Origin of the sequence: Spirillospora sp. NPDC047279 (assembly GCF_040643285.1) — a bacterium.
GTDB lineage: Bacteria > Actinomycetota > Actinomycetes > Streptosporangiales > Streptosporangiaceae > Spirillospora.
Window position 1 is genome coordinate 1 of the sequence record NZ_JBEYUA010000023.1, and the last position, 111,737, is coordinate 111,737.

A 111,737-nucleotide genomic window follows, 5' to 3' on the forward strand; every position below is an offset into this window, starting at 1 on the left:
GTGTCGGTCGTCGTCTCGTCCATCGGGGGTGTCTCCTTCCGGAGGAACATCAGTCCCTCGCGTCTCCGGAGTTACACCGTTGATCGTATAGACCCCCACCCGCCCCACCTACCCGGGAAGCGCCTGAATACCGTTGGTTGATCGCCAGATTGGGCAAAGGGTCCTCAATGAGCTTGTTCGGGAGTGCGCCGCATGCGCTGCGGCCACGACGGCAGGGCGGTCGGCAGGCCCGGGATCGTGGAACGCCGCGAGGCGCTCGCGTTGCCCTCCGCCCCCGGCGGGGCTGCCCTCCTGCGCCGCGTGCGGCGATGCGCGGCCCGCAATCGGAACGAGGGTGTCGAGCACGGACGTCTCGGAATGGTCCATAGCGGTCCCATGCCCACGACAACGCGCTATACGTGGCCTTTGTGTCGGCGTTACGTGCCGTTGATGTCGGCGCGGTTCCTGCCTGATGAGGGCACCGTTCCATGACGAGTATTCGACGCCAGGATGGCATCACGCCAGGATCACGGTGGGGTTTGAGTGTGGTCGGTGTTTGCGGTGGATCGCGGCGGGCAGGGGCGGTTTTGGAGGAGGCTCAGGGTGGCGAGACCGGTGCCTGGCGCGGCGAAGTCGGCCAGGATCCCACCTCCTGATCTTCGACAGGTGGCGCTTGATGTGGGCGCTCTGATCGCCTGGTCTCGGCGGTGCCTTCTCGTCGACCGGTTCGTCCGGGGTCTGCTCGAACGTGTGCGGCAAGGATGTTTCGTTCGGTTCGTGAGGGTAGGCGCTGAAGGAATCCGGGGGGTGCGGCATCGCGGGGGCGCGGTGCCGTCCGGAAAGGAAGGGCCGGACCGCGTTTACGGGCGGTCCGGCCCTTCCCATCGGCTCAAGGCCGATCGTTGCAAGCCCTCGCGAGGAACTCCTCAGGCTCTGGTCGGCGGCTGATGACCCTCATCCTCGCCACCCTTGGCGTCGGGCTCGGCGTTGGGCGGATCGGTCGGGCTGGGAGTGTGCTCTTCGGCGAAATCGTCGCTCGATTCGTCCTCAAAGGCGACGAGGTCATCACCAGATTCAGGCTGCTTGCTCATGTTCCCACCTCCTGGGGCGGCCCTACCCGACATGAGCGCGGAAATGTGCGGCGAGTGAGGCCTTTCGGGCGCGGCGGCCAGCCGCCTCTGTCCTGACCGTGGGTTCCTCGGTGAACGCCGCCGGTCGTCCGGCCGGGCCATCCGTGAATTGAGCTGTGCGAGCCCGATCAGGAAGGTCAGCCGGTGCCCGCGTGGAACAAGCCGTCTCATGTGTAGGGCCGCCAGATTGGGCATAGAGGGATGGCCCGACGAGGTCAGAAGGAGGCAATGTCATGACCGTGACCGGAATTCTCACCGCGATCGTCATCGGAGCGATCATCGGGGTGCTGGGCAGGCTCGTGCTCCCGGGGCGCCAGCCCATCGGCATCCTGCTGACCATCGGCGTCGGTGTTCTCGCCGCCCTGGTGGGCACGGCGATCGCCCAGTCGGTGGGGGTCGCCACCACCGACGGCATCGACTGGATCGAGCTGGTCTTCCAGATCGGCCTCGCCACTGCCGGTGTCGCCGCTGTCGCCGCCTTCCAGCGCCGGAACCGAGGCGTCCGCGGTCACTGATCCAGCGCCGAGCCAGACGAGGTCCCCGCGACCGGCCCGGCTCGGGCCGGTCGCGGGGATTTCGCGCCTTCCCAGATCAAAGATCCTCCGGCCCCGGTTGTGGAACGCCTGAAACCTGGAACTTCTAGTTCGAAGCACACCGCGTTGCCGAGATCGAACGCGAATCAACCCAATACGGGGCACATGATCCGCCGTCACCAGCGAGAACGTAGAGGTGCAGGTCGGCGGGGGGCCGGCCGGTGGTGAGCGGGTCGACCAGCGAGCGGACGTCGGCGGCCAAGGGCACTTCGAGTTCGTCCCCGCCCTTGAGCCGGAACCACAGGACGGTGTGCCCAGCGTTGCGGCGGACGCGGCCGACGAGCAGGCCCTCGAGCTCACCGGCCCGCAGCGCGGTATTGACCAGCAGGGCCACCGCCGCGGCGTCGGCCGGGTAGTCGTCGGCGATGGCGTGCGCGCCCTGCAGCAGCTTGGCGGCGATGACGCGGGGGAGGGCCGGGGTGCTGCCGCGCCGGGGCACCTTCGGCGGGTCGACGTACTCCGCCGGGCTGAAGGGCAGAACGCGGCGGCGGACGGCGTAGCCGTACAGCGACTTCAGCGACGACAGGCGGCGGGCGATGCTGGGTGCGCGCAGCGGCTTGCCGCGGCCCAGCTTCGCCATGGCGCCGGTGGCGGTGCCCATCTCGTCGACGTAGGCGACCAGCACGTCCTCGGTGACCTGCCACAGCCCGGCGCCGGGCAAGCTGACCTGCAGCCAGCGCACGAACGCGGCCAGGTCGGCCAGCTCGCGTCGGCCTCGTAGCGGGGGAGTTGGTCGATCAGGTCGACGTCGGCGCCGGGCACCTCACCGCCGTCGCCGCGGCGGCGCCGCGGCGACAGCCCGGCGATGTCGCCGACCGACACCAGCAGCGGCGCGGGCGGCGCCGGTGCCGCGCCCAGGGCGGGGGCTGCGCCGGGTGGCGGGGGAGGGGTGGCCATGTGGCCGGCGTGCGGTGGGGTCTGCGCGGGGGAGCGCAGCAGCGCCGTGGGCTCGAGTACGACCTCACCTCGGCTGGCGTTCGGGTCGGTCATCGTTGCCTCCATCGGCGCAGTATCGGCCTTCGCCGTGGCTGGGTGCGGGCATCCTGGTCGCGGGTCGCGGCCAGTTCGGCGACGACCCGGCGGGTGAGAGGGCTCTGCGGGCCGGTCGCCTGCGCGCAGATCTGCACCGCCGCCTGGTACGTGGCGACAGCGGCGGCGGCGTAGGCCTGAGCTAGAGCCTGCTGCCCGAATGCGGACGTGGGCTCGGGCGCCGAGGGCAATTCGTTGGCCAGCTCAAGCCCGCGCTCGGCGACGGTGACGGCCTCGGCGAATTGATCCGCCGCCAGGTAGGCGCTCGCCAGGCAGCTTCTGTAGTGGGAGCGCAGCCAGTGATCGGGGAGGTGGCTGTCGAGGAGCGTAGCGGGCGACGTGTTTGACGCCGGGGTGGGTGCGCGTCGGAGCGTCTTACGCGGACATGGCCGGTGCTGATGATGGGCCGATGGTTGGCGTCCCTGGCGACGGTGGAGGGGCCCGGCCACCTGCACCGCAACCTCGCATCAGAGTGGCGGTTGACAAATATATAGACCGGTCTATTATATCTGCCATGGCTACTACCAAGGGAGCGGCGACCAGTGCGCGGCTGGTCGAGTCGATGCTCGAACTGATCCAGCGCAACGGCTACGCCGGCACGGGGCTCAATACCGTGACCGAGCACGCGGGCGCCCCGAAGGGGTCGTTGTACTTCCACTTTCCAGAAGGGAAGGAGGCGCTCGGTGAGAAGGCGGTGGAGCTCGCGGCGGCGCGGTTCGGCTCATTGGTCGGCGATTCGGTGCTGGAGGGCGCCGCACCGGGCCAGGTTGTGCGCGGCGTCCTTGACGTGCTGGCCGGGATACTCACCGACAGCGACTTCCAGCTCGGCTGCCCGGTCTCGGTCGTGACGCTGGAGATGGGCGCGCAGAGCGAACGGTTGCGGTTCGCTTGTGCGAACGCGTTCGAGTCCTGGATTGCACCGGTCACCGACCTCCTCGTCGCGCGGGGCCGCCCGGAGTCAACCGCGCGGGCTAGGGCGACGGCGGTCGTCAGCATGGTGGAAGGCGCGGTGATCGTGTCACGCGCCCAGCGTTCGACCGAGCCGTTGCGCTTCGCCGCCGACGCGCTCGCCCTTCTGCTGGACCAGGAGGCGGCATCATGAGCACGATCGAGAGGCACGCGCTGGTTTTCGGGGCGACCGGGCTCATCGGGCGGAATCTGGTCCTGGCGCTCGGCCGGGCAGGCGTCCGGGTGAGCACGGCGAGCCGCAGCCGCGACTCCTACGAGCGCCTCGAGCGGTGGCTGGCCGAGCACGGGCACCCGCGACCGCCGGCCGACCTCCGGGTCGACTTCGCGTCACCGTCCCTGATCGCGGGGGATCTCCAACCCGACGGCATCACGGAGGTCTACAACTGTGCGGGCGCCTACCGTTTCGGGATGACCGAGGATGAGGCGCGCCGGGCCAACGTCGACAGCGTGCGGGCGATCGTCGCGTTCTCCGCTCGGCTGCCGAGTCTGCGCCGGCTCGTGCAGGTCTCCGGATACCGCGTGAGCGGGCAGGAGCGGCCGGAGAGCTACCGGGATCTGGGCGCGTATGAGGGGTCGCGGGTCGAGGCCGACGCCGTGTTCCGGACCGAGGTGGAACGGCTCGGGGTTCCCTGGTCCATCGTCAACCCGGCCAGTGTGATCGGTGACAGCAGGACGGGGGAGTCCGACCAGTACCTCGGGCTCGCGTCGACCTTGAAGGATCTGTGGCAGGGCACCCTCACCGCAGTCCCGGGGAACGCGCGGACCTTCGTCCCCGTCGTCGCGGCCGACTATTTCGCGCGGTTCATGGCATTGTTGCCGGAGGCTGAGGAAGCGGCGGGCGAGGCGTACTGGCTGCTGGACGACGACACCCCCGCGATGCCCGACCTGATCGCGCTCGTCGCCGACCACTATGGGGTCAAGGCGCCGCGCATGCGGATTCCGGTGCCGGTGGTAAAGAGGCTTCCGCGGCGCCTTACCAAGGCTGATCCGGAGACGTTGACGTTCCTGTCCAGCGACCGCTACCCGACCGGGTCGGCCCGGGCGTTCGCCGACCGGCACGACCTGGTCATGCCGGACACCGCCACGACGATCCGCCGCTGGGCCGACCATCTGGCGGCACACCGCTTCGGGGACGCTCCGCCCGGCAACAGGCGATTCACCACGCTGGGCGGAGTGCGGACGTTCGAGCTCGGCGAGCCGGGGGCACCCACGGTGGTGCTGCCGGGCCTGCCGGTGAACGCCGACACCTGGGCGCCCGCCGTCGCGCTCCTGGGCGATGCCCGTGCCATCGACCTACCTGGGCTGGGGATGAGCGCCGGAGACCCTGACGACTGGTCGTCCTGGCTGGCCGCACTGGTGACCGAAAGCGGTGCGCCTCACCTGGTGGGGCACTCGATCGGGGCCGCTGCCGCCGTCGAGGCCGCTGCCGCCCACCCGGACGCGGTCGAGCGGCTCACCCTCGTGTCGCCGTTCTTCTTGCAGAGGCGCCCTGGCCTCCTGGCTCGATCGGCGCCTCTGTCGCGCCTGGGTCTGAAACGGGTGACTCCAGACGCCTTGGCCGACCGACTCGCCGGGAGTGCGGAACACGCGGCCGCGCTCGGCTCCAGCGTCGCCGACCTGCGCCGCGGTGACGTGGCGGGGAACGTCGCGGGCCTGCTCGCCGCGTCCGCCGAGCAAGAATGGCGTGCCGGCCTCCAGGCCAAGCTCCGCGCCTATGGCGGGCAGGTGCACGTGATCGTCGGCTCCGAGGATCCGCTGGAGATCGTTCCGAACGCGACCGTGACCGTCATTCCCGGCGCCGGGCACCACCCGCAACTGACCCACCCGCGCGAGGTCGCCGAAGCCGTCCGCACGCACGCCGAACTCAAGATCCGGTAAAGGCTAAGGTTGGGGGCTGGCGGACAGCAGTGGGGATAACCTCCCGTGGTCAAACCAGGTCGCTCGTCACGACCGGGAGAGATCTTGGCCGCGCTGCCGCCGACGGCCGTGACATTGGCGCCGGGATGACCGAGGGGGCGGAATCGTTCGACTCCGCCCCCTCCGCCGATCCGATCAGAACCTCGCGCATGACCTGCCGGAACGAGCCACCAATCCAATCGGATCCGATCCGGACTTCCGCCTCCCCTTTGCGCCCCTAACTCCCGGTCGGTTGAGGTCCCGGTGACGTACCGGCCGTGGTCGCAGGCCCAGCGCAGGATCGGGCTCTGCTCACGAGCCTCGGCGATCATCCGGTCCAGTTCGTCGTCGTGCTCGGCTGCCGCGCGCTGGACCGCCTCGTCGTGCGGCAGTGGGAGGTGCGAGGTCAAGGCGGAGACCGCGTCGAAGACACCGTCGACGGCGACGAGGGCTGCCAGGCGCGGCTCATAGGCCGCCGCGCGGGGCGCCAGGTAGCCGCCCAGACTGACACCGAGCAGCGCGATGCGGACCGGATCAACGCCCGGGCCTTGGGTGAGGAAGTCCAGGACCGGGCCGACCACGTTCTCCCAGTCCGGCCGGAAGGACAGCACGTTCCGGTGGATGGCCGCAGGCTGCCCGGGTCCGTCGAAGGTCAGGACGTGATAGCCGCGTTCCTGCCCGCCGACGGCGCCGAAGAAGTGCAGCTCCTCGGCGGGCGCCGTCGAATCCGTTGTGCATCACCAGTGTCGGCTTCGGGCCCGCGCCCGCCGCCCGGTAGAAGTAGCCGTGCAGGAAGAACTCGGCCGCCCGGTAGTAGGTGGAAGCGCGCAGGAGCCCGTCGCGTGCGCTGACGGGGTGGCTTGCGCGGGCCTCGGTGTCCAAGCGCTCGGCGGTGGACAGCCAGGCGTCGTGCCAGCCGTCGTAGTCGCCGGAGGTGACGCGGGAGGCGGTAGCGATGACTTCACCGACGTCCGAGCCGCCGTAGACGGCCAAGCCGAGGGTGCGCAGGGTCTCGAACCCGAACTGCTGATCGTCTGGGAACATCAACTGCTTCACCGCATCTCCTCTTCCAGGAGGGCGCGCAAGGGGCGCGGGGACCGACCGGTGAGGCGCTGGACGGTGTCGGTGACGCGGTCCTCGGCCCCCTCGGCGATGGCCTGATCCATGCCGGCCAGCATCGCGGCGAACTCCGGCGCCACCTGGTCGGTGAGGCGTTCGCGCATTTCCTCGTAGGACAGAGGGCGGTGGACTACGGGCCGACCGGAGACCTCGGTGATGCACGCGGCGATGTCGTCGTAGCTCAGCGCCTCCGGTCCGGTGAGGATGAGATCGGTGTTGGGAGACTGTTCGTCGGCCAGGGCGTGGACCGCGACGGCCGCGATGTCTCCGGCGTCGATGAAACCGACCCGGCCGCTTCCGGCGGCGGTCCAGATGGTGCCGTCTTCACGGATGCTGAGGGCGTGGACGTGCGTGCCGGTGAAGTTCTGCATGAACCAGGAGGGCCGCAGCACCGCCCACTGCTCGAACAGGCCGGGCAGGGCCCGATGCACCACTCCCACCGCCGGGCCACCCTCGGGAATGGCCGAGGAACTCAGGAGCACCGCGCGGTGCACGCCGGCGGTGCGAGCCTGTTCGAGAAAGGGCAGCATGATCGCCGCCGGATCGGAGTCGCCCGGGGGCGGTATGAGGTAGACGCGGTCGACCCCGTCGAGGGCGGCGGCGTGGGTGGCGGGGCCGTACCAGTCGAAGGAGACCGGCTCCGCGCCGGGGACCGCGGTGCCCTGACGGCTGGCGGCCTTGACGCGGTGACCGGCGGCTGTCAGCTGCGCGGCGGTGCGGCTGCCGGTGGTGCCGGTGGCGCCGATGACCAAAGTGGTGCCGCCGGCGGTCATCGGCTGCTCCCGGCGAAGTCGGTGCCGGGTTCTTGCACGACGAGCGGGTTCCAGTAGTCGCGGTAGGAGGTGATGAGCCCGTCCCGAACCGTCACGACGGCGATGTAGGTCATGTCGAAGGGCTTGCCGGTCTCCACCAGGCGGCCCACGCCGCGCATCTCGACCACGATGGTCTCCGGATCGGTGGTCTGGTGGATCCGCAGGTCCGGAAAGTCGTGCAGATCGATGTGGTCGGGATAGTGACGCAGGTAAGCGGCGATGGCGCCCTTGCCCTCCAAGCGCCCGGGCCAGCTAACATTCTGCCTAACACGGTGTTAGCCTCTGGCTACAGCGAGAACGTAGAGGTGCAGGTCAGGGTTAGAGGCCCTCGGCGCGGCCGATGATCTCTTTCATGATCTCGTTGGAGCCGGCCCAGATGCGGGTGACGCGGGCGTCCATCCAGGCGCGGGCCACGCGGTACTCGCGCATGTAGCCGTAGCCGCCGTACAGCTGGACGCAGCCGTCGATGATCTCGTTCTGCACGTCGGAGGTCCACCACTTGGCCTTGGAGGCGTCGGCCGTGTCGAGGTCGCCGGTGACGTGCGCGGCCAGGCACTGGTCGACGAAGGCCTGCGCCACGTCGAGCTTGGTGACGAGCTCGGCCACCAGGAACTTGTTGTGCTGGAACGCGCCGATCGGCTGCCCGAAGGCCTTGCGCTCCTTGACGTAGGCGATCGTCTCCTCCAGGACGCCGCGGGCGTGGGCGACGTTGGCGACCGAGCAGGACAGGCGCTCCTGGGGCAGGCGCTCCATCATGTGGACGAAGCCGCGGCCGAGCTCGCCGATGACGTGGGAGTCGGGGACGCGGACGTTCTCGAAGAACAGCTCGGAGGTGTCGGCCTCGGGCTGGCCGACCTTGTCGAGCTTGGTGCCGCGGGTGAAGCCGGGCATGCCGGCCTCGACGCCGAACAGCGTGATGCCCTTGGCGCCCTTCTCCGGGTCGGTCTTGGCGGCCACGATGATCAGGTCGGCGTGCCCGCCGTTGGTGATGAACGTCTTGGAGCCGTTGATCACCCAGGCGTCGCCGTCGCGGGTCGCGGTGGTCTTCAGCGCCGCGAGGTCGGAGCCGCCGCCCGGCTCGGTCATGCCGATGGCGGTGATCAGCTCGCCGCTGCAGAAGCCGGGGAGCCAGCGCCGCCTGGCCTCCTCGGTGGCCAGCTCCAGCAGGTAGGGCGCGCAGATGTCGGTGTGGATGGCCACGATCGAGTTGTAGGCGGCGGCGACCCGGGCCAGCTCCTCGCCGATCACCGCGTTGAAGCGGAAGTCGCCGGCGCCCTGGCCGCCGTACTCCTCGGGCACCTGCATGCCCAGGAAGCCCTGCTTGCCGGCCTCCAGCCAGACCTCCCGCCTGAGCATCCGCTCATCACGGATCTCCTCGTCCAGTGGCAGCAGCGTGCGCTCCACGAACTCCCGCACAGACTCTCTGAACAGTTCGTGGTCGGTCTCGAAGACGGTGCGGCGCATGCGCTTCCTCCTGAAATCATCGGTGCTGCCCGGACAGTCTACTGAGCGATCGCTTAGGCTGAGCGGGTGAGTCAGGACATGTGGGCGACGGTGCGCCCCGAGGCGGCGCGGCGGCTCCTGCTGGCCGCCGTCGACTCGTTCGCCGAGCTGGGCTACCACGGCACCTCGACCCGGCACATCACCACCGGGGCCGGGATGAGCGCCGGAGCCCTGTACGTGCACTACCGGACCAAGGCCGACCTGCTCTTCCAGATCGCCCTGATCGTCCACGACTCGGTCCTGGCCACGTTGCGCGAGGCCCTCGACGGCAAGGAGGAGCCGCCGCAGCGCGTCCGCGCCCTGATGTACGCGTTCTCCTCCTGGCACGCCCGCCACCACGAGGCCGCCCGGGTGATCCAGAACGAGATGCGCGCCCTCGAGCCCGAGCACGCCGCCCGGATCGCCGCCATGCGCCGCCAGGTGCGCGAGCTGATCCTCGCCGAGGTGTCGGCCGGCGCCGCGAGCGGCCACTTCGACGTGGCCGACCTGCCCGGCACCGCCCGCGCGCTCTCCTCGCTCGCCATCGACGTGTGCCGCTGGTACCGCCCCGAGGGCCCGCGCACGCCCGACGAGATCGGCGCGCTGTGCGCGCACACCGCGCTGCGCGTCGTGGGCGCGGAACGGTGAGTCAGCGGTCGGCGTAGACCGTGTGCCGCAGGGTGGCGGTGCCGCCGCCGGGCTTCACCGACACCTCGACCTTGCCGACCCTCCAGACGGTCGCCGTGCTGCCGGGCGCGCCGAGCTCGCCGGAGACGGCCCCGGGCAGCCGCGCCCGGTCGCCGATCTCGGGATAGAAGACGACCATGGCGAACTCGTCGTTGTCGTTGAAGGCGTACTGAGCGTCCATCGTGACACCGCAGAACGTCTCGGGCCCGAGCCCGGTGACCCACCAGTCGCCGTTCTGCTGGGAGGCCTGCGGGAACCTCTTGGTGAACTCGTCGGACGAGGTGCCCCAGGAGACGCCGTTCCAGCCCCAGCCGAGCCTGCCGCCCGACGGGTCGCGGGGGGCGGGCACGGCCGCCCCGGCGCGCGGCCTGCGAGAGGGGAGGAACCGCCCTACCCCGCGTCGTCTCCCGGACAACGGCTCATCCTCCATCGTTCAGTCCCACCAGAAGGACCAGTGGTCCCTGCCACGGATCTCCTCGGCGTAGCCCCGGAGGTCGCCGGGGCCCTGGAAGAGGATGTCAGGACAGAAGGCCCAATGCTCGGCAGCGACGTGCAGGGCGTGGCGCACGCTGATGGGCGGGGAGGCGACGCTGAGCTCGAGGGTGTTGAAGCCCAGCGCGATGACGCGCGCGCCGAACCGGTCCTCCCAGCCGCGGACCACGGCGGCGAGCGGGGCCGTCCACTCGTTGTGGTTGAGCGCGCCCTGCCAGCCGATCGCGGCGAGGGCGTCGGCGCCGCGCTCGACCGCGACCAGGCCGAGGGACATGCCGCGGTGGCCGAGGAGCCGCGCGTGCCGGTCGGCGACGGCGCCCGGGTCGTCCAGCGCGGCGCCGCGCTGCGCCGGGCCGGGGCAGTCGGGGCCGAACGGCGCGAGGTCGTCGTGGTCCTCCTCGGCCGCCTGCTCGGCCCAGTCGGCCCACACCTCGGCCATGAACGCGCCCGGTACGTAGTTGCCGACCTCGGCGACCGGCTCCGGGGCGATCTGCCCGGCCGCCCACGGCTGGTCGGACTCGTCCAGCAGCAGCGGCCACAGGCCCGACCGGGGGTGGGCGGCCCGCAGCGCCGCCCACAGGCCGCCGCCGACGGGCTCGTCGCTCAGCCAGAACGCCGGCCGCTGGAGGAGCTGGCGCTGCGGGTAGCCGGGGTCGGGCCAGACCACCTCTCCCGCGGGCAGCGGCACCTCCAGCGTCCGCTCGACGTCGTCGTCGGCGAACAGCTGTGGCAGGTTGCCCGGCAGGTGCCGCCGGAGCTCGAGGTCGTCCATTTCACGCCGTTCCGGTACAGATCAGTGCCAACAGGGATCTTGGCACTCCGGCATGTTAACGGCGAGCGGCCCGCCGGTGGGACCGGCCGCCGGGTTCGGTCGGCCTCACCGGCGGTGACCCGTCCGTGCGGACAGCACCATCGCGGCGGCGCCCGGCCCGGTCACCAGCAGAAGGATCGCCACGGCGGTGGGGAGGCGCACGTCCGGCAGCGGGAGCCCGGTGATGGCGGCGGCGAACGCCATCAGCGTGACCGCGGTGATGAGGACGCCGGTGGCCACGCCGATGCCGAGCATCGCGGCGGCCTCCAGCCGAACCATGCGCATGATCTGCCGCCGTGTCGCGCCGACCAGGCCCAGCAGCGCGAACTCGTCCCGGCGGGACCTGGTCGCGACCGCGAGCGTGGTGACCAGCCCGATGACCACGAAGCCGGAGATGGCCAGCACGATGACGTGGCTCATGAAGCCCTGGAGCCTGAGCGTCTCCGACACCTGCGCGCCGTACGCGCCGGCGCTCACGGCTTCCGCCCCGGCGTACGGGGCCAGCGCCCCGCGCAGGTCGGCGTCGCCGCGGACGAGCACGTGGTCGTCCAGCGGCGTCGTCGTGTGCGCGGCGACCACGGAACGGGGGAGCAGCACGTCGCCGAACCCGCGCCCGCGCTCGTACACCGCCACGACCCGCGGCCTGATCAGGGTGCCGTCACCGAGCCGGATCGGCACGGCCTGGCCCGGCCGCAGGCCCTCGGCCGCGATCTCGCTGAGCGCCACCGTGCCGGCGTCGCGCAGGTCGCCGAGCCGCCCCCGGCTCACCCCCGGGTCCAGGGTCTGGTCCAGGCCGTCCAGGCTCACGCCCTGGGCGGGGAGCGACAGCAGGGTCGTCTCGCCCAGCTCGCGCACCGACATCACGACCGTGGTGCGCTTCACCGCGGTCGCCGCCCGCACGCCGGGGGCGCCGCGCACCGCGTCCAGCACCCCGGGCGGCAGGCCCTGCCCGGCGGAGACGACGACCTGGCCGGCGCGGGTCCCGTCGGCCGACTGGTCCTCGGTCGCCGCCACGGCGGTGGACTGCGCGAAGAGCTGCACCCCGGCGAACGCCACGGCCAGCGCGACCGGCGTGATGACCGATCCGAGGCGCAGCGCCGCGGCCCCGATGTTGTGGCTCGCCAGCGGCCCGGTGACCGGCGACAGCCCGCGCAGCGCCGGGGCGAGGAGACGTTCGCCGTGCCGGGCGATCAGCGGGGCGAGGAACGCGGTGGCGATGATGAGCGCGAGGACGGTCCCGCCGACCGACGCCTCGGCGGTCGAGCCGCTCGTCAACGTCGAGGCGCCCAGCGAGCTCAGCGCCAGGACGAGGAACACCGAGCCGGTGATGACCCGCCAGAGGGGGAGCGAGGCGGGCTCCACGGCGGCCTCGCCCAGCGCCGCCGCCGGCCTGATGCGGGTCGCCCGCAGCGAGGCGAGGAACGCCGAGAGCGCGGCCGCGACGAGCGTGATCGCGAGCGCCGCCAGCGCGGGCAGCGGGCTGAGGGAGAGGCCGAAGCCCGCCGGGAGCACGTCCTTGGCCGACATGGCCCCGTGCATCGCCGCGCCGGCCCCCAGCGAGAGGATGCCGCCGGCCGTCCCGGCGGCGAGCGCGAGCCGCAGCGTGCCGCCCAGGAGGTCACGGCGGACCTGCCAGGGCGTCGCGCCCACCGCCCGCAGAAGGGCGATCTCGCGGGCGCGTTCGCGGACCGACAGCGCGATCAGGCCGGAGACGACGACCAGCGCCGTCAGCACGGCCACCACGCTGAACGAGGCGGACATGTCGATGATGTCCGGGCGTGCCGTGGCCACGTCGAGGGTCTCGGCGTCGCCGCGGGCCGCGCCCGTCCGCACCGTCAGGCCGGGTACGGCCCGCTCCAGGGCCGCGGAGCCGACCTTCCCGTCCGCCAGCACGGCGAGGGCGTCCGCCTGACCGGGACGCCCGCTCAACGCGGCGGCGGCCTGCGGGCCGAAGAAGGCAGCGCCCGGCCCGCCCGCCTCGACCAGGCCGCTGACGCGGTACGGCCGCGGCGTGCCGGACGACTGGAGCCCGACGACGCCGCCGGTCGTGACGCGGGCCCGGGCCGCGGTGGCCGTGTCCAGCACGACCTCGTCCGCCGCCTGCGGGGCGCGCCCGCCGGTGAGCGCGTACGGCCGCAGGGCCGCCGAGTCCCAGCCGTGGCCGGTCACCGCGACACCGGAGGTGGTGAGCACCGGGAACGACACGTCCGCCACGACCGCGCGGACGCCGGGGACGGCGCGCAGCTTCTCGGCGGCGGCGATCGGGACGCGCGCACGTTCGGGCAGGGGCCGGCGCTGCGTCTCGGGCTCGGAGCCGGTGCGCTTCTGCACGACGGAGACCGACTGCGGGGCCGTGACCACCGCGGCGGCGGCCTCGAACCGCTCCACCGGCGCGTGCGCGCGCAGGGCCGACTCCAGGAGCACGCCGCACGCCCCGAGGAGCGTCGCGGCGAACAGCAGGGCGGTGAACACGCCCCTCTTCGCCGCCTTCGTGGTCTTCACAGCACCTCCCAGCGGTCCATCACGGAGGTGACGGAGGGGTCCACGAGCTCGTCGACGATCCGCCCGTCGCTCAGGAACAGCACCGAGTCGGCCCAGGAGGCCGCCACCGGGTCGTGCGTCACCAGGACGACCGTCTGCCCGGTCTGGTCGGCCGCCTCGCGCAGCAGGCGCAGCACCTCGCGCGCCGTCCGCGGGTCGAGGGCGCCGGTGGGCTCGTCGGCGAAGACGACCTCCGGCCTGGTGACCAGCGCGCGGGCCACGGCGGCCCGCTGCTGCTGCCCGCCCGACAGCTCGGAGGGGCGGTGGCGCAGCCGGTCGGCCAGGCCGACCCGTTCCACCACCTCGGCCAGCCAGTCCCGGTCGGGCCGCTCGCCGCCGAGGTGGAGCGGCAGCGTGATGTTCTGCTCCACGTCCATCGACGGGATCAGGTTGAACGACTGGAAGACGAAGCCGATCTTCCGCCGGCGCAGCCGGGTGCGCTTCGCCTCGCTGAGCCGCCCGATGTCGGTGCCGCCGATCAGGACGGTGCCCTCGGTGGGCCGGTCGAGCCCCGACGCGCACTGCAGGAACGTGCTCTTGCCCGAGCCGGACGGGCCCATGACGGCGGTGAACCCGCCGCGCGGGAACGCCCGGGTGACGCCGCGCAGGGCCGTCACCGCACCGTACGACCTGCTGACCGCCTCCAGGCGGACCGCGTGTCCCGTGGCGGTCGCCGCCGACGTCGCCAGTGTTGTCACCGTCATGATCCCCTCACCCTCGTCCGTGCTCTCACCTGGATGAACGTAGATCGGGAGGAGGCACGGGCACATGGGCTCGGACTCCCGAACCGGTGGTGTAGCGGGCTACACCCCCGGCCGGGGTGCGGGCGTCCTTCCGGGTGCCGTCCGGGGTGCCATAACGTGATTCGCGACGGAGGGGGTGAGGACCATGAAGGCGGCGATCGAGCGCAGTCTGCGCGCCACGGTGTACCTGGTGGCGGGCCTGCGCACCGCGCTGCCCGCGCTGGCCGGGATCAGCGTGTTCCCGCTGGTGGCGTTCTTCACCGTCCTGACCGTCGGGGTGCCCTGGCTGCCGGAGGTGGTCCGCCCGCTGCGCGCGATGGCGAACGCCGAGCGGCGCCGGGCCGGCCGCGCCCTGGGCGAGGAGATCCCCGCGCCCTACGCCGAGCCGCGCGGCACCTCGTTCCGGCAGGGGGCGGTGCTGCTGCGGACGGCGTCGACCTGGCGCGACCTGGCGTGGATGGTGGTGCACGGCTTCGGCGGCCTGCTGGTCGCGGTCGTGGCGGTCATGTTGTGGCCGTCGATCCTGCTGTCACTGTCGCTGCCGTTCTGGTGGTGGGCCGCGCCGGAGGGGTCCCAGTCGGCGTACGTCACGCTGGACAGCTGGCCCAAGGCGCTGACCATGCCGTTCGTCCAGGCGGGCGTGAACGCACTGATCCTGCTGGTGGTCGTGCCCTGGGTCGCGCGCTGGCAGGCAAGGCTCGCGGCGGCGCTGCTCGGCCCGACCAAGGGCACCAGCCTGGCCGAACGCGTCGAGCGGCTGACCGAGACCCGCGCCGAGGCGCTGGAGGCGCACGGCGCCGAGCTGCGGCGCATCGAACGCGACCTGCACGACGGCACGCAGGCCCAGCTGGTGTCGGTGGTGCTGCGGCTCGGCCTGGCCGACCGGCGTTTCGACGCCGACCCGCAGGCGGCCCGCACGTTGTTCCTGGAGGCCAGGGAGGGCGTCGAGGACGCCCTCACCCAGCTGCGAACGGTGATCCGCGGCATCTACCCGCCGATCCTGTCCGACCGCGGGCTGCCCGGCGCCGTCCGCGCGCTCGCCGCCGGGCTGCACATCCCGGTGACCGTGGACGTCGCCGAGGAGCAGGGCCGGGTGCCCGCCGCGGTGGAGGCCGCCGCCTACTTCGTCGTCGCCGAGGCGCTGACGAACGTCGCCAAGCACAGCGGCGCGGCGTCCGCCGAGGTCTCGGTGCGCCGGGACGGCGACGCGCTGCGGATCGTCGTGCGGGACGATGGGAAGGGCGGCGCCGATCCGGCCGGCGGCAGTGGCCTGGCCGGGATCCGCCGCCGGGTCGCCGCGCTCGACGGCGCCACCCGCATCGACAGCCCGGTCGGCGTGGGAACGACACTCGAGGTGGAGCTGCCGTGCGGATCGTGATCGCCGAGGACAACGCCCTGCTGCGCGAGGGGCTGGTCCTGCTGCTGACCACCGACGGGCACGAGGTCGCCGCGGTCGCCGACACCGGGCCGCAGATCGTGCCGCTGCTGCTGGAGCACCGGCCCGACGTCGCCGTGCTCGACGTCCGGCTGCCGCCCGGCTTCCGGGACGAGGGGCTGCGCGCGGCGATCGAGGCCCGCAAGGCGATCCCCGACCTGCCGGTCCTGGTCCTGTCGCAGTACGTGGAGGAGACGTACGCGACCGAGCTGCTGGCGGGCGGCGCGCAGGGCGTCGGCTACCTGCTGAAGGACCGCGTGGGCCGGGTGGAGGAGTTCCTCGACGCGCTCGGCCGGGTCGCGGCGGGCGGCACCGCGCTCGACCCGGAGGTGGTGTCGCAGCTCATGACGCGGCGCTCGCCACTCCAGGCCCTCACCCCGCGCGAGCGCGAGGTGCTCGCCCTGATGGCCCAGGGCCACGACAACGCCACCATCGCCACCACGCTGGTCATCACCGAACGTTCGGTGAGCAAGCACATCGGCGGCATCTTCCTCAAACTCGACCTGCCGCCCAGCGACAGCGGCCACCGCCGCGTCCTCGCCGTCCTGGCGTACCTGAACGCCTGACCGCCGCCTGGACCTCGCCCCGGTCAGCCGGGGTCCTCGGGCCTGCGCGGCGGCCGGTTCGCCGGCGGGTTGACGGACTGGCCGCCCAGGCCCGGCGTCTCGCTGATGGTCTTGCCCGCCTTCTGGACGGACGACAGCGGCCGGGTGACGTCCTCCAGGGACTTGCCCTCGGCGTCCACGCCCAGGACGAGTTCGACGAACGCGCCGACGCACATGATGCCCGCGGCCAAAAGGTAGCCGATCGCCAGCCGGGTGCGGTCGGCTCCGTCGCCGATCAGCGCGCCGTACAGGATCGGGCCGAGCGCCCCGAAGCACTGCGCGATGGCGAAGAACACCGCGATGGCCTGGGCCCGCACCTCGACGGGGAACAGCTCGCTCACCGTCAGGTAGGCCGAACTGGCGCCCGCCGACGCGAAGAAGAAGATCACGCACCACAACACGGTCTGGGTGAGGGCGGTGAGCACGCCCAGGTAGAACAGCCAGGCCGAGACCGCCAGCAACAGGCCCGACAGCAGGTACGTGCCGGAGATCATCTTCCGGCGCCCGACGGTGTCGAACAGGTGGCCCAGCAGCAGCGGGCCGGCGAGGTTGCCGGCGGCGAACGCGATGAGATACCACGGCGCCGCGGACGACGGGATGCCGTAGACCTTCGTCAGCACCAGCGTGTAGGTGAAGAAGATCGCGTTGTACAGGAACGACTGGGTGATCATCAGCGTGGCGCCGAGGATCGACCGTGTCGGGTACTGCGAGAACAGCACCCTGACCAGCGTCAGGTAGCCGCGGTGCGGTGAGGGCCTGATCTCGATCGCCTTCGCCGGGTCGACGTCGGGGAGGTCGTGCCCGGTGCGCCGGACCTCCTCCTCGATGTAGGCGATCGACTTCTCGGCCTCCTCCTCCTTGCCGTGCATGACCTGCCAGCGCGGGCTCTCGGGCAGATGGCGCCGGACGAAGAGGATGACGACGGCCAGCACCGGGCCGAGCAGGAAGCCGAGCCGCCAGCCGACGTCGGTGGGCAGCTCGTTGAGGAACAGCAGCGTGCCGAGCGTGCCGAGGATGGCGCCGCCCCAGTACGTGCCGCTGATGCCGATGTCGACGCGGCCCCGGTACTTCGCCGGGACGAGTTCGTCGATGGCCGAGTGCATCGCCGCGTACTCGCCGCCGATGCCCATGCCCGCGATGAAGCGCGTCGCGTACATGTAGATGATCCACGGCGTGCTGGAGCCCATGGTGAACGCGGTGAGGCCGCTGCCGATCAGGTAGACCGCCAGCGTCACCATGAACAGCTTGCGCCGGCCCATCTTGTCGGCCAAGTTGCCGAAGAACAGCGCCCCGACCACCTCGCCGACGAGATAGACCGTGGCCAGCGCGCCGACCTGGGTGGACGACATGTTCAGCGCCGCCGGCTCGCTCAGCGTCCCGGCCACCGCGCTGGCGACCGTGATCTCCAGGCCCTCCAGCACCCAGGCGGTGCCGAGGGCGATCACCATCCGGGTATGGAACGGTGACCACGGCAGCCGGTCGACCCGTGCCGGGATCAGGCTGCGGACCACTCCGGATCGCTGTGACACACCGGGATTCGCCATGCCCCCACCTCCTTGAGCGAACGCTCCGCCCGTACCCCGCGCGATCCGGCGGTGATCCGGATCACACGGGTTCTAGGAGATGTTTTTGCACTTCGGGGAGGGGGTCCCGGACGTCAGGCGCGCGTCCAGGGGAGGGCCGGGGGACCGGCGGCGACCGGGGTGCGCGCCGGCCCCGCGGCCTGCTCGCGCCCCTCGACGGTGCCGCCGTTGTCGAGCAGGTGCGCCAGCGGCAGCGTCGCGGCGCCGACCGCGACCGCCTCGGGGCCGAGCCTGCACAGCTCGACCGACGTCTGCGCGAACGGCTGGCGCAGCGCGTTGCCTGCCGCCGCGTCGCGGATGAGGTCCAGCATCTGGTTGCCGATGAGCAGCCCCGCCCAGCCGCCGATGATGATCTTTTCGGGGCTGAAGAGGTTGACCAGCCCGGCGATGCCGGTGCCGAGGTAGGCGACGATCTCGGTGCGGATCTCGGCGGCGAGCGGCGCCGGGTCGGCGAGCAGCTGGGCCAGCGCCGGCTCCTCGCCGGTGGACGCGGTGCCGCCGGCGGCCCTGTAACGCTCCAGCAGCGCGGTGGCGCCGACGTAGGCCTCCAGGCAGCCGCGGGCGCCGCAGCGGCAGAGATTGCCGCCGACCTGCGCCTTGGTGTGGCCCCACTCGCCCGCGCTGCCCGCCGAGCCGCGGTACGGCGCGCCGTCGACGACCACGCACGCCCCGATGCCGGAGCCGATGAGCGCGACGACGGCGTTGCGGGCGCCGCGCCCCGCGCCGAACCACATCTCGGCCTGGCCGAGAGCGGTCGCGCCGTTGTCGACGAACAGCGGGAGGGACGTGCCCTCGTGCCGGTCGGTGCCGGCGCGCAACATCTGCTCGAGCGGGACGGCCTCCCACCCGATGGTCTGGCAGTGCACGACGTACTCGGGAGTGTGGGCGACGGTGCCGGGGACGCCCACGCCGACGCCGATCACCGTCGCGCTGTCGACCCCGCTCTCGGTGATGACGGTGCGCAGCCCGGACAGGATGTGCTCGACGACGGCCCGCACGTCGTGGCCGCCGTCGCCGAGCGGCAGGTCGGCCTTGGCCAGCGGGGTCAGCTCCAGGTCGAACAGCTCGACCAGCACCCGCGTCTCGCCCACGTCCACGCCCACCAGATGACCGTGGCCGGGTGCGGTCTTGAGCAGGATGCGCGGCCGCCCGCCGTCGGACTCGACGCTCCCCGCCTCGATGATCACGCCGATGTCCAGCAACTCGGCGACGACGTTGCTCACCGACGCCTGGCTGAGCCCCGTCTGCGCGCTCAGTTCCTGCCGCGTCAGCGGGCCGTCGAAGTACAGGCGACGCAACAGCGTCGAGCGGTTGCCGCGGCGCAGGTCGCGCACGGTCCGCCGGGTCTTCTCCGGCATCGGGCCCCCTTCTGGTCTTGACCGCCCATTATGTCACTGCTTAAATCACGGCGTGAAATAAGTGGTGATCTAACTCACGTGTGATCCATGTCACCGTTCCGCATCACTTCTGGAAGGTCGCGCCGATGCCCCACCCCTCGATCAGATCCCGCACCGGGAGATCCCGCACCGGGAGATCCCGCACCGAGAGATCCCGCACTGCCCGATCACGCGCATTCCGCTCCACCCGCACGGCGACGGCACTCGCGGCCGCCGGCCTCCTCCTCGCCACCGCCGCCGCGTGTGGCGGCGGCACGTCGGAGGGCGGCGGCGACAGCGCGCCGAAGACGCTGACCTACTGGGCCAGCAACCAGGGCACCAGCTTGGAGCACGACAAGCAGGTGCTGCAGCCCGAACTCGCCAAGTTCGAGAAGCAGACCGGCATCAAGGTCCAGCTCGAGGTCGTCCCGTGGACCGACCTGCTCAACCGCATCCTGGCCGCGACCACCTCGGGCCAGGGGCCCGACGTCCTCAACATCGGCAACACCTGGTCGGCCTCCCTCCAGGCCACCGGCGGCCTCATGCCGTTCGACGCCAAGGCCATGGGCGAGGTCGGCGGCGCGCAGCGGTTCATGCCCTCCGCGCTCGCCTCCGCCGGCGCCCAGGGCAAGGACCCGGCCGCCGTCCCGCTCTACTCGCTGGCCTACGGGCTCTACTACAACAAGAAGCACTTCGCCGACGCCGGGCTCCAGCCGCCCAAGACCTGGAAGGAGCTCGTCGACTCCGGCAAGAAGCTCACCAAGGACGGCCGGTACGGCCTGGCCGTCGAGGGCGCGAGCATCCCCGAGAACGTGCACCACGCGTTCATCATGGGCCAGCAGTACGGCGCCGACTTCTTCACCGCCGACGGCAGGCCGAGCTTCGACACCCCCCAGGCCGCCGAGGCCATCAAGGCCTACGTCGACCTGCTCGGCAAGGACAAGATCGCCGCCGCCGGCAACGCCGAGTACAGCGAGAACCAGTCGTTGCGCGACTTCGCCACCGGCAAGGCCTCCATGCTGCTGTGGCAGGCGACCACCAGCGGGCTCACCAACCTCGGCATGAAGCCCGGCGACTGGGGCGTCGTCCCGATCCCGCTGCCCGACCCGGTCCCGGCCGGCGGCCGCCCGATCACCTCGTTCGTCGCGGGCATCAACATCGCGGTCTTCAAGAACACCGACAACCGCGCCGGCGCGCTGAAGTTCGTGAAGTTCATGACCAGCGACGACGAGCAGAAGATTCTCAACAAGACCTACGGCTCGCTGCCCTCGGTGCCCTCCGCGCAGGCCGACCCGGCGTTCCAGACCGACGACCTCAAGGTCTTCCGGAGCATCCTGGAGAAGAGCGCCGCGCCGCTGCCGCAGGTGCCCAAGGAGAGCGAGTTCGAGACGCTCGTCGGCACGGCCATGAAGGAGCTCTTCGCCGACGCCGCGTCCGGGAAGCAGATCACCACCGAGGACGTGCGCGCCAAGCTCAAGACGGCGCAGCAGAAGATGAGCGGCTGACGTGGTCCTGAGGCGTCGCGCCCTGCCCTACCTCCTCCTGCTGCCGGCGGTGCTGGCCGAACTGGTCGTGCACCTGGTGCCGATGGTCACCGGGCTCTGGATGAGCTTCAAGGAGCTCACCCTGCTCTACATCCGCAACTGGTCGGAGGCGCCCGGGGCGGGCCTGGACAACTACAAGGTCGCCGTCGACGTCAACGGCGCGATCGGGCAGGACCTGCTCCGGTCGTTCGGCGTGACCGTCGCGATCACCGTGCTGACGGTCGGGTTGTCGTGGGTGATGGGCGTCGGGGCCGCGATCCTGCTGCAGGAGAAGTTCAGGGGGAGGGGGTTGCTGCGTGCGGTCTTCCTCGTCCCGTACGCGCTGCCCGTGTACGCCTCGGTCATCACCTGGTCGTTCCTGCTCCAGCGTGACACCGGGCTGGTCAACCACGTCCTGGTCGACCAGCTCGGCGTCACCGGGGACCGCCCGTTCTGGCTCATCGGCGACAACAGCTTCTGGGCGCTGCTGACCGTCATCGTGTGGAAGTCGTGGCCGTTCGCGTTCCTGGTGCTCATGGCGGGGCTGCAGGGCGTCGACCGCGAGATGTACGAGGCCGCGGCCATCGACGGCGCCGGGATGTGGCGGCAGATCCGGCACATCACGCTGCCCGCGCTGCGCCCGATCAACCAGGTCGTCGTGCTCGTGCTCTTCCTGTGGACGTTCAACGACTTCAACACGCCGTTCGTGCTGTTCGGCAAGGCCGCGCCGCCCGCCGGCGACCTCGTCTCCGTGCACATCTACCAGTCGTCGTTCGTCACCTGGAACTTCGGCGCGGGCGCCGCGATGTCGGTGCTGCTCCTGCTGTTCCTGCTCGTGGTGACCGTGCTCTACCTGATCTTCACGTCCCGACGGAGGCCCGCCCATGCCTAGCTCGCGCACCATCGCGCGCACCGGGGAGCGCGGGGCCCGCACCGCCCCGGCCGCCTCCGGCCCGCCGCCGGGCAGGGGCGGCGGCGGGCGGCGGCCCCGGTCGCCGATGGCGCCGCCGCGCTCGTTCATCTGGACGCGGCGGATCGTCCTCACGCTGCTCACCGCGTTCGCGCTGCTGCCGGTGTACGCGATGGCGAGCTCGTCGCTGAAGCCGCTGCAGGACGTGCAGGGCGAGTTCCGGTGGTCGCCGTCCCGGCCGACCATCCGCCCGTACATCGACATGTGGGACACCGTCCCGCTGGCCGACTACTTCGTGAACAGCATCCTCATCGCGGGCGGCGCCACCGTCCTGTCGGTCGCGATCGCGATCCTCGCCGCGTACGCCGTCAGCCGCTACCGCTTCCCGGGGCGGCGGGTCTTCACGATCACGGTGCTGTCCACCCAGATGTTCCCGGGGATCCTGTTCCTGCTGCCGCTGTTCCTGATCTTCGTGAACGTCGGCAACGCGACCGGGATCGCGCTCTACGGCAGCCGGGGCGCGCTGATCCTCACCTACCTGACCTTCTCCCTGCCGTTCTCGATCTGGATGCTCGCCGGGTACTTCGAGTCCATCCCGCGCGAGCTGGACGAGGCCGCCAGGGTCGACGGCTGCGGGCCGATCGGGACGTTGTTCCGGGTGGTCCTCCCGGCGGCGGTGCCGGGGGTGGTCGCGGTCACCGTCTACGCGTTCATGACCGCGTGGGGCGAGGTCCTCTTCGCCTCGGTCATGACCAACGAGACCACCCGCACCCTGTCGATCGGCCTGCAGGGCTACTCCACCCAGAACGAGGTGTTCTGGAACCAGATCATGGCCGCCGCGCTCGTGGTCAGCCTGCCCGTCGTGGCGGGCTTCCTGCTGCTCCAGCGGTTCCTGGTGGCCGGGCTCACCGCCGGATCCGTCAAGTGAGCGGCAGGCCCCCGAACCCCTCTCCCGCACCGTGAAGTGAGGATGACGTGCCCCTCGAAGAACCCGACCTGACCGCCTTCCCGCCCGGCTTCACCTGGGGCGCGGCGACGTCCGCCTACCAGATCGAGGGCGCGGTGAAGGAGGACGGCCGCTCCCCGTCCATCTGGGACACCTTCTGCCGCGTGCCGGGCGCCGTCGCGGGCGGCGACACGGGTGACGTCGCCTGCGACCACTACCACCGGTGGCAGGGCGACGTGGCGCTCATGAAGGACCTGCGGCTGAACGCCTACCGCTTCTCCATCGCGTGGCCGCGCGTGCTGCCCGACGGCGGCGGCCCGCCGAACCCCGCCGGGCTGGCGTTCTACGACCGGCTGGTCGACGCGCTGCTCGAGTCGGGGCTCACCCCGCACGCCACCCTGTACCACTGGGACCTGCCGCAGGTGCTCCAGGACCGGGGCGGCTGGCCCGAACGCGAGACCGCGCGGCGGTTCGCCGACTACGCCGCCGTGGTGGCCGACACGCTCGGCGACCGGGTCAGGCACTGGGCGACGCTGAACGAGCCGCTGTGCTCGGCGTGGATCGGGCACCTGGAAGGGGCCATGGCGCCGGGCCTCACCGACCTCACCGCCGCCGTGCGCGCCTCCCACCACCTGCTGCTCGCCCACGGGCTCGGCGCCCAGGCGCTGCGCGCCGCCGTGCCCGGGGCGCAGGTCGGCATCACCAACATCCTGACGGCGTCCGAGCCCGCCACCGACCGGGAGGAGGACGTCGCCGCGGCGCGGCGCGACGACGGCCACAACAACCGCTGGTGGCTCGACCCGCTCCACGGCCGCGGCTACCCGGCCGACATGCTGGAGGTGTACGGGGTCGAGCCGCCCGCCGAGCCCGGCGACATGGAGACGATCGCGGCGCCCCTGGACTGGCTCGGCGTCAACTACTACCGCCGTTCGATCACGGTCGACGACCCGTCCGGCCCGGCCCCGTACGCCCGCCCCGTCACCCACCCCGGCACGCCGCGCACCGGCATGGACTGGGAGGTCCACCCCGACCGCCTGGAGAGCGTGCTGCTCCGCGTGCACCGCGACTACGCGCCGCGCGCGATGTACGTCACCGAGAACGGTGCCGCCTACCCCGACGAGGTCACCCCCGACGGCCACGTCCACGACGCCGACCGCACGGCCTACCTGGAGTCGCATCTGGCGGCCTGCGCCCGGGCGGCCCGCCAGGGCGCCCCGCTCGAGGGCTACTTCGTCTGGTCGCTCATGGACAACTTCGAATGGGCCTACGGATACGCCCAGCGTTTCGGCCTCGTGCACGTCGACTTCGGAACGCAGGCCCGGACGATCAAGGACAGCGGTCGTCGCTACGCAGAGCTCATCGACGCCCACCTCCACCCCCGAGTAAGGAGCGGCTCATGAAATCCCTCGTCCGCGCGGGCGCCCTCGCGGTGCCCGCGGTGCTGGCACTGACCCTGGTCCAAGGGGCGGCCACGGCCCGGTCCATCCCGGCGTACCTCGACCGCGGCGCCCCGACGCCCGCCCGCGTCGCCGACCTGCTGAGGCGCATGACGGTCGAAGAGAAGGTCGGCCAGACCGCACAACCCGCGGTCGTCAACGTGCAGGGCGACTGCAACTGGTCCGGCGGTCAGCTCAACACCGCGTGCATGAAGAAGATCCTCGGCGACCAGAAGGTCGGGCAGATGCTCTCCGGCGGCGGCCAGCCGCCGGCGCAGAACACGCCGCGTGCCTGGGCCGAGATGACCAACACCCTGCAGAAGTTCGCGCTCGACAACCAGCGGCTGCGCATCCCGCTGCTGTACGGGGTGGACGCGGTGCACGGGCACAACAACATCGTCGGCGTGACCAAGTTCCCGCAGCAGCTCGGCGTCGGCGCCACCTGGGACCCGGCGGTGTCCCAGGCGATGGGCAGGTCGACCTCGGCGGCCGTGAAGGCCACCGGGCCCAACTGGAACTTCGCCCCCGTCCTGGACATCGCCCGCGACACCCGCTGGGGCAGGTACTACGAGACCTACTCCGAGGACCCGCACCTGTCCGGGGCCCTGGGCGCCGCGTTCGTCAGGGGCTCGCAGCAGGACGGCAAGGTCGCCGCCACGGTCAAGCACTTCGCCGGCTACTCGCAGCCGTTCAACGGGCACGACCGCGCCCCGTCGCACTTCGACATGCGCTACTTCCAGGACACCATCCTGCCCGCGTACAAGGCGGCCGTGGACGCCGGCGCGCAGACCGTCATGGTCAACTCCGGCTCGCTCAACAGCATCCCCGCGCACGCCAGCCGCTACCTGCTGACCGACCTGCTCCGCGGCCAGTGGGGCTTCAAGGGCGTCGTCGTCAGCGACTGGGACGACGTGCAGGCCCTGGCGAACTCGCACAAGATCGCCGCGACGTACGCCGACGCGGCGGGCATCGCGATGAACGCGGGCGTGGACGTGGCCATGCTGCCGCCCGGCGCGGTCGACGGCTACGTCAACGGGCTCACCGCCCAGGTGAAGAGCGGCAAGGTCTCGCGCAAGCGCCTCGACGACGCGGTCGGCCGCATCCTCACCCTGAAGTTCCAGCTGGGGCTCTTCGAGAACCCCTACGTCGACGCGGCCAAGGCCGACGCCGTCCTCGGCGCCGACAAGGCCCTCGCGGTCAAGGCCGCCACCGAGTCGATGACCCTGCTCAAGAACGACGCGAACGCGCTGCCGCTCGCCACCGGGAAGAAGCTCGTCGTCGCCGGCCCGGCCGCCGACTCGGTCTCGATCCAGAACGGCGGCTGGACCATCGGCTGGCAGGGCATCCCCGACGGCGTCGACGAACCCGGCGTCACCGTCTGGGAGGGCGTCAAGGCCGCCAACCCGTCCTCCGAGCTGGCCACGACCGCCGACGAGGCGGTCGAGAAGACCGAGGACGCCGACGCCGCCATCGTCGTGGTGGGCGAGAAGGCCGGCGCCGAGGGCGTCAACGACAACGAGACCCCCGAGCTGTCGGCCGACCAGCAGGACCTCGTCGACCGGCTCCAGGCCACCGGCAAGCAGGTGACCGTCGTCGTGCTCGCCGGGCGCCCGCTCGTCCTGGGCAAGGCCGCCGACGCCGGGCAGCTGCTGATGGCGTGGCTGCCGGGCAGCGAGGCCGGCACCGCCGTCGCCGACACCCTGTTCGGCAAGGCCAACCCCGGCGGCCGCCTGCCGGTCTCCTGGCCCAAGTCGGTCGGCGACCAGCCGATGTACTACCAGCAGATGCCGGGCACCAACAGCGGCCCCAGCTCGGCCTACGACCCGCTCTTCGCGTTCGGCGCCGGCCTGTCGTACACGACCTTCGCGGTGAACGGCCTCAAGCTCGACACCGCCTCGGTCTCCCGCCGCGGCACGGTCAAGCTCACCGTCCAGGTGAGCAACACCGGCTCCCGTGACGGCGACTTCGTCGTGCCGGTCTTCGCCGGTCAGGCCGTGAGCCGCGTCGTGACCCCGCCGAAGCGCCTCACCACGTTCAGCCGCGTCCCGCTGAAGGCCGGCGAGACCCGCTCGGTCGCCCTCACGTTCCCGATGTCCGTCCTCGCCGTCACCCCCGGCGACATCGACGGCGCCGGGCGGCCCGAGGCCCTCACCGGCACCTACCAGGTCACCGCCGGCGACAGGACCGCCGACCTGACCGTCCGCTGACACCGTCCCCCGCACACGGGCGGCGCGCCATCCTCGGGGGATGGCGCGCCGCCCTCACTTCTGCAGCAGCAGGCTCGTGCGCCTGGCCACCACGAGCATCAGCCGCTGGTCGTTGCCGGTGGGGCCGTGCGGCCGCTCGTAGTGCAGGGACACCACGCCCAGCGGCCGGCCGGCGCGGTCGTGGAAGGGGGCCGACTGGACGGAGTACGCGCCCGCGTCGAGCATCACCTCGCGCCCCTCGGACTCGGCGAACACCGGGCTCGTGGCCACGTCGGCCACCCGCACCGAGACCCCGAGCGCCAGTGCCCGGCCGCAGGCGCTGGAGTCGTCGGCCACCAGTTCGAAGTGCCTGAGGAACGGGTCGGAGAAGCCCCGCTGCGACGCGATCCGCAGCCCGCCCGTCCGGGAGTCCGTCAACTGGATGTTGCCCCGGGCCGCGGAGCTGTGCCGCAGCATGGTCTCCAGCGCGTCCTCGAGGATGGACGGCGCGTCGGCACGGTAGCCGCTGCCGGAGCTGAAGAACTTGGGACGCTGGCGCTCGTTCACCCCCAAAGGCTAAACCAGGCAAACAGGTGGTGAGAGCGCCTACGGGCCTCACGTGCCGCGCAGTGACACCACGGGCGCGCGGAGGGGGTGTTTGTGGTGACCGGGGGTGAGGGGAGGCTGCGGGAATGGACGTGAACGACTGGCCGGGACGGGGCCTGAGCGACGAGGAACTGGACGTCGCCTACAACGTGCGGCGCAAGGCGGGGGAGCGGCACTTCGCGGAGCTGATGACCCGCTACCGGGCCGAGTCGGAGAAGGCGGTGGAGGGGCTGCCCGGGACGCCCGGGGTCGTCCATGACCCCGCGAGCGGGGAACGGCTGGACGTCTGGGGGGCCGAGCCGGGCGGGGAGCCGCGGCCGGTTTTCGTGTTCTTCCACGGCGGCTACTGGAAGGCGCTGTCGCGGCACGACTCCTCGTTCATGGCGCGGATGCTGCACGGGCAGGGCGTCGCGACCGTGGTCCCCGACTACACGCTCGCGCCCGAGGCGACGCTGGAGGAGATCGTCCGGCAGGCGCGCGCGGCGGTCGCCTGGGTGTGGGACCACGGGCGCGCCCATGGGCTCGACCCGGACCGGATCGTCGTCGGCGGCAGCTCGGCGGGCGGGCACCTGGCCGGGATGACGATGGTGGGCGGCTGGCAGGCCGGGCTGGGGCTGCCGGAGGACGCGGTCAAGGCGGCGATGCCGTTCAGCGGGCTGTTCGACGTCCGGCCGCTGACCCGGGTCTACGTGAACGAGTGGCTCGGGCTGGACGTCGCCCGCGCGGCGGCGCTGAGCCCCGTGCTGGTCGCGGGGGAACGGCGCTGCCCGGCGGTGATCGTGGCCGCGGAGCACGACGGGACCGGGTTCGTCGAGCAGTCGCGGCGGTTCCAGGGGATGTGGGGCGGCGAGCTCCTGATCGTCCCGGAGCGGGACCACTTCGACGTCGTGCTCGACCTCGGCGACCCGGGCACGGCCGTGAGCCGGGCCCTGCTGGCGCTCATCCCGCGGTGAGCTCGGCGGCCTGGGCGCGCAGGTGGTCGAGCATCAGCCGGGCCGAGGGCGTGAGCGGCCGCTTGCCGGGCAGGGTGACGCCGACCTGGCGGCGGACGGGCTCGAGCGGGACGGGCAGGGGCGCGAGGTCGGTGTCGGTGCGGGCGACCAGCTCGGGCAGCGCGGCGATCATGTCGGCGTCGCGGACCAGGGTGCGGACGGTGAGGATCGACGTGCACTCGACCAGGTTGGACGGGAGCGAGAGGCCCTCGCTGCGGAAGATCTGTTCGAGCTCGTGCCGGAGCGCGGTCTGCTCCAGCGGGAGCACCCACGGGTAGTCGAGCAGGTCTTCGAGGCCGAGGCAGGGCCGGGCGCGGGCGGGGTGGTCGCGGCGGGCTACGAGGCGGATCGGCTCGGCGTAGAGGGTGATCTGGCGCAGGCCGTGCAGGTCCCCGATCGGATTGAGGCGGCCCAGGATCAGGTCGATCTCGCCTTCGAGGAGCCGGGGGACCTGGGCGTCGAAGGTGGCCTCCTGGACGATCACCGTGATGCCGGGGCGCGCCTTCTTGAGGGTGGCGATGGCGCGCGGGAGCAGCACGTTGGAGCCCGCCAGGAGGGTGCCGATCGTGACCGTGCCGACCTCGCCGTCGGCCAGGCCGGAGATCCGCTCGCCCGCCCGGCGCAGCTCGGCCAGGACGGCGCGGGCGTGCTCGATGAACGCCTCGCCGAAGAGCGTCGGCGTCATGCCGCGCGGGCCGCGGGTGAACAGCTCGACGCCGAGGACGTGCTCCACCTCGCGCAGGCTCCGGGTCACCGCGGGCTGGGCCAGCCGCAGGTGCTCGGCGGCGCGCAGGACGCTGCCCTCGTCGGCCACGGCCACCACCAGGACCAGGTGGCGGAGCTTGAGCCGCCCGTTGAGGAGGTCGATCGTGCGCATGCCGCCTTACTATCACAATCCCGTTATATCCAGCCGGTCAATCGGTATTGGTCCGGCATAGCTGAATGGGGAATCATCGCGGGTGTGAAGGCTGAGCACTACGTCGACGGCGCGTTCGTGTCCGCGGGGACCGTCTTCCCGGTGATCGACCCCGTGACCGGGGCCGGATCGGGGTCCGCCCCGGAGGCCACCCGGGAGGTGGTCGACGCGGCGGTCCGCGCCGGGCGGGCCGCCCTCAAGGGCGCCTGGGGCTCGGCGGCCGACGGCGAGCGGGCCGCGGCGCTGCGGGCGGTCGCCGACGGCATCGACGCGCGGTTCGACGAGTTCGTGGACGCCGAGGTGCGCGACACCGGCAAGCCCCGCGAGCTGGCCGCCACGGTCGACGTGCCGAGGGCGGCCGGCAACTTCCGGGCCTACGCGGACCTGCTCTACGGGCGGGGCGAACGGGCGTTCACCACGGCCGTCCCGGGCTGGAGCGGCGGCTCCGGGCAGGCCCTCAACTACACCGTCCGGCGCCCGCTCGGCGTGGTGGCGGTCATCTCGCCCTGGAACCTCCCGCTGCTCCTGCTGACCTGGAAGGTCGCCCCGGCGCTGGCCGCCGGCAACGCGGTGGTCGCCAAACCCTCGGAGGAGACCCCGTCCACGGCGACGCTGCTGGCCTCGGTGATCAACGACGCCGGGCTCCCGGCGGGCGCGTTCAACCTCGTCCACGGGCACGGCGCGGGCGCGGCGGGGGAGTTCCTCACCGGGCATCCCGGCGTCGACGCCATCGCCTTCACCGGGGAGTCGGCCACCGGTGCGGCGATCATGCGCAACGCCGCCGACCACGTGACGCCGCTGTCGTTCGAGCTGGGCGGCAAGAACCCGGCGCTGGTGTTCGCCGACGCCGACCTGGAGGCGGCCGTCGAGGGCACCGCGCGCTCCTCGTTCACCCACTCCGGCCAGATCTGCCTGTGCACCGAGCGCGTCTACGTCGAACGGCCCGTCTTCGACGAGTTCGTCTCCCGGCTCGGCGACCGGGCGCGCGCTCTCAAGGACTACGGCCCGATGATCTCGGCCGCGCACCGCGACAAGGTGCTCTCGTACTACCGGCTGGCCCGCGAGGAGGGCGCCACCGTGGTGGCCGGCGGCGGCGCGCCGGTGTTCGGCGACGCCCGCGACGGCGGCTTCCACGTCGAGCCGACCGTGCTCACCGGCCTGCCGCCCACGGCGCGGACGGTCCGCGAGGAGATCTTCGGCCCGGTCTGCCACGTCGCCCCGTTCGACACCGAGGACGAGGCGCTCCGGCTGGCCAACGACAGCCCGTACGGGCTCGCCGCCACCGTCTGGACCCGCGACCTGTCCCGGGCCCACCGGGTGGCGCCGCGCGTCGAGACCGGCATCGTGTGGGTCAACTGCTGGAACCTGCGCGACCTCCGGACCCCGTTCGGCGGCGTCAAGGCCTCCGGCATCGGCAGGGAGGGCGGGGAGTACTCCCTGGACTTCTTCTCCGAGCCCGTCAACGTCTGCATCCAGATCTGACAGCTGAAAGCGAGCCCGTGACCGAGACCCAGACATCCGCGATCGACCTGGCGGCCGAGCGCATCCGCGGCGCCCACGCCTCCGGTGTGCCGTGCGAGCCGGTCCGCGACCTGATCGGCACCGCGGACGAGGCGTACGCCGTGCAGGAACGCCTCACCGGCGAGTGGCTGGCCCAGGGCCGGCGCCTGGTCGGCCGGAAGGTCGGCCTGACCTCGCCGGCGGTGCAGGCCCAGCTCGGCGTCGACAGCCCCGACTTCGGCGTGCTCCTCGCCGACATGGCGGTGCCCGACGGCGCGGAGATCCCGGCGGGCGCGGTCATGCAGGCCAGGGCCGAGGCCGAGGTCGCGCTGGTCCTCGACCACGACCTCACGCACGAACGGCACACCGTCGCCGACGTCGTCCGCGCCGTCGCGTTCGCCCTGCCCGCCATCGAGATCGTGGGCAGCCGCATCCGCGACTGGGACATCACGCTCGCCGACACCGTCGCCGACAACGCCTCGTCCGGCCTGTACGTGCTCGGCAACCGGCCCGCCGCGCTCGGCGACGTCGACCTGCGCCTGTGCGGGATGGTCCTCGAACGCCGCGGTGAGCAGTTGTCGACCGGCACCGGCGCCGCCTGCCTGGGCCACCCGCTGAACGCCGCGCTCTGGCTCGCCGACACGGCGGTGCGGCTCGGCCGCCCGCTGCGCGCGGGCGACACCATCCTCACCGGGGCGCTCGGGCCGATGACGACGCCCGCCCCCGGCGACGTGCTCGAAGCCCGCATCGACGGCCTCGGCGACGTCCGCGTGGCCTTCGGCGAGGAGGCCTCATGACCGACGTGTCCGGGTTCGCCGAGACCCTCGAGCAGGCCGTGCGCGATGTGCGCGCGGTGCCCAAGCTCACCGCCACCGCGCCGTTCGACGTCGCGGCCGCGTACGAGATCCAGCGCGCCGGGATCGCCCGCCGCGAACGCCGCGGCGAGCGCCGCATCGGCGTCAAGATGGGCTTCACCAGCCGCGCCAAGATGGTCCAGATGGGCGTCGACGACGTCATCTGGGGGCAGCTGACCGACACGATGCTCGTCGAGTCCACGGTCGACCTGGCCGAGCTGATCCATCCCAGGATCGAGCCGGAGATCGTGTTCCTGCTCGGCCCGGAGGGCTTCAAGGCCGCGGTGGGCTTCGAGGTGCTCGACTCCCGCTACGAGGACTTCAAGTTCACGCTGCCCGACGTCATCGCCGACAACGCCTCGGCGGCCCGGTTCGGGTTCGGCGCCTGGCACGACCCGCGCGACCTGTCGAACGTCGGGCTGGTCATGGAGATCGACGGGCGGGTCGTGCAGACCGGCTCGTCCGCGGCGATCCTCGGCGACCCGGTCCGCTCGCTGCGCGCCGCCGTCCGGCTCGCCCGCGAGGCGGACCTGCCGCTGGGACCCGGCTCGATCGTCCTGGCCGGCGCCGCGACCGCCGCGGTCCCCCTGCCCAAGGACGCCCACGTCCGCGTCACCGGCGCGGGCCTGGGCAGCGTGGAGGTGACGACGAAGTGAGCGCCGGAGGCGACGACCAGGTGGCCGACGCGGCGCGCGGGAACACCGAGGCGATGACCGTGGCGGGGAAGGCCCGGCCGCGCGGGCGCTTCCCGCACGTCAAGCGCGCGGGCGACTTCGTCTACGTGTCCGGGACGAGCTCGCGCCGCCCGGACGGCACGTTCGCCGGGGCGGGCGCCGACGCGATGGGCGTCACCGACCTCGACGTCCGCGAGCAGACGCGCGCCGTCCTGGACAACATCCGCGACCTGCTGAAGGCCGCCGGGGGAGACCTCGGCGACCTGGTCGACGTCACCGCCTACCTGGTCAGCATGAACGACTTCGGCGGCTACAACGAGGTCTACGGCGAGTACTTCGACGAGACCGGGCCGGCGCGCACCACCGTCGCCGTCCACCAGCTGCCGCACCCGCACCTGCTGATCGAGATCTCGTGCGTGGCGTACATCCCCGCGAAGGAGGCGTTGTCATGACCCTGCCGAGGCTCAGCCACGGGCGGCCGTTCAACTTCCCGAAGTGGATCGACGAGCACCGCGATCTGCTCAAGCCGCCCGTCGGCAACAAGCAGGTCTTCGAGGACGCCGGTCTCATCGTGATGGTCGTCGGCGGGCCCAACCAGCGCACCGACTTCCACGACGACCCGACCGAGGAGTTCTTCTACCAGCTCGAGGGCAACATGGTCCTGCGCGTCATGGAGGACGAGGGCAGGCCGCCGGTCGACGTGCAGATCAACGAGGGCGACGTCTTCCTGCTGCCGCCGCACGTCCGGCACTCGCCGCAGCGCCCCGAGGAGGGCTCGGTCGGCCTGGTCGTCGAGGTGTCCCGCCCCGAGGGCCTCCGGGAGGCGTTCGAGTGGTACTGCGTGAGCTGCCACCACCTCGTGCACCGCGCCGAGCTCCAGGTGCGCTCGATCGTGGACGACCTGCCGCCCACGTTCCAGAAGTTCTACGACGGCGACCGCAAGTGCCCGAACTGCGGTGCCGTGCACCCGGGCAAGGACTGGCCCGCCGAGCTGCGTCCGCGGACCGTACCGCGCGAGGGGGGACGACCCCCCACGCCCCCCGCCGCGGCCGCGCCGCGAGGCGGAAAGCGAGACTCGTGACCGTCATCGACGTCCACGCCCACGTCTTCCCGCCGATCTCCCGCGCCGAGAGCCGGGTGCTGGCGGGCGCGGGCGAGCCGTGGCTGCGCGCGAACGGCGACGGCAGCGGCATGATGATGAGCGGCGACGCCGACTACCGCCCGGTCGCCGCCGAGCTGTGGGACCCCGCCGCCCGCCTGGCCGCGATGGACCGCGCCGGCGTCGACGTGCAGGCGGTCTCGTCCACCCCGCTGATGTTCGGGTACGAGGCGGAGCCGGCCCGCGCCGCCGACTGGTGCGAGCTGGTCAACGACCGCATCCTGGCCTACTGCGCGGACGCCCCGGACCGGCTGCTCCCGCTCTGCCAGGTGCCCCTCCAGGACACCGGGCTGGCGTGCGCCGCCGTCACCAAGGCCAGGGCCGCCGGACACCGGGGCGTGCACATCGGCAACCACGTCGGCACGCGCTACCCCGACGACGCCGGCGTCACCGCGTTCCTCGCGCACTGCGCAGGGGAGGGCATGCCGGTGCTGGTCCACCCGTGGGACATGCTCGGCGACGACCGCATGGGCGGCCGCTACATGCTGCCCTGGCTGGTCGGCATGGCCGCCGAGACGCAGCTGTCGATCCTGACGCTGATGCTCTCGGGCGCGTTCGAACGGCTGCCCGGCTCGCTCAGGCTCTGCTTCTGCCACGGCGGCGGCAGCTTCGCCTACCTGCTCGGCCGGGCCGACAACGCCTGGCACAACCGTGACATCGTGCGCCGCGACTCCCCGAAGCCGCCGTCGGCCTACACCGACCGCTTCTACGTCGACTCGGCCGTCTTCGACCCGCGCGCGCTGCGGCTGCTGGTCGAGGTGATGGGCACCGAACGCGTGATGCTCGGCACCGACTTCCCGTTCCCGCTCGGCGAGCTGGAGCCCGGGACGACCATCCGGGCCTGCGAGTCGCTGACCGCCGCCGACCGCGACGCGCTGCTGGGCGGCAACGCCCGGCGCTTCTTCGACCTGGAAGGGAACAAGTGACCACCGAGCAGGAGGCGGAGGCCCGGCGGCTCGACGACACCGACCCGCTGCCCACGCTGCGCGCCGAGTTCCACGTGCCGCCCGCGCCGGGCGGGCTGTACGAGGAGTCCGCCTATTTCGCGGGCAACTCGCTCGGCCTCCAGCCGCGCACGGTCGCCGGGCGGATCCACGAGGAGCTCCAGGACTGGGCGCGGCTCGGCGTGGAGGGCCATACGCAGGCCCGCCGCCCCTGGGTGGACTACCACGAGCCGCTGCGCGACCCGGCCGCCCGCCTGGTCGGCGCCCTGCCGCACGAGGTCGTCGCGATGAACTCGCTGACGGTCAACCTGCACCTGATGATGGCCACCTTCTACCGGCCCGCGGGCGAACGCACCCGGATCGTCATCGAGGACTCGGCCTTCCCGTCCGACTCCTACGCGGTCGCGAGCCAGGCCGTCCACCACGGCCTCGACCCCGCCGAGACCGTCGTGCGCCTGCGTCCCCGCCCCGGCGAGGAGCATCTGCGCACCGAGGACGTCGTCGACCTCCTCGAACGCGACGGCCACCGGATCGCGCTGGTCATGCTGGGCGGCGTCAACTACCTCACCGGCCAGCTCATGGACATGCAGGCCCTGACCAAAACCGGCCACGCCGCGGGCGCTGTCGTCGGCTGGGACCTCGCGCACGCCGCCGGCAACGTGCCGCTGCACCTGCACGACTGGGACGTCGACTTCGCCGCTTGGTGCACCTACAAGTACCTCAACTCCGGCCCCGGCGCCGTGGCGGGCTGCTTCGTCCACGAACGGCACGTCCGCGACACCTCTCTGCCCAGGTTGGCGGGGTGGTGGGGCACCGACCCGGCGACCCGCTTCCGGATGGACCCGGTGATCGCGCCGCCCGCCTCCGCCGACGCCTGGCAGCTGTCCAACCCGCCGATCATGGCGCTGGCGCCCGTCCTGGCCTCCCTGGAACTGTTCGACCGGGTGGGCATGGACGCCCTCCGGGCCCGGAGCGAACGCCTCACCGCCTACCTGGCGGCCCGGCTCGACGGCGTCGCCGACGTGATCACGCCCGCCGACCCGGCCGCCCGCGGCTGCCAGCTGTCGATCCGCGTCCCCGACGCGTCGTCCCTGGTCAGAGCACTGGCGGGCTCCTACGGGATCATCGCCGACGCCCGTGAACCCGACGTCGTCCGGCTCGCTCCGGTGCCTCTTTACAACACCTTCCACGACTGCCACCGCGTCGCTGACGCGCTGACCAGTCTCAACGGGTAGGGTGGTCGACGTTGCAGTCGTAGTTTCCTCGACCTTTGCTCTGCGAAGCGCCCGCGGGAAGTACACAGCGGGCGTAGCTCCTCTTCCGGATGATCCGGCAGGTGGCGGGCCGCCCGTGATCCAAGGAGAGAAGAAGGCATGGCAGAAGGCACCGTGAAGTGGTTCAACGCCGAAAAGGGCTTCGGTTTCATCGCCCCGGACGGTGGCGGCCCTGACGTGTTCGTCCACTACTCGGCGATCACCAGCAGCGGCTACCGCAGCCTGGACGAGAACCAGCGCGTCGGCTTCGAGATCACGCAGGGCCAGAAGGGCCCGCAGGCCGAGGGCGTCTACCCGCTCTAAGGCATGAGGGGCCCGGACCGCGCTGCGGTCCGGGCTTTTCCCTTTTCTCCCCCGGACAGACCGCCCGGGGCGTAGGACGTCGCGCCACTCCCGTCGGCTGCCACACCGCCATGGTCGCGCCCGGCGGTCGCGCAGTGGGACCTGCTGGGTCGAAATCGTTACGCTGACCAGTAGAGAGGATCTTCCTCTGGAAGGTCAGGTCCTGATGCGGCGGGTGGGGCGGAGGACGCGGCGGGCGGGGCGGACCACGCGCAGGAGCTCGCCGCCGATGTAGACGCCGGCGCCGATGGCCAGCGCGGTGGCGAGCGCCTCGACGAGGATCAGGGCGCCCTGGCCGGTGTCGCCCCCGGTGAGCTCCAGCATCCCGCGGTACATCAGCGTGCCGGGCATCAGCGGGGCGATGCACGGGGTGACGCAGATCAGCGCGGGCACGCGCCGCCAGCGGGCGAACGCGGTGCCGATCGCGCCGACCACCGTCGCGGCGATGGCCGTGGCCGGTGCGGCGGGCAGGTCCAGGTGGCGCACCTCGACCAGCGTGCCCCAGCTGATCACGCCGCCCAGCGCCACCGGCAGGAGGTAGGAGCGCGGCACGAGGTGGAAGACCGCGAACGCCATCGCGATCGCGGCGGCGCCGAGCGACTGCGGGGCCGCGGCCGTGGAGGGGGCCTGGGGGAGGTTCTCCAGGGAGACGGGGACGCCCATGCGCGCGGCGAGGTAGATGACGGCGCCGATCCCGCTGAGGATCGCGGCGATCATGAAGAGCACCTCGACCAGGCGGGTCGTGCCGGTGACCAGGTCGCCCGCGATGCCGTCCTGCATCGACACCACCAGCGCGCGGCCGGGGATGAGCGCGATGACGACGCCGATGATGACGCTGCCCGACCCGACCGGCGCGTCCGTCCAGGCCAGCAAGACCGTCACCAGCGAGCCGATCGCGGCGGCGAGCGCCATCTGGAAGAAGTCGGTGATGCCGCGCCGCCCCAGCCACGCGCCGGTGCGGTCGCCCAGGAGGGTCGCGACGAACGCGGCCACCGCGGCGAGGAGCCCGCCGCCGACCAGCACCGCGCCCGCGGCCCCGAGCAGCGACAGCGCCGTGACCGCGAGCCAGTTGGGATAGGGCGGCGGGCGGCCGATGATGTCGCTGAGGGCGAACTTGGACTCCTGGAGGGTCAGCCGCCCGCGGGCGGCGGCCCGCACCAGCTCCTCGACGGCGATCAGGCGCGCGTAGTTGGGCAGCCTCCGGCGTACGCGGCGTTCGGCGGTGACGGGCGGCCGCCCGCCGCGCGGCAGGTAGGAGAGGCCCACCGCGGCCAGCGTCACGTCGACCTCGCAGTGCGGCAGGCCGTACGCCCGGGTGATGCGGCCCAGCGCCAGGTCGACGGACTCGGCCGTCTCGCCGCCCGCCAGCATCAGCTCGCCGATGCGCAGCGCCAGGTCCATCGTGACGTACGCCTCGCCGCCGACGCCCGGCTCGTGGCCGCCGCGCAGGGCGGCCTCCATGGCCGCGTACTCGTTGGCGTCGCGGGTCTGCTCCCGCGCGCCGCCCGCCTCCGGCGTGCCCTCGCCCTCCACCGGCTCCGACGTCACGGTCGGCCAGCGTAATCACGCGTCCGGCGCGGGCCGCCGGGTCGCGGCCCGGGATGGCCGAAGCTTTGCGGTGAGCGGGTCAACCTTCGAACTCCACCGTCAGCGACCTGTTCGGCGACCCGGCGGAGCGGCTGGCCGACGAGCGCGACGCGGTGTGGCTGACGTTCCACGGCCCCCGTGCTGCGCCATATCAAGCTCGCGGTGGAGGAGGACCCGGACAAGAGCATCATCGTTCACTACGGACCGCCCGGGACCCCTGCCGCCGGGCTCTTCAGGGGCGCAGGCGCTCGCCGTGGCGGAGCCGGTCAAGGCCAAGCCAGATGAACTCGACGGCCATGCCCTCGGCCCGCTCGCGCGGGGTGTCGGGATGCTCCAGCCACCAGGAGACCATCGAGAGCATCGAGCCGTACATGAGCGGCACGAGCAGGCGCGCGCGACGTTCGTTGGCCTCCAGCTCGGCGGGGGAGAGGGCCGGGTCGGCGCGGCGGCGGCGCAGCAGGATGTCGGCGAACGCCTCGCCGAGGCGGTCGCGCAGCTCGCGCAGTTCGAGGCCGACCTCGGGCTTGTCCAGGTGCCGCACCACCAGCGTCCACGCGTCCGGGTTCTCGGTGGCGTAGTCGAACAGCACCTGGACCATCGCCCGGATGCCCGAGACCGAGTCCTGCGAACCCTGGACCGAGTCGTTCAGCCGCCGCGTGATGTCGGCGACGATCGACTCGGTCACCTCGGCGAACAGCTCCTCCTTGGAGTCGAAGTGCTGGTAGAGCAGCGCCTTGGAGACCCGCGCCGTCGCGGCGACGTGCTCCATCTGGGTCAGGTGGTAACCGCGGCGCCCGAACTCCTCCAGCGCGACCCGCAGCAGCTGCACCCGGCGCTGGGCGTACGGCATCCGCCGCCGTACGCCCGTCGCCTCCCCCGTGGTGTCGGTCATGTGCCGAGGTACTTACCCAGTTCGGCGCGGGCCACGGAACGGACGTGCACCTCGTCGGGGCCGTCGGCCAGGCGCAGCGTGCGCAGGCCCGCCCACATGCGGGCGAGCGGGGTGTCCTCGCTGACGCCGGCGCCGCCGTGCACCTGGATCGCGCGGTCGACGACCTCCAGCGCGGCCCGCGGCGCGATGACCTTGATGGCGGCGACCTCGGAGCGCGCGGCCTGCACGCCGTGCTTGTCGATCATCCAGGCGGTCTTGAGCGTGAGCAGGCGGGCCTGCTCGATGGCCATCCGCGACTCGGCGATCTGCTCGCGGACCACGCCCTGCTTGGCGAGCGGGCCGCCGAACGCGACGCGGGAGACCGCGCGCTCGCACATCAGCTCCAGGGCGCGCTCGGCCATGCCGATGGCGCGCATGCAGTGGTGGATGCGGCCGGGGCCGAGGCGGGCCTGGGCGATGGCGAAGCCGCCGCCCTCCTCGCCGACGAGGTTCTCCACCGGGACGCGGACGTCGGTGAAGCGGATCTCGCAGTGGCCGTGCTGGTCGGAGTAGCCGAACACGGGCAGCGGGCGCACGACCTCGACGCCGGGGGTGTCCAGCGGGACCAGCACCATGGACTGCTGCCGGTAGACGTGGGCCTCGGGGTCGGTCTTGCCCATGACGATCATGATCTCGCAGCGCGGGTCGGCCGAGCCGCTGATCCACCACTTGCGGCCGTTGATGACGTAGTGGTCGCCGTCGCGCTCGACGCGGGTCGAGATGTTGGTCGCGTCGGAGCTGGCCACGTCCGGCTCGGTCATCGCGAACGCGCTGCGGATCTCGCCGTTGAGGAGCGGCGTGAGCCAGCGCTCCTTCTGCTCGGGGGACCCGAAGAGGTGGAGCACCTCCATGTTGCCGGTGTCGGGCGCCGCGCAGTTGGTGGCCTCGGGCGCCAGGTGCGGGGAGCGGCCCGTGACCTCGGCGAGGGACGCGTAGTCGGTGACCGTCAGGCCGTGCGCGGGCTCGGTGGCGTCGGGGAGGAAGAGGTTCCAGAGGCCGCGCTTGCGGGCCTCGACCTTGAGCTCCTCGACGATCGGCGGGACGGTGTGCTCGTGCCCGGACGCGCGCAGCTCCGCCCGCTGGGCCTCGTAGACCGGCTCGGCGGGGTAGACGTGGGAGTCCATGAAGTCCTGAAGCAGGCCCATGTACTCCTGGGCCCGCGCACTCAAACCGAAGTCCATTCGGTTATAGTAACTGACGCGTCAGTTACTTAGGAAGGGGAGCCCCATGGACGGCAAGGTCGTGCTCATCACGGGCGGCTCGAACGGGATCGGCGCGGCGGTCGCCCGCCGGCTGGCAGGCCAGGGCGCCCGGGTGGTGCTCGCCGACATCGACGAGGAACGCGGCACGGCGCTGGCCAAGGAGCTGGACGGCGCGTTCGTGCGCTGCGACGTCCGCGAGCCCGCGGACAGCGAGGCCGCGGTCGCCGCGGCCACGGACCGGTTCGGCGGCCTCGACATCGCCTTCCTGAACGCGGGGATCGCCAGCGGGTGCGGCGTCGACGCCGACTTCGACCCCGTCGCCTACCGGCGCGCCATGGCCATCAACCTCGACGGCGTCGTCTACGGCGTGCACGCGGCGCTGCCCGCGCTGCGGGCCCGGGGCGGCGGCCAGATCATCGCGACCGCCAGCATGGCGGGGCTCACCGCGACGCCGTTCGACCCGATCTACGGCGCCAACAAGGCCGCGGTGGTCGGGCTGGTGCGGGCGCTCGGGCCGACGCACCTCGAGGAGGGCATCCGGGTCAACGCGCTGTGCCCGTCGTTCGCCTACACCGACATCCTCGGCCAGCTGAAGGAGCACCTGGAGGAGACGGGCTTCCCCATCCTGGAGGTCGAGGCCGTGGTCGACACGTTCATGGCGATCGTCGCCGCCGACACCGCGGGCGACGCCTGGTTCGTGGTGCCCGGCCGCGAGTCCGGGCCTTTCACGTTCCGCGGCGTCCCCGGCCCGCGCTGAGAGAGGATCAGTTTCATGCGCGCCATCCAGATCACCGAGTTCGGCGGCCCCGAGGTCCTGAACGTCACCGAGCTGCCCGACCCGGTCGCGGGCGAGGGGCAGCTCCTCGTCGAGGTCTCCCGGGCCGGCATCAACTACGCCGACACCCACCAGGCCGAGAACAGCTACCTGTCCCCGTCCACGCTGCCGCTGGTCCCGGGCGGCGAGGTGGTGGGCACCACCGCCGACGGCCGCCGCGTGGTCGCCCTGGTCGGCTCCGGCGGGTACGCGGAGCGGGCCGTCGCGCCGCAGACGCTGGCCTGGGACGTCCCGGACGCCGTCGACGACCTGACCGCGCTCGCCATGGTCGTGCAGGGGGCCACCGCCTGGGTGCTGCTGCGCCGCAGCGTGCACATGGAGGCGGGCGAGTCGGTGGTCGTGCACGCCGCCGCGGGCGGGGTCGGCACCCTGGCCGTCCAGCTCGCCAAGGCGTGGGGCGCGGGCCGGGTGATCGCCACCGCCTCCTCCAAGGAGAAGCGCGACCTGGCGCTGGAGCTCGGCGCCGACGTCGCGGTCGACGCGGCCGAGCCGGACATGAAGGCCGCGCTCATCGAGGCCAACGGCGGCAAGCGGGTCGACGTCGTGCTGGAGATGACCGGCGGCAAGGTCACCGACGACAGCCTCAAGGCCCTGGCCCCGTACGGGCGCCTGGCGTTCTACGGGATGGCGTCCAGGCAGCCGCCCAAGCCGGTCAACCCCGCCAACCTCATGTCGCACTCCACGACGATCGCCGGGATGTGGCTGGCGCACGTGTTCCAGCTGCCCGGTGACGTGATGCGCCGGTCGCTGGACGAGCTGTTCGCGCTGGCCGCCGGCGGCGGGCTGCGGGTGATCCCCGGCGGCGAGTACGGGTTGTCGGAGGTCCGCCGGGCGCACGAGGACCTGCGGGCGCGCCGTACCTCCGGCAAGCTCCTGCTCGACCCGTCGCGCTGACGCTCAGCGGGCCGGGGTCACCTCCGCGGTCCGCCCGAGCACGATGCGGGCGAGGTTGGTGAGCGACTCGGTTCCCGGCAGGTAGTAACCGCCGTGCCCGCCGGTGCGGCCGGTGGCGAAGACCCGCGCGCCGAAGCGTGGCGCGGTCGGGTCGGCGCCGTGGCCGTACCCGGCGAGGCGCAGGTGCGGGGCGAACCCGATCGGGTCGTGCGGGTCGCGCGCCGCCCAGACGGGCACCCCCAGCTGGTCCGCCGTGGCGACGTCCATGCCGGGGGAGCCCAGCGCGACCAGCTGCTCGGCGCGCGCCCCGAAGCCGCTGAGCGCCCGGCCGCCGACGACCGAGCCGTAGCTGTGCCCGACGAGCGTGACCGCGGCCCGGCGCGGCAGCCCCCGGGTGAAGCGGGCCAGCGCGCGGCCTCCGGCGATCGCGCGTTCCGAGCGGGCCGACTGCCGGTCGATCGCCTCGGGCGCGTCGTACCCGAGCCAGGAGACGACGGCGGTCGGCGTGCCGGGGGAGAGCCGGGCCAGCTCGGCCTCGAGGTCGGCGGCCGCCGCGACCGGGTTGGCGTTGCGCCTTCCGACGTTCCTCATCACCCGCCGCAGGTCCCAGCCGCTGCCCGGGACGAGCACGGCGACGCGGCGCGCGGCGTCCAGGTCGCCGAAGACCTCGACCGCCCGGCCGTCGCCGCGCGGGTCGAGGCCGAGCAGCCGCGCCTGCCGGTGCCGCGTGCTCGCGCGCCAGCCGGGGAAGTGCCGGTCGGCGGCGCGTTCCGCGGCCGCGTAGTGCGCCCCGGCGGCGGCGCCGCGCAGGTCGGTGGCCGCTTCGAAGTGCCCGTCCGGCACGCCGTGCCCCCCGGCCGCGGCGAGCCAGCCCGTGGCCGCGGAGCCGAGGGACAGGGTCACACCGAGGACGAACGTCTGGAGCGGCTTCACACGGCAGGACGGTACGAAGCGGAGGGCCCTGCGCGCATCGCCCAAGCACGGCAAGTCGGGAGCCGCTCCGCAGACATTAGGGTCCGTTGACCTCCGCTGGAGGCTCGGCGGCGCGCGGGGGAACGGGACCGGCGCCCGCTCTCAGCCGACCAGGCCGTTCTCGTAGGCGTAGACGACGGCCTGGGTGCGGTCGCGCAGGCCGAGCTTGGTCAGCACGTGCCCGACATGCGTCTTGATCGTCTGCTCGGCCAGCACCAGCTCGCCGGCGATCTCCGCGTTGGACAGCCCGCGCGCGATGAGCCGCAGCACGTCCAGCTCGCGCGGGGTGAGGCCGGCGGTCGCGCCGGGGCTGGGCCGCTGGTGGCGGCGCCGGCGGGCGAAGTCGCCGATCAGCCGCCGGGTGATGGACGGGGCGAGCAGCGCGTCTCCCGCCGCGACCACCCGCACGCCGCTGACCAGGTCGGCGGCCGAGGCGTCCTTGAGGAGGAACCCGCTGGCGCCCGCGCCGAGCGCCTCGTAGACGTATTCGTCGAGATCGAACGTGGTGAGGACCAGCACCTTGGGCCGCACGCCCGCCGGATCGACGTCGTCGGCCGGCGGCTCGCCGACCAGCTCGGCGGTGGCGGCCAGGCCGTCCATCTCCGGCATGCGGATGTCCATGACGATCACGTCGGGGTCGAGCTTGCGCGCCAGTTCCACCGCCTCGCGGCCGTTGCCCGCCTGCCCGATCACCTCGATCTCCGGATCGGAGGACAGCAGCGCGGCCAGGCCGTCACGGATCATCACCTGATCGTCGGCGATCAGCACCCGAATGCTCACGAGAGCACCATATGGCCTGTGCACGGCCTTCGCATGGCCGGTGCGGCGGCTCAGGCGCCGTGGCCGGAGGGCAGCTCGGCCGCGACCTGCCAGCCGCCCTCGTGGGGGGTGGCGGTGAGCGTGCCGCCGAGCATCGCCACCCGCTCGTGCATGCCCACCAGCCCGTGGCCGCCGCCCTGCGACTCCTCGGGGGTGGTGCGCGCGCCGTCGTCGGTGACGGTGATCTGCAACGTCTCCCGGGCGTACCTGATCACGACCTGCACGCGGGACCCGGGCGCGTAGCGGGCGGCGTTGCTCAGCGACTCCTGCACGATCCGGTAGGCCGACAGATCGACGCCCGCCGACACCGGCCGCGGCAGGCCGACGACCGAGAGCCCGACCGACAGACCGGAACGCCGCGCCCCGGCGAGCAGGTCCTCGATCTGGTCGAGGCCGGGTTGCGGGGCCCGTTCGGCGCCCTCGTCGTCGGACCGCAGCAGGCCGACGACGCGGCGGGTCTCGGTGAGGGCGTCGCGCGCGGCGTCGCGCACCACGCCGAAGGTCTGCTTGGCCTCGTCCGGAAGGTCGGGGATCTTGAACGGCGCGGCCTCCGCCTGCATCGCGATGACCGACATGTGGTGGGCCACGACGTCGTGGAGCTCGCGCGCGATTCTGGCGCGCTCCTCCAGGACCGCCGCGCGGGCGAGGTCCTGGCGGCGCAGCTCCTCCTGCTCGCGCAGGCTGCGTTCGGCCGCGTACCGCCCGCCGACCGCGTCGCCGAACGTCAGCGCGACGACGACCAGCCCGAGCAGGATCATCCCGTACCAGCCGGGCATCGCGAGGAGCACGCCGGGGACGAGCATGCCGAGCGTGGTCACCGCGCCGACGCCGATGACGGTCTGCCGGTCGCTGCCGACGCCGACGAAGAACAGGATCAGCATGAACGCCAGCCAGGCGGGGACCGGCCAGGGCCAGAAGTAGCGGTCCTGGAACACCACCGCGCCGGCGAGGAAGCCCAGCGTGCTCACCCGCCAGGAGAGCAGCGGCCAGCGCGGCGCGAACAACATCGGCAGCGCCTGCGCCACGCCGATGACCCAGGCGGCGCTGGGCGAGATGGGCTTCTCGAAGATGTTGATCGGGATGGCGACGGCGCCGGCGGTGAACCCGACCGTCATGGCCACCAGCAGTGCCAGTGCGGGCAGGCGCAGCCAGATCGGCGTGGGCAGGAGCATCCGGCGCGGGCCGTCCGGGCTGGACAGCAGGGCGTCGCGGATTCCCCCGACCAGACTGGGCGGCTTGTGGGGCGCGGAGTGACCGTGGACGTTCATTTGAGGCCGAGCCTAAGCCGCCGCGACCTCGATGACGTGCCTCCGGAGGGTGAGATCGCATCCGGACCCTGAGTATCAGCCGTGATCAGCGGGTTCGTCCCGGCTATGCCCTACCTTACAGGTATTACCGATTGACTTGGTATGGAATTCTTGCCACGCTGGCCCGGTGTCCACCTCGTCCCTTGATCTCGCACGCCCCTCACCGAGCACCCGGCCGCGGTCCTCGTCCGTGCGGGTGCCCAGGCAGGCGCTCGCCCGGCTGGCCAGTCCCGTGGTGGTGCTGGCCGTCTGGCAGATCGTGTCCGCCGCGGGCCTGGTCTCCGAACGCACCGTCCCCGCACCCAGCACGATCGCCGACACCGCCCTGGAGCTGTTCCGGGACGGCACCCTCGTCGAGGCGATCCTCACCTCGGTCCAGCGGGCCGGGGCGGGCTTCCTGGCCGGCGCGGTCGCCGGCGTCGGCCTGGCGCTGATCGCCGGGCTCAGCCGCCTCGGCGAGCACGCCGTCGACCCGATCATGCAGATGCTCCGCGCGCTGCCGCTGTTCGGCCTGATCCCGCTGTTCATCCTGTGGTTCGGCATCGGGGAGGCGCCCAAGGTGGCGCTGGTCGCGCTCGGCGTGGCCTTCCCGCTCTACCTCAACACGTTCGCGGGCATCCGCGGCGTGGACGGCAAGCTCGCCGAGGTCGCCCACGTGCTGCGGCTGAGCCGGATCGGGCTGGTCTTCCACATCGTGCTGCCCGGCGCGCTGCCGCAGGCGCTGGTGGGGCTCCGGCAGAGCCTCGGCCTCGCCTGGCTGGCGCTCATCGTGGCCGAGCAGATCAACGCCAGCTCGGGGCTCGGCTTCATGATCAACAACGCCCGGGAGTTCCTGCGCACCGACATCGTCGTGCTCGGGCTCATCGTGTACGCGGCGCTCGGCCTGCTCACCGACGCCATCGTCCGGCTGCTCGAAAGGAGGGCCCTCACATGGCGGAAGGGCTTCCTGTCCTGACCGCTGACACCGGCACCGACGCCGGCTCGGACCCCGGTTCCGGCCGGGTCGCCGCGCGGGTGCGCGGCCTGACCAAGCGCTTCGGTGAACGCACGGTGCTCGACGGCGTCGACCTGACCATCGAGCGCGGCGAGTTCGTCGCGCTGCTCGGCCGCAGCGGGTCGGGCAAGTCCACGCTGCTGCGCGCCCTGGCCGGCCTGGACCGTGACACCGGCGGCGAGCTCGCCGTGGACGGCACGGTGTCGGTGGCCTTCCAGGAGCCACGCCTGGTGCCCTGGAAACGGGTGTGGGCCAACGTCGCCCTCGGCCTGCGCACCGACCGCCCGCGCGCCGACGCCGAGCGGGCGCTCGGCGAGGTGGGGCTGACCGAACGCGGCGGAGCGTGGCCTCTCACGCTGTCGGGCGGCGAGGCGCAGCGCGCCTCCCTCGCCCGCGCCCTGGTGCGCGAGCCCGGGCTGCTGCTGCTCGACGAGCCGTTCAGCGCGCTGGACGCGCTCACCCGCATCACCATGCACCGCCTCGTCCTGGACCTGTGGGAGAAGCACGGGCCCGGCCTCCTGCTCGTCACCCACGACGTGGACGAGGCGCTCCTGCTGGCCGACCGCGTGCTCGTCCTGGACGAGGGCCGGATCGCGCACGAGTCCCGTGTGAACCTGCCGCGGCCGCGCCACCGCGACCATCCCGACCTCATCGGCCTCCGTTCGACCCTGCTCACCACGCTCGGCGTCACTCCCGAAGGAACCGCATGACCATCAGACGACTCCGCACGATCATCGCCGCCGCAGGTCTCACCGCCGTGGTGACCGCCGCCGCGGCCTGTGGCGGCGGAGACGGAGGCGCCGAGGACCCCGCGATCGGCAAGGACGGCTCGATCGACCTGGCCAAGGTCACGCTCCGGATCGGCGACCAGAAGGGCGGCCAGAACGCGCTGCTCAGCGCGGCCGGGGAGCTGAAGAACCTCAAGTACAAGGTCGAGTTCAAGCAGTTCACCTCGGGCCCGCCGCTGCTGGAGGCGGTCAACGCCGGCGCGGTCGACTTCGGCGCGGTCGGCAACGCCCCGCCCGTCTTCGCCGCCGCCGCGGGCTCCAAGATCAAGATCATCGCCGCCGCGGACATCGGGCTGACCGGCCAGGCGGTCCTGGTGCCCAGGGACTCGCCGATCCGCGCCCCCGCCGAGCTCAAGGGCAAGCGGATCGCGGTGGCCAAGGGCAGCTCGGCCCACTACCACCTGGTGACCGTCCTGAAGCGCGCCGGACTCACGTTCAAGGACATCGAGCCGCAGTACCTCGCCCCGCCGGACGCCCTCGCCGCGTTCGCCCAGGGCAAGCTCGACGCCTGGGCGATCTGGGACCCCTACACGGCGCAGGGCGAGGCCCAGGCGGGCGCCCGCGTCCTGGTGGACGGCAACGGCTACACCACCGGCTTCAACCTGCTCGTCGCGGGCGAGAAGGCCCTGGGCAGCAAGGCGAAGGAGGCCGCGCTGCGCGACTACATCGCCCGGCAGCGGCGCGCCCTGGTCTGGGCGGCCGACCACCCCAAGGAGTGGGGCGCGGTCTGGTCCAAGGACACCGGCCTGCCGCTGCCGGTGGCCGAGCAGGCGGCCCGCCGCCGGGCCGCCAAGCTCATCAAGGTCGACGAGGGCGTCGTCGCGCACGAGCAGCAGGTCGCCGACGCGTTCAAGGAGCAGGGCCTCATCCCCGCCAAGGTCGACATGTCCGAGTTCGTAGACCGCCGCTTCAACGACGTCGAGGTGAAGTGATGGCCTTGAAGTTCCACTGGTTCCTGCCGACCACCGGCGACAGCCGGGCCCTGATCGGCGGCGGGCACAGCATCCCGCGCGGCGTGGGACGCCCCGAGCCCGCGCCCGGCACCGCCAACGCGGTCCGCCCGCCCGACATCGACTACCTGGCCCAGATCGCCCGTTCGGCCGAGCAGCTCGGCTACGAGGGGGTGCTCACGCCGACCGGCACGTGGTGCGAGGACGCCTGGCTGGTGACGGCGGCGCTGCTGCGCGAGACGTCCCGGCTGAAGTACCTGGTCGCGTTCCGGCCGGGCTTCATCTCGCCGACGCTCGCCGCGCAGCAGGCCGCCACCTACCAGCGCATCTCCGGCGGCCGGCTGCTGCTCAACATCGTCACCGGCGGCGAGTCGGCCGAGCAGCGCCGGTTCGGCGACCACCTCGACCACTCCGAGCGGTACGCCCGCACCGGCGAGTTCCTGTCGATCCTGCGCGGCGCCTGGGGCGCGGAGCCGTTCGACTTCAAGGGCGAGCACTACCACGTGGACGGCGCCACCACCGCGGTGCCGCCGGACCCGATCCCGCAGATCTACTTCGGCGGGTCCTCGCAGGCCGCGGGACCGGTCGCCGCGCGCCACGTGGACACCTACCTGACCTGGGGCGAACCGCCCGCGCAGGTGGCCGCGAAGCTCGACTGGATGCGCGGGCTCGCCGCGGCGGAAGGCCGGACGCTGCGCTTCGGCATCCGCCTGCACACCGTCAGCCGCGACACCTCCGAGGCCGCCTGGACCGAGGCGGGGCGGCTGCTGGCCGGCCTCGACCCGTCCCACATCGCCAGGGCCCAGGAGGCGCTGGCGGCCAGCGAGTCGGAGGGGCAGCGGCGGATGCGCGCCCAGCACGAACGGTTCCGGGCCAGCGGGGACGTCCGCGACCTGGAGATCCATCCGGGCCTCTGGGCGGGCGTCGGGCTGGTGCGGGGCGGCGCGGGCACCGCGCTGGTCGGCAGCCACGCCGAGGTCGCCGACCTGATCGGGGAGTACGCGGCGCTGGGCATCGAGGAGTTCATCCTCTCCGGCTATCCGCACCTGGAGGAGGCGTACTGGTTCGGTGAGGGCGTCCTGCCCGAACTGCGCCGCCGCGGCGTGCTCTGACGGGGCGCCGGCCGCGCCCCGACGGGAGTGTGATCTTGTGGTCTCCGCCCGTCCGGGGCGCTGCCGATCGCGGTGAGTGATCGAAGGCCTGCTTAGGGTGGTCTTCTCCGGGGAAGATCAGCTTCATGGCTCACGGGGGGAGCGGTGAGGCGCCGAGCGCGTCGCCGCAGGAAGAACACGCGTCCGGCTCGCCCGCGATGGTGGTGCTGCTGGCCGGCGCCGCGGCGCTCGGCGGGTTCCTGTTCGGTTACGACTCGTCGGTGATCAACGGCACAGTCGACGCGCTGAAGGCCCAGTTCCACCTCAACTCGGTGGTGGTGGGCTTCGTCGTGTCCTCGGCGCTGCTCGGCTGCGCGGTCGGCGCCTGGTTCGCCGGCCCGCTGTCGGACCGGATCGGCCGGGTCCGGGTGATGCTCATCGCCGCCATCCTCTTCACGATCAGCTCGCTGGGCTCGGCGCTGGCGTTCAACGCCTGGGACCTGACGTTCTGGCGGGTGATCGGCGGCCTCGCGATTGGCGCGGCGTCGGTCATCGCGCCCGCCTACATCGCCGAGATCGCGCCCGCCAACCTGCGGGGGCGGCTCGGCTCGCTCCAGCAGATGGCGATCGTGCTCGGCATCTTCGCCGCGCTGGTCGTCGACTACGTGATCGCGCGGGTCTCCGACGGCGGCGCCGGTGGCGACTTCCCGTGGGGCGGCACGGCCTGGCGGTGGATGTTCGCCAGTGCCATCATCCCCGCCATCATGTACGGGGTGATCGCCACGACGATCCCGGAGTCGCCGCGCTACCTGGTCAAGAAGAAGCAGCTCGCGCGGGCCCGCCAGGTGCTGGCCAAGGTCATGGGCCGCGGCGACGTCGACGTCAAGCTGGGCGAGATCGTCAAGTCGATCGCCAGCGACCGCCCGGTGCACCTGAAGGACCTGCGCGGATCGCGGTTCGGCCTGATGCCGATCGTCTGGGTCGGCATCCTGCTGTCGGTGTTCCAGCAGTTCGTCGGCATCAACGTCATCTTCTACTACTCGTCCTCGTTGTGGCAGGCGGTCGGGTTCAGCGAGAACGACGCCATGCTGACCTCGGTGATCAACTCGATCGTCAACGTGGTCTCCACGCTGATCGCGATCGCCCTGGTCGACAAGATCGGGCGCAAGCCGCTGCTGCTGGCCGGCGCCGCGGGCATGACGATCACTCTGGGCATCATGACGATATGCTTCGCCACCGCCCCGGTGGTCAACGACGAACCGCAGCTCGGTGATGTCGCCGCGCCCATCGCGCTGATCGCCGCCAACCTCTACGTGGTGGCGTTCGCCGCGACCTGGGGGCCGGTGGTGTGGGTCATGCTCGGCGAGATGTTCAACAACTTCATCCGCGCCTCGGCGCTGGCCGTGGCCGCCGCCGCGCAGTGGATCGCCAACTGGATCATCACCACGACCTTCCCCGGCCTCTCCGGGGTGTCGCTGGGCCTGGCCTACGGCATCTACACCGTCTTCGCCCTGCTGGCGTTCGTCTTCGTCCTGCGGAACGTGCCCGAGACCAAGGGGCGCGAGCTCGAGGACATGGACGACCTGCAGATCGGCCGCGGGCGTCGCGCCCGCGAGGCCTGACGGGCAGGGCCGCGCCGTGGCGACGCCGACCCGCTATGATGGAGGCATGGCGGAGGCATTCGAGACGACGACGCCGGGTCGCTCCCGGCGCGACGGCCGCCTGCCCTGACTTAGCACGCGGTTGAGGCCCCGGGAGTTCGCTCCCGGGGCCTTATTCGTCTGTCCAGGGCCTCGAGTCGATAACATCGGAACCCGTCCGGCGACGTCACACCACGTCACACACTGCGAGGAGAAACCCGTGTCCACCGTGTCTGAGCTGCGCATCACCCTCGACGGAAGCGAGCGAGTGGTGGCCGCTGGCACGACCGCCGGGGAGGCCCTCCAGGCGGACGGCAAGAACGTCATCGCGGCCCGGGTCGGCGGCGACCTGCGCGACCTGGCCTACGAGGTGCGCGAGGGCGACGCGATCGAGCCCGTCGAGATCGGCTCCGACGACGGCCGGGCCATCATGCGCCACTCGGCCGCGCACGTCATGGCCCAGGCCGTGCAGGAGCTGTTCCCCGAGGCCAAGCTGGGCATCGGCCCCCCCGTGGAGAACGGCTTCTACTACGACTTCGACGTGGCCGAGCCGTTCACCCCCGACGACCTCAAGCGCGTCGAGAAGCGCATGCGCGAGATCGTCAAGCAGGGACAGCGGTTCTCCCGCCGCGCGGTGTCCGACGAGGACGCCCGCGAGGAGCTCGCCGGCGAGCCGTACAAGCTGGAGCTCATCGGCATCAAGGGCAGCGCCGGGTCCGACGACGGCGCCGACGTGGAGGTCGGCGCGGGCGAGCTGACCATCTACGACAACCTCGACGCCAAGAGCGGCGACCTGCGCTGGAAGGACCTGTGCCGGGGGCCGCACCTGCCCACCACCCGGGTCATCCCGGCGTTCAAGCTGATGCGCACCGGCGGCGCCTACTGGCGGGGCAGCGAGAAGAACCCGCAGCTCCAGCGCATCTACGGCACCGCCTGGGAGTCGCGCGACAAGCAGGACGAATACCTCAAGCTGCTGGAGGAGGCCGAGAAGCGCGACCACCGCAAGCTGGGCGCCGAGCTCGACCTCTTCTCGTTCCCCAACGAGATCGGCAGCGGCCTGGCCGTCTTCCACCCCAAGGGCGGCGTCGTCCGCCGGGTGATGGAGGACTACTCGCGGCGCCGCCACGAGGAGGAGGGCTACGAGTTCGTCAACACCCCGCACATCACCAAGGGCGACCTCTTCGAGGTGTCCGGCCACCTCGGCTGGTACAAGGACGACATGTTCCCGCCCATGGACGTGGACGGGGCCGACTACTACCTCAAGCCGATGAACTGCCCGATGCACAACCTGGTCTTCCGGGCGCGCGGGCGGTCCTACCGCGAGCTGCCGCTGCGGCTGTTCGAGTTCGGCTCGGTGTACCGCTTCGAGAAGTCCGGCGTGGTGCACGGCCTGACCCGGGTCCGCGGCATGACCCAGGACGACGCGCACATCTACTGCACCAAGGAGCAGATGGGCGACGAGCTGAAGAACCTGCTCGGCTTCGTCCTCGGGCTGCTGCGCGACTACGGGCTCAGCGAGTTCTACCTGGAGCTGTCCACCAAGGACGACTCGGAGAAGTTCATCGGCGACGACGCCGACTGGGAGGAGGCGACCGCCGCGCTCAAGCAGGCGGCGGACGAGTCCGGCCTGGAGCTGGTCGACGACCCGGGCGGCGCGGCGTTCTACGGCCCGAAGATCTCGGTCCAGGCCAAGGACGCGATCGGCCGCACCTGGCAGCTGTCCACCATCCAGGTGGACTTCAACCAGCCCAAGCGGTTCGAGCTGGAATACCAGGCGGCCGACGGCACCCGGCAGCAGCCGGTGATGATCCACCGGGCGCTGTTCGGCTCGATCGAGCGGTTCTTCGGCGTGCTCCTGGAGCACTACGCGGGCGCCATGCCGCCCTGGTTGTCGCCCGTCCAGGCGGTCGGCATCCCGATCGGCGACGCCCACGTCCTGCATCTGGACAAGATCGCCGCCAGGCTCAAGGAGAGGGGCGTGCGGGTCGAGGTCGACTCCTCGTCCGACCGCATGCAGAAGAAGATCCGCAACGCCCAGAAGCAGAAGATCCCGTTCATGCTGCTCGCCGGTGACGACGACGTCGCCAAGGACGCGGTGTCGTTCCGCTACCGCAACGGCGACCAGAAGAACGGGGTGCCGATCGACGAGGCGGTCGACGAGATCGTCAAGGCCGTCGAGGCGCGCGTCCAGATCTGACGCCCGGCGGCGAGGTCCAGGGCCCGGTCCGTGCCGCGGACCGGGCCCTGGCGCGTCCGGCTCATCGGGGGAGCGGCCACGGGGCGCGCCGAGGGTTGGTAGCCTCAACGGTCACTCGTCACGACCGGGGAGATTAGGGATGAAGGCCACGAGGCCGCGCGGGCGCAAGCCGTCGGCCTGGATCCGGGTTCTCGGCTACGGCGGCACCGTCGCCCTGGTCGTCGCCGCGGTCGTGGTCCTGCTGATGCCCGTGCTCGACAAGGAGCCCGCGGGCACGGCCGCGAACGGCGGGCAGACCCCGGGCACCCCGGTGCCGCAGTATCCGGTGCCGGGCGTCACGCAGCCCGTCCAGCCGACCAATCCCGGGCAGCCCCAGCAGAACCAGACCGGTGGCAGCCCCTATCCGGGGACGCAGACCCCGGGCCCGCAGGGCGGCGGGCCCCCGCTGCCCGGCCAGGGCACGGGCACCGGAACGATCACCTGGTGCCCGGTGGGCACCGCGCTCTACCGCCAGGTCGGCACCGGTCTCGAGGTCGACGTGAAGGTCTCCGGCAACGGCTTCGTCCGCGCCGAGGTGACGGCGCGGGGCGGCCGCACCTCGTCCCAGCAGGCCACCGTCCGGGGCGGCCGGCTGCACACCTTCAAGTTCGCCGGCGTCTCGGTCGCGGCGGTCCAGCGGGTCAAGATCACCACGTTCACCGGCCTGGCGATGGAGAGCTGCTACGCCAGCCCAGGCGGGTGACCGGGGGAAACCGCTTGGTATCGGGGTGCCGCGTGTCTAGAGTGCGTGTCCAGTCGTCGGGGTCGTTCCTGTGGGCGGGAGGGGAACGACCCCGATTCCTTGCCCGCCCGGCGGTGCTCCGCGCGGTCAGACGCGCCCGTCGGCCGGCATCCTGACGTCCTCGACCGAGACGTTCACGGCGACGACGCGCATCGCGAGCATCAGCCCGACCACCCGGGCCACGTTGGTCTTGACGACCTTGGCCACATCCATGATCACGCTGCCGTACTCCACGACCACGGCGAGGTCGAGCGTCACCTCGTTGTCGCGCAGGTGGATCCGCACGCCCCGGCCGCCCGGCCCGGACGGGCGCCCGTCCGCGGGCTCACCCCGGCGCGCCAGGGTCGCGACCCCGGTCACCTCGAGGGCGGCGATGGTGGCGATCTTCTCGATCACCTCGTCCTCAATGGTGATCCGGCCCTCGGCCTCGCGCGGCGCGCCCCGGTCGGGCTCGCGGGCCTGGGTGTGCCGCCCGCCCGCCGCCTGGGCCGGCACCAGCGGCGGCGCGGTGAGCGGTATCCCGGCGCCCTGCGACGGCGCCTGCGCCTGACCGGACGGGCCGGGGAAGAACGGCATGGACCTGACCTCGGGCCGCGGGCCGTCCCCGCCGCTCCCCGGATAGCCCTTGTCGAGGTCGGTCATCGATTGCCCCCACGGGTCGAGTGCGTGTCCATCGTGTCGACGAGACGCCGGCGGCGTCGGCCGGCTCGTGATGTCGAGGCCGCCACGCCGGAGGCCGCCGGGGATCCCGGCTTCAGGCCGTCCGGCATCTCTCTCTATGCTGCTGGTCAGGCCGTGAACAAAGGAGAGCGCCGCCTTGAGCGTAGAGCCGGAGGAGCCCGTGATGCAGGAGGCGCGCGAGGACGCGCCCGAGTCGGGTGCGGAGAGCGCCCGCAAGCCTGCCATTGAGGAGGAACGCGGCGGAGCGGGCATAGCCGACAACTTCCAGCGGTTGTGGACCCCCCACCGGATGGCCTACATCAAGGGGGAGAACAAGCCGACCGGAGCGGGCTCCAGCGACGGCTGCCCCTTCTGCGAGATCCCCAAGATGACCGACGAGGAGGGCCTGATCGTGGCCCGCGGCACGTCGGTCTTCGCGGTCCTCAACCTCTACCCGTACAACTCGGGCCACCTCATGGTGGTCCCGTACCGGCACGTCGCCGACTACACCGAGCTGGACGAGGCCGAGTGCGCCGAGCTGGCCACCTTCACCCAGCGCTCGCTGACCGCGCTGCGCAAGGCCAGCGGCGCCCAGGGCTTCAACGTGGGCATGAACCTCGGCCAGGTCGCGGGCGCCGGCATCGCCGCCCACCTGCACCAGCACGTGGTGCCCCGCTGGGGCGGCGACACCAACTTCATGCCGGTCGTGGGCCACACCAAGGTCCTGCCCCAGCTCCTCCGCGACACCCGCCAGATGCTCGCCGACGCCTGGCCCGCCATCTGACGCCGGCGCTCCTACGGGCGGGCGGAGGACGGCGGTCAGGGGTCGTGGCGGGTCGGGGTCCTGGAATCGGTCCAGCCGCGGCGCATGATCTCCATGCCGCACTGGAAGCGGGTTCTGGCGCCGCAGTAATCCATGAGCTCGGCGACCCGGCGGGTGAACGTGCGGGACGACATGTTGAGATTGCGGCTGGCGGTCGCGTCGGTGTGCCCGGCGATCAGTTGCTCCAGGATCGGCCGGAAGCGGGCGGGGATGTGGGCGTCCTCGCCGTGCTGCCAGTCCTCGTCGTGGGCGGGTGTCTCCATGGGAAGGCCGTCTCGGGTGAGGCCGGCTATCCGCGGCCGGGGGCCGGAGCCCGCCGGCACCGCGGTTCCCGCGCTGGGCGCAACATGATCACTCCTCCGATCGATGATCATGATCTGGAGTGTAGGTCGGCGCGGTTTTGAACGGTTATCGCCTGTTCAACGGGCGTCCCAGGGCGCTCTAGGGCTCCTTGGGAGGCTGGGGCCGGCCGCCGGCCTCGACCAGCTCGGAGACCGTGACGAACTCGAAGCCCTTGGCGCGCACGCGGCGGATCATCGGCGCGAGGTTGCGCAGCGCCACCAGCCGGTCCTGCTTGCCGGTGTCATGGGCGAGCACGATCGTGCCGGGCCGGGTGTTGTCGACGATGTAGTCGATCAGCTGCGGCGGGTGCTTCTCGTAGGTCTTCTCGAGCATCTTGATCGACCAGATCGTCACGTCGTAGCCCATCCGCCCCGCCGCGCTCAGCGTGGTGCCGCCGAGCCGGCCGAACGGGGGCCGCAGGCGCACGGCCTCCTTGCCGGTGATCTCCTTGATCGCGGCGTGCGCGCGGTGCATCTGGCGGTAGGCCTGCTCGTGGCCGAGCAGCGAGAGGTCCTTGTGCTGCCAGGTGTGGTTGCCCGCCTCGTGCCGGTCCATCCGGCCGTGCACGAGCCTGGCGTTGCGGAGCAGGCGCTCGCCGACCATGAAGAACGTGGCCTTGACCCGCTCGGCGTCCAGGATGTCGTGGACCATCGGCGTCCAGTCGGGCATCGGCCCGTCGTCGAAGGTCAGCGCCACCAGCTTCTGCGTGGTGTCGACCGACCAGGTGATGTCGACGTGGCCGCGCGCCGGCCGCCACGGTCCCGCGACCGGTACCGCCATCGCCGAGGAGGAGGACGAGGCCGCGGGCATCTCCGCGACCGCCGACCCTCCGCTCGCGGCTCCCGCCGCGAACCCTCCCGCCGCGATGCCCAGCCCCTTGATGACCCTGCGGCGCGCGGGCCCGGCCGCCGCGTCATCGTCCCCCGAATTCGTCATGGCGATCAAAAGAATCGCACAAGACCGGAGCGTTTCCTTCCGCCGCGGGACTGAACCGTGATCAGCCCTGGGGATGAGTCCCCGCCGGTACGGGGAGGACCCCGTACCGGCGGCTCCTCGGCGGCGTCTCAGTCGTCCTTGGAGTCGGCCAGCCGCTCGGCCAGATGCGAGGGCAGCGGCTCGTACCGCAGGAACGTGCGGCTGAAGCTGCCGGTGCCCTGCGACATCGAGCGCAGGTCGATCGCGTACCGGATGATCTCCAGCTGCGGCACCTCGGCCTTGATCATGGTGCGGCCGCCCGGCACGCTCTCCGAGCCGAGCACCCGGCCGCGCCGCGAGCTGAGGTCGGACATGACCGATCCCACGTAGTCGTCCGACACCAGGACGGCGACCTCGTCGACCGGCTCCAGGAGCAGGACGGGCACCTTGCCCGCCGCGTCCTTGAGCGCGAGCGCGCCGGCCGCCTGGAAGGCCATGTCGGAGGAGTCGACCGAATGCGCCTTGCCGTCGCGCAGGGTGACCTTGATGTCGACCAGCGGGTAGCCCGCCGACACCCCGCGGCCCATCTGCTGCTTGATCCCCTTCTCGACGGACGGGATGAACTGCCGGGGGACGACACCGCCGACGATCTTGTCGACGAACTCGAACCCCCCGCCCGACGCCAGCGGCTCGACCTCGATGTGGCAGATGCCGTACTGCCCGTGCCCGCCGCTCTGCTTGACGTGCCGGCCGAGGCCGGGAGCCCCGCCGCCGAACGTCTCGCGCAGCGGAACCCGCAGGTCGACGCGTTCGACCTCGACGCCGTAGCGCGCGCTCAGCCGGTCGATCAGCACGTCGGCGTGCGCCTCGCCCATGCACCACAGGACGAGCTGGCGGGTCTCGGAGTTGTTCTCCAGCCGCAGCGTCGGGTCCTCGGCGACCAGCCGGCCCAGGGCCTGGCTGAGCTTGTCCTCGTCGGCCTTGGAACGTGCGGTGATGGCCACCGGCAGCAGCGGGTCGGGCATCGACCAGGGCGCCATCAGCAGCGGGGTGCCGGGATCGGACAGGGTGTCGCCGGTCTCGGCACGGCCGAGCTTGGCGACGGCGCAGACGTCCCCGGCGCGGCAGGACGAGATCGTGCGCTGGGCCTTGCCGAGCGGCGACGTCAGCGCGCCGACGCGCTCGTCCACGTCGTGGTCCTCGTGGCCGCGGTCTTCCAGCCCGTGCCCCGAGACGTGCACCACTGTGTCGGGACGCAGCGTGCCGGAGAACACCCTGACCAGCGAGATCCGGCCGACGTAGGGGTCGGAGGTGGTCTTGACGACCTCGGCCACCAGGGGGCCGTCCGGGTCGCACTCGACCTGCCGGGGCGGGCCGCCGGTCACGGCGGTGACGGGCGGGATGCCGTGCTCGAGCGGCGAGGGGAAGGCCTGGGTGATGACCTCCAGGAGCTCCTGCATGCCGATGACCGGGCCGGGGTGGTCGCCGTGCGGCACAGAGGTGGCCAGAACCGGATAGAACGAGCCGCGCGCGACGGCGGTCTCCAGGTCCTCGATGAGCGCCTTGACGTCGATGTCCTCACCGGCCAGGTACCGGTCCATGAGGGACTCGTCCTCGCTCTCCTGGATGATCCCCTCGAGCAGCGCGGCACGCTGCTCCTCGATCTGGTCCAGGAACTCGGGGGCCGGGTCGCACTCGACGCGCTCGCCGGAGGAGTAGTCGAAGCAGCGCTGGGTGAGCAGGCCGATCAGGCCCTTGAGCTCGTCGCCCGCGCCGACCGGGAAGTAGCAGGGGAGCACGCCTTCGCCGAAGACGTCCTGGCAGGTCAGCAGGACGTCGTCGAAGTCGCCGCGCTGCTGGTCGATCTTGGTGATGACGACCGCGCGGGGCATGCCGACGGCGGCGCACTCCTCCCAGAGCAGCCGGGTGAGGCCGTCGATGCCGTCCACCGCGGAGATCACGAACAGCGCCGCGTCGGCGGCGCGCAGCCCGGCCCGCAGGTCGCCGACGAAGTCGGCGTAGCCGGGGGTGTCGATGAGGTTGACCTTGATGTCGCCGTGCATGAAGGGAGCGAGGGCGAGGTTGACCGAGCGCTGCTGGCGCACCTCGACGTCGTCGAAGTCGCTGACCGTCGAGCCGTCCTCGACGCGCCCGGGCCGCTGGATCATCCCGGTCGCGCTGAGCAGGGCCTCGACGAGCGTGGTCTTCCCCGCCCCTGAATGGCCGACCAGCGCGACGTTGCGCACCCTGTCGGGCCGGCCGGCCTCCGGTGCCCTGCCGGCGGCTCCCGGGTGTCCTCCTCTGTCCGCCATGACTACCTCCTCGGACGGGCCCGTCGGGTGCGGGCCCGCGCGCGCAGTGTGACCCGGCCCGAGCGGGCCCGGCCTACCGTCCGAGTGCGGCGCCATGACGTGCGTGACCGGCGTCACACCCGTGTTCACCACCATTTCCCGCCGCGGCCGGGATCACAAGAGGGGAGCTTCAAACGGCGGACATCTCTTTGCGGGCAGAACGGGATCAGTGCCCTGCCTTCACCACCTGTGCATATCTCTCGCACTACGATGGGCGCGCTGTGCGGCCCGGCGCGCCCACCGGGCGCCGCGGAGCACACCACGACCTTCACGGAGAACGGACGGCGATGCTCAACAAACTGCGGCCAGCGCTGGGGCGGATCCTGACCCCCATCGGACAGGCGGTCGCGCGCACCGGGGTCTCGCCCAACGCCATCACCGTCATCGGCACGATCGGCGTGGCCGTCGGCGCGCTCGGCTTCTTCCCCCGCGGCGAGTACTTCTGGGGGACGATCGTCATCACGGCGTTCGTGCTGTTCGACATGCTCGACGGCGCGGTCGCCCGGGTCACGGGCAAGACCTCCAAGTTCGGCGCGTTCCTCGACTCCACGATGGACCGCGTCGCCGACGCCGCGATCTTCTCTGGGCTGATGCTCGGTCTCTACGAGGACGGCGAGAAGGCCCTCGCCATGGTCGCGCTCTACTGCCTGGTGTCCGGCGTCGTCGTCTCCTACGCCAAGGCCCGCGCGGAGGGCCTGGGCTACACGTGCGACGTCGGCATCGCCGAACGGGCCGAACGGCTCATCGTCGCGCTGGTGGCGGCCGGGTTCCACGGCCTGGGAGTGCCCTACATCCTGACGCTGGCGTTGTGGGTGCTCGCGGTGCTGAGCACGGTCACCGTCGGGCAGCGCTTCGCGACCGTCTACAAGCAGGCACGGCAGGCGGACGCGGAAGCCGACGCGGACGCGGCGGACGCGGCGGACGCCTCGGACTCCCCGGCCGCCCCCGACGAACCCTCCCACGAGCCCTCGTCGGGATCACGCGCATGAACGTGCCCCTGCGGGACGAGGTGATGGACGCCGCCTACGCCCTGGGCTGGACGGTGGTCCGCAAGATGCCCGAGCGCGCCGCCAAGATGGCGTTCGCGGCGCTCGCGGACCGCACCTGGCACCAGCACGGCGCGGGCGTGAAGCAGCTCGAGCGCAACCTGTGCCGCGTCCTGGGCAAGGACGGCGTCGACGACGAGGTCCGGGTCCTGAGCAAGCGGGTCCTGCGCTCCTACTTCCGTTACTGGCTGGAGGTCTTCCGGCTGCCGGAGTACGGCAAGCAGCGCATCCTGGGCCGCATGCGGGTGACCGGCCACGAGAAGCTGTTCGCCACCCTCGACTCCGGGCGCGGCGCCGTCCTCGCCCTCCCGCACATGGGCAACTACGAGCAGGCCGGGGCCTGGCTAGTGCACAGCGGCTACCCCTTCACCACGGTCGCCGAACGGCTCAGGCCAGAGTCGTTGTTCGACCGGTTCGTGGAGTTCCGCGAGAGCCTGGGTATGGAGGTACTGCCGCACAAGGGCGCCTCGGCCTTCGGGCGGATGGCCCAGCGGCTGCGTTCGGGGCGGCCGGTCTGCCTGGTGGTCGACCGGGATCTCACCGAGACCGGCGTCGACGTCGAGTTCTTCGGCGCGACGGCGCGGATGCCGGCGGTGTCGGCGGCGCTCACGATCCAGACCGGGGCGGCGCTGTTCCCCGTCACCCTGTGGTTCGAGGGAGACGACTGGGGCGCCCGGGTCCATGATGAGATCGCCGTTCCCGCCGAGGGGGCCAGACAGGAGAAGATCCAGGTCATGACGCAGGAGCTCGCGGACGTCTTCGCCGAGGGCATCGCCGCGCACCCCGAAGACTGGCACATGCTGCAGAAGGTCTGGGTGGCGGACCTCCCCGCCGCCGCGGGGGCCGGGCGGTGAAGGTCGGGATCGTCTGTCCCTACACCTGGAACGTCCCCGGCGGCGTCCAGCAGCACATCCGCGACCTGGCCGAGGCGCTCCTCGGCTTCGGCCACGAGGTGTCGGTCATCACCCCGGCCGACGACGACGCGCAGCTCCCGCCGTTCGTGGTGTCGGCGGGCCGGGCCGTCCCGGTGCCCTACAACGGGTCGGTGGCGCGGCTGGCGTTCGGTTTCCTCTCCTCGGCCCGCGTCCGCCGCTGGATCAACGACGGCGCGTTCGACGTGCTGCACGTGCACGAGCCCGCGGCCCCCTCGCTGGGCCTGCTCGCCTGCTGGACGGCCGACGGCCCGATCGTGGGCACCTTCCACGCCTCGTACGAGAAGTCGCGGGTGGTGTCGGTCACGGCGCCTATCCTGCAGAGCGCGCTGGAGAAGATCACCGGCCGGATCGCGGTGTCGGAGGCGGCGCGCAAGACGCTGGTCGAGCATCTCGGCGGCGACGCGGTGCTGATCCCCAACGGCGTGGCCACCGAGCGCTACGCGATGGCCGAGCCGCTCGCGGGCTGGCCGGACCGCGGCGACGGCGACCAGGCCCGCACCGGCGGCGGCACGCTCGGCTTCCTCGGGCGGATGGACGAGCCGCGCAAGGGCCTGCAGGTGCTGATGCGCGCCTTCGAGATCCTGGCCCGCGAACGGCCGGAGCTGCGGCTGCTGGTCGCGGGTCCGGGCGACGCCGACGACGCGGTCTCCAAGGTCTCGCCCGAGCTGCGCGACCGGGTCGTGCTGCTCGGCATGGTGAGCGAGGAGGACAAGATCCGCGCCTACCACTCCGTGGACGTGTTCGTGGCGCCCAACCTGGGCGGCGAGAGCTTCGGCATCGTGCTGGCCGAGGCGATGTCGGCGGGCGCGCCGATCCTGGCCAGCGACATCGAGGCGTTCGACCGGGTGCTGCTCGGCGGGCGGGCGGGGGCGCTGTTCCCGGTCGGCGACCACAGGGCGCTCGCCGCCGCGGCGGGCGAGCTGCTGGACGACCCGGCGCGGCGCAAGCAGATTTCGGCGGAGGCGCGCGCCGCTGTCCGCGCGTACGACTGGTCCGCGGTCGCCCGTGACGTGCTGCGGGTGTACGAGACCGTCGCGCACGGTGACGCCGGCGTGGTCGAGTCCGGTGTCGGGGCCTGAGGGGCGGTGTGATGTTCCCTGACTGGATCATCGACGTCCTGTTCTGGGTCGCGGTCCTCTTCCTGATCGGCGTCTACGTCTCGTGGCGGGCGACCCGGCTCGACCGGCTGCACGTCCGGGTGGAGACCGCGCGGGCGGCGCTGGACGCGGCGCTGGTCAGGCGGGCGGCGGTCGCGCTGGAGCTGGCCGCCTCGCACCTGCTCGACCCGGCCGCCAGCCTGGTGCTGGCGACCGCGGCGCACGAGGCCAGGACCGCCGACGCCGACAACCGCGAGTTCGCCGAGAGCGACCTGTCCCGGGCGCTCCGGGCGGTGGTCGACCAGCCCGACTTCGCGGTGACGCTGGAGGCCAGGGGAGAGGCCGCGGCCGTCCTGGAGGAGCTCGGCGCGGCGGCGGCGAAGGTCGCCTACGCGCGGCGTTTCTACAACGACGCGGTGTCGGCCGCCCGCATCGCCCGCCGCAAGCTGCTCATCCGGGTGCTGCCGCTGGCAGGCCGGGCGCCGCTGCCGGACTTCTTCGAGATCGACGACGACCCGCCCAAGCTCTGAACCGTCCGGGTTCCGCTCGCGTACCGCAGGTGATTCCTCGCCCCCGGGAGCCGAGGAATTTTCGCGTTAATCGGGATTCGCTACCCTCTCCGGGTCAGCCACAGAAGGGGTGAATGGTGCGAATCGCATGGAGCGGCACTCGCCGTGGCCGGTCGGCGGTGATCCTCGGCGTGGTCGTGCTCGGCGGGTCGCTGGTGTCCTGCTCGGGCTCGGACGGGCCGGAGAAGGCCGCCCCGCCCGGCGCCCCGGCCGCCTCGCCCAGCGCCACCCCCAAGCCGGCCACCCACCCGTTCACCGGCGGCAAGACCGGGCTCGACAACCCCGTCCTCGCGGTGAAGGTCGAGAACACCCGGCCCGCGATGCCGCAGAGCGGCGTCTCGGCGGCCGACATCGTGTACGTGGAGCAGGTCGAGGGCGGCGAGACCCGCCTCATGGCGGTCTACTCGTCCAAGCTGCCCGCGCGGGTGGGGCCCGTCCGCAGCGCGCGCATCTCCGACCTGCACATCCTTCCGCAGTTCGGCAAGCCCGCGTTCGCCTTCTCCGGCGTCCAGTCGAAGATGAAGAAGCACATCCGCAAGTCGCCGGTGTACGACATCTCGCAGGACAACGGCGGCGGCTCCTACTACCGCTGGGGCCCCAAGCCCATCCCGTACAACCTCTACGCCAACCCCAGGAGCCTGCTCAAGCAGGCGCCGAAGGCCGGCAAGCCGCGCGACATCGGGTTCCGCTTCGGCCCGGCCCCCGCGGGCGGCAAGCCGACCAGGAGCTTCACCGCCCGGTGGCCCTCCGCTTCGATGGGGTTCACCTGGTCGGCCAAGGACAGGCGGTGGCTGGCCTCCTTCGGGGGCAGCCCCGACGTGGAGCGCGGGGGCGGGCGGCTCGGCGGCCGTACGGTCGTGATCCAGTACGCCAAGACCACGCGGTCGCAGTTCCACGACTTCCTGGGCTCGTACACCCCCCTGATCAAGACGACCGGTACCGGCCGCGCGGTGGTGCTGCGCGACGGCAAGGCCTACCAGGCCAAGTGGTCGCGCCCCGCGGAGGACAGGGGCACCACCTTCACCACCCCTGACGGCAAGCCCATGAACTTCGCGACCGGCCAGGTCTGGGTCGCGCTCGTCAACGACGGCAAGCCCTACATCCCCTAGGCGGAGCCGGGCCGGGCCCGCTCCGCGGCGCGGCGGGCGGCACTCCGTAAGACGGCGGGGCGGGTCCTTGACACTCTGCCGGGTCGAGGGCGGGCGCTAGCAGGCAATATCATGGGAACCGTCCCGTCGTACGCTCATGTGAGGAATGCCCGTGTCCACTTCCAGTCCCGCTTCCGACAACACCGCGCCCGCGACCGGGACCGCCCGGGTCAAGCGCGGCATGGCGGAGATGCTCAAGGGCGGCGTGATCATGGACGTCGTCACGCCCGAGCAGGCGAAGATCGCCGAGGACGCCGGCGCGGTGGCCGTCATGGCGCTGGAGCGGGTCCCCGCCGACATCCGCGTCGAGGGCGGCATCTCCCGGATGAGCGACCCCGACATGATCGACGGCATCATCAACGCCGTCTCGATCCCGGTCATGGCCAAGGCCCGCATCGGCCACTTCGTCGAGGCCCAGGTCATCCAGGCGCTCGGGGTCGACTACATCGACGAGTCCGAGGTGCTCACCCCGGCCGACTACGACAACCACATCGACAAGTGGGCCTTCACCGTCCCCTTCGTCTGCGGCGCGACCAACCTCGGCGAGGCGCTGCGCCGCATCACCGAGGGCGCCGCGATGATCCGCTCCAAGGGCGAGGCCGGCACCGGCGACGTCTCCAACGCCACCACCCACATGCGCAAGATCCGTGGTGAGCTCCGCCGGCTCCAGGGCCTGCCCGAGGACGAGCTGTACGTGGCCGCCAAGGAGCTGCAGGCCCCCTACGAGCTGGTCAAGGAGGTGGCGGAGGCCGGCAGGCTGCCGGTCGTGCTGTTCACCGCCGGCGGCATCGCCACCCCGGCCGACGCCGCGATGATGATGCAGCTGGGCGCCGAGGGCGTGTTCGTCGGCTCCGGCATCTTCAAGTCCGGCAACCCGGCGCAGCGGGCCGAGGCCATCGTCAAGGCCACCACCTTCCATGACGACCCCGACGTGATCGCCAAGGTGTCGCGCGGGCTCGGCGACGCCATGGTCGGCATCAACGTCGCCTCGCTGGGCGAGGACCAGAAGTTCGCGCACCGCGGCTGGTGACCTGCGAAACCTGACCTGCGAACCTGACCACGAGGCAAGGGGAACCACCCGGTCCGGTGACCGGGTGGTTACTTTTTGCCGCGACTCCACAGCGGGCCGTTCTAGGGATTACGCTGGCGGGCGGCCGGAACGAGGGGGTTGGGTCGGCCCCGGCGGTCGCGGGAGGGGAACAGCATGGCGTGGTCGGTGGCGCTGGCCTGTGCGAGCGCGGGCGAACCGGACAAGGTCTTCGGGCCGGGGCTGGTGCCCGATCCGGCGGCCGCGACCAGCATGGCGCGGGGCCTCTACCCGGCGGCGACCCTGGTGGAGACCGGCGACACGGTGCTCGACTTCGCGCTCTGGCCCTACGAGGACGAGCTGTTCGTGGGCGCCTACGACCGGGCCGTCCTGCTGTGCGACCGGCGCCTGTTCTGCCTCGACGACGACGCCCGCCGGATCGCCGACACCGCGGCGGCGGCACTGCCGGGCGCCAACTGCGGCGTCCTGGTGCTGCACAGCGTGATCTCCGGCTGCTGGTTCCGCTGGTACGAGGCGGGCGAGCTGCGCCGCGACGTGTTCGTCACCGCCGAGGACGGCGTCGTGGTCGACCAGGGCGAGCGCATGCCCGCCGAGCTGCCGTTCTGGAAGGCCATCGACGAGGGCGCGCCCGACGTCCCGCTGCCGTTCGACCCCGAGGAGTTCGGGCTGGCGCTGGCCGAGGAGCACATGTTCGGCCGCCGCATCGCCGAGCGCGGGCCCGACGGCTTCCTGCCGATGGAGCTCCCGCTGCGCCGCTTCAAGCTCTGCTGAGCGCCGCCACGGGAAGATCGGCCGGGTCCCGGGGCGTTGTAACGAGCGTCTAGGGTTGACAACGGATCTTCGCGGCCCTTGTGCCGACTCCCCGGAAAGGTGAATCACTGGTGACTGCCGTGCCCGAGATCGGTGTCCTCGCCCTGCAGGGCGACGTGCGCGAGCACGCCAGGGCTCTGGAGGCGGCCGGGGCCCGCACCCTGCCGGTCCGCCGTCCCGAAGAGCTCGAACGGGTCGACGCGCTGGTCATCCCGGGCGGCGAGTCGACCACCATGTGGAAGCTGGCCCGGGCGTTCGACCTGCTCGAACCGCTGCGCAAGCGGGTCGAGGGGGGCATGCCCGCCTACGGTTCCTGCGCCGGAATGATCATGCTCGCTGACCGGATCAAGGACGGCATCGAGGGCCAGGAGACCCTCGGCGGCATTGACATGACGGTGCGCCGCAACGCCTTCGGCCGCCAGGTCGACTCGTTCGAGGCCGACGTGCGCCTCACCGGGATGGGCGACGCGCCGTACCACGCCGTTTTCATCCGGGCCCCGTGGGTGGAGGCCGTGGGCGACGACGTCGAAGTCCTCGGTCGCGCCGAGACCGGCACGAACGCCGGTAGGATCGTCGCCGTCCGTCAGGGGCGGCTCATGGCGACCGCCTTCCATCCGGAGCTGACGGGCGACTTCCGCGTGCACCACTACTTCGCCGATCTGGTGCGCCGGGCGATGGAGCAGGAGGATTGACAGATGTCCGGCCATTCCAAATGGGCGACGACCAAGCACAAGAAGGCGGCCCTCGACGCCAAGCGGGGCAAGCTCTTCGCCAAGCTGATCAAGAACATCGAGGTGGCGGCGCGGACCGGCGGTGGTGACCCCGACTCCAACCCGACCCTGTACGACGCCATCTACAAGGCGAAGAAGAGCTCGGTGCCCAACGACAACATCGAGCGCGCGCGCAAGCGCGGCGCCGGTGAGGAGGCGGGCGGAGCCGACTGGCAGACCATCATGTACGAGGGTTACGCGCCCGGCGGCGTCGCGGTGCTCATCGAGTGCCTCACCGACAACCGCAACCGCGCGGCCTCGGAGGTCCGCGTCGGCCTGACCCGCAACGGCGGCTCGCTGGCCGACCCCGGCTCGGTGTCGTACATGTTCAACCGCAAGGGCGTCGTGATCGTCCCCAAGGCGGAGACCACCGAGGACGACGTGATGATGGCCGTCCTGGACGCCGGCGCCGAGGAGGTCAACGACCTCGGCGACAGCTTCGAGGTCGTCTCCGAGGCGGGCGACCTGGTCGGCGTGCGCACCGCGCTCAAGGACGCCGGCATCGACTACGACTCGGCGGAGAGCAAGTTCCTGCCGACCATGTCGGTGCCGCTGGACGAGGACAACGCCCGCAAGGTGTTCCGCCTGCTGGACGCGCTGGAGGACTCCGACGACGTCCAGGAGGTCTACGCCAACTTCGACGTCTCGGACGAGGTCATGGAGAAGATCGACGCCTAGCGGCGTCCGTCCTCCGGCGGAGGCCCCCGCCCCCTCGGGCCGGGGCCTCCGCCATGCCCGCCGCCGTGTCGGCGGGGATTCCGCGGGGGATACGGTCGGGATCATGGAGATTCGTGCGCTCGACGACGCCGGCCTGGTCCGGGACCTGCGGACGCGCGCCTTCGGGCCGCTGTCCGACGACGGCTGGGCGCGGTCGCGAGCGCTGGCCGAGTCGGCCGTCCGGGACGGCCGGCTGTACGGCGCGTACGACGGTGACCGGCTGGTGGCGAGCGCCCGGCTGCTGCACATGCGGCAGTGGTGGCAGGGCGGGCTGATGTCGGCCGGCGGCGTGAGCGGCGTCGTGGTGGCTCCCGAAGACCGCGGCCGGGGGATCGGCCGCGAGCTCATGACCTACGTCCTGCGCCGGCACGCCGAGCGCGGGCACCTCCTGTCCATGCTCTATCCGGCCACCACGCGCCTCTACCGGTCGCTGGGCTGGGAGCACGCGGGCGCGCAATACCTGATCACCCTGCCGGTCGAGGCCCTGCGCACGGTGGCGGCCGAGCGGGTGCCGGTGCGCCGCGCCGGTCCCGCCGACGCGGCGGTGGTGGCCGCCACCGTCCGCGAGGTCCACCGGCTGGCGCGCGACGACGGCCCCGTGGACTGGCAGGAGGAACGGTGGCGGGTGATGCTCGGCTTCGACGACACCTACGCCTACCTGGCCGAGGACGGATTCCTCGCCTACGGCTGGGACGGCGCGAACCTGCGGATCGACCGGCTGGTGGCGGGCTCGGAACGTACGCTCCGGTCGTTGTGCGCGATCGTCGGCTCCGGCTCGTCCACCGCGGCCACCGTCCGGGCCTGCCTGGCCCCGGACGATCCCGTCCTGTGGCTGCTGGGCGAGCGGCCCCGTGCCGACGTCCGCGAGGAACGCTGGATGACGCGGGTGATCGACGTCCCGGCGGCGATCGGCGCGCGCGGCTACCCGGCGGGCGTCTCCGCCGAGATCACGATGCGCCTGGACGACCCCCAGCTGCCCGCCAACGCCGGGTGCTGGCGGCTGATGATCAAGGATGGGGCCGGCCGCCTCGAACGCGCCAAAGACGATCATGGAGCCGTTAGGGCGGGTATCGGGGGTTTCTCGGCCCTCTTCGCCGGCGTTCCCGCGGCCACGCTGCGGCGCGCGGGCCTGCTGGACGCCGGGGACGCCGGCACGGCCCTGCTGTCCGAGGTCTTCGCGGCGCGCCCGTACTCGCTGGACTACTTCTGACCGGGGTCCCGGTTCGGTAGCGTGTCGCATGCCGAACAGATGATCGAAGGAGTGGGCCGTGCGGGTGCTGGGGGTCGACCCGGGGCTCACCAGATGCGGTGTCGGCGTGGTCGAGGGGGCGCCGGGCAAGCAGCTCAGCCTGGTCATGGTCGATGTGATCCGGACCGCCGCCGGCGACGACATCGCCGCCCGGCTGCTGGGCATCGAGCGGGGCATCGAGGAGATCCTGGACGCGATGACCCCGGACGCCGTCGCGGTCGAGCGGGTGTTCGCCCAGCACAACGTCAGCACCGTGATGGGCACGGCGCAGGCCGCCGGCATCGCCATGGTGTGCGCCGCGCGCCGGGGCATCCCGGTCGCGATGCACACGCCCAGCGAGGCCAAGGCGGCGATCACCGGGAACGGCCGCGCCGACAAGGCCCAGGTGACCAAGATGGTGACGCGGCTGCTGCGCCTGGAGACGGCCCCCAAGCCCGCCGACGCGGCCGACGCGCTGGCGCTGGCCATCTGCCACGTCTGGCGCGGCGGCGCCCAGGCCCGCCTCGCCGCGGCCCGGGGCACGCAGGCCCAGATCAACGCGGCCAAGATCGAGGCGGCCCTGGCGGCCGCCCGGACGAAGGGAAGGACCTGAGCGTGATCGCGTTCGTCAGCGGCCGGGTGGCGGCCGCCGGACCGGACGGCGCCGTCGTCGACGTCGGCGGGGTCGGGTTCGCCGTCCAGTGCACCCCCGCCACGCTCGCGGGGCTGCGCGTCGGTGACCAGGCGCAGGTGCCCACCTCGCTGGTCGTCCGCGAGGACTCGCTGACGTTGTTCGGCTTCGCCGACGAGGACGAGCGCTCGGTCTTCGAGCTGCTCCAGACCGCCAGCGGCGTCGGCCCCCGGCTGGCCCTGGCCACGCTGGCGGTGCACACGCCCAACGCGCTGCGCCGCGCGGTGGCCACCGAGGACCTGACGGCGCTCACCAAGGTCCCCGGCATCGGCAAGAAGGGCGCCCAGCGCATCGTCCTGGAGCTCAAGGACCGGCTCGGCGGCCCGATCGGCGACGCCGACGACGTCCGGGCGCCGGTCCGCGGCGCGGCCTGGCGCGATCAGGTCCAGGCCGGCCTGATCAACCTCGGCTGGTCGGCCAGGGACGCCGACGCCGCCGTGGACGCCGTCGCCGCCGATCTCGACGGCGGCGAGGCGCCGCCCGTTCCGGCCCTGCTGAAGGCCGCCCTCAAGAAGCTGAGCAAGTAGTGGGCGAAGCCATGAACGGGGACGAACGCCTGGTCTCCGCCGACGCGGACGGGCCGGAGGAGCAGGTCATCGAGGCCGCGCTCCGGCCCAAGATGCTGGACGACTTCATCGGCCAGGAGCGGGTCCGCGAGCAGCTGTCGCTGGTGCTGCACAGCGCGCTGCGGCGCGGCCGCACGCCCGACCACGTGCTGCTGTCCGGCGGGCCCGGCCTGGGCAAGACCACCCTCGCCATGATCATCGCGGCCGAGCTGAACGCGCCGCTGCGCATCTCCTCGGGCCCGGCGATCGAGCGGGCGGGCGACCTGGCGGCCGTCCTGTCCACGCTCGCCGAGGGGGAGGTGCTGTTCCTGGACGAGATCCACCGGATGGCGCGGCCCGCCGAGGAGATGCTCTACATGGCGATGGAGGACTTCCGGGTCGACGTCGTGGTGGGCAAGGGGCCCGGCGCGACGGCCATCCCGCTCGACATCGCCCCCTTCACCCTCGTCGGCGCCACCACGCGGGCGGGCATGCTCCCCGGGCCGCTGCGCGACCGGTTCGGCTTCGTCGCGCACATGGACTTCTACGAGGCCGCCGAGCTCGAAGTGATCGTCAAGCGGTCCGCCCGGCTGCTCGGGGCCCCGATCGACGACGAGGCCGCCGCCGAGGTGGCCGGGCGCTCGCGCGGGACGCCGCGCATCGCCAACCGCCTGCTGCGCCGCGTCCGCGACTTCGCCGAGGTCCGCGCCGACGGCGTGATCACCCGCGAGCTGGCGCGTTCGGCGCTCACGCTCTACGAGGTGGACGAACGCGGGCTCGACCGCCTCGACCGGGCCGTGCTCGGGTCGCTGATGCGCAAGTTCGGTGGCGGCCCGGTCGGCCTTTCGACACTGGCGGTCTCGGTAGGTGAGGAGCCCGAGACGGTCGAGGTCGTCGCCGAGCCGTTCCTGGTGCGGCAGGGCCTGCTGGCCCGCACGCCCCGCGGCCGCATCGCCACCCCCGCCGCCTGGGCGCATCTGGGTCTCACCCCGCCGCCGAGCTCACCGATGGCGGGCATGCTCTTCGATCTCGAGGACGGCGAGGGGGGAACGGGCGGCGGTCACGGCCCGGCGGGTAAGGAGTAACGGGTTGGGAACTTCCTGGCGTCGCCGATCGTCACGTCGTTGCCGGGTTCTCGCGTACTCTCTAGACTCCGGGACTTGGTCACCGTCTTCCCAGCCGGCGGTTCCCTCGTGCGTGAGCCCATTCGGGCGAGAGGCTGGGCACACCACATCGGAAGGATGCCCCGGCAATGGGCGGCGAAATGATTATTGCGGCGAACGGCGGCGGTAGCGGAGCGTTCAACCTGCTATTGCTCCTTGCGGTACCCCTGGTCTTCTATTTCCTGCTGATCAGGCCGCAGAGCAGGCGCCGCAAGGAGCAGCTGCAGATGCAGAGCTCCATTGAGCCGGGCGCCCGCGTGATGACCACCAGTGGAATGTACGCCACCGTGGTCTCCGTGGACGACGACGGGCTCGTTCTGGAGATCGCCCCCGGGGTCGAGGCCCGGTTCGTCAAGCAGGCCGTCATGAACGTCGTCAAGGACGACGAGATCGAGGACGACGAGGAGCTCGAGGAGGCCGAGGACGGCGACGCCTCGGACGCCTCGTCCATCGATCTGTCCAAGGACGACAAGAACGTCGACGGCGACGCGCAGGATGATGCGGAGTCGAAGCCCGCGGCGGCCAAGGCCTCCTCTTCGGAGAAGCCCTCGGCCTGACCGGCGGCCCGGCGACGAATTTGACGACAGGAAGTAAGACGACCAGTGGCTCCGCCTCGTAGCAGTGTTCCCAATCCCGCGCGCACGCTCCTCGGCCTGCTCGCGGTCATGGTGGTCCTGACGGGGGTGATGTTCCTCCAGGGGAGGAGCACTCCCAAGCTCGGTCTCGACCTGGCCGGCGGCACGACGGTGACCCTCACCGCCAAGACCGAGGCCGGCAAGAACCCGCCGGCCAAGCAGATGGACCAGGCCGTCAAGATCATCACCCAGCGGGTCAACGGCCTGGGCGTGTCCGACGCGGAGGTGACCAAGCAGGGCAGCAACAACATCGTCGTGAGCGTGCCCGGCGAGGGTCAGCAGCAGGTCGTCGACACGATCGGCAAGACCGCCAAGCTGCAGTTCCGGCAGGCGTTCGTGTCCGGCGCGGCCACCGCGGCGGCCCCCTCGGCCTCACCCTCGGCGACGCCGACCGGCAGCGCCAGCCCCTCGCCCAAGGCGACGGGCAAGGCGACGGACGGCGCCTCGCCCAAGGCGAGCCAGTCGGCCAAGCCGTCGGAGTCCGCGTCGCCGCGCGGCCGGGCGCTCTCGGAGGCCCTCGCCGCCCCGACGCCCACGCCGAGCGGGTCGGCCAAGGCCTCCTCATCGCCGTCGCCCTCGGCCACCCCGAGCCTGCCGCCGGAGCTCCAGCAGCCGCAGCAGCCCGCGGAGGACTTCACCGGCATCGACGACAAGGCCGTGATCCAGCAGTACCAGCAGCTGCAGTGCTCCCCCAACGGCACCACCGCGCCGGGGTCCAACGACCCCGCCAAGAAGTGGGTCGCGGCGTGCGACCAGGACGGCCAGGCCAAATACATCCTGGGCCCGGTCCGCGTCGAGGGCACCCAGGTGTCGGACGCCAACGCCATGCCGCCGGACGCGCAGCAGGGCCAGGCCAGCTGGTCGGTGGGCCTGAAGTTCAAGTCGCTGGGCGCCAAGCAGTTCGGCGCCGTCACCACCGACGCCTCCAAGGCCTACCAGCAGAACCCGAACTCGCCGCAGGCGCAGGTCGCGATCGTGCTCGACGGCCAGGTGGTGTCCGCGCCGCAGATCAGCCGCGGCCCGATCACCGGCGGCACCGCGAGCATCGACGGCCCGCCCGACAGCTTCACCCAGTCCTACGCCGACGACCTGGCCAACGTGCTCAAGTACGGCGCGCTCCCGCTGGAGTTCACGCAGAGCTCGATCGACGAGGTCTCCTCGACGCTGGGCTCCGACCAGCTCCGCGGCGGCCTGATCGCGGGCGCGATCGGCCTCGGCCTCGTCGTGCTCTACTGCCTGCTCTACTACCAGGGCCTCGGCCTGGTGGCGGTGTCGAGCCTGGTGGTCGCCGCCGGCATCACCTACGTCTCGGTGGTGATCCTCGGTGAGGGCATGGGCTTCCGGCTCTCGCTGCCGCACATCATCGGCCTGATCGTCTCGATCGGCATCACGGCCGACTCGTTCATCGTCTATTTCGAACGATTGCGGGACGAGCTGAGAGCCGGCCGCACACTGCGGCCCTCGGTCGAGAGCGCCTGGAAGCGCGCCCGGCGCACGATCCTGGTCGCCGACGCGGTGACCTTCCTGGCGGCCGTGGTGCTCTACTTCCTGGCGGTCGGCGGTGTCCGGGGCTTCGCGTTCGCGATGGGCCTCACCACCCTGATCGACGTCGTGGTGGTGTTCTTCTTCACCAAGCCGCTGGTGGCGCTGCTGTCGAAGACCCGGTTCTTCGGAAAGGGCCACCGGCTGTCCGGTCTCAACGCGTCCAGGCTGCGCCGGGGCGCGACCGCCGCGGCCACCCGACCCAAGAGCCAGGAGGCCTGATGACCACGCGCTCCGTCTTCTCCCGGTTCTACCGGGGCGAGATCAGTGCCGACATCGTCGGCCGGCCCAAGCTCTGGTACTCCATCTCGGGCCTGCTGCTGGCCTTCTCCATCGCCGGGTTGATCGTCCAGGGCCTCAACTTCGGCGTGGAGTTCAAGGGCGGCTCGGTCTTCACGATCCCGGCGCCCAGCGCCTCGATCGAGCAGGTGCGCGCCTCCGTCGTCGACTCCGGCGTGCACGGCGAGACCAAGGTGCAGAAGGCCGGCGACGACTGGCGGGTGACCACCGTCAGCCTCACCTCGGCCGAGGTCGCCAAGGTCAAGCAGGGCGTGTCCGAGGATCTCGACGTCTCGGCCAACTCGATCACCACGCAGGTGGTCGGGCCGACCTGGGGCGGTGAGGTCTCCAAGAAGGCCTGGCAGGCCCTGCTGGTCTTCATGGTCCTGATCATCTTGTACCTGTCGGTGGCGTTCGAGTGGCGGATGGCCGTGGCCGCGGTGGTGGCGCTGGTCCACGACCTGGTGATCACCGCCGGCATCTACGCGTGGTCCGGCTTCGAGGTCACGCCGGCGACGCTGCTCGGCTTCCTGACGATCCTGGGGTACTCGCTGTACGACGCCGTCGTGGTGTTCGACATGATCAAGGAAGTGACCAAGCCGCTCAGCACCACGTCCAAGATCACCTACAGTGAGGCCGCCAACCAGGCGCTCAGCAGCACGCTGGTCCGCTCGCTCAACACCTCCCTGGTCGCGATCCTCCCGGTGGCGGCGATCCTTTTCATCGGCACCACGCTGTTCGGCGCGGGCACGCTGAAGGACCTGTCGTTGTCGCTGTTCGTCGGCATGATCGTCGGTACGTACTCCTCGATCTGCGTGGCCACGCCGCTGCTGGTCCAGCTCAAGGAGCGCGAGCCGAAGTACAGGCAGCTGCGGGAGAACATCGCCCGCCGCGAGAGCAGCGCCAAGCGCCAGGCCAAGGTCGCCAAGGCCACCCGGCCGGTGGGCGGCGCGACGGTGGACGACGAGCCGGACGACGAGCCGGACGCCGCCCAGGACGACGTCCCGAGCGGTGCGCCCGCGGGCGTGACCGTCCGCAAGGTGGTGCAGACCGGCCCGCGTCAGCAGCCCAAGCGCGGCACCCGGCAGCAGCGCCGGGGCAAGTAAACAGAAGATCATCTGACCGCGCCCCCTCCGGCACACCGTCGTGAGGGGGCGCGGTTTCCCTTGACCAGTGCCATCGGCCAAGTGCCATCGACCAGGGAGCGCGAGCAGTGCCAGTGGACCTCGACACGCTGATCCAGGACCGGATTCGCGACGTGGCGGACTACCCCAAGCCGGGCGTGATGTTCAAGGACATCACCCCCCTCCTGGCGGATCACGTGGCCTTCGCCGGCGTGGTGGACGCGATCGTCAACCACCACGGGCGCGGCACCGTCGACAAGATCGTCGGCATCGAGGCGCGCGGCTTCATCCTGGCCGCGCCGGTGGCCTATCACTTCGGCGCCGGCTTCGTTCCGGTGCGCAAGAAGGGAAAGCTGCCCGCGCGGGCGTTCGAAGAGACCTATGATCTCGAGTACGGGACCGAGACGATCGAGATGCACGTCGACGCGTTCGCGCCCGGAGACCGGGTGTTGATCGTCGACGATGTCCTGGCCACCGGGGGGACCGCCCGGGCCGCCGCGGACCTCGTCCTGCGGGGCGGGGGAGAGGTCGTCGGGGTCTCCGTCCTGATGGAGCTCTCATTCCTGCATGGACGGGACAAACTGGGGAATTTGGACGTTCATTCGCTGGTTACGGTCTAGCACGAAATAGGTGCCGGATACACTGACCGCGAACGGCGCCCACGGTTCAGGGGAGGCTGAGTGCCCGGTGAGGTGGTATCGACCGACGCGGTGACCGACGCCGCGGTGGACCACGCCGCGGAGCCGGAGCACGCGCGGCCGGACGCTGCGGAGTCGGCGGGCGGCACCGGTGCGCCCTCCGCGGAGCCCTCCGCCACGCCCTCCGGTACGCCCTCCGCCACGGCGCCGCGCGCACGAAGGTCCACGTCACCCGCGGGATCACCACCGGCAGGGGAGACCCCCGCCGGCCGCGACGCCGCGGCCGCCGAACCCCCCGCCGAACCCCCCGCCGAGACCCCGCCAGCTCACTCGTCCAGGCCCACGCCGGCCACGATCCCACCGTCTGCCGCCCGGGTGCGCCGAAGGCTCGCCAGGTTGGGCGCCCAGCGCGGCCCCGCTATGAACCCGGTACTCGAACCACTGATCAAGACGGTCCGCAACACGCATCCCAAGGCGGACCTGCGGCTCATCGAGCGCGCCTACGACGTCGCGGCGCACTTCCACCGCGACCAGAAGCGCAAGAGCGGCGACCCCTACATCACCCATCCCCTCGCGGTCGCGACCATCCTCGCCGAGCTCGGCATGAACACCGAGACGCTCTGCGGCGCGCTGCTGCACGACACCGTCGAGGACACCGAATACACCCTCGACGAGCTGCGGGCCGACTTCGGCGACGAGATCGCCGCGCTGGTCGACGGCGTGACCAAGCTCGACAAGGTCAAGTACGGCGAGGCCGCCGAGGCCGAGACCGTGCGCAAGATGGTCGTCGCGATGGCGCGCGACATCCGGGTCCTGGTGATCAAGCTCGCCGACCGGCTCCACAACATGCGCACGCTGCGCTACATGCCGCGGCACAAGCAGGAGAAGAAGGCCCGCGAGACGCTCGAGGTGTTCGCGCCGCTGGCCCACCGGCTCGGCATGAACACGCTGAAGTGGGAGCTGGAGGACCTCTCCTTCGCCACGCTCTACCCCAAGCGCTTCGACGAGATCGCCCGGCTGGTGTCCGAGCGCGCCCCGCGCCGCGACGTCTTCCTCCAGGACGTGATCGAGAACGTGTCGACCGACCTGCGCGAGGCGCGGATCAAGGCCACCGTGACCGGCCGGCCGAAGCACTACTACTCGATCTACCAGAAGATGATCGCCCGCGACGTCAGCTTCGACGACATCTACGACCTGGTCGGCATCCGGGTCCTGGTCGACAGCGTCCGCGACTGCTACGCCGCCCTCGGCTCGATCCACGCGCGATGGAACCCGGTCCCCGGCCGGTTCAAGGACTACATCGCGATGCCGAAGTTCAACATGTACCAGTCGCTGCACACGACGGTGATAGGCCCCGAGGGCAAGCCGGTCGAGCTGCAGATCCGCACCTGGGGCATGCACCGCCGGGCCGAGTACGGCGTCGCCGCGCACTGGAAGTACAAGGAGGAGACGGTCGCCGGGCGCAAGGCGGCCGACATGCAGTGGCTGCGCCAGCTACTCGACTGGCAGAAGGAGACCGCCGACCCGGCCGAGTTCCTGGAGTCGCTGCGCTTCGACCTGTCGGTCTCCGAGGTCTTCGTCTTCACGCCCAAGGGCGACGTGATCGCGCTCCCGCAGGGCGCCACCCCGGTCGACTTCGCGTTCGCGATCCACACCGAGGTCGGCTACCGATGTATCGGCGCCCGCGTCAACGGGCGCCTGGTGCCGCTGGAGTCGACCCTCGACAACGGCGACACCGTCGAGGTCTTCACCTCCAAGTCGCCCGACGCGGGGCCGAGCCGCGACTGGCTCAACTTCGTCAAGAGCGCCCGCGCCCGCAACAAGATCAGGCACTGGTTCTCCAAGGAGCGCCGCGACACCGCGATCGAGTCCGGCAAGGAGTCGATCGCCCGCGCGATGCGCAAGCAGAACATGCCCCTCCAGCGCATGATGTCGGGCGAGGCGCTGCTGGCCCTCGCCCGCGACATGCGCTATACGGACGTCTCGTCGCTGTACGCGGCGGTCGGGGAAAACCAGGTGTCGGCGCAGAACGTCGTGCAGCGGCTGGTCGCGGCCCTCGGCGGGGTCGAGAGCGCCGAAGAGGACCTGGCCGAGATCGCGCTGCCGACCAAGCGCAAGCGCACCCGCTCCACCGGCGACCCCGGCGTGGTCGTCGCGGGCGACCCGGACGTCTGGGTACGGCTGTCGCGCTGCTGCACGCCGGTGCCGGGCGACGACATCGTCGGTTTCGTGACCCGCGGCCACGGCGTGTCGGTGCACCGCGCCGACTGCGTCAACGTGGCCCAGCTCAAGGAGCAGCCCGACCGCCTGATCGACGTCAAGTGGTCGCCGGGGGAGGACTCGGTCTTCCTGGTGGCGATCCAGGTGGAGGCGCTCGACCGTCCCCGCCTGCTGTCGGACGTGACCCGGGTGCTCTCCGACCAGCACGTCAACATCCTGTCGGCGTCGGTCACCACCACCCGCGACCGGGTGGCGGTCAGCCGGTTCACCTTCGAGATGGGCGACCCCAAACATCTGGGCCACGTCCTCAAGGCGGTCCGGTCGATCGACGGCGTCTACGACGTCTATCGCGTCACCAGCGGCACCCACCGCTGAGCGGCGCGACGCTACCCCGCCTGTACGGCTCTCAAACGCCCGCAGGGCCACTTTCATCGAAAGCGGCGAGCCCCGCACCGGAACCGGTGCGGGGCTCGCCGTGATCGTTCTCAGCCGCGTGCGGAGCGTCACGCTCCGGCGGGCGCGGCGGTCTCCTCGTCCTCGTCCTCCGGGATCACGTCGACCCCGGCCTCCTTGCGCTGCTGCTCGGTGATCGGCGTCGGCGCGGCCGTGAGCGGGTCGTAGCCGGAGGCCGCCTTCGGGAACGCGATCACGTCGCGGATCGAGTCGCCGCCGGCGAGCAGCATGACCACGCGGTCCCAGCCGAACGCGATGCCGCCGTGCGGGGGCGGGCCGAACTTGAACGCCTCCAGCAGGAAGCCGAACTTGGACTCGGCCTCCTCCTTGGACAGGCCCAGCACGTCGAACACCCGCTGCTGCATCTCGGCGCGGTGGATACGGATCGAGCCGCCGCCGATCTCGTAGCCGTTGCAGACGAGGTCGTAGGCGTTGGCCAGGGCGGCACCCGGGTCGCCGGTGAAGGTGTCGGCGTACTCCGGCTTGGGCGCGGTGAACGGGTGGTGCACCGACGTCCAGCCGATGCGCTCGCCCTTCTCGTCGTAGACGGCCTCGAAGATCGGCGCGTCGACCACCCAGGCGAAGGCCCACGCGGACTCGTCGATCAGCCCGCGGCGGCGGCCGATCTCCAGGCGGGCGGCGCCCAGCAGCTCCTTGGTGGAGTGCGGCACGCCCGCGCCGAAGAAGATCGCGTCGCCGGGCTCGGCACCGGTCTTCGCCGCCAGGCCGGCCTTCTCCCCGTCGGAGAGGTTCTTGGCGACCGGGCCGCCGAGCGTGCCGTCCTCCTGGAGCAGCACGTAGGCCAGGCCGCGGGCGCCGCGCGCCTTGGCCCAGTCCTGCCAGCCGTCCAGCTCCTTGCGGGTCTGGGACGCGCCGCCCGGCATGACGACCGCGCCGACGTAGGGCGCCTGGAACACCCGGAACGAGGTGCCCGAGAAGTATTCGGTCAGGTCGGTCAGCTCGTTGCCGAACCGCAGGTCGGGCTTGTCGGAGCCATAGCGGGCCATGGCGTCGGCGTAGGTGATGTGCGGGATCGGCCGCGGGATCTCGTAGCCCACGACCTCCTTCCAGAGCCGCGCCACCAGGTCCTCGCCGACCCGCAGGACGTCGTCCTGGTCGGCGAAGGACATCTCGATGTCGATCTGGGTGAACTCCGGCTGCCGGTCGGCGCGGAAGTCCTCGTCGCGGTAGCACCGGGCGATCTGGTAGTAGCGCTCCAGCCCGCCGACCATCAGGAGCTGCTTGAACAGCTGCGGCGACTGCGGCAGCGCGTACCAGTGGCCGGGCTTGAGCCGGACGGGCACCAGGAAGTCGCGGGCGCCCTCGGGCGTGGACCGGGTGAGCGTGGGGGTCTCGACGTTGACGAAGCGGTGCTCGCGCATCACCTCGTGCACCAGGAACGAGCCCTCCGAGCGCACGCGCATGGCCCGGGCCACCGCCTCGCGGCGGATGTCGAGGTAGCGGTACTTGAGCCGGACCTCCTCGTTGACGTTGACGTCGCCCTCGATCGGGAACGGCAGCGGCGCGGCCTCCGACAGCACCTCGATGTCGGCCGCGGCGACCTCGATCTCACCGGTCGGCAGCTCGGGGTTCTCGTTGCCCTCGGGCCGGACCCGCACCTCGCCGGTGATCCGGACGCAGAACTCCGAACGCAGGTCGTGCGCGGTGTCCTCCTCCCGGAAGACGACCTGGGCGGTGCCGGAGGCGTCGCGCAGGTCGATGAACGTGACGCCGCCGTGGTCGCGGCGCCTGGCCACCCACCCGGCCAGCGTCACCTGCTGCCCGGCGTGCTCCTTGCGGAGCGTCCCCGCCTCGTGCGAGCGGATCATCGTGAAAGCCTTTCCTTCAACGTCGAAGTGATCTCGGTGAGCGCCACGGCGGTCTGCTCACCGCCGGCCAGGTCCTTGAGCTGGACGGATCCGGCGGCGATGTCGCGCTCGCCGAGGATCAGCGCGTACGGCGCCCCGGAACGGTCGGCGTCCTTCATCGCGCCCTTGAGCCTCTTGCCCCCGTAGGCCATGTCGGCCGCGATCCCGGCCGCGCGCAGCTCGGCCACCAGGGAGAACAGCCGCCGCTCGGCCTCCTCGCCGAGCGCGACCCCGAACACCTCGCAGCGCGGCGGGGCGGTGAACTCGGCGCCCTCGGCCTCCAGCGCCAGGACCGTGCGGTCCAGGCCCAGGCCGAAGCCGATGCCCGGCAGCGGCGGCCCGCCGATGTCCTCCGACAGGCCGTCGTAGCGCCCGCCGCCGCCGATGCCCGACTGGGAGCCGAGCAGCGGGTGGTCGAACTCGTAGGTGGTGCGGGTGTAGTAGTCGAGGCCGCGCACCAGGGTGGGGGTGTCCTCCCACTCGATGCCGAGGTCGGCCAGCAGCTCGCGCACCTTGTCGTGGTGGGCCTTGCAGGCGCCGCACAGGTGGTCGGCCATCAGCGGGGCGCCCTCGAGCTGATCGCGCACGGCCGGACGTTTGTCGTCGAGCACGCGCAGCGGGTTGATCTCGATGCGCGCCCGGGTCGCCTCGTCCAGGTCGAGGGCGCGCAGGAACTCCTGCAGCCGGGCCCGGTAGGCCGGACGGCACTCCTTGCAGCCCAGGGAGTTGAGCAGCAGCCGCACCCGGGTCAGGCCCAGGCTGCGGTACCAGTCCCACGCGATGGCGATGGTCTCGGCGTCGACCTGCGGGTCCTCGCTGCCGATCGCCTCCAGGTCGAGCTGGTAGAACTGCCGGTAGCGGCCCTGCTGCGGGCGTTCGGCGCGGAAGGCCGGGCCCGTCGTCCAGACCTTGACCGGCAGGGCGCCCTGCTTGTGCAGGCCGTGCTCCAGCACCGACCGCAGCACGCCCGCGGTGAATTCGGGGCGCAGCGTCAGGGAACGGCCGCCGCGGTCCTCGAAGGTGTACATCTCCTTGCTGACGACGTCGGTAGACTCGCCGACGCCGCGCTTGAAGAGGTTGGTGTCCTCGAAGACCGCCAGCTCCAGATAGCCGTAACCGGCCAGCCGCGCCCGCTCGCCGAACGCCTGCCGGATGGCGGCGAAGAGGTCCGCGCGCGGCGGAACGTATTCACTGACCCCCTTGGGGGCCTGGAAGCTCGAACTCATGATGGTTTAGGTCAGAATCCCTTGTTGGGTCCGTCAGCGGGCGTCAGATCCGCGAGGAACGGATTGCCGGCGCGCTCACGGCCGATGGTGGTCTGCTCGCCGTGGCCGGGCAGGACGGCGGCCTCGTCCGGAAGGGACAGGCACACCCGCGACAGGCTCTGGAGGATCTCCTCGTAGGAGCCGCCCGGCAGGTCGGTGCGTCCGATCGACCCCGCGAACAGCAGGTCGCCCGTGAAGATCACGTCGGGCAGCTCCTGGGTCTTGGGCGTCCGGAAGGTCACCGACCCGGGCGTATGGCCCGGGGCGTGGTCGACGGTGAAGCTCAGCCCGGCCAGCTCGATCTCCGCGCCGTCCGACAGCTCCTTCACGTCGTCCGGCTCGGTCAGCGTCAGGCCGCCGAACAGCTGCTGGGCCGGGCCCAGGCCGAACCCCTTGGCCGGATCGGTGAGAAGATCCCGGTCGTCGGGGTGAATGTAGGCGGGCACGTCCCTGGCTCCGCAGACCGGCGCGACCGACCACACGTGGTCAAGATGGCCGTGCGTCAGGAGCACCGCGACCGGCTTGAGCCGGTGCTCGCGGATGATCTCGTCGATCCCGGCCTCGGCGTCCTGGCCCGGATCGATGATCACGCACTCCTCGCCGGCGGCGGGCGCCACGAGGTAACAGTTCGCGGCGAACGAGCCTGCGGGGAACCCGGCGACGAGCACGGTCGTCCTTCCTTCAAACCATCGATCGAGCGGCGCTTCGAGGGTACCGGCGCGGCCCGGGCCACCGCGAACGAGATGTGCCGGTCGCCGTGTCGGCGCCGGTACGGTTTCGGCGGCCCGAGCTCACCTCAGGTACCGCTACTATGCGCTGCACGTTCACCTGATCACACCGGAGGGGCACGCACGTGGCGGCGAAGGACCGCAAGAAGCAGCTCGCGCGTCAGCGCTACGAGCGCCAGGAACAGGCCCGGCTCGCCCGGGAGGCGCGCGCCCGGCGCGTCAAGATCGTTGCTTCCGTGGCGGCCGTCGCGGTGATCGCGGGCGGTGGCGGTGCCATCGCGGCGTTCGCCGGCTCCAAGGACGACGAGGGCAAGGACGCCAACGCCAACGCCGGGGCGACGCCGTCGACGCCGGCCGCGGCCGCGTCGGCCAAGCCGGGGGAGTGCGCCTACACGGCTGCCCAGGAGGCCGGGGCGCCCAAGGACCTGGGCACGCCGCCGGTCAAGCCGGCCTATGACGGCACGGTGAAGGCGACGATCAAGACGAGCCAGGGCGACATCGGCCTGGAGCTGGACGGCAAGAAGGCGCCCTGCGCGGTCAACTCGTTCGCCTTCCTGGCCAAGAAGGACTTCTGGAAGAAGAGCCACTGCCACCGGCTGTCCACCAGCGAGGGGCTGAAGATGCTCCAGTGCGGTGACCCGACGGGCAAGGGCACGGGCGGCCCCGGATACCAATTCGGCAACGAGAACACCGACGGCGCCAAGTACACCAAGGGCACGCTCGCGATGGCCAATGCCGGTCCCGGCACCAACGGGAGCCAGTTCTTCCTGGTCTACGGGGACTCCCAGCTCAGCCCCGACTACACGGTGTTCGGCAAGATCACCACGGGTATCGACCTGTTGGAGGAGGTCGCCGCGGCCGGTGTCGCCAAGGCGGGCGACGACGGTACGGGCGAGCCGAAGAAGAAGGTCACGATTCAGGACGTCGCGATCGCCAAGAAATAGGGCGTCGGGACATTAAGGTGTGGAGGGTCCGGTCTGCACGGAATCGACCGGACCCGTGATGCGGGAGGCAAGCGTGTCCAGCGCGACCGATCCCTGGGGCCGGGTGGACGAGGAAGGCACCGTCTACGTCAAGACGTCGGACGGTGAACGGGTCGTCGGATCCTGGCAGGCCGGCGCTCCGGAGGAGGCCCTGGCCTACTTCAAGCGCAAGTACGACGCGCTGGCCACCGAGATCGGCCTCCTGGAGCAGCGGGTGCGGACCACCGACCTGCAGCCCTCGCAGGCCCAGCAGAGCATCCAGCGGCTGCGTGAGGCGATCACCGACGCGCACGCGGTCGGCGACCTGGAGGCCCTGACGCGGCGCCTGGACGGCCTCACCGAGGCGGTCGGCAAGCGCCGCGAGGAGGTCAAGGCGCAGCGCGAGCACGCCCGGCACGAGGCGCGCGAGGTCAAGGAGCGCATCGTCGGCGAGGCCGAGCGCATCGCCACCGAGGAGACGCACTGGAAGAACGGCGGCGAGCGCCTGCGCCAGCTGGTGGAGGAGTGGAAGGCCGCCGAGCGCATCGACCGGCCGACCGAGACCGCGCTGTGGAAGCGGCTGTCGGCCGCCCGCAACGCCTTCACCAAGCGCCGCAAGGTCTACTTCGCGACGCTGGACGAGCAGCGCGAGGAGGCCCGCCGCGAGAAGGAGCGGCTGGTCGCCGAGGCCGAGGCGATGACCGAGTCCACCGACTGGAGCGACACCGCCGCGGCCTACCGTGACCTGATGCGGCGCTGGAAGCTGGCGGGCCGGGCGGCGCGCGACGCCGAAGAGGACCTGTGGACCCGGTTCAAGGGCGCCCAGGACACCTTCTTCTCCGCCCGCAGCGCGGCGTTCGCCGAGCGGGACGCCGAGCTGCGCGTGCACGCCGAGGAGAAGGAGAAGATCCTCCTCGACGCCGAGAAGCTGCTGCCGGTCAAGGACGTGCGCCAGGCCAGGCAGTCGCTGCGGCTCATCCAGGAGCGCTGGGAGGCGGCCGGCATGGTGCCGCGCGACCAGCGCGACCGCCTGGAGGGCCGGCTCCGCAAGATCGAGGAGACGGTCCGCGGCGCCGAGGAGTCGGAGTGGCGGCGCACCAACCCCGAGGCCCGCGCGCGGGCCGAGGCGACGGTGGCGCAGCTGCGCAACTCCATCGAGCAGCTGGAGAAGCGCCTGTCCAAGGCCCAGGACGGCGGCCGCGACAAGGACATCAGGGACGCCGAGGAAGCGCTCACAGCGCGGCGCGCCTGGCTGGAAGAGGCCGAGCGCACCCTCGCCGAGTTCTCCTAGGCCTTCCGGCCCATGAACGCGAGCAGCCTGGTCAGCTCGTCGGAGCCCGCCGGCACGGTCAGCGGCGGCGCCAGGCGCCCGTCCGCGCGGTACCGCCCCGCGACGATCTGCGCCGTGGCGAACGCGTGGTGGACGAGGTCGGGGTCCAGCCGGACCCGCTGGCCGGTGGCCTGCGCCAGGTCCCAGGCGTGGATCAGCGGCTCCAGCAGGTAGCCGCCGAGGAAGTCGCCCAGCGGAAGGTCGCCCAGCTCACCGAACGGCACCTGCCGCCGCAGCGCCTCCGGCGTGAGGGCGGTGGCGCACTCCTTGCGCGCCGTCCGCCACTCCAGCAGCGCGTCCCCGGCGCAGTAGCGGCCCGGGTCGTGGGCGACGTCCGGCTGCTCGGCGCCGGTCGCCATGGCTCGGATCAGGTACTGCCCGCCGATCACGTGCCCGGCGACGTCCCGGGCGGTCCAGCCGGCGCACGGGGACGGCCGGTCCCACCCGTCCCGGGTCACGCCGCCGACCACGCCCTCGAAGAGGTCCAGTGCCCGGTGGTAGCCGCTGAGTTTCTGAGCCATGGTGGTCAGTGACCCGCGCCGCGCCTGGCGTGTCAAGCGATATCGGCAAGCTGCCCGCCCGGCGGCGTGTGAAGTACGCCCCACCGGTGCCCTGAGACACGGTCTAGGCGGCGCTCGCGCCCCGCTCGCCGAGCATCCGGTTCATGAGGCCGATCTCGGACTTCTGGCCGTCGACCATGCTCTGGGCCAGCCGCCGGACCTGCTCCCGTTCGGTCCGGGCGAGCACCGCCTCGGCCATCGTCACCCCGGAGCGGTGATGGGCGATCATCAGGCGCAGGTACTGGACCTCGGCCGCCTTGCCGGAGGCCTTCTCGAGCTCGCGCAGCTGGGTGCGGGTGGCCATGCCCGGCATCACGGCCCCGTCGGAGCCGGTCGCGGCGGGCGACGCCGCGGCGGTGTGGCCGCCGTGCCCGTTCATCCAGCGCATGCGCCCGCCGGGATCGGCCTTGGGCAGCCCCCACTCGTCCAGCCAGGCGGTCATCATGCCGATCTGGGCCGACTGGGTGTTGATGATGTCGTACGCGAGCAGCCGGGTGGCCTTGTCGGCGGTGCGGTCGCGCACGACGAACGACATCTGGACGGCCTGGGCGTGGTGCGTGCTCATGTCGCGGGCGAACCCGGCCTCGGGGCCGTCGGTGCCGGGCCGGTCGGACCGCGACATCGCCAGGAACACCAGCACGGCCGCCCCGGCCAGGACCAGCACCGCGAGGACGGCGGTCGCCCGCCGCCCGCGCGGTGCCGGGGCGGCGTCGCTCACGGCGTGTCCTTGGCCCCGTTGCAGGCGGCGCCGGGCTCGGGCGTCTGCGGGCCCTTCACGTAGGCCTTGAGGAACGCGTCGACGCGGGCGTCGGAGGCGTCCTGGAGCTTGAGCTGCTTGCCCCAGGCCGACAGCACGATCGGCGAGTCCAGGCCGGGGAACGGGCTCATCATCGTGTAGTCGGTGCCGTCGACCTTCTTCTTCAGCCTGTCGACCTGGCCCTTGTCCAGGTCGGGCTTGTAGGTGATCCAGACGGCGCCGTGCTCCAGCGAGTGGACGGCGTTCTCGTTGCGCAGGGGCTGCTCGTAGACGCGGCCGTCGCAGTTCTGCCAGACCGGGTCGTGGTTGCCGCCCATCGGCGGGGAGTCGTACTGGACGGAGGTGGTGACGTGGTCGCGGCCCAGGTCGTCCTTCTGCACGAGCCCGTCGAGCGAGGCGCCGGCGTCGGAGTCCGCGGGCCGGGACTGGAGGAACGCGAAGGTGATCGCGATGACGGCCACCACGCCGATGACGGAGAAGAAGGCGATGCCGCCCCAGGGGACGGTGCGCTGGGTGAGGACGTTGCGTTGCGCTCGGTTGCGGGCGCTCTTGGACATTGGGGACACCTCTTCGGAAGTCGTGCTCTCAGGGGGGTTTCTGGACGGTGGGTGACGGCGGCGCGTCACTGCGTCACAGCAACAGCACCTGGAGCGACGACAGAGAGGGGGACGAGGGCGGGCGCGGGGCCGGCGGGCCGAGCGCCCAGCCGATCCGGGCGGGCAGGCGTCCGCCCGTGCGGACCGGGAGTGCCGCGAGGGCCAGGATCAGCAACGTGAGAAGGGCCATGCAGAGGCAGCCGGCCGCCGGGTCGAGCGGCGGCAGGTGCAGGGGGGCCGTGGCGGCGAGGGGCGCCGCGGCGAGACTCTGGGAAGCGGCGCCCGCGGCGCCCGCGGCGAGACTCTGGGAAGCGGCGCCCGCGGCGAGCCCGGCGGTCCCCGCCGCGTGGGCGGCGGCCGACTCCTGCCGGGCCGTCGCGTCGGCCGCGTCGGCCGTGACGCTGGTGAGGTGCGCGGTGCAGACCCGTACCGGCGGGGCGTGCCCGAGGCCGTAGGTGAAGACGAGCCCGGCCACGACGAACAGCGCCACGAGCAGTCCCGCGAGCCCGTGGCGCCGGCGGCGTGCCGTGCCGGTCACCGTCGTCCTTCCGTCCGTCTCCGCGCGGATAACGCGGCTCGCCCCCTCCGGGTTCCAGATCACGCCCGCACGTCTCACCCTCGCGGTGGATCGCGAACCGTCCGATCGGACCATTGATCATGGGAGAAGGCGGTTGATTATTACACTATGCGCCGTTCTGTAGTCCCCTGGTTTCGCGGAGCGGCGGCGTTCGCCGTCCAGGTCCTCCTGCTGGCGGTTCTCTGGGCGCTCTACGGCTACGGGCGGCACCTCGCGGACGGGCGTCCCGACGTCGCCTTCGCGCACGCCGACCAGATCTGGCGGCTGGAACGGGCGCTGTGGCTGCCCGACGAGGCGGCGCTCCAGCGGGCCGCGCTGGGCTGGGACGGGTGGGCGCGGGTCGCCAACGAGTACTACGTCCGGGTGCACTTCCCGGCGACGCTCGCTTTCCTGGCGTGGGTCTGGTTCCGGCGCCGCCCGGCCTGGCCCCGGGTGCGGGCCGCGATCGTGCTCTCCGCGGCGCTGGCCCTGGTGGTCCACTTCCTCTACCCGCTGGCGCCGCCGCGGCTGATGCCCGGCGCCGGGATGGTGGACCTGATGAACGCCTACGGCCCGAGCTCGTACGCGCACGAGCCGGGGGAGGGCATGGCCAACCAGTTCGCCGCGATGCCGTCGCTGCACGTCGGCTGGGCCGTGCTGGTGGCGTGGGGAGTGATCCGGTACGGCCGCGGGCGGCTGCGCCATCTGGTGGTGCTGCATCCCGTCCTGACCGTGACCGTGGTCGTGCTGACCGCCAACCACTACTGGCTCGACGGCGTGGCGGGATCGGCCGTGGTCGTGGCGGCGCTCGCGGCGTCCGCCCGGCTGGTGCGGGGGGCGGCGCCGACCCGGCCGGCATTGTCGGTGCGGGAGGATAGTGTCGGAGCGTGACCAGTGCGGGACCGGGCCAGCCGGAGGGCCTCTTCGACGACCCGGCGGCGGACGCCGCCGCCGGAGGCGCGTCCTCGGCGTCCTCAGGTCCGGCCGCGTCCTCAAGTCCGGCGTCCGCGGCGGCACCCGGCGCCGAGCAGCCGCTCGCGGTGCGGATGCGGCCGCGCGGGCTCGACGAGGTCGTCGGGCAGGCGCACCTGCTCGGGCCCGGCACTCCCATCCGCCAGCTGGTGGAGCGCGACGTGCCCATGTCGCTGGTGTTGTGGGGCCCGCCCGGCACGGGCAAGACCACCCTCGCCACCGTGGTCAGCACCGCGACCAAGCGGCGGTTCGTGGAGATCTCCGCGGTCACCGACGGCGTCAAGCGGGTCCGCGCGGAGATCGACCTGGCCCGCCGCGAGCTGGGCATGGCGGGCCGCCAGACCGTGCTGTTCGTCGACGAGGTGCACCGTTTCAACAAGGCCCAGCAGGACGCCCTGCTGCCCGCCGTCGAAAACCGCTGGGTCTCCTTCATCGGCGCCACCACCGAAAACCCGTTCTTCTCGGTGATCAGCCCGCTGCTGTCCCGGTCGCTGCTGCTCACGCTGGAGCCGCTCGGCGAGGACGACCTGCGCGAGGTCATCGGCCGCGCCCTCGCCGACGAGCGCGGGCTCGGCGGGGCGGTCGCGCTCGACCCCGCCGCCGAAGACCACCTCATCAGGCTGGCCGGCGGCGACGCCCGCCGCGCGCTCACCTACCTGGAGGCGGCGGCGCTCGTCGTCGACGACGGCGAGACGATCACGCCCGAGGTGCTGGAGAAGGCGGTCGACCGGGCGGCGGTCCGCTACGACCGCGAGGGCGACCAGCACTACGACGTGATCAGCGCGTTCATCAAGAGCATCCGCGGCAGCGACGTCGACGCCGCCCTGCACTACCTGGCCCGCATGCTGGAGGCGGGCGAAGACCCGCGCTTCATCGCCCGGCGCCTGATCGTGCACGCCAGCGAGGACATCGGCATGGCCGACCCGACCGCGCTGCAGACCGCGACCGCGGCCGCGCACGCGGTGGAGTTCGTCGGCCTGCCCGAGGCCCGCATCAACCTCGCCCAGGCCGTCATCCACCTGTCCCTGGCGCCCAAGTCCAACGCCGTGATCACCGCGATCGGCGAGGCGATCGGCGACGTCAAGAAGGGTCTCGTCGGCCCGGTGCCCGGCCACCTGCGCGACGCGCACTACAAGGGCGCCGCCAAGGTCGGCCACGGCGAGGGCTACAAGTACGCGCACGACTACCCGGGCGGCGTGGTGCGCCAGCAGTACGCCCCCGACACCGTCTCCGGCCGCGACTACTACCGCCCGACCAGGCACGGCGCCGAGGCGCGCTTCTCGGAGGTGCTCGACCGCATCCGGGCCGTCCTGCGCGGCCGCGGTGGCGCGTCGTGAAGGGCGTGATCCAGCGATCGGGCGCCCGGTCCCGGTAGCCTGCGTCGCAGAGGGCTTGCGCGGGTTCGAACCCTGCGCTGCCAGGGCCGGCGCCCACGGTAAGGTCTCTCAGACCGATCCGGCCTGGCACGCCCCGGAGACCGACCCCGAGACGACGACGCGAACGGAAGCCCTGATGCTTACTGGTGGACAGCTTGCAGGTCTCATCGTGGCCGTGTTCTGGGCGATTCTCGTGGCCTTCCTCGCCCTCACGCTGCTCAAGCTCGCCAAGCTGCTCGGCGAGGCGAGCAAGGTCGTGTCCGACTTCGGCAAGCAGGCCGGGCCGCTGATGGACGACATGACGCGGACGGTGCAGCGCGCCAACGAGCAGCTGGGCCGCACCGACGTCATCACCAAGCAGGTCGCCGGCGTCACGCAGAACGTGTCGGCGGTCACCACGGTCATGACCTCGGTGGTCGGCGGCCCGCTGGTGAAGGCGGCGGCCTTCTCCTACGGCGTCCGCAAGGCGCTGGGCAACAGCCGTCCCGAGGAGCCGCGCGACGACCGCCGGCAGCTTCCGGCCCGCGCGTCCGGCAAGGGGCGGCGATGAGACGGCTCTTCTGGCTCTCGGTCGGTGCCGGCGCCGGCGTCTACGCCACCCACCGGGTCAAGAGGCGGGTCGAACGTTTCGCCCGCACCTGGTCGCCGGAGGGCGTCGCCGCCCGCGCGGTGACCGCCGGGCAGGACGCCGGAGGACGATTGAGGAATTTCGCCTCCGACGTCCGTACCGAGATGGAGGCGCGCGAAGCCGAGCTTCGCGAGGCGATCCGCATGGACCAGGCTCCACCGGAGCCACCTGAGGGAAGGCCCCGCAGGGTGCTTCGGGCCCGCTATACGATCATCGACGACGACAAGGATGGCCACTGATCATGGAGTCGGCAGAGGTCGCACGCCGCTTCCTCACGTTCTTCGAAGAGCACGGGCACTTGAAGGTGCCCTCGGCCAGCCTGATCGCCGAGGACCCGACGCTCCTGCTGGTCAACGCCGGCATGGTGCCGTTCAAGCCCTACATGCTCGGGCAGCGCACCCCGCCGGCCCCGCGCCTGGCCAGCGCCCAGAAGTGCGTGCGGACCCCCGACATCGACGAGGTCGGCAAGACCGCCAGGCACGCCACCTTCTTCCAGATGCTGGGCAACTTCTCCATCGGGGACTACTTCAAGGACAAGGCGATCCCCTTCGCGTGGGAGCTGCTCACGCGGCCGGAGGCCGACGGGGGCTTCGGCTTCCCGGAGGAGAGGCTCTGGGTCACCGTCTACCTCGATGACGACGAGGCCCAGGACATCTGGCACAAGAAGGTGGGCGTCCCGCTGGAGCGCATCCAGCGGCGCGGCATGGCCGACAACTACTGGTCGATGGGCGTGCCCGGACCGTGCGGCCCCTGCTCGGAGATCTACTACGACCGCGGCCCCGAGTACGGGCGCGAGGGCGGCCCGATCGCCGACGAGGACCGCTACCTCGAAGTGTGGAACCTGGTGTTCATGCAGTTCGAGCGGGGCGCCGGCCAGGGCAAGGACGACTTCCCGATCCTCGGCGAGCTGCCCGCCAAGAACATCGACACCGGCATGGGCCTGGAGCGGATGGCCGCCATCCTCCAGGGCGTCGACAACATCTACGAGACCGACACGCTCTGGAAGGTCCTCGACCGGGCGGCCGACCTGACCGAGTCGAAGTACGGCCGCGACCACCGCGCCGACGTGTCGCTCCGCGTGATCGCCGACCACGTCCGCAGCGGCACGATGATGGTCTCCGACGGCATCCGGCCCGGCAACGAGGGCCGCGGCTACGTGCTGCGCCGCATCCTGCGCCGGTCCATCCGCAACCTGCGGCTGCTGGGCGGCGAGGAGCCCGGCCTGATGCACGAGCTCACCGCCGTCGCCGTCAAGACGATGGGCGAGCAGTACCCGGACCTGATCCGTACCGCCGCCAACATCCACACGGTGATCGACGCGGAGGAGGAGTCCTTCCTCCAGACGCTGCGCACCGGCACCGCGATCTTCGACGCGGCGGTGGAGGAGACCAGGCGCTCCGGCCGCCCGGCGCTGGCCGGCGACCAGGCGTTCAAGCTGCACGACACCTACGGCTTCCCGATCGACCTGACCCTGGAGATGGCCTCCGAGCAGGGCCTCCAGGTCGACGAGGACGGTTTCCGCCGGCTCATGAAGGAGCAGCGCGACCGGGCCAAGAAGGACGCGCAGGACAAGAAGACCGGCAACCTCGACGTGTCGGCCCTCGACGACCTGCTGACGCGCGCCGGCGGGCAGGTCGACTTCACCGGCTACTCCGACGTCACCGGCGAGGCCCGGCTGGTCGGGCTGCTGATCAACGGCGCCGGCGTGCAGGCGGCCGGCGAGGGCACGGAGGTCGAGGTCGTGCTCGACCGCACCCCGTTCTACGCCGAGGGCGGCGGCCAGCTCGCCGACCACGGCGTGGTGAGGCTGGGCAACGGCGCGATCGTCGACATCTACGACGTGCAGTCGCCGCTGGCGGGCCTCATCGTGCACCGTGGCAAGGTCCGCAGCGGCGAGGCGCAGGTCGGCGACGCCGCGTACGCCGAGATCGACATCGACCGGCGGCGCGCGATCTCCCGCTCGCACACCGCGACCCACATGGTGCACGCCGGCTTCCGGCGGGCGCTCGGCGAGTCCGCCGCGCAGGCCGGCTCGGAAAACTCGCCCGGCCGTTTCCGCTTCGACTTCACCGCGTCCGGTGCCGTGCCGCTCACCGTGCTGCGCGACGTGGAGGACGAGGTCAACGAGGTCCTCGTCAACGACCTCGACGTGCGCGCGTTCCACACCTCGCTCGACGAGGCCCGCGCGATGGGCGCGATGGCGCTGTTCGGCGAGAAGTACGGCGACGAGGTCCGGGTCGTCGAGGTCGGCGACTACTCCCGCGAGCTGTGCGGCGGCACGCACGTCGCCCGCTCCGGCCAGCTCGGCCTGATCAAGGTGCTCGGCGAGTCGTCCATCGGCGCCGGCATCCGCCGCGTCGAGGCGCTGGTCGGCATCGACGCGTTCCGCTTCCTGGCCAAGGAGAACGTCCTCGTCGCGCAGCTCGCCGAGCAGCTCAAGACGCGCAAGGAGGAGCTGCCCGAGCGCGTCTCGGGCATCGTCACCCGGCTGCGGGAGGCGGAGAAGGACCTGGAGAAGCTCCGCTCGCAGCAGGTGCTGGCGGTCGCCGGGCAGCTCGCCGACGGCGCGCAGGACGTGGCCGGCACGGCGTTCGTCGGCCACCGCGCGCCTGACGGCACCGGCGCCGACGACCTGCGCAAGCTCGCCGTCGACGTCCGCGGCCGGCTGACGTCGCGTCCCGCGGTCGTCATGGTCGTCGGCGTGCCCAAGGACCGCCCGGTCGTGGTGATCGCGGTGACCGAGGGCGCCAAGGACCGCGGTCTCAAGGCGGGCGCCCTCGTCGGCGTCGCGGCCAAGGCGCTCGGCGGCGGTGGCGGAGGCAAGGACGATCTCGCACAGGGCGGAGGTGCGAACCCGGAGGCCATCCCGGACGCGCTGGCCGCCGTGGAACGAGCAATAGGGACCACGTGAACGATCTTGGGAGCATGAGGCCGCGCCTGACACGGCTCCGCGGAGCCGGGCGATGAGGCACGGAGTCCGGCTGGGAGTCGATGTGGGATCCGTCCGCATCGGCGTCGCCCGCAGCGACCCCGGCGGGATCCTCGCGTCCCCGCTGGAGACCGTGAAGCGCGGCAAGGGCGACCTCGACCGGCTGGCCGAGCTCGTGACCGAGCACGAGGCCGTCGAGGTCGTCGTGGGCCTGCCCACCTCGCTGTCGGGCCGTGAGGGCCCGGCGGCCGAGGGGGCGCGCCGGTTCGCGGCCGGCCTCGCCGCCAAGCTGCCGCCCGAGTCGGTCCGGCTCTATGACGAGAGGCTCACCACGGTCACCGCCGAGAGCGGGCTGCGCGCCGGAGGAGTCCATGGTCAGGCCCGCCGCAAGGTCGTCGACCAGGCCGCCGCGGCGGTGCTGCTCCAGGCGGCCCTCGACGGCGAACGGTTGACTGGGCGGCCCTCAGGCGAGATCGTCCGGGGAAGCTCATGAACGATTTGGATCTTTTCTCAGACCCGCACGGCCGCGACCCCCGCGGTCGCGGCGGACGCGGCCGCGGCCGGTCCGCCCCTGACCAGTACGGCCAGGACCGGTACTCCCAGGGCCGGTACGACCAGCGCGGGCAGGACCAGTACACCCAGGACCAGTACGGCCAGGACCAGTACGGGCAGGACCAGTACGGCCAGGACCAACTCGGGCAGGGCCAGTACGGGCAGGACCAGTACGGGCAGGACGAGTACGGCCAGGGCCAGTACGACCAGTACGACCAGGGGCAGTACGAGCAGGGCGGCCAGTACGAGCAGAACGGCCAGTACGACGATCACGACCCGTACGCGGCGGGCCATCTGGCCGACGACCAGCTCAGCCGGCGTGACCAGCGGGCCGCGCGCAAGCGGCAGAAGCGCCGCAAGAACAGCGGCCGGGCCGCCTTCTTCTTCGCGCTGGCGTTCATCGTCGCGCTGGTCGGCACCGGTGGCGTCTTCGGCTACGCCTGGCTCGACAAGCGCATGAACCCGCCGGACTTCGAGGGCGCGGGCTCCGGGAATGTCACGGTCCAGATCAAGGAGGGCGACAACGGCTCCCAGATCGGCGCGACGCTCCAGTCCCGCAACGTGGTCAAGAGCGTCCGGGCGTTCGTGAAGGTCTACAACAAGGACCCCAAGGCGGCGAGCATCCAGCCGGGCTACTACCAGATGCGCCTGCAGATGTCCTCGGCCGCGGCGATCGCGCTCCTGCACGACCCCAAGTCCCGCTCCGGCAACCAGATCACGGTGCGCGAGGGCATCCGCGTCAACGAGCTCTTCAAGGAGCTGTCGGACAAGACCGGCATCGCGCAGAGCAGGTTCCAGGCCGTGGCGGCCAACACCAAGGGGCTCGGCCTGCCCGCCTACTCGGGCGGCAAGCTGGAGGGCTACCTCTACCCGGGCCGCTACGACATCAGCCCCAAGGCCTCGCCGCGGGAGATCATCAAGCAGATGGTCGACCGCTACAACAAGGCGGCCGAGGACCTCGACCTGGTGGTGAAGGCCAGGCAGGTCAAGATGAGCCCGGCGCAGCTGATCACGATGGCCAGCCTGATCCAGGCCGAGGGCGGCAAGACCGAGGACTTCCCCAAGATCGCCCGGGTCATCTACAACCGGCTCAAGATCGGCAAGCCGCTGGAGTTCGACAGCACGATCCTCTACGTGCTCAACAAGCGCACGCTGGACGTCCGCCACGGCGACATCGACCGCACGCGCTCGTCGAAGTACAACACCTACTACAACAAGGGCCTGACGCCCGGTCCGATCTCCAACCCCGGCGAGGACGCGATCGCGGCCGTCACCGCCCCGGAGCCGGGCGACTGGATCTGGTTCATCGCGACCGACCCGACCAACCAGGTCACCGAGTTCGCCTCGACCGAGGCGCAGCGGGCGGCCCTGGAGCGCAAGTTCCGCGCCTGGCAGAAGGCGAACCCCGGCAACTGATGGCCAACAGGGCGGCGGTGCTGGGCTCGCCGATCACGCATTCGTTGTCCCCGGTGCTGCACCGGGCGGCGTACGCGGCGATGGGCCTGGAGGGATGGTCCTACGGCGCGTTCGAGTGCGCCGAGGACGGCCTGGCGGGGTTCCTCGACGGGCTCGACGGCACGTGGGCCGGGTTGTCGCTGACGATGCCGCTCAAGCGCGCGGCGCTGGGCCTGGTCGACGTCGTCTCGGACCTGGCGGTCGCGGTCGGCGGCGCCAACACGATCGTGCTCCGCGACGGCGCCCGCCACGGCGACAACACCGACGTGTCCGGGATCGTGACCGCGCTGGCCGAGGCCGGGCTCCGCGCGCCCGCCTCGGCGCTCGTCCTGGGCGGGGGCGCTACCGCGGCGTCCGCGCTGGCGGCGCTGTCCCGGCTCGGCCTCCAGGAGGCGACGCTGGCCGTGCGCGATCCGTCGCGGGCGGGCGAGACGGCCGAGGTGGGGGAGCGCTTCGGGCTTAAGGTGCACGTCGACGTCCTCGAACGGGTCCCGCAGCTGGCCACCGCCGAGCTGGTGGTGTCGACGCTGCCGGGCGGGGCGGCCGACGCCTTCGCCGCGCCGGTGGCGGCCTCGGGCGCCGCGCTGTTCGACGTGGTCTACGCGCCGTGGCCGACGGCGCTGGCCGCCGCGGTCGAACGGGTGGGCGGCACGGTCGTCGGCGGTTTCGCGATGCTCCTGCACCAGGCGGTCCGGCAGGTCGCGCTGATGACCGGCCGCGACGACGTGCCCGTCGAGGCGATGCGCGCCGCGGGCGAGGCGGAGCTGCGCCGGCGCGCGTCCGCCTGACCGTTTTCCGCCCGCTCAGTGCGGCGGCCTGCCCCGCCCGCTCAGTGCGGCGGCCTGCCGCGGCGGCGCATGGCCTCCTGGATCATCGCGAGCATGATCGGCAGGCTGACGCTCAGCCAGAAGTCGCGCCACGCCCAGGTGCCGGTGGCGACGCCCGCGAGGCTGGCCACGGCGACGCCGCCGAGCAGCATCGTGGTCCAGTGCCGGCGGAGCCGGGCCGCCGCGGCCAGGTGCGAGCGGCGGGGGAGCAGCGCGGGGAGCGGGCGGCTGCGTGCGTGCGCGCGCTGGATCACCATCGCGTCCGGCAGCCAGTGCAGGACGTCGCCGGGCTGGGTGAGCGGGAGCCTGCTGAGCGCGGTGAGCGCCTCCAGCCGCCAGGTCAGCGTCCACAACGACGACCGGCCGGTGCCGTTCCAGCGCGGGTCGCCGAGGTCGCCCTGCGACAACGTCCGGAACGCGCGGCTGATGATCTCGCCGGGCACCCCGCGCGGGTCCCGGAGCAGCGCGGACAGCGCGATCGGCAGCCCGTAGTGCCACAGGGCGAGCCGCCAGACGGGCTTGGAGACGGGCCCGTTGGGGGAGACGTCGTAGGTCTCGATCCAGATGTGCTCCTGGTCGGTGTCCAGATGGTCGCGCAGCCAGTCGTAGGCGGCCATCAGCCTCGGGTCGGTGTGCCCCGGCCGCGCCTCGGCGAGCGTCAGCAGGGCGAACGCGGTGTGCGTGACGGTGGGCTCGGCGGCCGGGGTGGGCCCCCAGGCGGGACGGTGCGAGGTACGGTCGGCCGTCAGCCACTCGATCCCCCGTTCCACCGCCGGGTCGTAGGGGTTGAGCTGGGTCAGGGCGCGCAGGGCCAGGCAGGTCAGCCAGACCCGGGACGGGCAGTTGCGCAGCGAGCCCCAGCCGCCGTCGGGGTTCTGGTTGCGCACCAGCCAGCGGTACGCGCGCCCGACGTCGGGTGCGTCCTGCCGCAGTTCGCAGTTGGCGCGGGCCAGGAATCGGCCGATCCACGCGGTGGCCTCCACGACCGGCATGCCGAGGCTGGTCTTGGTCGACCAGCCGCCGTCCTTGAGCGGGTCGCCGGAGGCGATCTGCCGCGAGGTGAGGTACGCCAGGCACTCGTCGAAATGCTCGAACGGACGGCCGAGCTCGACGAACGCCAGCAGCCCCAGCGCGGTCGCCGTCGACCCGGGTTCGGGCCGGGACAGCTCGTGGTACCAGCCGCCGCCCACGCCGGGCGGCGGGTTGGTGGTGTACGCGTCGCGCAGGACGTCGAGGGAGTCGTTGAGGCGCACGCCGAGGACGGCCGTGTCGATGACCGAGGGGGTGGCGTCTCGCGGCGCGTCTTCGGGGAGGTTCTGGAGGTTCTGGAGGTTCTTCACTGTGGCCCGCTCTCTAGGGCCTTTGTTCCCGTTTAGCCATGAATCTGCACCCCTCATGCTGGGTGGGTCTATCCGAGGGGCACAGCACTTGTGTCGATCGCTGGGCACCCTGAGTTACGACGGCCTGCCGGAGGATCACCGCAACGAGTGAGGCGGGCCGGGCTCCCTGGAGGACGCGATGCGAACGGATGTGGTCGCCGACTGCGTGTTGTGTCCGCCGTTGCGGTTCCGGTTCAACGCGATGGTGGACCTTCCCGGCGAGGCCGCGGTGCTGGCGGCCGACGAGCACTTCTTCCTGATGCCCGATCTCGCGCCGATCGTCGACGGGCATCTGCTGCTGGTGACGGTGCGCCACCACGAGTGCGCGGGCGCGTTCGACCCGGCGATGTGGGCGCGGGCGCGCGCCTGGCGCGACCGGGTGGCGCGGGCCTACCGGGCCGCCTACGGCAGTGACGATCTGGTGCTGCTGGAGCACGGGCCGGGCACGGCGCAGGGCGGCGGCTCGTGCATCGACCACGCGCACTGGCATCTGCTGCCGGGCTCGGGCGGGGTGCGGGCGGTGGTCACCGCGCGCGGGCTGCCGGGCGAGCCCGCCTCCCACGAGACGGTGCGGAGACGCTACCGGCGCCGCCGCTCCTACCTGCTGATCGAGGAGTGCGGGACGGCCACCGTGCATCCCGGGGACGGGGTGCCGAGCCAGTTCCTGCGCTGGGCGGCGACCGTCGCCCTCGCCGAGGGGCCGTGGCGCTGGCAGGAGACGTTCGGCCTGCCCGGCAGCCGGGCGCGCTTCCTGCGCACCGTGCGGGCCCTTCAGCCGCGCGAACGCGCCGACAGCCACCAGTAGAGCTCGGCAGCGGCCAGCCGGTCGCCGAAGCCCGCGCGCTCCACGCCCTCCCCGTAGCCCGTCGGGTATTCGAGCAGCAGCCCCCCGTCACCCGCCGCGCGGTAGGCCAGCACCGTCTCCAGGTCGGTGGGGCCGCAGCGCAGCAGCCACAGCGGCCGCCCCCGCACCGCACGGTCCAGCACCGGCAGCAGGCCGTGCGCGCCGTCCGCGGTCACGGCGCCGGGCGCGCCCAGCAGCCGGGAGACCGTTCCGGCCTCGGTGAAGACGACGTCGGCCAGCGAGAGCAGCGGCAGCACCTTGGTCAGCGGCAGCCGGGCGTCGATGTCGTGCGGCACGAGGTCGAGGGCGACGACGGTGCCGGCGTCGCGCGCGAGGCGGGCGGCGGCGTGCGTCGCGGTCCGGGAGGTCGGCGAGAGCAGTCCGTACCCGTCCAGGAAGACCGCGTCCGCGTCGCGGATCTGCGCCGCGGCCCGGTGGACGTCGGACTCCGACAGCAGCCGGCTCGGCGCGTCCCGCTCCGCGATGAGCAGCCGCACCCCGGGCCCGCCGGGGGAACTGTCGCGCACCATCACCGCCACCCCGTTGGGCGCGCCGGGCTCGACGCCGCACAGGTCGCGGACACCGAGGCGGGCCAGCTCGCGCCGGATCGTGTCGGTGTGGTCGTCGTCGCCGATCCGGGTGAGCAGGCCGGTGCGCCGGAAGTAGCGGGTGGCGGGCCGCGCCAGGTTGACGGCGGTGCCGGCGATCACGGCGCGGGCCGGCGCGTAGGCGAGCCGGTCGGAGGTGAGGTCGGTGAAGCGCAGGCCGCCGGTGAGCTGTGCGCGGATCTCCAGCCGCACGTCCCCGACGATGATCAGGTCGAAGCGGCGTTCGGGCGCGCCGTCCAGGCCCGGCCACCGCACCGGGGGGAGCGAGACCGCGGGGGTCTGCCGGCCGGTGTCGTCCATGGATCAGCCGTCGTCCGCGCGCAGCCGGAGGAAGGCCCGGACGACCGGGCGGAGGCTCGGGATGAGCTCGTAGGCGCCCAGACGGTCGAGCGGCACCCAGGCGGGCTCGCCCAGATGGTCGTCGGCGGTCCGGTGCGCGCCGGTGACCTCCGTGGACACCGCCCGGCACGCCCGCGCGGTCGCCACGACCCGCACCTGCGCCGGGTGGCCGCCGCCCGCGCCCGCGCGGCCGGCCGCGCGGGAGTCGGGCATGAACCACTGCCACAGGTGGAACGGCGGCCCGGGGTCGACCTTGAGGCCGACCTCCTCCCACACCTCGCGCCGGATGTGGTCGTCGAGGTCGAGGTCGTGGGCCACCTCGAGCCGCCCGCCGGGCACGTCCCACCGGCCGGGCTGGAACGGGTCGGAGGCGGCCTTGCGCACCAGCAGGAGCCGGCCGGCGGCGTCGAGGATGAAGGCCTTCTGCGCGAACTCGAGCCGGATCGGGGACGCCGGGGGCGGTGCGGCGGTGCCCGCCGCCCCGGTGCTGGGAACGCTCATCCCGGAGCTCTTTCGTTCGGCCGGCCTCGGCGGTTCGTCTCACCGTAGCAAGGCGTTCATCCGGGCGCCGGGTACCGGACGGGCAGATACCCGTCACCAACTGGGGCGACGCCGCCGGGGAAGCCGCCGGGGAAGCCGCCGGGGAAGCCGCCGGGGAGGCTGCCGGGAGAACCGCGGGAGAGCGCACGGGGAATAGCCGCGGGGGCGGCGTGGTTGGTGAGGATCGGCGTACCCCATCCGTTCCGCCGTCCCGCGCGCGCCGTCCGCGCGGCGCGGTGGCATGGTGTCTCACCACTGGTCACACGGTGGTAGTGTTGATGCTCGACCGGCCCTGTGCGGTGTCCAGACGGACGACCGGGCGGGGCGCTCAAGCGGAGGCCACCTCCCACCTGACCGGCCAACAGCCGGTGGGTCTCGGTCCGGCGATCAGACGCTCCGGCGTCCGGTCGGCCTACGCCTCGGCTTCTTCGGACGCCGGGGCGACCGAAGGTGGCCCCGTATGCGAGTCGTGCGGGGCTTTTCTTCGTGGAGAGCCTGGGGTACGACCGGTCCTAGAACTGAGTGACGGCCCCAAGGAGGTCCCATCAGCGCCGAACCGCGTATCAACGACCGCATTCGCGTGCCCGAGGTCCGGCTCGTCGGCCCGAACGGCGAACAGGTGGGCATCGTGCCCATCGCCAAGGCCCTTGAACTGGCGCGTGAGTCGGATCTCGACCTCGTCGAGGTGGCGCCTACCGCGCGCCCGCCCGTCGCGAAGCTCATGGACTACGGCAAGTTCAAGTACGAGTCCGCGATGAAGGCGCGTGAGGCGCGGAAGAACCAGGCGCACACGGTCATCAAGGAGATCAAGCTCCGGCCGAAGATCGACCCGCACGACTACGAGACCAAGAAGGGTCACGTGGTCCGGTTCCTCAAGGCGGGCGACAAGGTCAAGGTCACGATCATGTTCCGTGGTCGTGAGCAGTCCCGCCCGGAGCTCGGCTTCCGGCTGCTGCAGCGGCTGGCCGACGACGTCGAGGAGCTCGGCTTCGTCGAGTCGCGGCCCAAGCAGGACGGCCGCAACATGATCATGGTGATCGGCCCGCACAAGAAGAAGGCGGAGGCCAAGGCCGAGGCCAAGGCCGAGCGCGCGGCCCGTGAAGAGGCCGCCGCCGCTTCGGACGAGTCCGCCTGACGGGCCCGGACCGGGCCGTCGGGTCGGCCGCGAGGCCGAGCCACATGTGATCTTGCGCGAGCAGGATCGCGACGCACGTACATTGAGCCTGACCAGGCGCGTCACCACGGGGCCCGTGGGGTGCGCCCGATCAGGCACGCCTCGGCGCGGGTGCGCGGGGGTTCGAAGAAGAGGGAGACGACGGCGACCATGCCGAAGACCAAGACCCACAGTGGTGCCAAGAAGCGCTTCAAGCTGACCGGCTCCGGCAAGGTGATCCGCCGCCGCGCCAACAAGAACCACCTGCTCGAGCACAAGCCGACCAAGCGCACCCGCCGCCTCGACGGCACCGTCGTGGTCAGCCCGGCCGACGCCAAGAACATCAAGAAGCTGCTGCGCAAGTAAGCAGCCGCCCCACCATCCGAACGACCGGCCGAGGCCCGAGGCCCCGGCCCCCACGAAGGAGTTCATCACGTGGCACGCGTGAAGAGGGCGGTCAACGCCGCCAAGAAGCGTCGGGTCGTCCTGGAGCGGTCGAGCGGCTACCGCGGCCAGCGGTCGCGCCTTTACCGCAAGGCCAAGGAGCAGCAGCTCCACTCCATGACCTACTCGTTCCGTGACCGCAAGGACCGCAAGGGCCAGTTCCGGCGCCTGTGGATCCAGCGCATCAACGCCGCGGCCCGCGCGAACGGCATGACCTACAACCGGTTCATCCAGGGTCTCAAGGCCGCCGAGGTCGAGGTCGACCGCCGCATGCTGGCCGAGCTGGCCGTCAACGACGCCGAGTCGTTCGCCGCCCTGGTCAAGGTCGCCAAGGAAGCGCTGCCCGCCGAGGGTCGCGAGGCCGCCTGAAACCGGCTGCCGGGCTGACGGGCGAACGAGCAGCGATGGCGGGCCGCGAGCTGACCTCAATCCGTTCTCCGCGGGTGAAGGCCGCTCGGCGGCTCGCCAAACGCGCCTTCCGGCGCCGTGAGCGCCGCTTCCTCGCCGAGGGCCCGCAGGCCGTCCGCGAGGCCCTGGAGATCCACGGTGGTCTCGCGGAGCTGTTCACCACGGCCGAGGCCGAGGGCCGCCACCCCGAGCTGATCGCCGCCGCCGAACGGGCGGGCGCGCCGGTGCTGCGCGTGAGCGGCGAGGTCATGGCCGAGCTCGCGCAGACCGTCACGCCGCAGGGCCTGCTGGCGGTCTGCGAGTTCGTCGACGTGCCGCTGGGCACCGTGCTGGAGTCCTCCCCGCGGCTGGTGACGGTGCTGGCCCACGTCCGCGACCCCGGCAACGCGGGAACGGTCCTGCGCACCGCCGACGCCGCCGGGTCCGAGAGCGTCGTGTTCACCGACGCCTCCGTCGACCCCTACAACGGCAAGTGCGTCCGCGCGTCCGCGGGCAGCCTCTTCCACCTCCCCGTCGTGGTCGGGCCGCGGTTCGACGACCTGATCCCCGGCCTCAAGGAGGCGGGGCTGACCGTGCTCGCGGCCGACGGCGCCGGCGAGCGCACCCTGGACGACGCCATCGACGACGGCACCCTCGCCAAGCCGGCCGCCTGGGTGTTCGGCAACGAGGCGTGGGGGCTGCCCGACGAGATCCTCCGGCACGTCGACGACGTGATCCGGGTGCCGATCCACGGCCGCGCCGAGAGCCTCAACCTGGCCACCGCCGCCGCGGTGTGCCTCTACGCGTCCGCCCGCGCCCAGCGCGGCTGACCGGGCGCCTTTCCGTCGCCGTTCGCGCCGCCATCCCGCGGTCCTGGCCGCTTGCGGTCGCGTGCGGCGGCGAATTCACCGATGGTGAGCTGGGAGGATGAAAAACCGTCGCCGGATCGGCAGCGATTCACCTCGTCCGTTCGTTCCCAAGGATGAGGGGCAGACCAACCTGGCGGCGGATCCGCTCGTCTCATGAGATGCCTAGCGTGGAACGACAGCACGCGCGGGCCGTTCGTAGACAGGGCGGCCGGCGGGGGCTGGTGGGACTGCGGCGACGAGGCCGTGCAGAGTGGGGGCGAAAGAGAGATGACCGACGACAGGAAGCCGGGCAGAACGGCGACCGGCAGGCGCGGCCTGCGGTTGCGCTGCCGCGACACGGCCCTGGAGGGCGTCATGCCGTCGACGGGCGATGACGGCCACGGCCACGAGGGCTACGGCTATGAGGGCTACTGCTATGAAGGCTACGACGAGGACGAGGCGCTTCCGGGCCTGCGGGTCGCGGTGGTGCGGGCTCAGGGCCCGCTCGCGGTCGTGGCGGTCGACGGGGAGATCGACCTCAACACCGCCGACACGCTGCGCACGGTGCTGCGCGAGCTCGACGACGCCGGGCACCACGACCTCGTCGTGGACTTCACCGGGGTCCGGTTCTGCGACGCGACCGGCCTCGGCGCGCTCGTCGCGGCCAACAACCGCGCGATCGAGCACGGCGGAGCGGTCAGGCTCGCCGGGCTGCGTCCCGCCCAGCGGCGGCTGCTGCACGTCACCGGGCTCCACCGGGTCTTCACGCCGTACACGAACGTTGCGGACGCGGTCACCCAAGTGCGCTCTTCGGCCACAAAAGCCTTGCCCTAGGGCGTTTTCCGGGTCCCGTAAGGTGGCCGACTCCAGATAGAGTCTGTTCCTGACAGGCCGCTTTTTGACCGGTGTTCTGGAGGCCGTTGTGGGCGGAGAGGATTCCCCGCACGTGCCTCAACGCATGCCGTCAGACCGGGACGACGCCCGTGACGACGGCCCTGACTCCCCGAGTTCCGCCGCGCTCGCCGCGGCGGCCCTGCCGGCCGACGACCTCCCCGACGGCCTGCTGGTGGCGGGCCCCGACGGCAAGGTCCTGGTCTTCAACGCCGCGGCGGTACGGGTGACCGGCATCACCGCCGACGCGGCGATCGGCCGCGACTTCCGCGACGTGCTGCCGTTGCACGACGCCGAGGGCCGCGACTGGTGGAAGTGCCTGGCGCCCTACGAGGGCCTGTCCACGCGCACCCGCCACCCCGAGCGTGCGCTCTTCCTCCCCGACGACAACGAGGTGCTGGTCACCGCCTCCTACCGGCGCGACGCCGACGGCGCGGTCGAGCGCTTCACGATCTGCCTGCGCGACGCCCTCTACCGGGCCCGGCAGGAGCGCGACCGCGCCGACCTGGTCTCGACCGTGGCGCACGAGCTGCGCTCGCCGCTGACCAGCGTCAAGGGCTTCACCGCCACGCTGCTGGCCAAATGGCACCGCTTCAACGACGACCAGAAGCGGGTCATGCTCGAGACCGTCAACGCCGACGCCGACCGGGTGACGCGGCTGATCACCGAGCTGCTCGACGTGTCGCGCATCGAGGCGGGCCGGCTGGAGATGCACCGCCAGGTGGTCGACCTGGCCGGCGAGGCCCGCAAGGTGATAGCCGGGCGGGTGGCCGCCGGCGACGCCGAGGACCGCTTCCGGTTCCACGCCAACGGCGAGCTGCCCGAGATGTGGCTGGACCCCGACAAGATCGACCAGATCCTCGGTAACCTGGTGGAGAACGCGGTGCGTCACGGCGCCGGGACCGTCACGGTCGTGGTCGAGCCGGACGCGCACAAGGAGGGGGCAGCGGTGTCGGTGCGCGACGAGGGCGAGGGCATCCCGCCCGAGGCCGCCGACCGCGTGTTCCGGCAGTTCTGGCGCGGCCCGGGCGGCAACCGCCGCGGCGGCACCGGTCTCGGCCTCTACATCGTGAAGGGCCTGGTGGAGGCGCACGGCGGCGCGATCGCGGTCCGCAGCGCCCCGGGCGGCGGCGCGGAGTTCCGATTTACGTTGCCCGCAGGGGCCCCGGACCACGCGTCCTAGAGGTTTTCGCCCCCGCGGGCTTTCAGGTTCTTGAATCACCGCCCACTAGAATGCGGGCGATCCATGCCGAGCCGGAGTTGTCTCACCACATGTCTGCACCCAACAAGTCGTACGACCCAGTCGAGGTGTCCGCGTTGCAGCCCGAAGCGCTCGACCGGGCCCGGGACGAGGCCCTGGCGGCCATCGCCGCCGCCGCCGACCTCGACGCGCTGAAGGACGTCCGCCTGGCCCACGCCGGCGACCGTTCGCCGCTGGCCCTGGCCAACCGCGAGATCGGCGCGCTGCCGCCGCAGGGCCGCGCCGAGGCGGGCAAGCGCATCGGCGCCGCCCGCGGCGCGGTCTCGCAGGCGCTCAAGGCCCGCCAGGCCGAGCTGGAGGAGGAGCGCGACCAGCGCGTGCTCGTCGAGGAGACCGTCGACGTCACGCTGCCCTGGAGCCGCGCCCCGCGCGGCGCCCGGCACCCGCTGACCACGATCCAGGAGCGCATGGCCGACGTCTTCGTCTCCATGGGCTTCGAGGTGGCCGAAGGGCCCGAGGTCGAGGCCGGCTGGTTCAACTTCGACGCGCTCAACTTCAAGCCCGACCACCCGGCCCGCTCCATGCAGGACACCTTCTTCGTGGAGTCCGAGGAGTCCGACCTGGTGCTGCGCACGCACACCTCGCCGGTGCAGATCCGGTCGCTGCTGTCGCGCGAGCTGCCGGTCTACGTGGTGGTGCCCGGCCGCACGTTCCGCACCGACGAGCTGGACGCCACGCACAGCCCGGTCTTCCACCAGCTGGAGGGCCTGGTCGTCGACGAGGGCATCACGATGGCCGACCTGCGCGGCGGCATCGACGCGTTCGTCAACGGCATGTTCGGCGAGGGCCTGGCGGTGCGCATGCGCCCGTCCTACTTCCCGTTCACCGAGCCGTCGGCCGAGGTCGACATGCAGTGCTTCGTGTGCCGCGGCGCCTCGGCCGAGCCGGGCGGCGAGCCGTGCCGCACGTGCGGCTCCGAGGGCTGGATCGAGATCGGCGGCTGCGGCATGGTCAACCCGCGCGTGCTGGTCGCCTGCGGCATCGACGCCGACCGCTACAGCGGCTGGGCGTTCGGGCTGGGCGTCGAGCGCACGCTGATGTTCCGGCACGGTGTCGAGGACATGCACGACATGGTGGAGGGCGACGTCCGCTTCACCCTTCCGTTCGGGATGGAGATCTGATGCGGGCCCCGCTTTCCTGGCTGCGGGAGTACGTCGCGCTCCCCGCCGACGTGACCGGCCGCGAGCTGGCGGCCAAGCTCATCGACGCCGGCCTGGAGGTCGAGACGGTCGACCGGGCCGGCGCCGACCTCGTCGGCCCGCTGGTCATCGGCGAGGTCCTGGCGATCGAGGAGCTCACCGAGTTCAAGAAGCCGATCCGCTACTGCCAGGTCGACGTCGGCCAGGCCAACGGCACCGGCGAGCCGCAGAACATCATCTGCGGCGCGTCCAACTTCGCGGTCGGCGACCGCGTCGTGGTCATCCTGCCCGGCGGCGAGCTGCCCGGCGGCTTCAAGATCGGCGCGCGGAAGACCTACGGCAAGGTCTCCGAGGGCATGATCTGCTCGGTGCGCGAGCTGGGCATCGGCGACGACCACGACGGCATCCTGGTGCTGCCGCCCGGCGGCGAACCGGTCGGCACCGACGTGATCCCGCTGTTCGGGCTGCGCGACGACGTGCTCGACATCGCCGTCACGCCCGACCGCGGCTACGCGCTGTCGATCCGCGGCATCGCCCGCGAGGCCGCCACCGCGTACGACGTGCCGTTCACCGATCCGGCGGCGGTCGAGCTCCCGGCCGACACGGAGCCGTCCTACCCGGCGACGATCGCCGACCCCACGGCGTGCGACCGGTTCGTGCTGCGCGAGGTGCGCGGCTTCGACGCCGAGGCGCGGACGCCGATGTGGATGCGGGTGCGGCTGTTCCGCGCGGGCATGCGCCCGGTGTCGCTCGCGGTCGACGTCACCAACTACCTGATGCTGGAGCTCGGGCAGCCGCTGCACGCGTTCGACCGCACCAAGCTCACCGGCGCGATCGAGGTGCGCCGCGCCCGCGCGGGCGAGAGCCTGGAGACGCTCGACCACGTCAAGCGCACGCTCGACCCCGAGGACATCCTCATCACCGACGAGTCGGGCGCGATCTCGATGGCGGGCACGATGGGCGGCCTGCACACCGAGATCGACGAGAAGTCGTCCGACATGGTGATCGAGGCCGCGCACTTCGACGACATCGGCACCGCCCGCATGGTCCGCCGCCACAAGCTGCACAGCGAGGCGTCCTACCGGTTCGAGCGCGGCGTCGACCGCGAGCTTCCGCTGTACGCGTCGTACCGCGCGGTCCGGCTCCTCGCCGAGCTGGGCGGTGCCGAGATCGTGCCCGGCGTCACGCACGCCGAGGCGCCGGCCCCGCCGGTGCGGGTCACCATGGCCGCCGGCCACCCCGACAAGGTCGCGGGCGTGACGTACGGCCGCGACACGGTCGTGCGGCGGCTGGAGCAGATCGGCGCGTCCGTCGAGGGCGACGACGTCCTCACGGTGACGCCGCCGTCCTGGCGTCCCGACCTCGTCGACCCCAACGACCTCGCCGAGGAGGTCATCCGGCTCGAGGGCTACGAGAACATCCCGGCCCGCGCGCCGCGCCCGGTCGCCGGCCGCGGCCTCACCGTCCAGCAGCGGCTGCGCCGCCGCGTCGGCCGCGCCCTCGCGGGGGCCGGCTACGTCGAGGTGCTCAGCTTCCCGTTCGTGTCCGACAAGGACTGGGACAACCTCCAGCTGCCCGCCGACGACGCGCGCCGCCGCGCCCTGCGGCTGGCCAACCCGCTGTCGGAGGACGAGCCGCTGCTGCGCACCACGCTGCTGCCGGGCCTGTTCAAGGCGCTGGTCCGCAACACCGGACGCGGGTTCGGCGACATCGGCCTGTTCGAGACGGGCCTGGTCTTCCGGCCCGACCCGGACGCGCCGAAGGTGGCGCCGCGCCTGGCGGTCGACCGCGGTCCGACGCCCGAGGAGATCGCCTCGGTCGACGCCGCGCTGCCCGACCAGCCGCATCGGGTCGCGGTCGTGCTGGCGGGCGAGCGCGAGCCGTCCGGCTGGTGGGGCAAGGGTGAGCCCGCCCGGTGGGCCGACGCCGTCGAGGCCGCCCGCGTGGTGGCCGCCGAGGCCGGTGTCGAGCTGACGGTCAGGGCCGACCGGCACGCGCCCTGGCACCCGGGCCGCTGTGCCGCGCTGTTCCACGGCGACACCCTCGTCGGGCACGCCGGCGAGCTGCACCCGCGCGTCATCAAGGCGTACGGCCTGCCGCCGCGCACCTGCGCGATGGAGCTGGAGCTGCGCCGCCTCGGCGAGCCGGTCACGCCGTCCGCGCCGCACGTGTCGACCTACCCGGTCGCCACCCAGGACGTCGCGCTGGTCGTCGACGACGCCGTGCCCGCCGCCGACGTCGAGGCCGCGCTGCGCGAGGGCGCGGGCGACCTGCTGGAGTCGATCCGGCTGTTCGACGTCTACACCGGCGAGCAGGCGGGGGAGGGGCGCAAGTCCCTGGCCTACACGCTGCGGTTCCGCGCGCCCGACCGCACGCTGACCGCCGAGGACGCCTCCGCCGCCCGCGACGCCGCCGTCGCGGCCGCCGCCGACCGCACCGGAGCCACCCTCCGAGGCGCCTGACGCACGCGATATGAGGGCCCCGCACCGCCCGGTGCGGGGCCCTTTCGCGTCGCCCCGCCGTGTTCCCGTTAACACTACTTGCGTTGCATTAACTTGTCGGGTATTCTCTTGATCGTCACACTGTCGCCCGGCTGGGGAGTCCATTGAGGATCTGAGATCGCAGACACCGCGCTGTAGCCGTTCTGTGGCTCGCGCATGCGATCTCAGCGGACCCCTTCGTCCGGGCTTTTTTCATGCCCGCCGTCCGCACGCGGTGCAATCCGCGGTGTCTCCACGTGTCCCTCGATCTCTCGACGCGTCATGGAGGAACCGCTCATGTCATTCTCGATCGTCTGCCAGGACGTCTCGTTCGCCTGGGAGGACGGCACGCAGGTGCTGGACGGGCTGGACGCCGCGTTCGGCACCGGCCGCACCGGGCTGATGGGCGTCAACGGGTCCGGCAAGTCCACCCTGCTCAAGCTGATCGCGGGGGAGCTGCGCCCGGCCGCGGGCTCGATCGGCGTCGCGGGGGAGGTCGGCTACCTGCCGCAGAACCTCCCGCTCGGCACCGCCCGCACCGTCGCGGACCTGCTCGGCATCAGCGCGGCCCGCACCGCGCTGCTCGCCATCGAACGCGGCGAGGCCACCGAGGAGAACTTCGCCGCGGTGGGCGACGACTGGGACGTCGAGGAACGGGCCCGCGCCGAACTCGACCGGCTCGGCCTGCACCGCCTCGACCTCGACCGCACCGTGGCCACCCTCTCGGGCGGCGAGACGATCATGGTCGGGCTGGCCGCGCTGTTCCTGGCACGGCCGGACGTCCTGCTGCTCGACGAGCCGACCAACAACCTCGACCTGGACGCGCGGCGCCGGCTGTACGACGCCGTCGACGCGTGGCCGGGCGTGCTGGTCGTCGTCAGCCACGACCGGGCCCTGCTCGACCGGGTCGACGAGATCGCCGACCTGCGCGACGGCGCGGTCCGCAACTTCGGCGGCAACCTCACCGAGTACGAGGAGGCGCTCGCCGTCGAGCGGGAGGCGGCCGAACGTACGGTCCGCGCCGCCGAGGGCAATCTGCGCCGGCAGAAGCGCGAGCTGGAGGAGGCGCATGTGAAGCTGGCCCGGCGCGTGCGGTACGGCAACAAGATGTTCGAGCAGAAGCGCGAGCCGAAGATCATCATGCAGGAGCGCAAGCGCCAGGCGCAGGTCTCGGCGGGCAAGCACCGCCTCATGCACGAGGAGAAGCTCTCCGACGCCAAGGACAAGCTCACCGAGGCGGAGGAGGCCGTGCGCGACGACGCGGAGATCCGCGTCAACCTGCCCGCCACCGAGGTCCCCGCGGGCCGCACGGTGCTCACGGTCACCGGCCTCACGGCCGCCGAACCGGAGAAGGGCACGCTGGAGGAACTCATCGTCCGCGGCCCGGAGCGCATCGCGCTGGTCGGCCCGAACGGGGCGGGCAAGACGACGTTCCTGCGCGCCCTGATCGGCGACCGTGTTCCGGAGGGCCTGACCGTCAAGGTCGGCGTCGACGGACTGCGGTACCTGCCGCAGCGCCTGGACGTGCTCGACGACGAGCTGAGCGTCGTCGACAACGTGCGCGCCGTCGCTCCATCGGCGCCACTGAACACGATCCGCGCGGGTCTCGCGCGCTTCCTGTTCCGCGGCGCGCGTGCCGACCAGCAGGCCGGCACGCTCTCGGGAGGCGAACGGTTCCGCGCGGTGCTCGCGTCGCTGATGCTCGCCGAGCCCGCCCCGCAGCTGTTGCTGCTGGACGAGCCGACGAACAACCTCGACATGGCCAGCGCCCGGCAGCTCGGCCAGGCCCTCGAGGCCTACCGCGGCGCGCTGATCGTGGTCAGCCACGACCTGCCGTTCCTGCGGGGCATCGGCATCACCCGCTGGCTGCGCATCGACCGCGAGCACGGCCTCACCGAGATCGACGAGGAGGCCCTGGGGATGTGAGCGTTCGAAGTGCACTGACTGGATTTTGAACGAGCACAGATATCACGCCTCTCGAACAACACAGCGTGACACTCTGCTCACATGAGGACACAGCCCTCCACTGCCCGCCTCCGCCGGATCGGCCGCGTTCTTCGCGAACTGCGCGAAGAGCGCGGCCACAGCCTCCTCGCCGCCGGACGCCACCTCGAACGTTCGGCCTCCTCGCTCAGCCTCATCGAGAGCGGAAAACAGTGGCTGCGAGCGAGGGATCTCAACTACATCTTCGAGCACTACGACGTGGAGCCCGCCCTCCGCCGCGACCTCCTCACCCTCTCCGCGCAGGAGCACACCCGCGGCTGGTGGGACGGATTCCGCAAGGACGTCTCCGCCGAAGCGATCGACCACGCCTCTCTGGAGTACGCCTCGTCGGCGATGGACTTCTTCGAAACCCATCACATCCCAGGCCTGCTACAGACCGAGGACTACGCACGGGGTGTGATCGCGTCAGGCTCTACCGACCCCCGGATGGGTGCGCGCTTCTTGGCTTTCCGTATGGCCCGGCAACAGGTGCTGACCAAGCCGCATCCAGCTCGACTGCGCATCGTGCTGGAGGAAAGCATTCTCCACAGGATCCATGGCGGCGCCGCGGTCATTCGCCCACAGTGTCGCCGGTTGCTGGAAGTCAGTGAACTTCCGCATGTCATTGTTCAAATTCTGCCTCTTGCATGCGCAGTCGATCCAATGATCAACGGCCCCTTCGCCGCGCTCACAGTGGGCGATCCAGCGTTGCTCCGGTTGGTGCACATCGACAGCATGACCCGGAGATGGATCCTGGACGACGACGAGGTCGTGACCGATCATCAGAAGGTCTTCGATGGGTTGTGCACGGCAGCGCTGCCACCGCAGGAAACACAGAAGCTGATCGTGCGACTAGGGTCTGAGATATGACCTCCCCGGACCGCCGCCACCTCCGGTGGCGCAAGAGCAGCTACACAGGTAGTGCTGCGCAGGACTGCGTCGAGGTGGCGCGGGCGGATGAGCGAGAGGTGGCCGTTCGGGATTCGAAGGATCCCGATGGGCCGATGCTCATGCTGACCGGCGGGCAGTGGGAGACGTTGCTGCGCGCCTGCCGGGTCGGCTGACGGCGCGGCGCTTTCGACCTCCGCCGCCCTACGCCGGGGAGGACATGGGCGCGCGCTCGGCTCTGTGAGCTGGGCTGAAGCCGATGTGAAGCCGTGTCGAAGCGTACCGTTGCTTGGCTCGGCCCTTGACTCGGATTCAGAGCGAGGAGAGACATGGGGCTCAGACCACGCAGCAGGAAAGCCGGCACGGGAGCCGTGGTGGGGCTGCTCGCTGCCGCCGCCACGATGACGATGGCGGTCGCGACACCCGCGAACGCGTCATCCGCGACACGGCTGGCCGCGCCCCCTCCGTCGACGTCGCCGGCACCAGAGCGGGTCGTGTTCACGCCCGGCGGCACCGTCGACTGCCCGTCGGGCCGGGCGTGCGCGGGAGTACCGGTGGCCTCGGGCGGGGGGTACGTCTTCCAGTTCTACAAGTACGGCCGTTATCGGTTGAACTACTTCCTCGGCACCGGCCCCGTCTACAACAACCAGACGGACAGGGCGGCCATGAGGTTCTACGACAGGAACGGCGTGCAGGTGAAGAACGGGTGCCTCCCGCCGAAGGTCCACCGGCAGATCAACTGGGATCCCATCTGGTACATCGGGCTCACCCAGACTCCGTGCTGACCGCGTAACTCAACGCCGGGGAACCCGTTCACGATGGTCATCGTGAACGGGTTCCGCCGTTCCCGCACTGCACCGGGGGCGGGCGGACGAGGCCCTTCACGAGGCGGACTACGGGAAGGTCGAGCGGTCTACCCTGTCGCACAGGTAGACGCCTTTGAGGTATTCCAGGTAGCTGTCCAGCTCACGCTCGGCGTGCTTCATCAACCCGTAGCCCGCGGTGACCTTGGCCGCCTTGCCCGTTGGATGGCCGCCCATCAGCGCCGCGCCGGTGCCTCTGGGGTCGAAGAACATCTTGGCACCCCGTTCGGCTTTCTTGCTGTTCTTCTTCTTGAGCTTTCGCCATTCGTCTTTCTGGACCTCGTTGAGCATGCCGAACGTCAGGGTCGCCATGAGTCGGAGACTAGCTTTTGTCCAGTTTTAGGGTCAACGACCTGGGCTTATGTGATGAATCTGGGCTAGACCAAAAAGAGGAGCGCGGCGGCGACCGAGATGTCGATGACGCCGCAGGCTTCGGCGTAGGTGCGCGACACCACCTTGTCGCGCTTGAGGTGCACGACGTCCCACACGCCGTGCAGGAACCAGCCCGCGGCGACCAGGTAGCGGCCCAGATCGGGGTCCACCGCCAGGGCCACGAGAGCGATCGCGCCGAATCCGAGCATCCCGGCCGCCTGGATCCCGAACTCGCCCCGCCCGTACGGGGTGCCGGTGATGGCGCCCAGGACGAGGAAGACGAGGGCGAGGCCCGCGAGGACGGCCTCCAGCGGGACGACGTCCAGCAGAGAGATCACCAGCACGACCACGACCAGGGACCCGACCACGGCCCAGGACGCTCCGCGCCGGCCGAGTTGGGTGAGGATCAGGTACTCCAGCTGAAGCAGCAGCACCGGGACCGCGAGCCCCTCGACGGCGTCGGGGAGGTCGCCGAGGCCGTCGGCCAGCATCAGCCCGACGACGGCGAGGGCGAGCGCCGTCGGCCAGCGGTGGAGCACCGCCCGGTACGGGCCGCTCCGCTCGTGTGCGGTGTCGGTCATGACCAATCTCCTCCGGCCGGGCGTCTGGGACGTTCCTCAGCTTGGAGCGGCGGGCCGGCCGCCAGTAGTGCCGATCCGCACCGGCATCCGTGGCCGTGTCACAAGACCGCATGACATCTGTCACGCGGATACCGGACAGATGACACCGGCGTCCTCATGGTCTTCTGCTGAGACAATGTCGTCCGTGCGGGACCGGGGCAACGAGAGCGGCACGGGACTGGCGAGTTTCCGCCGCTACACGTGGTGGGCCGTCCCCGGCACCAACGTGTTCGTCCTGGTCCTGTTCACCGGGGCGTGGATCGTCGACCGTGACGTCCCGCCCTGGCCGCGCGCGCTGTGCGCCGTGGCGCTCGCCGCCGAGGCCGTCGCGCTCGTCGTGCTCCTCAACGGGCGGCTGGCGGGCGGCGGGCAAACGCCCGGCCACGACCCGGGCGCCGCCTGGTTCGCCGCCGCGACGGCCGCCGCATTCGTGCTCGCCGCGTGCCCGCTGGCGCTGCGCAACTACGGACTCTGGCCGATGGCGCCCTCGATGCTGGTGGCGGTCACCGCGACGTACCTGGACACGCGCCGCCGGTGGTGGCTGATCGCCGCCGCGACGTTGCTGGCGGCGGTGCCGGGCGGCGCGGTCAGCCTGGCGGCCGGCGACGGGAGGGCGGTGTACGCCGCACTGTTCCCGGTCGGGATGTTCGTCTTCGTCATCTGGACGATGGTCGGGCCGCTGTGGGCCTGGGACGTCGCCGGGCGGCTGGACGAGGCGCGCCGGCTCGCGGCCGAGCTGGCGGTCCGCGACGAACGGCTGCGGTTCGCCGCCGATCTGCACGACATCCAGGGCCACCACCTCCAGGTGATCGCGTTGAAGAGCGAGCTGGCCGCCCGGCTCGCCGACGTCGACCCGGCCCGCGCCGCCGCCGAGATGAGGGAGGTACAGGGGTTGGCGACCGACGCGATCCGCGACACCCGCGCCGTGGTCCAGGGTTACCGCCGGACGACGCTGGACGACGAGATCGCCAACGCGACCCGGGTGCTGGCCTCGGCCGGCATCGACGCCCGCACGACGCTCGTTCCCGCCGCACTCACCGACCCCACCCGCCATCT

At 71.9% G+C, this 111,737-nt stretch carries 107 protein-coding genes and 1 pseudogene (1 of these 108 running past the window's edge); 72 read left to right on the plus strand and 36 right to left on the minus strand.

The features are described 5' to 3' along the window. Nucleotides 1-905: 905 nt before the first annotated feature. On the minus strand, nt 906-1,070 hold the full coding sequence (locus tag ABZ810_RS40770; RefSeq protein WP_358412301.1) for a hypothetical protein: 165 nt from the start codon (nt 1,068-1,070) through the stop codon (nt 906-908). A gap of 272 nt (nt 1,071-1,342) precedes the next feature. Here ABZ810_RS40770 and ABZ810_RS40775 point away from each other — a divergent pair, with 272 nt between their 5' ends. Next, entirely contained in the window at nt 1,343-1,624 is a 282-nt protein-coding gene (locus ABZ810_RS40775) for a GlsB/YeaQ/YmgE family stress response membrane protein (protein ID WP_358412303.1), read from the plus strand. Nucleotides 1,625-1,748: 124 nt separating this feature from the next. Here the strand turns inward: ABZ810_RS40775 and ABZ810_RS40780 are convergent, their stop codons facing one another. Beyond that, nucleotides 1,749-2,405 carry a site-specific integrase gene (locus ABZ810_RS40780; protein WP_358412554.1) on the minus strand — a complete coding sequence of 219 codons (657 nt, stop codon included), beginning with the start codon at nt 2,403-2,405 and terminating at the stop codon, nt 1,749-1,751. An 840-nt stretch (nt 2,406-3,245) separates the two neighbouring features. Between ABZ810_RS40780 and ABZ810_RS40785 the strand changes: the two genes are divergently transcribed. After that, a complete protein-coding gene (locus ABZ810_RS40785) occupies nt 3,246-3,833 on the plus strand; it encodes a TetR/AcrR family transcriptional regulator (RefSeq protein ID WP_358412305.1) in 588 nt (195 codons plus the stop codon). Then, nucleotides 3,830-5,578, plus strand: coding sequence for an alpha/beta fold hydrolase (locus tag ABZ810_RS40790; RefSeq protein ID WP_358412307.1), 1,749 nt, complete (start codon nt 3,830-3,832; stop codon nt 5,576-5,578). The genes ABZ810_RS40785 and ABZ810_RS40790 overlap by 4 nt, the downstream gene beginning before the upstream one ends. Before the next feature lie 552 nt (nt 5,579-6,130). Here the strand turns inward: ABZ810_RS40790 and ABZ810_RS40795 are convergent. From ABZ810_RS40795 to ABZ810_RS40810, 4 genes and pseudogenes are all read right to left on the minus strand, one after another. Then, nucleotides 6,131-6,652, minus strand: coding sequence for a hypothetical protein (locus ABZ810_RS40795; protein ID WP_358412309.1), 522 nt, complete (start codon nt 6,650-6,652; stop codon nt 6,131-6,133). Continuing rightward, nucleotides 6,649-7,488, minus strand: coding sequence for an NAD(P)H-binding protein (locus ABZ810_RS40800; protein WP_358412311.1), 840 nt, complete (start codon nt 7,486-7,488; stop codon nt 6,649-6,651). Before ABZ810_RS40800 ends, ABZ810_RS40795 begins: the two co-directional genes overlap by 4 nt. After that, nucleotides 7,485-7,772: pseudogene (locus ABZ810_RS40805) on the minus strand (nuclear transport factor 2 family protein); the annotation flags it as partial. The gene ABZ810_RS40800 and the pseudogene ABZ810_RS40805, both read right to left, overlap by 4 nt. Nucleotides 7,773-7,845: 73 nt before the next feature. Beyond that, nucleotides 7,846-8,991 (minus strand): acyl-CoA dehydrogenase family protein, encoded by a 1,146-nt coding sequence (locus ABZ810_RS40810; RefSeq protein WP_358412313.1) that lies wholly within the window; start codon nt 8,989-8,991, stop codon nt 7,846-7,848. A 66-nt stretch (nt 8,992-9,057) separates the two neighbouring features. On the opposite strand from ABZ810_RS40810, the gene ABZ810_RS40815 reads away from it, so the two are divergent. Continuing rightward, nucleotides 9,058-9,657: a TetR/AcrR family transcriptional regulator gene (locus tag ABZ810_RS40815; RefSeq protein WP_358412315.1), complete on the plus strand. Its 600-nt coding sequence runs from the start codon at nt 9,058-9,060 to the stop codon at nt 9,655-9,657. Nucleotide 9,658: 1 nt separating this feature from the next. Here ABZ810_RS40815 and ABZ810_RS40820 read toward each other — a convergent pair whose 3' ends face one another. The 4 genes from ABZ810_RS40820 to ABZ810_RS40835 all read right to left on the minus strand — a co-directional run bounded on the left by ABZ810_RS40820 (nt 9,659) and on the right by ABZ810_RS40835 (nt 14,244). Next, the gene (locus ABZ810_RS40820; RefSeq protein WP_358412317.1) at nt 9,659-10,045 is read right to left on the minus strand and encodes a hypothetical protein; all 387 of its coding nucleotides are present in this window, start codon (nt 10,043-10,045) and stop codon (nt 9,659-9,661) included. Between the two features lie 84 nt (nt 10,046-10,129). Further along, nucleotides 10,130-10,960, minus strand: a complete 831-nt coding sequence (locus ABZ810_RS40825; RefSeq protein ID WP_358412319.1) for a DUF4253 domain-containing protein — start codon at nt 10,958-10,960, stop codon at nt 10,130-10,132. 105 nt (nt 10,961-11,065) lie between these two features. Beyond that, nucleotides 11,066-13,501 (minus strand): ABC transporter permease, encoded by a 2,436-nt coding sequence (locus ABZ810_RS40830; RefSeq protein ID WP_358412321.1) that lies wholly within the window; start codon nt 13,499-13,501, stop codon nt 11,066-11,068. After that, nucleotides 13,498-14,244: an ABC transporter ATP-binding protein gene (locus ABZ810_RS40835; RefSeq protein ID WP_358412323.1), complete on the minus strand. Its 747-nt coding sequence runs from the start codon at nt 14,242-14,244 to the stop codon at nt 13,498-13,500. The genes ABZ810_RS40830 and ABZ810_RS40835 overlap by 4 nt, the downstream gene beginning before the upstream one ends. Nucleotides 14,245-14,428: 184 nt before the next feature. On the opposite strand from ABZ810_RS40835, the gene ABZ810_RS40840 reads away from it, so the two are divergent. Together ABZ810_RS40840 and ABZ810_RS40845 are read left to right on the plus strand one after the other, a co-directional pair. Then, on the plus strand, nt 14,429-15,661 hold the full coding sequence (locus ABZ810_RS40840) for a sensor histidine kinase (protein ID WP_358412325.1): 1,233 nt from the start codon (nt 14,429-14,431) through the stop codon (nt 15,659-15,661). After that, nucleotides 15,649-16,284 carry a response regulator transcription factor gene (locus ABZ810_RS40845; protein WP_358412326.1) on the plus strand — a complete coding sequence of 212 codons (636 nt, stop codon included), beginning with the start codon at nt 15,649-15,651 and terminating at the stop codon, nt 16,282-16,284. The genes ABZ810_RS40840 and ABZ810_RS40845 overlap by 13 nt, the downstream gene beginning before the upstream one ends. Nucleotides 16,285-16,307: 23 nt before the next feature. Here ABZ810_RS40845 and ABZ810_RS40850 read toward each other — a convergent pair whose 3' ends face one another. Further along, nucleotides 16,308-17,867, minus strand: coding sequence for an MFS transporter (locus ABZ810_RS40850; protein ID WP_358412328.1), 1,560 nt, complete (start codon nt 17,865-17,867; stop codon nt 16,308-16,310). Between the two features lie 113 nt (nt 17,868-17,980). Beyond that, nucleotides 17,981-19,264 (minus strand): ROK family transcriptional regulator, encoded by a 1,284-nt coding sequence (locus ABZ810_RS40855; RefSeq protein ID WP_358412330.1) that lies wholly within the window; start codon nt 19,262-19,264, stop codon nt 17,981-17,983. A gap of 125 nt (nt 19,265-19,389) precedes the next feature. Here ABZ810_RS40855 and ABZ810_RS40860 point away from each other — a divergent pair, with 125 nt between their 5' ends. From ABZ810_RS40860 to ABZ810_RS40880, 5 genes are read left to right on the plus strand one after another with little or no spacing between them, the layout of a single operon-like run. Further along, nucleotides 19,390-20,787 (plus strand): sugar ABC transporter substrate-binding protein, encoded by a 1,398-nt coding sequence (locus ABZ810_RS40860; RefSeq protein WP_358412332.1) that lies wholly within the window; start codon nt 19,390-19,392, stop codon nt 20,785-20,787. 1 nt (nt 20,788) lies between these two features. After that, nucleotides 20,789-21,697, plus strand: a complete 909-nt coding sequence (locus tag ABZ810_RS40865) for a sugar ABC transporter permease (RefSeq protein ID WP_358412334.1) — start codon at nt 20,789-20,791, stop codon at nt 21,695-21,697. Then, nucleotides 21,690-22,643 (plus strand): carbohydrate ABC transporter permease, encoded by a 954-nt coding sequence (locus ABZ810_RS40870; RefSeq protein ID WP_358412336.1) that lies wholly within the window; start codon nt 21,690-21,692, stop codon nt 22,641-22,643. Before ABZ810_RS40865 ends, ABZ810_RS40870 begins: the two co-directional genes overlap by 8 nt. A 47-nt stretch (nt 22,644-22,690) precedes the next feature. Beyond that, nucleotides 22,691-24,061 carry a GH1 family beta-glucosidase gene (locus tag ABZ810_RS40875; RefSeq protein WP_358412337.1) on the plus strand — a complete coding sequence of 457 codons (1,371 nt, stop codon included), beginning with the start codon at nt 22,691-22,693 and terminating at the stop codon, nt 24,059-24,061. After that, nucleotides 24,058-26,304, plus strand: a complete 2,247-nt coding sequence (locus ABZ810_RS40880; RefSeq protein ID WP_358412339.1) for a glycoside hydrolase family 3 N-terminal domain-containing protein — start codon at nt 24,058-24,060, stop codon at nt 26,302-26,304. The genes ABZ810_RS40875 and ABZ810_RS40880 overlap by 4 nt, the downstream gene beginning before the upstream one ends. A gap of 54 nt (nt 26,305-26,358) precedes the next feature. On the opposite strand, the gene ABZ810_RS40885 is transcribed toward ABZ810_RS40880, so the two are convergent. Beyond that, entirely contained in the window at nt 26,359-26,850 is a 492-nt protein-coding gene (locus ABZ810_RS40885) for a GAF domain-containing protein (RefSeq protein WP_358412341.1), read from the minus strand. Between the two features lie 125 nt (nt 26,851-26,975). On the opposite strand from ABZ810_RS40885, the gene ABZ810_RS40890 reads away from it, so the two are divergent. Beyond that, a complete protein-coding gene (locus ABZ810_RS40890) occupies nt 26,976-27,842 on the plus strand; it encodes an alpha/beta hydrolase (protein WP_358412343.1) in 867 nt (288 codons plus the stop codon). Here the strand turns inward: ABZ810_RS40890 and ABZ810_RS40895 are convergent. Further along, nucleotides 27,829-28,758, minus strand: a complete 930-nt coding sequence (locus ABZ810_RS40895; protein ID WP_358412345.1) for a LysR substrate-binding domain-containing protein — start codon at nt 28,756-28,758, stop codon at nt 27,829-27,831. The genes ABZ810_RS40890 and ABZ810_RS40895 overlap by 14 nt on opposite strands. 84 nt (nt 28,759-28,842) lie before the next feature. Here ABZ810_RS40895 and ABZ810_RS40900 point away from each other — a divergent pair, with 84 nt between their 5' ends. From ABZ810_RS40900 to ABZ810_RS40935, 8 genes are all read left to right on the plus strand, one after another. Then, nucleotides 28,843-30,279: a 2-hydroxymuconic semialdehyde dehydrogenase gene (locus tag ABZ810_RS40900; RefSeq protein WP_358412347.1), complete on the plus strand. Its 1,437-nt coding sequence runs from the start codon at nt 28,843-28,845 to the stop codon at nt 30,277-30,279. Between the two features lie 17 nt (nt 30,280-30,296). After that, nucleotides 30,297-31,094 carry a fumarylacetoacetate hydrolase family protein gene (locus ABZ810_RS40905; RefSeq protein ID WP_358412349.1) on the plus strand — a complete coding sequence of 266 codons (798 nt, stop codon included), beginning with the start codon at nt 30,297-30,299 and terminating at the stop codon, nt 31,092-31,094. Then, on the plus strand, nt 31,091-31,807 hold the full coding sequence (locus ABZ810_RS40910) for a 4-oxalocrotonate decarboxylase (RefSeq protein WP_358412351.1): 717 nt from the start codon (nt 31,091-31,093) through the stop codon (nt 31,805-31,807). The genes ABZ810_RS40905 and ABZ810_RS40910 overlap by 4 nt, the downstream gene beginning before the upstream one ends. Next, nucleotides 31,804-32,277: a RidA family protein gene (locus tag ABZ810_RS40915; RefSeq protein WP_358412353.1), complete on the plus strand. Its 474-nt coding sequence runs from the start codon at nt 31,804-31,806 to the stop codon at nt 32,275-32,277. The genes ABZ810_RS40910 and ABZ810_RS40915 overlap by 4 nt, the downstream gene beginning before the upstream one ends. Beyond that, the gene (locus tag ABZ810_RS40920; protein ID WP_358412355.1) at nt 32,274-32,906 is read left to right on the plus strand and encodes a 3-hydroxyanthranilate 3,4-dioxygenase; all 633 of its coding nucleotides are present in this window, start codon (nt 32,274-32,276) and stop codon (nt 32,904-32,906) included. The genes ABZ810_RS40915 and ABZ810_RS40920 overlap by 4 nt, the downstream gene beginning before the upstream one ends. Continuing rightward, nucleotides 32,903-33,910, plus strand: a complete 1,008-nt coding sequence (locus tag ABZ810_RS40925; protein WP_358412357.1) for an amidohydrolase family protein — start codon at nt 32,903-32,905, stop codon at nt 33,908-33,910. Before ABZ810_RS40920 ends, ABZ810_RS40925 begins: the two co-directional genes overlap by 4 nt. Beyond that, complete coding sequence (gene kynU / locus ABZ810_RS40930) at nt 33,907-35,163, plus strand: kynureninase (RefSeq protein WP_358412359.1); 1,257 nt, start codon at nt 33,907-33,909, stop codon at nt 35,161-35,163. Before ABZ810_RS40925 ends, kynU begins: the two co-directional genes overlap by 4 nt. 138 nt (nt 35,164-35,301) lie before the next feature. Beyond that, on the plus strand, nt 35,302-35,505 hold the full coding sequence (locus ABZ810_RS40935) for a cold-shock protein (protein WP_131889351.1): 204 nt from the start codon (nt 35,302-35,304) through the stop codon (nt 35,503-35,505). A gap of 195 nt (nt 35,506-35,700) precedes the next feature. Here the strand turns inward: ABZ810_RS40935 and ABZ810_RS40940 are convergent, their stop codons facing one another. The 3 genes from ABZ810_RS40940 to ABZ810_RS40950 form a co-directional block, all read right to left on the minus strand. Next, complete coding sequence (locus ABZ810_RS40940) at nt 35,701-37,092, minus strand: threonine/serine exporter family protein (RefSeq protein ID WP_358412361.1); 1,392 nt, start codon at nt 37,090-37,092, stop codon at nt 35,701-35,703. Nucleotides 37,093-37,363: 271 nt separating this feature from the next. Then, on the minus strand, nt 37,364-38,023 hold the full coding sequence (locus tag ABZ810_RS40945; RefSeq protein WP_358412363.1) for a TetR/AcrR family transcriptional regulator: 660 nt from the start codon (nt 38,021-38,023) through the stop codon (nt 37,364-37,366). Further along, the gene (locus tag ABZ810_RS40950; RefSeq protein WP_358412365.1) at nt 38,020-39,243 is read right to left on the minus strand and encodes an acyl-CoA dehydrogenase family protein; all 1,224 of its coding nucleotides are present in this window, start codon (nt 39,241-39,243) and stop codon (nt 38,020-38,022) included. The genes ABZ810_RS40945 and ABZ810_RS40950 overlap by 4 nt, the downstream gene beginning before the upstream one ends. Nucleotides 39,244-39,289: 46 nt before the next feature. On the opposite strand from ABZ810_RS40950, the gene ABZ810_RS40955 reads away from it, so the two are divergent. Together ABZ810_RS40955 and ABZ810_RS40960 are read left to right on the plus strand one after the other, a co-directional pair. Continuing rightward, entirely contained in the window at nt 39,290-40,021 is a 732-nt protein-coding gene (locus tag ABZ810_RS40955) for an SDR family NAD(P)-dependent oxidoreductase (protein ID WP_358412367.1), read from the plus strand. A 15-nt stretch (nt 40,022-40,036) separates the two neighbouring features. Further along, nucleotides 40,037-40,993: an NADPH:quinone oxidoreductase family protein gene (locus ABZ810_RS40960; RefSeq protein ID WP_358412369.1), complete on the plus strand. Its 957-nt coding sequence runs from the start codon at nt 40,037-40,039 to the stop codon at nt 40,991-40,993. 3 nt (nt 40,994-40,996) lie between these two features. Here ABZ810_RS40960 and ABZ810_RS40965 read toward each other — a convergent pair whose 3' ends face one another. The 3 genes from ABZ810_RS40965 to ABZ810_RS40975 all read right to left on the minus strand — a co-directional run bounded on the left by ABZ810_RS40965 (nt 40,997) and on the right by ABZ810_RS40975 (nt 44,052). Beyond that, the gene (locus ABZ810_RS40965; RefSeq protein ID WP_358412371.1) at nt 40,997-41,926 is read right to left on the minus strand and encodes an alpha/beta hydrolase; all 930 of its coding nucleotides are present in this window, start codon (nt 41,924-41,926) and stop codon (nt 40,997-40,999) included. 141 nt (nt 41,927-42,067) lie between these two features. After that, nucleotides 42,068-42,745 carry a response regulator transcription factor gene (locus ABZ810_RS40970; RefSeq protein ID WP_358412373.1) on the minus strand — a complete coding sequence of 226 codons (678 nt, stop codon included), beginning with the start codon at nt 42,743-42,745 and terminating at the stop codon, nt 42,068-42,070. A 50-nt stretch (nt 42,746-42,795) separates the two neighbouring features. Continuing rightward, nucleotides 42,796-44,052, minus strand: coding sequence for a sensor histidine kinase (locus ABZ810_RS40975; RefSeq protein WP_358412375.1), 1,257 nt, complete (start codon nt 44,050-44,052; stop codon nt 42,796-42,798). Nucleotides 44,053-44,281: 229 nt separating this feature from the next. Between ABZ810_RS40975 and ABZ810_RS40980 the strand changes: the two genes are divergently transcribed. The 7 genes from ABZ810_RS40980 (at nt 44,282) to ABZ810_RS41010 (ending at nt 52,493) form a co-directional block, all read left to right on the plus strand. Next, nucleotides 44,282-45,046 carry an ABC transporter permease gene (locus ABZ810_RS40980; protein WP_358412377.1) on the plus strand — a complete coding sequence of 255 codons (765 nt, stop codon included), beginning with the start codon at nt 44,282-44,284 and terminating at the stop codon, nt 45,044-45,046. After that, on the plus strand, nt 45,022-45,795 hold the full coding sequence (locus ABZ810_RS40985) for an ABC transporter ATP-binding protein (RefSeq protein ID WP_358412379.1): 774 nt from the start codon (nt 45,022-45,024) through the stop codon (nt 45,793-45,795). The genes ABZ810_RS40980 and ABZ810_RS40985 overlap by 25 nt, the downstream gene beginning before the upstream one ends. Further along, entirely contained in the window at nt 45,792-46,805 is a 1,014-nt protein-coding gene (locus ABZ810_RS40990; RefSeq protein ID WP_358412381.1) for an ABC transporter substrate-binding protein, read from the plus strand. Before ABZ810_RS40985 ends, ABZ810_RS40990 begins: the two co-directional genes overlap by 4 nt. Then, on the plus strand, nt 46,805-47,935 hold the full coding sequence (locus ABZ810_RS40995) for an LLM class flavin-dependent oxidoreductase (RefSeq protein ID WP_358412383.1): 1,131 nt from the start codon (nt 46,805-46,807) through the stop codon (nt 47,933-47,935). Before ABZ810_RS40990 ends, ABZ810_RS40995 begins: the two co-directional genes overlap by 1 nt. Nucleotides 47,936-48,132: 197 nt before the next feature. After that, a complete protein-coding gene (locus ABZ810_RS41000) occupies nt 48,133-49,536 on the plus strand; it encodes a sugar porter family MFS transporter (protein ID WP_358412556.1) in 1,404 nt (467 codons plus the stop codon). A gap of 238 nt (nt 49,537-49,774) precedes the next feature. Continuing rightward, nucleotides 49,775-51,751 (plus strand): threonine--tRNA ligase, encoded by a 1,977-nt coding sequence (gene thrS, locus ABZ810_RS41005; protein WP_358412385.1) that lies wholly within the window; start codon nt 49,775-49,777, stop codon nt 51,749-51,751. A gap of 139 nt (nt 51,752-51,890) precedes the next feature. After that, nucleotides 51,891-52,493, plus strand: coding sequence for a hypothetical protein (locus tag ABZ810_RS41010; protein WP_358412387.1), 603 nt, complete (start codon nt 51,891-51,893; stop codon nt 52,491-52,493). A gap of 126 nt (nt 52,494-52,619) precedes the next feature. Here ABZ810_RS41010 and ABZ810_RS41015 read toward each other — a convergent pair whose 3' ends face one another. After that, nucleotides 52,620-53,174 carry an Asp23/Gls24 family envelope stress response protein gene (locus ABZ810_RS41015; protein WP_358412389.1) on the minus strand — a complete coding sequence of 185 codons (555 nt, stop codon included), beginning with the start codon at nt 53,172-53,174 and terminating at the stop codon, nt 52,620-52,622. Nucleotides 53,175-53,349: 175 nt separating this feature from the next. Between ABZ810_RS41015 and ABZ810_RS41020 the strand changes: the two genes are divergently transcribed. Further along, nucleotides 53,350-53,976: an HIT domain-containing protein gene (locus ABZ810_RS41020; RefSeq protein ID WP_358412390.1), complete on the plus strand. Its 627-nt coding sequence runs from the start codon at nt 53,350-53,352 to the stop codon at nt 53,974-53,976. A 35-nt stretch (nt 53,977-54,011) separates the two neighbouring features. Here ABZ810_RS41020 and ABZ810_RS41025 read toward each other — a convergent pair whose 3' ends face one another. The 3 genes from ABZ810_RS41025 to ABZ810_RS41035 all read right to left on the minus strand — a co-directional run bounded on the left by ABZ810_RS41025 (nt 54,012) and on the right by ABZ810_RS41035 (nt 57,584). Then, nucleotides 54,012-54,278 carry a hypothetical protein gene (locus ABZ810_RS41025; protein WP_358412392.1) on the minus strand — a complete coding sequence of 89 codons (267 nt, stop codon included), beginning with the start codon at nt 54,276-54,278 and terminating at the stop codon, nt 54,012-54,014. A gap of 178 nt (nt 54,279-54,456) precedes the next feature. Further along, nucleotides 54,457-55,293, minus strand: coding sequence for a polysaccharide deacetylase family protein (locus tag ABZ810_RS41030; protein ID WP_358412394.1), 837 nt, complete (start codon nt 55,291-55,293; stop codon nt 54,457-54,459). A 128-nt stretch (nt 55,294-55,421) separates the two neighbouring features. After that, a complete protein-coding gene (locus ABZ810_RS41035; RefSeq protein ID WP_358412396.1) occupies nt 55,422-57,584 on the minus strand; it encodes an elongation factor G-like protein EF-G2 in 2,163 nt (720 codons plus the stop codon). A 326-nt stretch (nt 57,585-57,910) separates the two neighbouring features. On the opposite strand from ABZ810_RS41035, the gene pgsA reads away from it, so the two are divergent. From pgsA to ABZ810_RS41125, 18 genes are all read left to right on the plus strand, one after another. Further along, nucleotides 57,911-58,612, plus strand: a complete 702-nt coding sequence (gene pgsA / locus ABZ810_RS41040) for a phosphatidylinositol phosphate synthase (protein WP_358412398.1) — start codon at nt 57,911-57,913, stop codon at nt 58,610-58,612. Next, nucleotides 58,609-59,523, plus strand: coding sequence for a phosphatidylinositol mannoside acyltransferase (locus ABZ810_RS41045; RefSeq protein ID WP_358412400.1), 915 nt, complete (start codon nt 58,609-58,611; stop codon nt 59,521-59,523). Before pgsA ends, ABZ810_RS41045 begins: the two co-directional genes overlap by 4 nt. Further along, nucleotides 59,520-60,683, plus strand: coding sequence for a glycosyltransferase family 4 protein (locus tag ABZ810_RS41050; RefSeq protein ID WP_358412402.1), 1,164 nt, complete (start codon nt 59,520-59,522; stop codon nt 60,681-60,683). Before ABZ810_RS41045 ends, ABZ810_RS41050 begins: the two co-directional genes overlap by 4 nt. Before the next feature lie 11 nt (nt 60,684-60,694). Beyond that, nucleotides 60,695-61,231 (plus strand): hypothetical protein, encoded by a 537-nt coding sequence (locus tag ABZ810_RS41055; protein WP_358412404.1) that lies wholly within the window; start codon nt 60,695-60,697, stop codon nt 61,229-61,231. Nucleotides 61,232-61,347: 116 nt separating this feature from the next. Continuing rightward, the gene (locus ABZ810_RS41060) at nt 61,348-62,379 is read left to right on the plus strand and encodes a DUF3048 domain-containing protein (RefSeq protein ID WP_358412406.1); all 1,032 of its coding nucleotides are present in this window, start codon (nt 61,348-61,350) and stop codon (nt 62,377-62,379) included. Nucleotides 62,380-62,524: 145 nt separating this feature from the next. After that, on the plus strand, nt 62,525-63,448 hold the full coding sequence (gene pdxS / locus ABZ810_RS41065; protein WP_358412408.1) for a pyridoxal 5'-phosphate synthase lyase subunit PdxS: 924 nt from the start codon (nt 62,525-62,527) through the stop codon (nt 63,446-63,448). A 174-nt stretch (nt 63,449-63,622) separates the two neighbouring features. Beyond that, nucleotides 63,623-64,237 carry a hypothetical protein gene (locus ABZ810_RS41070; RefSeq protein WP_358412410.1) on the plus strand — a complete coding sequence of 205 codons (615 nt, stop codon included), beginning with the start codon at nt 63,623-63,625 and terminating at the stop codon, nt 64,235-64,237. A gap of 110 nt (nt 64,238-64,347) precedes the next feature. Next, nucleotides 64,348-64,968, plus strand: coding sequence for a pyridoxal 5'-phosphate synthase glutaminase subunit PdxT (gene pdxT / locus ABZ810_RS41075; protein ID WP_358412412.1), 621 nt, complete (start codon nt 64,348-64,350; stop codon nt 64,966-64,968). A 3-nt stretch (nt 64,969-64,971) separates the two neighbouring features. Next, the gene (locus ABZ810_RS41080; RefSeq protein ID WP_358412413.1) at nt 64,972-65,724 is read left to right on the plus strand and encodes a YebC/PmpR family DNA-binding transcriptional regulator; all 753 of its coding nucleotides are present in this window, start codon (nt 64,972-64,974) and stop codon (nt 65,722-65,724) included. Nucleotides 65,725-65,827: 103 nt separating this feature from the next. Continuing rightward, nucleotides 65,828-66,973, plus strand: a complete 1,146-nt coding sequence (locus ABZ810_RS41085; protein ID WP_358412415.1) for a GNAT family N-acetyltransferase — start codon at nt 65,828-65,830, stop codon at nt 66,971-66,973. Between the two features lie 58 nt (nt 66,974-67,031). Then, a complete protein-coding gene (gene ruvC / locus ABZ810_RS41090) occupies nt 67,032-67,604 on the plus strand; it encodes a crossover junction endodeoxyribonuclease RuvC (protein ID WP_358412417.1) in 573 nt (190 codons plus the stop codon). Nucleotides 67,605-67,606: 2 nt separating this feature from the next. Beyond that, nucleotides 67,607-68,209 (plus strand): Holliday junction branch migration protein RuvA, encoded by a 603-nt coding sequence (gene ruvA, locus ABZ810_RS41095; RefSeq protein WP_358412418.1) that lies wholly within the window; start codon nt 67,607-67,609, stop codon nt 68,207-68,209. Between the two features lie 11 nt (nt 68,210-68,220). Beyond that, on the plus strand, nt 68,221-69,312 hold the full coding sequence (ruvB, locus tag ABZ810_RS41100; RefSeq protein WP_358412420.1) for a Holliday junction branch migration DNA helicase RuvB: 1,092 nt from the start codon (nt 68,221-68,223) through the stop codon (nt 69,310-69,312). 179 nt (nt 69,313-69,491) lie between these two features. After that, the gene (gene yajC, locus ABZ810_RS41105) at nt 69,492-69,947 is read left to right on the plus strand and encodes a preprotein translocase subunit YajC (protein WP_358412558.1); all 456 of its coding nucleotides are present in this window, start codon (nt 69,492-69,494) and stop codon (nt 69,945-69,947) included. Nucleotides 69,948-69,992: 45 nt separating this feature from the next. Beyond that, nucleotides 69,993-71,789 carry a protein translocase subunit SecD gene (secD, locus tag ABZ810_RS41110; RefSeq protein WP_358412421.1) on the plus strand — a complete coding sequence of 599 codons (1,797 nt, stop codon included), beginning with the start codon at nt 69,993-69,995 and terminating at the stop codon, nt 71,787-71,789. Continuing rightward, nucleotides 71,789-72,952, plus strand: a complete 1,164-nt coding sequence (gene secF, locus ABZ810_RS41115; RefSeq protein ID WP_358412422.1) for a protein translocase subunit SecF — start codon at nt 71,789-71,791, stop codon at nt 72,950-72,952. Before secD ends, secF begins: the two co-directional genes overlap by 1 nt. 113 nt (nt 72,953-73,065) lie before the next feature. Then, on the plus strand, nt 73,066-73,590 hold the full coding sequence (locus tag ABZ810_RS41120; RefSeq protein WP_358412423.1) for an adenine phosphoribosyltransferase: 525 nt from the start codon (nt 73,066-73,068) through the stop codon (nt 73,588-73,590). Between the two features lie 438 nt (nt 73,591-74,028). After that, nucleotides 74,029-76,203 carry a bifunctional (p)ppGpp synthetase/guanosine-3',5'-bis(diphosphate) 3'-pyrophosphohydrolase gene (locus ABZ810_RS41125; RefSeq protein WP_358412425.1) on the plus strand — a complete coding sequence of 725 codons (2,175 nt, stop codon included), beginning with the start codon at nt 74,029-74,031 and terminating at the stop codon, nt 76,201-76,203. Nucleotides 76,204-76,331: 128 nt separating this feature from the next. Here the strand turns inward: ABZ810_RS41125 and aspS are convergent, their stop codons facing one another. The 3 genes from aspS to ABZ810_RS41140 are packed head-to-tail and all read right to left on the minus strand — an operon-like array spanning nt 76,332 to nt 80,082. Further along, on the minus strand, nt 76,332-78,110 hold the full coding sequence (aspS, locus tag ABZ810_RS41130) for an aspartate--tRNA ligase (RefSeq protein WP_358412426.1): 1,779 nt from the start codon (nt 78,108-78,110) through the stop codon (nt 76,332-76,334). Beyond that, the gene (gene hisS / locus ABZ810_RS41135; RefSeq protein ID WP_358412427.1) at nt 78,107-79,375 is read right to left on the minus strand and encodes a histidine--tRNA ligase; all 1,269 of its coding nucleotides are present in this window, start codon (nt 79,373-79,375) and stop codon (nt 78,107-78,109) included. The genes aspS and hisS overlap by 4 nt, the downstream gene beginning before the upstream one ends. Before the next feature lie 11 nt (nt 79,376-79,386). Beyond that, nucleotides 79,387-80,082: an MBL fold metallo-hydrolase gene (locus ABZ810_RS41140; RefSeq protein WP_358412429.1), complete on the minus strand. Its 696-nt coding sequence runs from the start codon at nt 80,080-80,082 to the stop codon at nt 79,387-79,389. 185 nt (nt 80,083-80,267) lie between these two features. Here ABZ810_RS41140 and ABZ810_RS41145 point away from each other — a divergent pair, with 185 nt between their 5' ends. Continuing rightward, a complete protein-coding gene (locus ABZ810_RS41145; RefSeq protein WP_358412430.1) occupies nt 80,268-81,086 on the plus strand; it encodes a peptidylprolyl isomerase in 819 nt (272 codons plus the stop codon). Nucleotides 81,087-81,144: 58 nt separating this feature from the next. Continuing rightward, entirely contained in the window at nt 81,145-82,395 is a 1,251-nt protein-coding gene (locus ABZ810_RS41150) for a DUF349 domain-containing protein (protein WP_358412431.1), read from the plus strand. Here the strand turns inward: ABZ810_RS41150 and ABZ810_RS41155 are convergent. The 4 genes from ABZ810_RS41155 to ABZ810_RS41170 form a co-directional block, all read right to left on the minus strand. Then, nucleotides 82,392-82,955 (minus strand): TIGR03086 family metal-binding protein, encoded by a 564-nt coding sequence (locus ABZ810_RS41155; RefSeq protein ID WP_358412433.1) that lies wholly within the window; start codon nt 82,953-82,955, stop codon nt 82,392-82,394. The two genes, ABZ810_RS41150 and ABZ810_RS41155, sit on opposite strands and share 4 nt — an antisense overlap. A gap of 103 nt (nt 82,956-83,058) precedes the next feature. Then, nucleotides 83,059-83,712 (minus strand): DUF305 domain-containing protein, encoded by a 654-nt coding sequence (locus ABZ810_RS41160; protein ID WP_358412435.1) that lies wholly within the window; start codon nt 83,710-83,712, stop codon nt 83,059-83,061. After that, nucleotides 83,709-84,308 (minus strand): DUF3105 domain-containing protein, encoded by a 600-nt coding sequence (locus ABZ810_RS41165; RefSeq protein WP_358412436.1) that lies wholly within the window; start codon nt 84,306-84,308, stop codon nt 83,709-83,711. Before ABZ810_RS41165 ends, ABZ810_RS41160 begins: the two co-directional genes overlap by 4 nt. A gap of 73 nt (nt 84,309-84,381) precedes the next feature. Continuing rightward, the gene (locus ABZ810_RS41170) at nt 84,382-84,885 is read right to left on the minus strand and encodes a hypothetical protein (protein ID WP_358412437.1); all 504 of its coding nucleotides are present in this window, start codon (nt 84,883-84,885) and stop codon (nt 84,382-84,384) included. Nucleotides 84,886-85,032: 147 nt separating this feature from the next. Here ABZ810_RS41170 and ABZ810_RS41175 point away from each other — a divergent pair, with 147 nt between their 5' ends. The 8 genes from ABZ810_RS41175 (at nt 85,033) to ABZ810_RS41210 (ending at nt 93,603) form a co-directional block, all read left to right on the plus strand. Beyond that, nucleotides 85,033-85,794, plus strand: coding sequence for a phosphatase PAP2 family protein (locus ABZ810_RS41175; protein WP_358412438.1), 762 nt, complete (start codon nt 85,033-85,035; stop codon nt 85,792-85,794). A 155-nt stretch (nt 85,795-85,949) separates the two neighbouring features. Next, nucleotides 85,950-87,212, plus strand: a complete 1,263-nt coding sequence (locus ABZ810_RS41180) for a replication-associated recombination protein A (protein WP_358412560.1) — start codon at nt 85,950-85,952, stop codon at nt 87,210-87,212. A gap of 175 nt (nt 87,213-87,387) precedes the next feature. Further along, nucleotides 87,388-87,801 carry a DUF948 domain-containing protein gene (locus ABZ810_RS41185; RefSeq protein ID WP_358412439.1) on the plus strand — a complete coding sequence of 138 codons (414 nt, stop codon included), beginning with the start codon at nt 87,388-87,390 and terminating at the stop codon, nt 87,799-87,801. Next, entirely contained in the window at nt 87,798-88,118 is a 321-nt protein-coding gene (locus ABZ810_RS41190; RefSeq protein WP_358412440.1) for a hypothetical protein, read from the plus strand. The genes ABZ810_RS41185 and ABZ810_RS41190 overlap by 4 nt, the downstream gene beginning before the upstream one ends. Nucleotides 88,119-88,120: 2 nt before the next feature. Then, nucleotides 88,121-90,790 carry an alanine--tRNA ligase gene (alaS, locus tag ABZ810_RS41195; protein ID WP_358412442.1) on the plus strand — a complete coding sequence of 890 codons (2,670 nt, stop codon included), beginning with the start codon at nt 88,121-88,123 and terminating at the stop codon, nt 90,788-90,790. Nucleotides 90,791-90,842: 52 nt separating this feature from the next. Beyond that, entirely contained in the window at nt 90,843-91,301 is a 459-nt protein-coding gene (gene ruvX, locus ABZ810_RS41200; protein ID WP_358412444.1) for a Holliday junction resolvase RuvX, read from the plus strand. Nucleotides 91,302-91,306: 5 nt separating this feature from the next. Continuing rightward, nucleotides 91,307-92,776 (plus strand): endolytic transglycosylase MltG, encoded by a 1,470-nt coding sequence (mltG, locus tag ABZ810_RS41205; RefSeq protein WP_358412445.1) that lies wholly within the window; start codon nt 91,307-91,309, stop codon nt 92,774-92,776. Next, complete coding sequence (locus tag ABZ810_RS41210; protein WP_358412446.1) at nt 92,776-93,603, plus strand: shikimate dehydrogenase; 828 nt, start codon at nt 92,776-92,778, stop codon at nt 93,601-93,603. The genes mltG and ABZ810_RS41210 overlap by 1 nt, the downstream gene beginning before the upstream one ends. A gap of 41 nt (nt 93,604-93,644) precedes the next feature. Here ABZ810_RS41210 and ABZ810_RS41215 read toward each other — a convergent pair whose 3' ends face one another. After that, nucleotides 93,645-94,982: a prenyltransferase/squalene oxidase repeat-containing protein gene (locus ABZ810_RS41215; protein WP_358412447.1), complete on the minus strand. Its 1,338-nt coding sequence runs from the start codon at nt 94,980-94,982 to the stop codon at nt 93,645-93,647. A 178-nt stretch (nt 94,983-95,160) separates the two neighbouring features. On the opposite strand from ABZ810_RS41215, the gene ABZ810_RS41220 reads away from it, so the two are divergent. After that, complete coding sequence (locus tag ABZ810_RS41220; protein WP_358412448.1) at nt 95,161-95,826, plus strand: HIT domain-containing protein; 666 nt, start codon at nt 95,161-95,163, stop codon at nt 95,824-95,826. Here the strand turns inward: ABZ810_RS41220 and ABZ810_RS41225 are convergent. Further along, complete coding sequence (locus ABZ810_RS41225) at nt 95,793-96,773, minus strand: carbohydrate kinase family protein (RefSeq protein ID WP_358412449.1); 981 nt, start codon at nt 96,771-96,773, stop codon at nt 95,793-95,795. The genes ABZ810_RS41220 and ABZ810_RS41225 overlap by 34 nt on opposite strands. Nucleotides 96,774-96,776: 3 nt before the next feature. Continuing rightward, nucleotides 96,777-97,313, minus strand: a complete 537-nt coding sequence (locus ABZ810_RS41230; RefSeq protein WP_358412450.1) for an NUDIX hydrolase — start codon at nt 97,311-97,313, stop codon at nt 96,777-96,779. Between the two features lie 601 nt (nt 97,314-97,914). On the opposite strand from ABZ810_RS41230, the gene infC reads away from it, so the two are divergent. The 12 genes from infC (at nt 97,915) to ABZ810_RS41290 (ending at nt 109,611) form a co-directional block, all read left to right on the plus strand. Further along, entirely contained in the window at nt 97,915-98,487 is a 573-nt protein-coding gene (gene infC / locus ABZ810_RS41235) for a translation initiation factor IF-3 (protein WP_358412562.1), read from the plus strand. A 189-nt stretch (nt 98,488-98,676) separates the two neighbouring features. After that, nucleotides 98,677-98,871, plus strand: a complete 195-nt coding sequence (gene rpmI / locus ABZ810_RS41240; RefSeq protein ID WP_026415009.1) for a 50S ribosomal protein L35 — start codon at nt 98,677-98,679, stop codon at nt 98,869-98,871. Between the two features lie 69 nt (nt 98,872-98,940). Next, nucleotides 98,941-99,318, plus strand: a complete 378-nt coding sequence (gene rplT, locus ABZ810_RS41245; protein WP_358412453.1) for a 50S ribosomal protein L20 — start codon at nt 98,941-98,943, stop codon at nt 99,316-99,318. 35 nt (nt 99,319-99,353) lie between these two features. Beyond that, nucleotides 99,354-100,166: an RNA methyltransferase gene (locus ABZ810_RS41250; RefSeq protein ID WP_358412454.1), complete on the plus strand. Its 813-nt coding sequence runs from the start codon at nt 99,354-99,356 to the stop codon at nt 100,164-100,166. Nucleotides 100,167-100,472: 306 nt separating this feature from the next. Further along, entirely contained in the window at nt 100,473-101,018 is a 546-nt protein-coding gene (locus tag ABZ810_RS41255) for an STAS domain-containing protein (RefSeq protein ID WP_358412456.1), read from the plus strand. A gap of 124 nt (nt 101,019-101,142) precedes the next feature. Beyond that, nucleotides 101,143-102,258 carry an ATP-binding protein gene (locus ABZ810_RS41260; RefSeq protein ID WP_358412458.1) on the plus strand — a complete coding sequence of 372 codons (1,116 nt, stop codon included), beginning with the start codon at nt 101,143-101,145 and terminating at the stop codon, nt 102,256-102,258. A gap of 89 nt (nt 102,259-102,347) precedes the next feature. Next, on the plus strand, nt 102,348-103,457 hold the full coding sequence (pheS, locus tag ABZ810_RS41265; protein ID WP_358412460.1) for a phenylalanine--tRNA ligase subunit alpha: 1,110 nt from the start codon (nt 102,348-102,350) through the stop codon (nt 103,455-103,457). Next, on the plus strand, nt 103,457-105,937 hold the full coding sequence (pheT, locus tag ABZ810_RS41270) for a phenylalanine--tRNA ligase subunit beta (RefSeq protein ID WP_358412462.1): 2,481 nt from the start codon (nt 103,457-103,459) through the stop codon (nt 105,935-105,937). The genes pheS and pheT overlap by 1 nt, the downstream gene beginning before the upstream one ends. Before the next feature lie 315 nt (nt 105,938-106,252). Further along, nucleotides 106,253-107,881, plus strand: coding sequence for an ABC-F family ATP-binding cassette domain-containing protein (locus tag ABZ810_RS41275; protein WP_358412464.1), 1,629 nt, complete (start codon nt 106,253-106,255; stop codon nt 107,879-107,881). 81 nt (nt 107,882-107,962) lie between these two features. After that, nucleotides 107,963-108,808 (plus strand): helix-turn-helix transcriptional regulator, encoded by an 846-nt coding sequence (locus ABZ810_RS41280; protein WP_358412466.1) that lies wholly within the window; start codon nt 107,963-107,965, stop codon nt 108,806-108,808. Then, a complete protein-coding gene (locus ABZ810_RS41285) occupies nt 108,805-109,002 on the plus strand; it encodes a DUF397 domain-containing protein (RefSeq protein WP_358412468.1) in 198 nt (65 codons plus the stop codon). The genes ABZ810_RS41280 and ABZ810_RS41285 overlap by 4 nt, the downstream gene beginning before the upstream one ends. 153 nt (nt 109,003-109,155) lie before the next feature. Further along, nucleotides 109,156-109,611, plus strand: a complete 456-nt coding sequence (locus tag ABZ810_RS41290; RefSeq protein WP_358412470.1) for a hypothetical protein — start codon at nt 109,156-109,158, stop codon at nt 109,609-109,611. Nucleotides 109,612-109,719: 108 nt separating this feature from the next. Here the strand turns inward: ABZ810_RS41290 and ABZ810_RS41295 are convergent, their stop codons facing one another. Together ABZ810_RS41295 and ABZ810_RS41300 are read right to left on the minus strand one after the other, a co-directional pair. Further along, the gene (locus ABZ810_RS41295) at nt 109,720-110,001 is read right to left on the minus strand and encodes a hypothetical protein (protein WP_358412472.1); all 282 of its coding nucleotides are present in this window, start codon (nt 109,999-110,001) and stop codon (nt 109,720-109,722) included. A 65-nt stretch (nt 110,002-110,066) separates the two neighbouring features. Continuing rightward, nucleotides 110,067-110,642 (minus strand): hypothetical protein, encoded by a 576-nt coding sequence (locus ABZ810_RS41300; RefSeq protein ID WP_358412474.1) that lies wholly within the window; start codon nt 110,640-110,642, stop codon nt 110,067-110,069. 184 nt (nt 110,643-110,826) lie between these two features. On the opposite strand from ABZ810_RS41300, the gene ABZ810_RS41305 reads away from it, so the two are divergent. Then, nucleotides 110,827-111,737, plus strand: the 5' portion of a protein-coding gene (locus ABZ810_RS41305; RefSeq protein ID WP_358412476.1) for a histidine kinase. The gene runs 286 nt beyond the window's last position; 911 of the gene's 1,197 nt are visible here — the first part of the coding sequence; it begins with the start codon at nt 110,827-110,829; the stop codon falls past the right edge of the window.

What these genes read in the sequence shown, in the direction of transcription:
- ABZ810_RS41280 (WP_358412466.1), top strand. Translation starts at nt 107,963, where the DNA reads ATGAGGACACAGCCCTCCACTGCCCGCCTCCGCCGGATCGGCCGCGTT.
- ABZ810_RS41230 (WP_358412450.1), bottom strand. Translation starts at nt 97,313, where the DNA reads ATGAGCGTTCCCAGCACCGGGGCGGCGGGCACCGCCGCACCGCCCCCG.
- ABZ810_RS41080 (WP_358412413.1), top strand. Translation starts at nt 64,972, where the DNA reads ATGTCCGGCCATTCCAAATGGGCGACGACCAAGCACAAGAAGGCGGCC.
- ABZ810_RS41290 (WP_358412470.1), top strand. Translation starts at nt 109,156, where the DNA reads ATGGGGCTCAGACCACGCAGCAGGAAAGCCGGCACGGGAGCCGTGGTG.
- ABZ810_RS40950 (WP_358412365.1), bottom strand. Translation starts at nt 39,243, where the DNA reads ATGGACTTCGGTTTGAGTGCGCGGGCCCAGGAGTACATGGGCCTGCTT.
- ABZ810_RS41085 (WP_358412415.1), top strand. Translation starts at nt 65,828, where the DNA reads ATGGAGATTCGTGCGCTCGACGACGCCGGCCTGGTCCGGGACCTGCGG.
- ABZ810_RS40770 (WP_358412301.1), bottom strand. Translation starts at nt 1,070, where the DNA reads ATGAGCAAGCAGCCTGAATCTGGTGATGACCTCGTCGCCTTTGAGGAC.
- ABZ810_RS40945 (WP_358412363.1), bottom strand. Translation starts at nt 38,023, where the DNA reads ATGACCGACACCACGGGGGAGGCGACGGGCGTACGGCGGCGGATGCCG.
- ABZ810_RS41125 (WP_358412425.1), top strand. Translation starts at nt 74,029, where the DNA reads ATGAACCCGGTACTCGAACCACTGATCAAGACGGTCCGCAACACGCAT.
- ruvX (WP_358412444.1), top strand. Translation starts at nt 90,843, where the DNA reads ATGAGGCACGGAGTCCGGCTGGGAGTCGATGTGGGATCCGTCCGCATC.
- ABZ810_RS40775 (WP_358412303.1), top strand. Translation starts at nt 1,343, where the DNA reads ATGACCGTGACCGGAATTCTCACCGCGATCGTCATCGGAGCGATCATC.
- ABZ810_RS41030 (WP_358412394.1), bottom strand. Translation starts at nt 55,293, where the DNA reads ATGACGAATTCGGGGGACGATGACGCGGCGGCCGGGCCCGCGCGCCGC.
- ABZ810_RS40860 (WP_358412332.1), top strand. Translation starts at nt 19,390, where the DNA reads ATGCCCCACCCCTCGATCAGATCCCGCACCGGGAGATCCCGCACCGGG.
- ABZ810_RS40995 (WP_358412383.1), top strand. Translation starts at nt 46,805, where the DNA reads ATGGCCTTGAAGTTCCACTGGTTCCTGCCGACCACCGGCGACAGCCGG.
- pheS (WP_358412460.1), top strand. Translation starts at nt 102,348, where the DNA reads ATGTCTGCACCCAACAAGTCGTACGACCCAGTCGAGGTGTCCGCGTTG.
- ABZ810_RS40850 (WP_358412328.1), bottom strand. Translation starts at nt 17,867, where the DNA reads ATGGCGAATCCCGGTGTGTCACAGCGATCCGGAGTGGTCCGCAGCCTG.
- ABZ810_RS40870 (WP_358412336.1), top strand. Translation starts at nt 21,690, where the DNA reads ATGCCTAGCTCGCGCACCATCGCGCGCACCGGGGAGCGCGGGGCCCGC.
- ABZ810_RS40920 (WP_358412355.1), top strand. Translation starts at nt 32,274, where the DNA reads ATGACCCTGCCGAGGCTCAGCCACGGGCGGCCGTTCAACTTCCCGAAG.
- rpmI (WP_026415009.1), top strand. Translation starts at nt 98,677, where the DNA reads ATGCCGAAGACCAAGACCCACAGTGGTGCCAAGAAGCGCTTCAAGCTG.
- ABZ810_RS40840 (WP_358412325.1), top strand. Translation starts at nt 14,429, where the DNA reads ATGAAGGCGGCGATCGAGCGCAGTCTGCGCGCCACGGTGTACCTGGTG.
- ABZ810_RS41300 (WP_358412474.1), bottom strand. Translation starts at nt 110,642, where the DNA reads ATGACCGACACCGCACACGAGCGGAGCGGCCCGTACCGGGCGGTGCTC.
- pdxS (WP_358412408.1), top strand. Translation starts at nt 62,525, where the DNA reads ATGCCCGTGTCCACTTCCAGTCCCGCTTCCGACAACACCGCGCCCGCG.
- ABZ810_RS40790 (WP_358412307.1), top strand. Translation starts at nt 3,830, where the DNA reads ATGAGCACGATCGAGAGGCACGCGCTGGTTTTCGGGGCGACCGGGCTC.
- ABZ810_RS40990 (WP_358412381.1), top strand. Translation starts at nt 45,792, where the DNA reads ATGACCATCAGACGACTCCGCACGATCATCGCCGCCGCAGGTCTCACC.
- ABZ810_RS40800 (WP_358412311.1), bottom strand. Translation starts at nt 7,488, where the DNA reads ATGACCGCCGGCGGCACCACTTTGGTCATCGGCGCCACCGGCACCACC.
- ABZ810_RS41000 (WP_358412556.1), top strand. Translation starts at nt 48,133, where the DNA reads ATGGTGGTGCTGCTGGCCGGCGCCGCGGCGCTCGGCGGGTTCCTGTTC.
- ABZ810_RS40785 (WP_358412305.1), top strand. Translation starts at nt 3,246, where the DNA reads ATGGCTACTACCAAGGGAGCGGCGACCAGTGCGCGGCTGGTCGAGTCG.
- ABZ810_RS40910 (WP_358412351.1), top strand. Translation starts at nt 31,091, where the DNA reads ATGACCGACGTGTCCGGGTTCGCCGAGACCCTCGAGCAGGCCGTGCGC.
- ABZ810_RS41155 (WP_358412433.1), bottom strand. Translation starts at nt 82,955, where the DNA reads ATGGCTCAGAAACTCAGCGGCTACCACCGGGCACTGGACCTCTTCGAG.
- ABZ810_RS41070 (WP_358412410.1), top strand. Translation starts at nt 63,623, where the DNA reads ATGGCGTGGTCGGTGGCGCTGGCCTGTGCGAGCGCGGGCGAACCGGAC.
- ABZ810_RS41165 (WP_358412436.1), bottom strand. Translation starts at nt 84,308, where the DNA reads ATGTCCAAGAGCGCCCGCAACCGAGCGCAACGCAACGTCCTCACCCAG.
- ABZ810_RS40810 (WP_358412313.1), bottom strand. Translation starts at nt 8,991, where the DNA reads ATGCGCCGCACCGTCTTCGAGACCGACCACGAACTGTTCAGAGAGTCT.
- ABZ810_RS41210 (WP_358412446.1), top strand. Translation starts at nt 92,776, where the DNA reads ATGGCCAACAGGGCGGCGGTGCTGGGCTCGCCGATCACGCATTCGTTG.
- ABZ810_RS41295 (WP_358412472.1), bottom strand. Translation starts at nt 110,001, where the DNA reads ATGGCGACCCTGACGTTCGGCATGCTCAACGAGGTCCAGAAAGACGAA.
- ABZ810_RS41220 (WP_358412448.1), top strand. Translation starts at nt 95,161, where the DNA reads ATGCGAACGGATGTGGTCGCCGACTGCGTGTTGTGTCCGCCGTTGCGG.
- ABZ810_RS41255 (WP_358412456.1), top strand. Translation starts at nt 100,473, where the DNA reads ATGACCGACGACAGGAAGCCGGGCAGAACGGCGACCGGCAGGCGCGGC.
- ABZ810_RS41275 (WP_358412464.1), top strand. Translation starts at nt 106,253, where the DNA reads ATGTCATTCTCGATCGTCTGCCAGGACGTCTCGTTCGCCTGGGAGGAC.
- ABZ810_RS41035 (WP_358412396.1), bottom strand. Translation starts at nt 57,584, where the DNA reads ATGGCGGACAGAGGAGGACACCCGGGAGCCGCCGGCAGGGCACCGGAG.
- yajC (WP_358412558.1), top strand. Translation starts at nt 69,492, where the DNA reads ATGATTATTGCGGCGAACGGCGGCGGTAGCGGAGCGTTCAACCTGCTA.
- ABZ810_RS40985 (WP_358412379.1), top strand. Translation starts at nt 45,022, where the DNA reads ATGGCGGAAGGGCTTCCTGTCCTGACCGCTGACACCGGCACCGACGCC.
- ABZ810_RS40890 (WP_358412343.1), top strand. Translation starts at nt 26,976, where the DNA reads ATGGACGTGAACGACTGGCCGGGACGGGGCCTGAGCGACGAGGAACTG.
- ABZ810_RS41225 (WP_358412449.1), bottom strand. Translation starts at nt 96,773, where the DNA reads ATGGACGACACCGGCCGGCAGACCCCCGCGGTCTCGCTCCCCCCGGTG.
- alaS (WP_358412442.1), top strand. Translation starts at nt 88,121, where the DNA reads ATGGAGTCGGCAGAGGTCGCACGCCGCTTCCTCACGTTCTTCGAAGAG.
- ABZ810_RS40975 (WP_358412375.1), bottom strand. Translation starts at nt 44,052, where the DNA reads ATGAACGTCCACGGTCACTCCGCGCCCCACAAGCCGCCCAGTCTGGTC.
- ABZ810_RS40895 (WP_358412345.1), bottom strand. Translation starts at nt 28,758, where the DNA reads ATGCGCACGATCGACCTCCTCAACGGGCGGCTCAAGCTCCGCCACCTG.
- pheT (WP_358412462.1), top strand. Translation starts at nt 103,457, where the DNA reads ATGCGGGCCCCGCTTTCCTGGCTGCGGGAGTACGTCGCGCTCCCCGCC.
- ABZ810_RS40825 (WP_358412319.1), bottom strand. Translation starts at nt 10,960, where the DNA reads ATGGACGACCTCGAGCTCCGGCGGCACCTGCCGGGCAACCTGCCACAG.
- hisS (WP_358412427.1), bottom strand. Translation starts at nt 79,375, where the DNA reads ATGAGTTCGAGCTTCCAGGCCCCCAAGGGGGTCAGTGAATACGTTCCG.
- ABZ810_RS41180 (WP_358412560.1), top strand. Translation starts at nt 85,950, where the DNA reads ATGCGGCCGCGCGGGCTCGACGAGGTCGTCGGGCAGGCGCACCTGCTC.
- ABZ810_RS41055 (WP_358412404.1), top strand. Translation starts at nt 60,695, where the DNA reads ATGTTCCCTGACTGGATCATCGACGTCCTGTTCTGGGTCGCGGTCCTC.
- ABZ810_RS41285 (WP_358412468.1), top strand. Translation starts at nt 108,805, where the DNA reads ATGACCTCCCCGGACCGCCGCCACCTCCGGTGGCGCAAGAGCAGCTAC.
- ABZ810_RS41185 (WP_358412439.1), top strand. Translation starts at nt 87,388, where the DNA reads ATGCTTACTGGTGGACAGCTTGCAGGTCTCATCGTGGCCGTGTTCTGG.
- ABZ810_RS41260 (WP_358412458.1), top strand. Translation starts at nt 101,143, where the DNA reads ATGCCGTCAGACCGGGACGACGCCCGTGACGACGGCCCTGACTCCCCG.
- ABZ810_RS41250 (WP_358412454.1), top strand. Translation starts at nt 99,354, where the DNA reads ATGGCGGGCCGCGAGCTGACCTCAATCCGTTCTCCGCGGGTGAAGGCC.
- ABZ810_RS41025 (WP_358412392.1), bottom strand. Translation starts at nt 54,278, where the DNA reads ATGGAGACACCCGCCCACGACGAGGACTGGCAGCACGGCGAGGACGCC.
- secF (WP_358412422.1), top strand. Translation starts at nt 71,789, where the DNA reads ATGACCACGCGCTCCGTCTTCTCCCGGTTCTACCGGGGCGAGATCAGT.
- ABZ810_RS41010 (WP_358412387.1), top strand. Translation starts at nt 51,891, where the DNA reads ATGAAGGCCACGAGGCCGCGCGGGCGCAAGCCGTCGGCCTGGATCCGG.
- ABZ810_RS40935 (WP_131889351.1), top strand. Translation starts at nt 35,302, where the DNA reads ATGGCAGAAGGCACCGTGAAGTGGTTCAACGCCGAAAAGGGCTTCGGT.
- ABZ810_RS40835 (WP_358412323.1), bottom strand. Translation starts at nt 14,244, where the DNA reads ATGACGGTGACAACACTGGCGACGTCGGCGGCGACCGCCACGGGACAC.
- pgsA (WP_358412398.1), top strand. Translation starts at nt 57,911, where the DNA reads ATGCTCAACAAACTGCGGCCAGCGCTGGGGCGGATCCTGACCCCCATC.
- ABZ810_RS41175 (WP_358412438.1), top strand. Translation starts at nt 85,033, where the DNA reads ATGCGCCGTTCTGTAGTCCCCTGGTTTCGCGGAGCGGCGGCGTTCGCC.
- ABZ810_RS41015 (WP_358412389.1), bottom strand. Translation starts at nt 53,174, where the DNA reads ATGACCGACCTCGACAAGGGCTATCCGGGGAGCGGCGGGGACGGCCCG.
- ABZ810_RS41150 (WP_358412431.1), top strand. Translation starts at nt 81,145, where the DNA reads ATGCGGGAGGCAAGCGTGTCCAGCGCGACCGATCCCTGGGGCCGGGTG.
- ABZ810_RS41045 (WP_358412400.1), top strand. Translation starts at nt 58,609, where the DNA reads ATGAACGTGCCCCTGCGGGACGAGGTGATGGACGCCGCCTACGCCCTG.
- ABZ810_RS40855 (WP_358412330.1), bottom strand. Translation starts at nt 19,264, where the DNA reads ATGCCGGAGAAGACCCGGCGGACCGTGCGCGACCTGCGCCGCGGCAAC.
- ABZ810_RS41190 (WP_358412440.1), top strand. Translation starts at nt 87,798, where the DNA reads ATGAGACGGCTCTTCTGGCTCTCGGTCGGTGCCGGCGCCGGCGTCTAC.
- aspS (WP_358412426.1), bottom strand. Translation starts at nt 78,110, where the DNA reads ATGATCCGCTCGCACGAGGCGGGGACGCTCCGCAAGGAGCACGCCGGG.
- ruvB (WP_358412420.1), top strand. Translation starts at nt 68,221, where the DNA reads ATGAACGGGGACGAACGCCTGGTCTCCGCCGACGCGGACGGGCCGGAG.
- ABZ810_RS40960 (WP_358412369.1), top strand. Translation starts at nt 40,037, where the DNA reads ATGCGCGCCATCCAGATCACCGAGTTCGGCGGCCCCGAGGTCCTGAAC.
- ABZ810_RS40880 (WP_358412339.1), top strand. Translation starts at nt 24,058, where the DNA reads ATGAAATCCCTCGTCCGCGCGGGCGCCCTCGCGGTGCCCGCGGTGCTG.
- ABZ810_RS40955 (WP_358412367.1), top strand. Translation starts at nt 39,290, where the DNA reads ATGGACGGCAAGGTCGTGCTCATCACGGGCGGCTCGAACGGGATCGGC.